Here is a 112,245-nt window from a genome sequence, read left to right on the forward strand (position 1 = left end):
AACCGGCTGTGCTGGCCGCTGCGTAACGGCAAGCAGAGCGGCGAGTTCCTGGTCCAGCCGATCCTGCTGGCCAACGATTCGGCAGCGCTGATCGGCGGCCTGGTCTGCGGCGAAGGCCTGGTGCTGGCCAGCGATGCGACGATCAAGCCGCTGATCGAGGCCGGCAAGGCGCGGCGCGTGCTCGGCGGCTGGGTCGGGCCGGACCTGGACTTCAACGCGGTGTTCCCGGGCGGGCGCATGCTCTCGCCGAAGGTGCGCGCCTTCGTCGACTTCCTGGTCGACAAGCTCAACTTCGACGTCAGCTACATGATGGCGCAGTGCCCGGCCAAGCTGGCCACGCAGCAGGCGGAGGACGGCGCCGAGTTCACCCTGTGCAGCGGCGTGGCGATGAACACGCAGTCGCTGGCCACCCTGCCGCGCGTCGCCGCCGCACCTGCACCAGCGCCTGCGGCATCGGAAACCGAAGCCGAGGACGAAGAGGACGCCGCGCTGGTCTGAGCCGCGCGGCACACGGCGCTGCGCATCGGCAGCACGGAAACGCGAACGGGCCGCAGTGCGGCCCGTTCGTCGTTGCGGTCGGCGGATCGCTCAGCCGGCGGAGGAGCGCAGCGGCACCACGCGGATCTCCACCCGGCGGTTCTGCGCGCGGCCGGCTTCGGTGCTGTTGTCGGCGATCGGATACTTCTTGCCGGCGCCCAGGGTCTGGATGCGCTCGGGCTGCACGCCCTGTGCGGTCAGGTACGCGGCCACCGACGACGCGCGCTGTTCGGACAGGCGCTGGTTGACCGCATCGCTGCCGATGCTGTCGGTGTGGCCGACCACTTCGATCATGGTCTGGTTGTACTCGCCCAGGGTCTGGGCCACGCCGTTGAGCGCCGAATAGAACTGCGGCTTGAGCGTGGACTGGTTGAAGTCGAAGGTGATGCCGTCGGGCAGGTTGAGGGTGATGTTGTCGCCGTCGCGGCGTACGTCGATGCCGGTATTGGCGGTGCGCTCGCGCAGCGCGCGCTCCTGGCGATCCTGGTAGTTGCCGATCGCCGCGCCGCTGAGCGCGCCGATGCCGGCGCCGATCATCGCGTGCTGGCGGCGCTCGGTGGCGCTGCTGCCGCTGAGCAGACCGGCGGCCACGCCGACTGCGGTGCCGATCAGCGCGCCGCGGCCGGTGCGGTTCTGCTGCTCGGTGGGATTGCCGTACTGGTCGCGCTGCACGTAGGAGCCGCCGGTGGCGCAGGCGGACAGCACCAGCGCACTGGCCAGGGCAACGGATATGCCGCGGAGGGCGGTCGTTTTCATCGTGTTCTCTCCCGAACCTGGATGGACGTGGCGGCAGCATAAACAGCGCCACGCGAGGCGCGGATGAACGCGACCACGCGTCCAATGCACCTGGTTCAGGAAGACGGCAACAGGGTCTCGGCGTCCGCGGCGCGCAGCGGCTGCTCCCAATCGCTCATCAACGCCAGGTACAGCAGCTTCTCGAATTCGGCGCCGACCCGCCGCATCACCGCGTCCGGATCCGGGATCAGCCGCGCATCGCCGATCAGGCCGAAGTGCACGCGATGGTTGTAGCTCATGATCGACACGCCGACGCCGATCGACCCGGTCTGCGGCACCCAGAACATCATCTCGCGCACGCGGCTGCCGGCCAGGTACAGCGGCTGCTGCGGCCCCGGCACGTTGGTCGCCACGGTGGTGGCCTTGCGGCTGAACAGGTCCAGCGCCGCCGACTGCAGCGCCGCCGGCGCCATGCCCACCGCCGCGAGCAGGCCGAACACCACCATCGCCTGCCGCGACTGCTTGAGCTGCTGCATCGACTCGGCCACGCACTGCAGCCGGCGCACCGGATTGGCCTCGCCCACCGGCAGGTCCAGGAACACCAGGCCGAAGTGGTTGCCGAGCTTGCGCGCGTGCTCCAGCGGGCGCAGGTTGACCGGCACCGTGGCGCGCAGGGTCACCCCGTCCAGGCGTTCGCCGCGTTCGAGCATGTAGTCGCGCAAGGCGCCAGCCATGGTCGCCATCAGCACATCGTTGACCGTGCAGTCGCAGGCGCGGCCGACCGCCTTGACCTCGTCCAGGTCCAGCGGTTCGGCCCAGGCCACGCGCTTGCTGACGCCGAGGCGGCCGCGCAGCAGCGTCGGCGGATCGTCGGCCAGCAGCAAGGCATTGACCAGTTCGCGACCGATCAGCCCGCCTTCGCGTGCCAGCATCTGCGGCAGGTTCGGGTCCTGCGCCATCGCCCGGCCCTTGTCGAGCATGCGCCCGCCGAGCTTGAGGTAGCGGTCCACCGCACCGACCCGGCGCACGACCTCCTTGCCGTCGTCCTTGAGCCAGGCGCGCTCGAGCTGCGCCGACGGCTCAGGAGTACGCTGGGTATCGGTCAGCGACAGCAGCACCTGCACCAGGGCGATGCCGTCGGCATAGCTGTGGTGGATGCGCGCCACCAGCGCCGAGCCGCCTTCATAGCGTTCGATCAGGTGGAACTGCCACAGCGGCTTGGTCTTGTCCAAGGGCGTGGACGCCATCTGCCCGGCGAAGCGCTCCAGCGCCTTCTTCTGCCCGCGCCCGGGCAAGGCCGACAGGCGTACGTGCCAGTCCAGATCGAAATCGTCGTCGCGCTGCCAGTACGCGCCGGTGGCGGTCTCCACCGGCTTCTGCAGGAACCGCGGAAAGGCCAGGAAGCGCTTGCGCACCAGTTGCTTGAGCGCAGGCAGGGTCAGCGGCTCGTCGAACATCAGCACGCCGGTGATCATCATCGGATTGGTCGGCCGGTCCATCCGCAACCAGGCGGTGTCCACGCGCGACATCGGTTCGCGCTGCGGCTTGCGGCGAGCTGAGCTGGTGGCCATGCGGGCTCCTGTCCGAGCCCGGAGTGAATCATGGCCCCGCGAAGGGCGTCAATCGCGCCTGCGGCCGTGCTGCGCCGCGCAACACGGCGCGATGTTCAACCGGCGGCGGTCTCGCGGTACGCGGCCAGCGCCGCGTCGCGGCCGGCGGCCAGGTCCACGATCGGCTGACGCGGATACTGCGGCGCAGCCTGCGCCAGCCGCTGCGGCACCTGCCAGGGCGCGAAGCGATCGGCCAACGGCAGCGCCGCCAGTTCCGGCACCCAGCGCGCGATGTACTCGCCCTTCGGATCGAACTTCTGCGCCTGGGTCACCGGATTGAACACGCGGAAATACGGCGCGGCGTCGGCGCCGGTCCCGGCCACCCACTGCCAGCCCAGCGTGTTGTTGGCCAGGTCGGCATCGACCAGGGTGTCCCAGAACCAGCGCGCGCCTTCGGACCAGTGCACGCGCAGATGCTTGCACAGGTAGCTGGCGACGATCATGCGCACGCGGTTGTGCATCCAGCCGGTGTGCCACAGCTCGCGCAGGCCGGCATCGACGATCGGCACACCGGTGCGGCCGCGCTGCCAGGCATGCAACTGCGCGGGATCGGGCGTGGCCCAGCGGAAGCGCTCGAAACGCGGATTGAGGTTGCGCTCGGGCGTGTCCGGGAAATGGTGCAGCAGTTGATGGGCGAAGTCGCGCCAGCCGAGCTGGCGGATGTAGCCGTCGATGGCCGCGGCGGTGGCGGCACGGCGATGGCGCTCCAGAGTGGCGACGATGCGCCACGGGGCGATCTCGCCGAAATGCAGATGCGGCGACAGCCGCGAGGTGCCGATCTGATCCGGGCGGTCGCGGCCGTCGAGATAGTCGCGCAGCGCGCCGTCGACGAACACGTCCAGCGCCTCGTGCGCGCCCGCCTCGCCCGGCTGCCAGACCTCCCAGAAACCGCGGTCCCAGTCCAGCGTCGGCGCCAGACCGAGCCGCTCCAGCGGCAGGCTGTCCAGCGTCGCGGGCGGCGGCGGCAGCGTCTTCGGCGCGGCCTGCAACGCCGGCACCTGCCAGTGGCTCAGCGCGCTGCGCCAGAACGGCGTGAATACCTTGTACGGGCCGCCCTGCTGCGTCGCCAGTTGCCAGGGCTCGAACAGCAGCGCGCTGTTATGGCTGTGTACCTCCAGCCCCTGTTCGCGCAGTTCGCGCTTGAGCCGCGCATCGCGCGGCTGCGTGGCCGGCTCGTAGCGGCGGTTCCAGTACACCGCCTCCGCGCTGCAGTCGGCGATCACCTGGCGCAAGGCAGCCTCGGCCGGGCCCTGGCGCAGGATCAGGCGCGAACCGCGCGCGCGCAGTTGCGCATCCAGCGCCGCCAGCGAGCGCTGCAGCCAACTGCGCGAGGCCGCGCCCGCGGCCCATGCGCCCTCGTCCTCCGGGCTGTGCAGGTAAACCGGCACCGGCGTGTGCCCGGCATCCAGCGCGGCCTGCAGGGCGGGTTGATCGTGCAGGCGCAGGTCGCGCCGGAACCAGACGATGGCGTAGCTCATGCGAGGGGACGCAGCGAAGGACGCGCCATGATACGGATCGGGTGCAGCGGCCAGGTGAGCATGCGGCAACGCAACGGCATGCGTCTGCACGCTGCCGTGCCTGGCCCGATGCGGGCCGCGCTGACCGGATTTCGTAGACATCGCCACGCGCCGCGCGCGTGCGTCTCATCCGCCCTGCTATAACGCCGAGGCGGGCGCCGTCATGTCGAAGCGGCGCCGCGACCGCTGCTGTTGGACGACGTTCCGGGGAAGGACGTCCTCCATGCTTTCGCTGCACCGCGCACGACACGGCCACGGCCGTCTCGCGCGCACGGGGAACATCCGCCATCGCTTCTGCGACCTCACGGCCACCACGGCCGGCGAGCGCGGCTGCGTGCGGCCCGAACCGCCCGCGCCCGGACCTGCATCGCCAGGGCCGCGACGCGCTGCGGGCAGCCAACGGCGCAGCCCGGTCATGCCCATCGCCGACATCCGCAACACCCTCAGGAGAGCAAGACCCATGGACAAGCGCATCGCAAAAGCCGCCCTCACCCTCGCGCTGAGCCTCGCCGCCCCGCTGGCGATGGCGTGCGAGCCCGAACCCGGGCTGCAGCAGAACGAAGTCTCGCAAGGCGACACCGAACCATCGTGTGGCGGTGGCGGTGGCGGCGGCAGCACGCCGGTCTACACGCTGCAGGGCGTGATCCAGAACCAGGGCTACGAGTCCGACAACCGTCCGGCCGGTGGCAAGCGTCTGAAGATCCGCGCCTACTCGCGCTTCGCCAACGCCAACAACGACCGCGTCGACGCCAACTACATCAACGTGCGCTGCAACGCCTACGACCCGTACGGCAACGGCTACACCACCGATTACGACGAGGAAGGCAACGGCGCCCTGGTCGACGTGCACTTCACGTCGAACTTCGTCTACGGCGCATACCGCAAGATCACCGTGGTCTGCACCCATCATGCCGAGTACGGCGCCAACACCTACGACACCACTAGCAACGCCCAGATCGACATTCCCTACTGATCCTCGCTGCCTCCGCACGCACGCCGGCGTCCGCAGCCTTGCGTGCGGGCGCCGCGCGTCGCGACCGCTGCCCGCAGGTGCGGGCGGCGGCTTACTCGAACGCGCCCACCGAGTCGTGGGCGAGATTGTCGAAGCGGGTGTATTCGCCGAAGAACTTGAGCTTGCACGACCCGGTCGGGCCGCCGCGGTGCTTGCCGATGATGATTTCGGCCAGGCCCTTGTCCGGCGAATTTTCCTTGTTGTAGTAGTCGTCGCGGTAGATGAACACGATCATGTCCGCGTCCTGCTCGATCGCGCCGGATTCGCGCAGGTCCGCCATCACCGGGCGCTTGTCGGTGCGGGTTTCCAGCGAGCGGTTGAGCTGCGACAGCGCGATCACCGGCACGCCGAGTTCCTTGGCCAAGCCCTTGAGCGAGCGCGAGATCTCCGAGATCTCGGTGGCGCGGTTCTCGCTGTTGCCGGGTACCGACATCAGCTGCAGGTAGTCGATCACGATCAGGCCGAGGTCGTGCTCGCGCTTGAGCCGGCGCGCCTTGGAGCGCAGCACTTCCGGCGACACGCCCGGCGTGTCGTCGATGAAGATCTTGGTCTCCTTGAGCATCTTGATCGCGCCGGTGACGCGCGCCCAGTCCTCGTCCTCGAGCTGGCCGGTGCGCAGGCGTTGCGCGTTGATGCGGCCGTTGGAGGAGATCAGGCGCATCGCCAGCTGCGAGGCCGACATTTCCATCGAGAACACCGCCACCGCCTTCTTCGACTTGATCGCCGCGTACTCGGCGATGTTCAGCGCGAAGGTGGTCTTGCCCATCGCCGGACGCGCGGCGAGGATGATCAGGTCGGTCGGCTGCAGGCCGGCGGTCATTGCGTCGAAGTCGTTGTAGCCGGTCGGCAGGCCGGTGATGTTGCCGCCGTTCTCGAAGCGGTTGCGCAGTTCCTCGAATGCGTCCTTCAACGCGCCCGGCATCGCCACGAAGTCGCTGCGCCCGCGCGCGCCGGCCTCGGCGATCTGGAATACGGCCTTTTCCGCCGACGCCAGCAGCTCCGAGCTCTCGCGCCCTTCCGGCTGGAATCCGTCGTTGACGATAGTGGTGCCGACCTCGATCAGCTGCCGCAGCACCGCCTTGTCGCGGACGATTTCCGCGTAGGCGACGATGTTGGCAGCCGACGGCGTGGTGCTGGCCAGTTCGATCAGGTAAGCGCCGTCGCCGACCATCTCCAGCTTGCCCTGCGATTCGAACCACTCGCCCAGGGTCACCGCGTCGAACGGGCGCCCCTTCTCGGCCAGCTCGCGGATCGCGCGGTAGATCAACTGGTGATCGCGCCGGTAGAAATCGTTCTCGGTCAACTGATCGTTGACGCGATCGTAGGCATCCGGCGCCAGCATCAGGCCGCCGAGCACGGCCTGTTCGGCCTCGATCGAGTGCGGCGGCACGCGCAACTGGTCGAGACGCGGCTCGCTGCGTTCGCTGCGCTCGCTCTTGCGATCGCCGCGGTAGCCGGGACGGGCGGACATAGGCTGGGTCTTCTCTGTGGGGCGCGGGCGCCGGGCGCGGCCTCACCGCGGCCCGGGCACCGATTTTAGTCGCCGCGCCCGGCGGGGGCTAGGGCGAGGCTTAACACAGGGCGCCCGCCTCAGCGGCGGCACGTGCGTCCCGCCTCGCCAGAGGCTGGGGACAAGTCTGGGGGCAAGCGGTTGAGAACCTCACCGAGACCGCGTCGCACAAGGCCCGTCCCGCCCCATCCGCGCACCACGATACGCGCCGGGATGGCGCTTCAGGCCTGCAGTTCGTCGATCCAGGCAATGAACTTGTCCACGAAACCAGCGAGGAACTTGCGGGTGCGCTCGTCGTCGATCGCGCCGTCCTCGGCGATCAGCCCCTCCTTGAACTGCAGAAAGATCTCCGGCTGCCCCAACACCGGCATGTCCAGGTAGGCCAGCACGTTGCGCAAGTGCTGTTGCGCCAGGGCGGTGCCGATCGCCCCGGGCGAGGTGCCGCACACGGCGGCCGGCTTGCCGGCGAAGGCGCTCTCGCCGTACGGACGCGAGCCCAGGTCGATGGCGTTCTTGAGCACGCCGGGGATGGAGCGGTTGTACTCCGGGGTGACGAACAGCACCGCGTCGGCGCCGCTGACCTGCGTCTTCAGGCGCCGGCCCTGCGCCGGATAGTCGTGGTCGTGGTCCTGGTTGTACAGCGGCAGGTCGCCGATCTCGACGTACTCGAAGCGCGCACGGTCGTCGGCAAGTCGCTCCAGCGCGTGCGCCAGGCGCCGGTTGAACGATTCCTTGCGCAGGCTGCCGACGAAGACGGCGATGCGGTACTGGCTCATGGCGTTGCTCCAGACTGAATGGATCTTCAGGCTAGCCGCCGCCGCGCGGCAGTCAGGTGAACGCCGTTGACGTCCCGGTCTGCGCCAAACGTGCCTGCACGTCCTCCGGCAGCGGCGGCAGCGCCACGAAACCCGGCGTCGCGCGCACCCGCTGCAGCCAGTCGCACAGCGCCGGATACTGCGTCAGTGCGATGCCGGCATCGCCAGCGCAATGGGTGTAGGCGAACAATGCGATATCGGCGATGCCATAGGCCGGGCCGGTGAACCAGGCCTGCGCCTGCAGATGCTGCTCCATCACCGCCAGCGCCCGCATCGCGCCCTCGCGCAGGCGTGGGAGTTCGGCGCGCCGCGGCGAGTCGGGCGGCGTCCAGCCGCAGACGAAGCGTGCCACCGCCACGTAGGGCTCGTGACTGTACTGCTCGAAGAACAGCCAGCTCAGCGCCTGCGCCCGCTGCCAGGGATCGGCGGGCAGATAGCCGGTGCCCTCGGCCAGCCAGCACAGGATGGCGTTGGATTCGGCCAACACGCGGCCGTCCTCGCGCTCGAGCAGCGGCACCTTGCCGTTGGGATTCTTGGCCAGGAAGGCGGGAGTGCGGGTCTGGCCGTTGGCGCTGTCGATCTCGATCCAGCGGTAGCCGCAGCCGAGCTGATCCAGCAGCAGCCGCACCTTGTAGCAGTTGCCGGACAGCGCCATGCCGTACACGGTCAGGGGAAAACGTTCGGATGCCATGCGCTGCTCCTGTATGGACGTCTGCTGTCGTTGGGGCTCAGCGCCGCGCCTGCCATTGCGCACGCGACTGGCCCCAGACCTCGATCGGTTCCTGCGGCAGCGGCTCCGGCAATTGCCCGGGACGCAGATACCGCGAGCCGAGCTTGCTCGCCACCGCCTTGGAGTTGGCGTTGTCCGGGGCGATGACGTGGATCACCTCGCTCCAGCCCAACTGCGCGAACGCCCAGTCGATCGACGCCGCGGCCGCCTCCGGCGCATAACCCTGGCCCCAGTGCGGATGCGCGATGCCCCAGCCGACCTCCGTGCCCGGCCAGCCGTGCGGCTGCCAGGGGCCGACCCGGCCGATCCACTGCCCGCTGCGCTTCTCGATCACCGAGAACATCGCAAATCCCTGCAACTGCCAGCTGCCGACCAGCGAGGTCAGGCTGCGCCAGACCACCGACGGCACCTGCACGCCGCCGAGGTGGTGCATGGTCTGCGCATCGGCGGAAAAGGCGCAGAGCGCGGCGAAATCCTCGGCAGTGGGCGGGCGCAGCAACAGGCGCTCGGTCTCCACACGTACGTCGAACACGCTCATCGTCGGGTCTCCTGCAAAACGGGCCCGCAGCCGCACGCGGGCCAGGGATTCAAAACGCGTTGATGCCGGTCAGTTCGCGGCCGACCACCAGTTGGTGCACGGTCTCGGTGCCTTCGTAGGTGATCACCGATTCCAGGTTCAGGGCGTGCCGGATCGCGCCGTAGTCGGTGGTGATGCCGGCGCCGCCGAGCAGGTCGCGGCACTCGCGGGCGATGTCCAGGGCCATGCGCACGTTGTTCCACTTGGCCAGCGACACCTGCGCCGGCTGCAGCGTGCCGGCGTCCTTGAGCCGGCCCAGTTGCAGCGCGAGCAACTGCGCGGCGGCGATACGCCGCGCCATGTCGGCCAGCTTGATCTGCGCGCTCTGCGTCGCCGCCAGCGGCCGTCCGAACAGCATGCGTTCGCCAGCATAGGCCAGCGCCTCGCGCAGGCAGGCGATGGCCGCGCCGATCGCGCCCCAACTGATGCCGTAGCGGGCCTGGGTCAGACAGCCCAGCGGCCCCTTCAGCCCGCGCACGCCGGGCAGGCGCTGGCTGTCGGGCAGGCGCACGTCGTCGAAGAACAGCGCCGAGGTCACCGAGGCGCGCAGGCTCATCTTGTGCGCGATGTCCTGGGTGCCGAACCCCGGCGTGCCGGCCTCGACCAGGAAGCCCTGGATGCCGTCGTCGGTCTGCGCCCACACGATCGCCACGTCGGCGATGCCGCCGTTGGTGATCCACATCTTGCTGCCGCTCAGGCGCCAGCCGTCGCCGTCGCGCACGGCGCGGGTCTGCATTGCCGCCGGGTCGGAGCCGCCCTGGGACTCGGTCAGGCCGAAGCAGCCGATCGCAGTGCCGGCGGCCATCGCCGGCAGCCAACGCTGGCGTTGCGCGTCGCTGCCGTAGGCGTGGATCGGGTACATGCACAGCGAGGACTGCACGCTGACGAAGCTGCGCAGGCCGCTGTCGCCGCGCTCCAGTTCCTGGCAGATCAGGCCGTAGCAGACCGCGTTGAGGCCGCCGCCGCCCTGCCCCGCCGGCAGGCTGGCGCCGAGCAACCCCAGCGCTGCCAGATCCGGCACCAGCTCGCGCGGGAAGCGCGCTTGGTCGAAGGCCTCGCCGATCACCGGCAGCACCTTCGCATCGACGAAGCGCGCCACCGCCTGCTGGATCGCGCGCTCCTCCTCGCTGAGAAGCGCGGCTACGTTGAACAGATCATCGCAAGGCAAGGGCATGGCGGCGTCCATGGCGAAAGCCGCATTGTATCGGCCCCGCACCTGCCGCCGCCGCACAGGCGAAGGCCGGCGCAAGCGCCGGCCTTCGGGATGTGCAACGAAACCGCGACTCAGCGCTGGCTGACGGCGACGTCGCCGGCCGAGGCGGTCTGGGTGACCAGGCGGCCGTCCAGTACCGGCAGGCGGTCGCTGTTCGGGCGGTCGTCCATGCGCACGGTCTTTTCCTGGCCGTCGTAGCGGTAGGTCACGTCGTAGCCCTTGACCACGTCCTGCGTGCCCATGGCGATGCGATTGCCCGGCTTGCTGTCCATGCGCATGGTGCCGGTGGTGCCGTCGTCATTGCGGTAGGTCACGTTGTAGCCGGTGATGGTCGAGGACTGCGCGGTGCTGTTCTCGGTGTGGCACTGGCGCTCGGTGCGGTCGACCACGCGGCCGCCGACGTGGTTCTGGTCGATGCGGTTGCCGATGAAGCCGCCGGCCACCGCGCCGGCGGCGGTCGCGGCCTTGCGGCCGTTGCCGTGGCCGATCTGGTTGCCGAGCAGACCGCCGACCACCGCGCCGACCACGGTACCGCCGACGTTGCCGTCGCGCTCGGGCAGGCGCTCCTGCACCACCACGTCGTTGCACACCTGGCGCGGCGTGGTCGTGGTGGAGGTCTCGCGCAGCGGCTCGGTGCCGATCACCTCGGCGTAGCGCTGCTGCTTCTGGGTGATCGGATCGACCCGCACCACGTCGGCATACTCGAGCTTGCCGCCGACGCTGTTGTCCATCGCGCTGTCGCCGCGCGTGTTGTCCAGGGCCGGGCGCACGTCGCTGCTGGCGACGTCCACCGGTTTGTCGCGATTGTTCATGAAGGCCGCGGTGGCGACGCCGCCGACCAGCAAGGCGCCAGCCGCGACCAGAACGGTTGTCGTAGTGCTTTTCATGTGTGCTCTCCTGCGGGCTGACCGCGTTGTCTACGGTGCTGTGATTACCATGCCGAAGCTGAACCGATCCGCTCCCTATTCAGTAACGCGGCGTACACACGGCTGGTAACGCCCGCGGAACGTCGCCATATCGAGGCTGTTAGCGTTTCCACCGCTCTTCGGAGGACGTGCCGTGCCCAATCCGATCGTGTATCCGCTGCTGCGCTGGGCGGGCAAATTGCGCTACCCGACCCTGTTCAAGATCACCGCCAGCCTGTTCGTGCTGAGCGTGCTGCTGCCCGACCCGGTGCCCTTCATCGACGAGATCGTGTTCGGCCTGGGCACGCTGCTGCTGGCCAACTGGAAGACCCGCACGCCGGCGCAGACCACTGCGCCGTTGCGCTAGACCGCGCAGCGCGTGCGCCGCTGAGCGCCGATGCAGTTGATCGACAGCCATTGCCACCTGGACGCGGCGGAGTTCGACCCCGACCGCGACGCGGTGATCGCGCGCGCGCAGGCGGCGGGCGTGCAGGCGCAGGTGGTGCCGGCGGTGACCGCGGCGTCCTGGCCCAAGCTGCGCGCGGTCTGCGCGGCCGCGCCCGGGCTGTATCCGGCGTATGGCCTGCATCCGCTGTTCCTGGCCGAGCATCGCCCTGACGACCTGCAGGCATTGGAAGAGTGGATCGCACGCGAGCGGCCGTGCGCGATCGGCGAGTGCGGCCTGGACTTCTTCGTCGAAGGCCTGGACGCGGCCGAGCAGCACCGCTACTTCGTCGGGCAACTGCAACTGGCGCGGCGCTTCGACCTGCCGGTGATCGTGCATGCGCGACGCGCGGTGGACGCCGTGATCCTGGCGATCCGCAAGGTCGGCCGGGTGCGCGGCGTGGTGCACAGTTTCGCCGGCAGCGTCGAACAGGCCGCACAGTTGCGATCGCTGGATTTCCTGATCGGCCTGGGCGGGCCGGTCACCTACGAACGCGCGCAGCGCCTGCGCCGGCTCGCCGCCACGCTGCCCCTGGAGCAAGTGCTGCTGGAAACCGATGCGCCGGACCAGCCCGACGCGGCGATCCGCGGGCAGCGCAACGAACCGGCGCGGCTGCGCACGGTGCTGGACACCATCGCCGACCTGCGCGACGCACCTGTCGCCGCCATCGCCGCGCAGACCACGGCCAATGCGCGGCGCCTGTTCGGCCTGCCCGACACGCGCGCCGGCACGCCCGTCATCGCCTGACCCAGCGCGTTCCTGCACACCGCACATTCCGACGCTGCGCGTCGCTTTTTGACGTGCCGACACAGGAACAGACGCCACACGTCGGCCGCGCAACGCGTGACTGAAAGGCGGTCGGTGCGGCACATCGCCCGGCAAAACGGCTTTCGTCCGAAACTGTGACCTGGGCAGGCGGATGCACGCCTTTTGGCCGCGTTTCGGCGCACTTGCTTCTGCTACTGTGCACCGCGCTGAAACGGCGAGCGGCGCTTTGTCCGCCAGGTACCGGAGTGTGAACCCGTTCGCTCTCAGCGAAGGCTCGGCGGCCGGCTCGATGGCACGCGTTCTGGCAGATCGGATCATCCTGGCGTGAAACAGTCGGCAAGCCGCATTCCCTACCCGCTTCTCCCCAGCGCGCGGCGCTCGCGTGCGATCGCCTCCTCCGCGGCCGCTGCGGCGCGAACGGCGCCATCGCGCATGCGAGCGTTGCGGCAATGAAGAGCGGCGCAGCTTCGGAAAAACACGCATCCAACGGCGAAAGCTGGGTCTCGCTGAAATTCCGCGACAGCAATCGCAGCCGCAAGATGCGCAGCACCATGACCCTGGCCGGGGTCTCGTGCACCTCGCTCGGTGCGTTGTGGACCGTGTGCTACCTGTACTACGGCAGGCCCGAACTGGCGATCGCCTTCGTCGGGCTGACGGCGGTCGGCCTGCTCGCGCTGGGCCGCCGCCGCCACTGCGACGAGGGCTCGCTGTCGCTGGTGGCGCACGGCGTCTTCGTCGTGGTCCTGGTGATCTCGATCATCGACGCGCCGATCGCCACGGTGCCACGGTCCGTGCACACCTTCTTCCTGCCGCTGGCAGCAGGCGCACTGTTCGTGTTCGACCGCAGCCGCCGCTACCGCGCGCTGGTGTTTCCCATGGCGTGCCTGGCCGCCTTCGTCGCCTTCGGCTCGGGCGAACTGGACTGGCTGGCACCGCATGACTCGCCACCGCAGCGGATGCGCAGGCTCGGCGCCATCTGCAACATGGCCTGCGCCGCCGGCCTGCTGGCGGCGATCCTGCACATCTACCGCAACGACGTGAACGCACGCATCTCGCTGGAGCGGGAACTGGCACGCGCGGTCGGCAACGGCGAGATCGAAGTGCTGTACCAACCGCAGGTCAGCGCGAACGGCAGCATGCTCGGCGCCGAGGCACTGGTACGCTGGCGCCATCCCAGCGGCAAGCTGCTGACCCCCGACAAGTTCATCCCGCTGGCCGAAGAGAGCCCGTTGATCCGCGACGTGGGCCTGGAAGTGCTGCGCCAGGCCTGCGCTACGCTGCGACGCTGGTCGCACGACCCCGACCTGCGTGCGCTGGTGGTCGCAGTGAACGTCAGCCCCGTGCAGTTGCTCGACCCCAACTTCGTGTCCACGGTGAAGCAGGTGATCACCAGCGAAGGCGTGGCGCCGGCGTCGCTGGAATTCGAGCTGACCGAATCGGCGCTGTATGTGGATACCGCCGGGGTACGCGCCAAGATGCACGAACTCAAGGCGTTCGGCATCGGCTGGGCGCTGGACGATTTCGGCACCGGCTTCTCGTCGCTGGCGATGCTGCGGACGCTGCCGGTCACCAAGCTCAAGATCGACCGGCAATTCGTCAACGACGCCAGGGCCGACGAGTCCTCGCGGCGCCTGCTGGCCAAGATCGTGGAGATCTCCGAGGTGATGGGCATGGTCGCATTGGCCGAAGGCATCGAGGATGCGCAGCAGTGCGAGATGCTCTCGGCGATGGGCTGCCGGCACTTCCAGGGCTTCCTGTTCGGCCGGCCGCAGCCGGCGCAGGACCTGGAACGGCTGGCGCTCCTGCAGGCCAGCACCGAGCGCAACCTGATGAGCGGCGCGGCGACCCGCGTACCGGATGCGCCGCAGCCGCCCACCGACAGGCGCTAGGCGGCCGCGGCCTCGCGCGCCGCGGCGCGCTTCAACAGCATCTCCAGCGCCTTGCCGACCGCGGCGAAGGCGAACGCCCCGGTGATGTGGGTGGCTGCGCCCAGCCCGGCGCCACAGTCCAGGTTCAAGGCCGCATCCGGCCCCAGCGCCGGCCGCAGTCCGCAGACGCTGCCATCGGCTTGCGGGTAGCGCACGTTCTCCAGCGAGTACACCGCCGGCACGCCGAAATAGCGCTGCGCGTTCTTGGGGAAGTTGAATTCGCTGCGCAGCTTCTTGCGGATCAGCGCCAGCATCGCGTCGTGCTCGGTGCGCGACACGTCGCGGATCCGCACCAGGGTCGGATCGGTGCGCCCGCCGGCCGAGCCGACGGTCAGCAGCGGCAGCTTGCGCCGGCGGCACCAGGCGATGGTCTCGACCTTGACCCGGAAGCTGTCGCAGGCATCGATCACCAGGTCGAAGCCGGCGTCGAGCAGTTCGGCGATGTTGGTCGGGGTCAGGAAGGCTTCGACCGCCACCGCCTCGATCTGCGGATTGATCGCCAGGCAGCGCTCGGCCATCGCCACCGCCTTGTTGCGCCCGTACTGCCCCGCCAGCGCCGGCAGTTGCCGGTTGGTGTTGGACACGCAGATGTCGTCGGCGTCGATCAGGGTCAGATGCCCGACCGCCGAGCGCGCCAGCGCCTCCACCACCCACGAGCCGACCCCGCCCATGCCCACCACCGCCACCCGGCACTGCGCCAGCCGCGCGATCGTGCCTTGCCCGTAGAGCCGGTCGATGCCGGCGAAGCGCTCGCGCCATTGTTCGTTCATCCGCCTATTTTAGGCCGGGATTGGGGATTGGGGATTGGGGATTGGGGATTGGGGATTGGGGATTGCGCCGCTGGTCTGCGTGGGCGGCGCCGGTGGCGAAGGCAGGCGTACCATCGGCATTCCTTCCTGCCGCGCATGCCTGCCATGGCCAAGCCGCCCCCGCCCGCTTCCGCGTCCCGCTATCTGTTCGTGTTGCTGGCCGGGCTGCTGCTCGGCCTGGTGCTGACGGTGATGGCACTGCGTGCAGTACAGGCGCGACAGGATCCGTTCCCGCGCAGCCTGATGCAGGTCATGGGCAAACAACTGGCGCTGCTCGAACGCGATGCCGCGCACCGGCAATGCAGCGGCGCCGGTCCGCAGGCGCGACTGCGCACGTTGCGCCTGCTCGGCGACGAACTGGACATGGCATTCCCCGACCTGGCCGACGACGGCCGCTTTCGCGAGCATGCCGAGGCGCTGCGCACCGGCGTGGACGCGGCGCTGGCGCAGCCGCCGGCCGACTGCGCCGCGCTGGCGCAGGCACGCCAGCAGATCGACGAACGCTGCGACGCCTGCCACCGCGATTTCCGCTGAGCGTCTGGCACGATCGACGCCGACGTGGGTGTCGGCGCCGGGCTGAATTCCCGTTGTCGAAGCCTGACGACGCCGCTGGCTGACGATGTGGGATCGCGCTGGTTCGATGCTCCGCTGGCAGCGGTCTCATGCTGTTCCGCATTGCGCTTTCGGATGAACCTCCTTGCATGAATTGCCGCTGACGCCGGCCGCCGCGAGCTGAACGGCGCCTGCCAGGATTGGCGTTGCATTCACGCAGGGGTGGACAGGATGCGTGCGAACGCGGCGCTGCCGCCGCGCTCCATCACTGTCTGTCGAGGAGAGCACCCATGAAGATCCAACTGATGGCCACCGCCGCCGTGGCGACCCTGGCGCTGGCAGGCTGCGCCACGTCCCCCGGCTATGGCGGCGGTTACGGCGGCGGCTACAGCCAGCCGGCGCGCGGCGGTTACACCCAGACCCGCTGCGCCGACTGCGGCATCGTCACCCGCATCGACACCGTGCCGTCGGGCCGCACTGCGCCGTCGGCCACCGGCGCGATCCTCGGCGGCATCGTCGGCGCGGTCGCCGGCCACGAGATTTCCGATCACACCGGCGGCAGCAAGGGCAACCAGAACGTGTCGGCGGTGGCCGGTGCGGCGGCCGGCGCGCTGGCCGGCAACGAGATCCAGAAGAACGTCACCAGCGACACCTACGACGTGCATGTGCAGATGGACGACGGCCGGGTGATCGTGGTCAACCAGCGCGACCTGGCCGGCGTGCGCGAGAACACCTATGTCCGCGTGGTCAACGGGCGCGTCGTACCGCGCTGATCATCGGCCTCGCCGACCTGCCTAGCGCAAAAAGGCCCGCACTGCGGGCCTTTTTGCTGCGCTGCGCGCGACGCCGCGCGGCAACGACTCAGAGCGGCTGCACCGCGTCGGCCTGCAGGCCCTTCTGGCCCTGCACCACGGTGAAGCTGACCTTCTGACCTTCCTTCAGGCTCTTGAAGCCCTGGGTCTGGATCGCCCGGAAGTGCACGAACACGTCCTCGCCGTTTTCGCGGCTGATGAAACCGAAACCCTTGGCATCGTTGAACCACTTCACGGTGCCGTTTTCGCGATTGCCAGTGCCGTTCATGATGGACTTACTCCTTGGAACACGTCTCAGGGGTGGGTACGCCGTGGGGGCGGCGGCTGGTTGCAAGGAGGAAGCGAGGTATAACGATGTAGCGGATCGGTGGATCTACCGCATCAGGCCACGATTCACGGTGACCTTTGCAAACGCAGCGGCTGCAACTTACCCCGGTCAAAATGAAAATGCAATCAGCAAAAAGACCCCATCTGTCAACCCCCAAATCTCCCCTACGGTGAGCCACGTGGACCCTGCGTTCATCTATTACGTCTGTGCCGGTCTCCTGGTTCTGGTCGGGCTGGCGGGGGTGCTGCTGCCGGCCCTGCCCGGCACGCCGCTGATGTTCGCCGGGATGCTGCTGGGGGCCTGGGCCGATGGCTTCCAGCGGCTGGGTTGGCCGACGCTGACCGTGCTCGGCGTCCTCACCGCGTTGTCGCTGCTGGTCGACCTGCTGGCCACCGCGTTCGGCGCGCAACGCGTCGGCGCCAGCCGCAAGGCGCTGTGGGGATCGGTGCTGGGCGGGATCGCCGGCATGTTCTTCATGCCGATCGGGCTGTTCGTCGGCCCCTTCGTCGGCGCCCTGGCCGGGGAGTACTGGCATGGGCGCGAGCTGCGCCAGGCGACGCGGGTCGGCGTCGGCACTTGGCTGGGCATCGTCCTGGGCACCGCCGCCAAGCTCGGCCTGGCGCTGGCGATGCTGGCGGTGTTCGCGGTGGCCTGGCTGCTCTGAAGCAGGACGCCTGAAGACGACGTCGCGGCGACAGCATGAACGTGTGATGACCCTGTTGTCGTCACTTCCTGTATTTTCCCTGCCGGCCATTCACCCCGGCAGCGCACCACCCGCCCGCGCCGCCCGTTGCAGCGAGAACCGCATGTCCCATCGTCAGGTCCGTCCCCTGTTGCTGCTGTCGATCGCGGCCGCGCCGCTTGCGCACGCGCAGGAAGTCCTGCCCACCCCCGCCTCGCCGGAAGCCTGCGTGGCCATCTCCAGCGACGCCGCCCGCCTGGCCTGCTACGACCAGGCGCTATCGCGCCGCACCGCCGACCCGCAGGCCGCCGACGCCGCGGCGCAGGCCGCCAGCGAACGCCAGAAGCAACAGTTGGACGCCAGCGTGCCGGAGGATGCCGGCGTCGCCGAGCGCACCCGCCAGCGCGCCGCCGCGATCTTCAAGCAGGACCGCTACGACAGCACCATCGCCAATGCCGGCAAGGGCTCGCTGCTGGACAGCCGCTGGGAACTGGCCAAGGACTCCAAGCTGGGCACCTTCCAGTTGCGCGCCTACAAGCCGGTGTACCTGCTGCCGGCGTTCTGGACCAGCAAGAAGAACGAGCTGCCGTCCTCGCCGAACCCGGTCAATACGGTGACCACCGCCGAGCCGCTGGACAGCGTGGAGGCGAAGTTCCAGCTGAGCTTCAAGACCAAGATCGTGGAGAACATCTTCGGCGACAACGGCGACCTGTGGGGCGCCTACACCCAGAGCTCGCGCTGGCAGGTCTACAACTCGGAGCAGTCGCGCCCGTTCCGCGAGACCAACTACGAGCCGGAACTGATGCTGGTGTTCCGCAACAACTACAGCCTGTTCGGCTGGAAGGGACGGATGACCGGCATCCAGCTGACCCACCAGTCCAACGGCCGCAGCGATCCGCTGTCGCGCAGTTGGAACCGGGCGATGCTCAACATCGGTCTGGACCGCGACAACTGGGCGCTGGTGCTGCGCCCCTGGTACCGCATCCCGGAGAGCCGAAAGCAGGACAACAACCCGGACATCGAGGACTACATGGGCCGCGGCGACGCGACCCTGATCTACAACCGCAACGGCCACGAGGTGGCGCTGATGGCGCGGCACTCGCTGCGCGGCGGCGACCGCTCGCACGGCGCGGTGCAACTGGACTGGGGTTTCCCGATCAGCAACCTGCTGCGCGGCCATGTGCAGGTGTTCGATGGCTACGGCGAGAGCATGATCGACTACAACCACCGCGCCACCTACGTCGGTGTCGGCATCTCGCTGCTGGAGTGGTTCTGATCGGCCACGGCTGAACGACGCCCGCCATGGGCGTCGCGCACTGGTCGCGGTCGCCACGCGACCGCGCGCCGATCGCTCAGAACCGGTAGTTGCCCTTCAGCCACAGGTTGCGGCCCGGCTCGGCGATACGCACCGGGTCGGCCGGGAAACCGAAATCGGCGCTGCCGGCCAGGTTGAGATGTTCGCTGTAGCGCCGGTCGAAGACGTTGTCGATGCCCGCGCTCAACCGCAGCCCCTCGCTGACCCGGTAGCCGCCGCTCAGCCCCAGCGTGGCGAAACCGGCGCTGCGGCCGAGGTCGCGACCGACCACGTTGCCCTGATTCAACGCCACCCGCCCCTGCCGCGCGACTGCGCGCAGCAGCGCGCCGGCCGACCAGCGCTGCCCTTCCCACTCCATGCGCCACCGCGACTCCAGCGGCGGCATCTGCGGCAACGGCGTACCGTCGCTGCGGTTCTCGCCCCAGGCGTAGGCCAGCGTGCCGCCGAGGGTGAGGCCGTGCAGCGGCTGCCAATCCACGCCCGCCTCGGCGCCGGCGATGCGCGCATCGACGTTGTCGACACGGGTGGTGGTGCCCATCATGCCGCCGTCGGCATAGGTGAACAGGATGAAGTCCTGCACCCGCCCGGCGTAGGCGGACACCCAGCCCTGCACGGTCGCGCCGCGGTACTGTAGGCCGAGATCGAGCTGGGTGGTGCGTTCCGGGCGCAGCCCGGCGAAGGCGTTGGCCGCGCCCATCGGACCCATGTCGGCAGAGAACAGCTCCCAGTAGTCCGGCATGCGCGCGCTGCGGCCCAGGCCGGCATACCAGACCGTGTCGGCCGAGAGATTGCGCTCCACGCGCAGGAAGCCGCTGCCCAGGTCCTCGCGGCGTGTCTGTCCCGCAGTGGGATTGGGCATGCCCATCATGCCGACGCTGCGGCGCGTGTCCTCGACCTGCGCGCGGTCCAGGCGCAGGCCGGCGATCCAGCGCTGCGCCGTGCCGGCGCCGAAGGTGAGTTCGGTGAAGGCGCCCAGGTTGTCGAAGTGCGCGTCGGTGCGCCACGGCACGCTCCGGTACGCGCCCTCGCCGCTGGCGCTGCGGTCGCGATGGCGACTTTGCTGGGTGTCGACGCCGGCCTGGACCACCACCTGGTCCCAGCGCCACTCCGATTCCACGCGCCCGCCGCGGGTGCGCCGGTCCACGTTGGAGGCCATCGGCATCGGCATCGCCGACTGCGGGTTGGGTCGGCGCAGCGTGTAGTTGTCCATGACGTGATCGGCGTCGTTGACGTAGGCATTGGCACGCAGCGCCTCCCAGGCGCCGGGCAGGTCGGTGCGCTCGAAACGCGCGGCGTAGCTGGTGCGACGGAACTGGGTGCCGTCCATGCTGCGCCCGGCGTAGCGGGCCAGGCCGTCGCCGCTGCCGGCGGACAGTTCCAGCACGGTGTCCGGGTCCGGGGTCCAGCCGACCGCGGCGTCGGCATTCCACTTGCGCCAGCGCGAGGGCACCACCACGCCATCGCCGTCGCGGTAGTCGCCGGACTCGGAGCGGTTGGCGTCCACGCGCGCGTAGCCGCTGCGGTTGCCGCCGCGCAGGTCGAGGTTCTGGTCGTTGCGGTTCCAGGAGCCGCCCAGCGCACTGGCCTCGCCCTCCAGGGTCGGCGCGGCGTAGTGCGGCGTGTCGCGCTCGAAGCGCACGGTGCCGGCGGAGGCACCCGGCCCCCAGCGCACGGTCTGCGGACCCTTGACGATGGTGAGCCGGTCGAAGGTTTCCGGGGCGATGTAGGACAAGGCGTTGTCCATGCGCGCCGGGCACGCACCGACCAGGGTGCCGTCGTTGCTGAGCACGTTGAGCCGCGAGCCGAACATGCCGCGCAGCACCGGATCGCCGTTGGTGCCGCCGTTGCGGATCGCGGCGAAACCGGGGACGGTCTTCAGGTAATCGGCGCCGTCGCTGGCCGGCACCGGCTGCCGCGGCAGCTTCGGATCGACCGTCCAGGTCAGCGGCGCGACCGGCGCGGTGGCGGTCACCTGCATCCGGTCGAGGGTGGTGGCATCGGGCGCCTCGGCATGGCCGGACGCGGGAAATAGACTGGCGAAAATGCAGCACGACAACGCCGCCCGCGCGGGCGACGGCAGGAACTGGGACATGGATTGGACTCCAGAAAGGAACGGCGCCGGCGCGCCTAGCGCACCGGAAACAGGAGGGCGTTCTGGAGATTGAGTGGCGGTCCGCGTGCCGCGTGCGCGCGCCAGCGCACGGCGGCATGGACGCGCTGGCGCAATGGCGTCGCGGTTGCAGGCGCGGGCAGCGCAGCGGCCAGCAGCAGGACGATCGCCAGCCACGGCAGCAACCGTGCGGCGAGCAGGCAGTAATCGCAGGCGGCACGCGCCGGACCATGCTCGCGCTGCGTGCCCGACACGTCTTCGTGGCTGGCGTGGACGGCGCCGCGCGGCGGCGGCAGGTCGGCGTCGGCCTGCAATCCGGCCGCGGTGCACAAAGGCACCGGCAGCGTCGCCGCTTCGAGCAGGCGGCTGGCCACCGGCGCGAACACCAGCAACAGCGCGGCCAGCAAGGCAGGCCAGCGCATCAGGCGGCGCAGTCGGGCGGGGGCAGGGAGGGCGGACACCGGGCCATTCTAGGCGGCGCTGGCGGCAGCGAACGGACCGGGGAAGCGGGTGCGACAACGTGACGCAGGCGGCAAGGCCGTGCGTTGCTCAGCGCTACTCGCCGCTTCCATGCGTGCGGTGCAAACTATGCAAACGGTCGGTGCGCCCGCCTTCGATCCATGCGGCGTCGGTGCGACTCCCAGGTCGAAGGCCAGGAAAAAGCGTGCACCAGTGCGGATGGTGAGAGCGCCGGCGCAATGCCCCGAGAGCGCCGCAAAAAAGCTTGGCAATCGCGACGTCAGACAACGCGGGCCGACGTCCGGCACGACGCCCCGCGCCGCCACTTACATCCAGTCGGTAATGCCTTCCCGCCGGTAGGCCTCGTGGAACGCCGGGCGCGCCTTCATCCTGTCGGCCAGCGCCTTCAGCGCCGGCCAGGTGTCGGTGGGCCGCGGCATGTTGCGCGACCAGCGCATCAACATGACCAGCACGAAGTCGGCGGCGCTGCAGTGCTCGCCGAGCAGGTACGGGCCGCCCTGCTCCAGGTGTGTTGCCACCTCGTCCCAGGCCTTTTCCAGGAACGCGCGGGCACTGGCGCGCACGCGCTCGGCATTCTCGGCGCCGGCCGGTTCGTCGGGATAGAACCAGTCGCGGTAGGCCGGCATCAGGGTGTAGGCGCCGAACAGCATCCAGCGGTAGTAGACCGCGCGCTCGGGCGTGCCGGGCGGCGGCGCCAGGCCGGCGTGCGGATACAGGTCGGCCAGGTGCATGGCGATGGCGACCGATTCGGTCAGCACCTGCCCGTCCAGCACCAGGGTCGGCACCCGCCCCTGCGGGTTGAGCGCCAGGTACTCGGGGCTCTTCTGCTCCTGGCGGTCGAAATCGAGCATGCGCAGTTCGAAATCGACCTGCAGTTCGATCAGCAACCAGTGCACGACGAACGAGGCGGTACTGGGCGAACCGTAAAGGACGATGGACACGACGCTTTCCCCGGAGACGGAACCAGCGCCGATTATTGCCGCGCCGCCCGCACGCCGCCAGCGCGATACGGAACGCCGGCACTCGCGCCGGCGTTCGCGCCGCGGCCGATCAGGCCTCGACCACCACCGGGATCTTGCCGATGCGCGCCTGCCACTCGCGCGGGCCGGTCTTGTGCACCGACTCGCCGCTGGCATCGACCGCCACGGTCACCGGCATGTCCTTGACCTCGAACTCGTAGATCGCCTCCATGCCCAGGTCTTCGAACGCCAGCACCTTGCTGGCCTTGATCGCCTTGGACACCAGGTAGGCCGAGCCGCCGACCGCCATCAGGTACACCGCCTTGTTGTCGCGGATCGCGGCGATCGCCGCATCGCCGCGCTCGGACTTGCCGACCATGCCCAGCAGGCCGGTCTGCTCCAGCATCTGCCGGGTGAACTTGTCCATGCGCGTGGCGGTGGTGGGGCCGGCCGGGCCGACTACTTCGTCGCGCACCGGATCGACCGGGCCGACGTAGTAGATGAAGCGGTTGGTGAAGTCCACCGGCAGCGTCTCGCCGCGGTTGAGCATGTCGATCATGCGCTTGTGCGCGGCGTCGCGGCCGGTCAGCAGCTTGCCGTTGAGCAGGATGGTCTCGCCCGGCTTGAAGCTGGCCACTTCCTCGCGGGTGATGGTGTCCAGGTTCACCCGGCGCGCATTGGTCGGGTTGTAGGTGAGCTTGGGCCAGTCCTCCAGCGAGGGCGGATCCAGCATCACCGCGCCGCTGCCGTCCAGGGTGAAGTGCGCATGGCGGGTGGCCGCGCAGTTGGGGATCATCGCCACCGGCAGGTTGGCGGCGTGGGTCGGGTAATCCTTGACCTTGATGTCCAGCACCGTGGTCAGGCCGCCCAGGCCCTGCGCGCCGATGCCCAGCGCGTTGACCTTCTCGTACAGTTCCAGGCGAAGCTCCTCGGCACGGTTGGACGCGCCACGGGCCTGCAGGTCGACGATGTCGATCGGCTCCATCAGCGCTTCCTTGGCCAGCAGCATCGCCTTCTCGGCGGTGCCGCCGATGCCGATGCCGAGCATGCCCGGCGGGCACCAGCCGGCGCCCATGGTCGGCACGGTCTTGAGCACCCAGTCGACGATGGAGTCGGAGGGATTGAGCATGGCGAACTTGCTCTTGGCCTCCGAGCCGCCGCCCTTGGCCGCGACGATGACGTCGACGGTGTCGCCGGGGACGACCTTCACGTTGACCACCGCCGGGGTGTTGTCCTTGGTGTTCTGGCGCTTGCCGGCCGGATCGGCCAGTACCGAAGCACGCAGCTTGTTGTCCGGATGGTTGTAGGCGCGGCGTACGCCCTCGTTGACCATGTCCTCCACGCCCATCGTGGCGTCGTCCCAGCGCACGTTCATGCCGATCTCGAGGAACACGGTGACGATGCCGGTGTCCTGGCAGATCGGCCGGTGGCCCTCTGCGCACATGCGCGAATTGATCAGGATCTGCGCGATGGCGTCCTTGGCCGCCGGCGACTGCTCGCGCTCGTAGGCCGCGGACAGATTCTTGATGTAGTCGACCGGATGGTAGTAGCTGATGTACTGCAGCGCGTCGGCGACGGACTGGATGAGGTCTTCCTGCTTGATCGAGGTCACGGCTGGCTCTGCGGCTGGCGGGGGGAAACCCGCCCATTTTAGGGCAAAGTGGCGGCCCCGCCCGCTGTCACGCCGGCACGCCCTGTTCCGTCCTGGTCGTCATGACCCACGATCCGACCTTCGAATCCCACCGCGCCCGGCTGTTCGGCCTGGCCTACCGCCTGCTCGGCAGCCGCGCCGACGCCGAGGACACCGTGCAGGACGCCTGGCTGCGCTGGCAGGCCAGCGACCGCCGCGCGATCCGCGACCCCGCAGCCTGGCTGGTGACCGCCACCACCCGGCTCGGCCTGGACCGCCTGCGCGCGGCGCGCAGCGCCCGCGTCCACTACGTCGGGCCGTGGCTGCCCGAGCCGCTGGAGATCGCCGACGACGCCGACCCGGCCGAGCGCCATGACCGCGCCGAGCAGGTGTCGCTGGCCTTCCTGGCGTTGCTGGAGCGGCTGAACCCGCACGAGCGCGCGGCGTTCCTGTTGAAGGAAGCGTTCGACTACGACTACGCGCAGATCGGCCGCACCCTGGAGCGCAGCGAGGCCGGCTGCCGGCAACTGGTGCACCGGGCGCGCGAACGGCTCGGCCATGGCCAGGCGCGCTTCGCGGTCACGCCCGAGCGCCACCGCCAGTTGCTCGAGCGCTTCCTGCACGCCTCGCAGCGCGGCGACCGCGCCGCCATCGTCGCCCTGCTGCATGCCGACGCGCAGTTGCGCTCCGACGGCGGCGGCAAGGTCACCGCCAGCCTGCGCCCGCTGCACGGCGCCGAGCGCATCGGTCGGCTGTACTGGGCCGTGGCGCGGCGCGACCTGGGCCTGCGGGCGCGGATCGGCACGGTCAACGGCGAACCGGCGATCCTGCGTTTCCTGGGGCCACGGCTGCACTCGGCGACGGTGCTGGTGATCGACGGCGAGCGCATCGCCGAGGTGCTGACCCTGATGAACCCGGACAAGCTGCCGACGCCGACGGCGCGACCTGCAGCCAGCCGCGACTGACCTGCGCCGGCGCTGTCACGCCGGGACGCGCCGCCGCGTCCTGGAGGGGAAGGCGGCCATGGTGGCCGCCATGCTTGGACCCACCATGCCTTTCCATCGCATCGACTACACCCGCCACGAACCCGAGGCGTACCGCGCCCTGCTCGGCGCCAGCCAGCAGGTCCACGACGGCACGCTCGGCAGCGCCCTCACCGAACTGGTGTTCCTGCGCGTCTCCCAGCTCAACGGCTGCGCCTACTGCATCGACATGCATGCCACCGCCCTGCGCAAGGCCGGTACCGAACCACGCAAGCTCGACACCCTCGCCGCCTGGCGCGACAGCCGCTTCTTCGATGACCGCGAGCGCGCCGCGCTGGACTGGGCCGAGGCGCTGACCACGCTACCCGCCGGCGCGCCGCCGCAGGCCGTGTACGACGCACTGACAACGCAATTCGACCCGGCCGGGATCAGCGCGCTGACCATGGCGGTGGCGGTGATCAACGCCTGGAACCGGTTGGGCGTGGGCCTGCAGCCGACGCTGCCGTAAGGGCGCTGCGCGCCGGGATTGGGGATTCGGGATTGGGGATTCGGAGGCAGGATCGCGTAGTCGGCAAGGATACGTAGCATTTCAAAACTCCCGAATGCTCACCGCTGGACGCACGACCACGCATGCCAACACCTGGCAAACCCAGCGCGCGCGGCTCTGCTTGCACGAATCCCCAATCCCGAATCCCTTCACCAATCCACCGACATGTCCCCGCAACACGCCGCCGCTAGCGTGGCGCGCATCCCCGACGCGGAGCGCGCGCATGATCGAGAATGTCCTTGCTGTCGGCCTGGCCGATGAGACCGACCTGGCCCTCGCTTCCCCCGAACCGCACTCCCGCGCCGGCACCCGCTACCGCCACCGCCTGCTGATGTGCGCGCCGCAGCACTTCGCGGTGGACTACGTGATCAACCCCTGGATGGAAGGCAACGTGCACGCCGCCAGCCGTGAGCGCGCGCAGGCGCAGTGGAACGCGCTGGTCGCCGCCGCCGAGGCGGCAGGCGCCCGCGTCGACTGCATCGCTGCGGCGCCGGGCCTGCCGGACATGGTGTTCAGCGCCAACGCCGGCCTGGTGCTCGGCGACCGCTTCGTGCCCAGCCGCTTCCGCCACGCCGAACGCCGTGGCGAGGAAGCCTTGTTCACCGCCTGGTGCCGCCAGGCCGGCCTGCGCATCCAGGAACTGCCGGAGCAGGTGTATTTCGAAGGCGCCGGCGACGCGCTGCTGGACCGCGGCGCGCGCCGGCTGTGGATGGGCCACGGCCACCGCAGCGACCTGGCCGCCGCGCACGAGCTCACCGACCTGCTGGACATCGAGGTGGTGCCGCTGCGCCTTGTCGACGCGCGCTTCTATCACCTGGACACCTGCTTCTGCCCGCTGCGCGACGGCTACCTGCTGTACTACCCGGCCGCGTTCGACGCAGACGCGCAGCAGGCGATCGCCCAGCACATCCCGGCCTCGCGGCGCATCGTCGTCGGCGAGGCCGATGCCCTCGCCTTCGCCTGCAACGCGGTGGATCTGGACGACACCCTGCTGCTCAACCGCGCCTCGCCGGCACTGTGCGCCGCCCTGGCCGCGATCGGCTACCGCGTGGTGCAGACCCCGCTGGACGAATTCCTCAAGGCCGGCGGCGCCGCCAAGTGCCTGACCTTGCGGCTGGACGAGTAGGTCGAGCGAGGCGTCATTGGATTGGCCGTTGCAGTGCGCAGTGGACTTACGCCCATGGGTTCCTGTGAGTACAGGCGGTCGCGGCTGAAGCCGCTCCTGTAGAAACCCTGTAGGAGTGGCTGCAGCCGCGACAGGCTTTGCCGACACGCCCGACGGGCACAGATTTTCTGCAGCAACACCATGTCGAACGTCGGCATGGGCTGGCGCAACAGCACGGTGCGCGGAAGGGGCGAATGGGAGTACAGGCGACGCCTGGTGCACCCAACTTCGCGAGACGCTTCGCGCCGTACCCTCACCCCAACCCCTCTCCCGGGGGGAGAGGGGCTAGTCGTTCCCTTCTCCCCTCGGGAGAAGGTGCCCCGAAGGGGCGGATGAGGGTTCGGGCGCAGCCTCACACATCCAACTCCGCGAGACGCTTCGCGCCAGACCCTCACCCCTCCCCCTCTCCCGGTGGGAGAGGGGCTTAATCCCCACACTCCCCGCGCGCACCATCCCCACACTCCCCGCCCACACCCGCCCCCGGCACAATGCGCCGATGGCCTCCACCTCCCCCTCCCATGGCGGCGCCCGCGCCGCGTCCCGCACCGGCCCGAGCCTGCGCGAACGCTTCGACGCGATGCGCAACCTGCCGCCGTTCCTGCGCCAGATCTGGCAGACCAGCCGCTGGCTGACCCTCAGCAGCATCGGCCTGCGCGTGCTGCGCGCGCTGCTGCCGGTGGCCTCGCTGTACGTCGGCAAGCTGATCATCGACGAGGCCATCCACCTGGTGGCGCAATCGCCCGGCTTCGATTCGCTGGGCCAGGCCCTGGCCAGCGGCCGCCTGAACCGACTGCTGGAACTGCTGGGCCTGGAGCTGGCGCTGGCGATCGCCTCGGACCTGCTCGGGCGGCTGGTCAGCTACGCCGACACGCTGCTGTCGGAACTGTTCAACAACACCACCAGCGTGCAGTTGATGGAGCATGCCGCGCAACTGGACCTGGAGGATTTCGAGGACCCGGAGCAGCAGGACCGGCTCGACCGCGCACGGCGCCAGACCATGGGCCGGATGAACCTGATGAGCCAGCTGTTCGGCCAGGTGCAGGACGCGATCACCGTGGTCAGCTTCGCGGTCGGCCTGCTGGTCTACGCGCCGTGGCTCATCGCCCTGCTGGCGGTGGCGCTGGTGCCGGCCTTCATCGGCGAGGCGCACTTCAACGCGCTGGGCTACTCGCTCAACTTCCAGTGGACGGCCGAGCGCCGCCAGCTCGACTACCTGCGCCAGCTCGGCGCCAGCGTCGAGACCGCCAAGGAAGTGAAGATCTTCAACCTGCACAACTTCCTGATCGCACGCTACCGCGCCCTGGCCGACCGCTACTTCCAGGCCAATCGCGCGCTGGCGCGCAAGCGCATGCTGTGGGGCACGCTGCTGGCGGCGCTGGGCACGCTGGGCTACTACGGCGCCTACGGCTACATCGCCTGGCGCACCGTGCGCGGCGACTTCAGCATCGGCGACCTGACCTTCCTGGCCGGCAGCTTCCTGCGCCTGCGGCAGTTGCTGGAAGGCCTGCTGATCGGCTTCTCGCAGGTGGCCGGGCAGGCGCTGTACCTGGACGACCTGTATTCGTTCTTCCGCATCGTCCCGGAGATCCGCACCCGCCCCGGCGCGGTGCCGGTGCCGCGGCCGATCGTGCAGGGCTTCGTGTTCGAGAACGTCGGCTTCCGCTACCCGGACGCCGAACAGTGGGCGGTGCGGCACCTGGACTTCGCCCTGCGCGCGGGCGAAGTGCTGGCCCTGGTCGGCGAGAACGGCGCCGGCAAGACCACCCTGGTCAAGCTGCTGGCGCGGCTGTACGACCCGGACGAGGGCCGCATCCTGCTCGACGGGCGCGACCTGCGCGACTACGACCTGGACGACCTGCGCGCCAACCTCGGGGTGATCTTCCAGGACTTCGTGCGCTATCACTTCAGCGCCGGCGAGAACATCGGCGTCGGCCAGGTCGACGCGCTGGACGACGCGCCGCGGATCCGCGCCGCCGCGCAACGGGCGATGGCTGCCGAGCTGATCGACGGCCTGCCGCAGGGCTACGCGCAGGTGATCGGGCGCCGCTTCAAGACCGGCGTGGACCTGTCCGGCGGGCAGTGGCAGAAGATCGCCATCGCCCGCGCCTACATGCGCGACGCGCAGGTGATGATCCTCGACGAGCCGACCGCCGCACTGGACGCGCGCAGCGAGTTCGAGGTGTTCCAGCGCTTCAAGGAGCTGTCCGACAACCGCACCGCGGTACTGATCTCGCACCGTTTCTCCAGCGTGCGCATGGCCGATCGCATCCTGGTCCTGGCCGACGGGCGGATCGAGGCCAGCGGCACCCACGACGAACTGATGGCGCAGGGCGGCCGCTACGCGGAACTGTTCGAACTGCAGGCCGCTGGGTATCGTTAGCCCGTCCGCCCCTTCCGACGCCGCCATGCTCCGTACCCTGCCCTGCCTGTTCGCCGCCGCCCTCGCCGCCCCGGCGCTCGCCGCTCCCGCCGCGGACACGCCGGCGCCATCCGACTACGCCGCGGCCAAGGCCCTGGCCGACCGCGACGAAGCCGGCCTGCCGGCGGCGATGGAGGAACGCCTGCAGACCCTGCAGCGTGCGGCGCTGGACGAGGGCGTGGCCAGTTGCGCCACGCCGCGCCCGGACACCTCGCCCTTCACCGTGGTCGTGCAGGTGCAGGCCGACGGCAGCGTCGGCGCCAGCTGGCGCAACGGCACCACGCCGCTGGCCCTGTGCCTGGAGCGTTTCCTGCGCCAGCGCCCGCTGCTGGCGCCGCCGCAGGCGCCGCTGTATCTGTCCTACGAGGTCTCGTTCGAGAAGTGAGCGAACGCCGTGATCGGTTCCGCCCTCAAATGAGATTTGATCTCATTTGAACCGGCATGGGGTAGAATGGCCGCCGTTCCTTCCCCATCACGATCAACGGCATGTCTTCCGCTTTTGGCCCCGAAACGGTGCTCGATGTCCGCCACTGGACCGAGGACTACTTCAGCTTCACCACCACCCGCAACGACGGCTTCCGTTTCGACAACGGCCAGTTCGTGATGATCGGCCTGGAGACGGAGACGCGGCCGCTGCTGCGCGCCTATTCCATCGCCAGCGCCAACTGGGAAGAGCAACTGGAGTTCTTCAGCATCAAGGTGCCGGACGGCCCGCTGACCTCGCGCCTGCAACACATCAAGCCCGGCGATTCGGTGCTGGTCGGCAAGAAGCCCACCGGCACGTTGCTGATCAGCGACCTGCACCCGGGCCGCCACCTGTACCTGCTGGGCACCGGCACCGGCCTGGCGCCGTGGCTGTCGGTGATCAAGGATCCGGAAACCTACGAGCGCTTCGACAAGGTGATCCTCACCCACGGCGTGCGCTTCGAGAAGGACCTGGCCTACCGCGACTATTTCGAGAAGGAACTGCCGCAGCACGAGTTCCTCGGCGAGACCATCCGCGAGAAGCTGCTGTACTACCCGGCGGTGACCCGCGAGGACTTCCGCAATCGCGGCCGCCTCACCGAGTTGCTCGAGAGCGGCGAGATGCAGCGCACCCTGGGCCTGCCGCCGCTGAATCCGGAACACGACCGCGCGATGATCTGCGGCAGCCCGCAGATGCTGGCCGACCTGCGCCAGACCCTGGACGCCCGCGGCTTCGTCGCCTCGCCGCGCATCGGCTCGCCGGGGCATTACGTGTTCGAGCGCGCCTTCGTCGAGAAGTGAAGCCGCCGCGCTTCTCCCGTCGTAGGAGCGGCTTCAGCCGCGACCTTTACCGGTAACGCCCGTCGCGGCTGAAGCCGCTCCTGCCGGCATAAGCGATACGGCGACAGGTCAAAGCGAAATAGTGGGGAGTATTTTGTGGGAGGGACTTCAGTCCCGACACGTTCGAGTTAAAGGCGTCGGGACTGAAGTCCCTCCCACAACAGCCGCATCACAGCCCTCCGGGATCACGCTCGGAGTTCCCCGCCGAAGAGTTATCCCAGCGCCCGCTCGATAGCGTCGGCCAGCGCTTCCGGCTTGTCGGTCGGCGCATAACGCGCCAGCACCTGGCCGTCGCGACCGACCAGAAACTTGCTGAAATTCCACTTGATCGCGGCGATGCCGAGCAGCCCGGATTTCTGCTGCTTGAGCCAGCGCCACAGCGGATGCGCGCCGTCGCCGTTGACCTGCACCTTGGCGAACATCGGGAAATCCACGTCGTAGCTGAGCGAACAGAACTGACGGATCTCCGCGGCATCGCCCGGCTCCTGATGGCCGAACTGGTCGCAGGGAAAGCCCAGCACCACCAGCCCGCGCTCGCGGTAGCGCTGCCACAGCGCCTGCAGCCCCGCGTACTGCGGAGTGAAACCGCACTTGGAGGCGACGTTGACGATCAACAGCACCTTGCCGGCGTACTCGGCGAGCGGCTGTTCCTGCCCATCCAAGGTGGTCGCGGTGAAGGCGTAGGCGGTGGTCGGCGTGTCCATGGGTCCTCGTGGCGCGGCGCGCCGCAGCGGCGCTGGTTCGACGCGATGCTACGCGGTGGCCGCAGGCGTCGCCAGCGAACCGGGGCCGATGCGCGAGGCCGCGTCGCAGAGGTGGGCGCGAACGCACCAACGCACACCGCCAGCGCATCACCGATGCGTGGCCGCACCGGCGCCGCCACGCGCGAAAGCGCACTGCATCAAGGTTCACGCCAAATGCCGCAAAGCCCTGGGAAACAAGCGCCGATGCTGCAGCGCTCCCATGGCTTTCGTCACGGGTCACGCCTGCCGGCCTGGGGTAGCCTGCCCGATCACCATGATTGCGGATACCGCTTGATGACCTCTCGCCTCGCCCTTGCCCTCGCCGCCACGCTCGGACTCGCCATGCCCGCCTACGCCGCTCCGGCCACCACGCCCACCGCCGCCACGGCGGCCACGCAGGCCAACCCGTTCTTCGCCGAAAGCCCGCTGCCGCTGCACTACCCGCAGTTCGACAAGATCAAGGACAGCGATTTCGCGCCCGCGTTCGACGCCGGCATGGCGCAGCAGTTGAAGGAAATGCAGGCCATCGCCGATCAGACCGCCAAGCCAACCTTCGACAACACCATCGTGGCGATGGAGAAGAGTGGGCAGGTCCTGGACCGCGCCACCAACGTGTTCTTCAACCTGGTCGGCGCCGACACCAACGACACCCGCAAGAAACTGCAGGCCGAGTACGCCGGCAAGCTTGCCGCGCACCGCGACGCGATCGCGCTCAATCCCAAGCTGTTCGCGCGCATCCAGACCCTGTACGACACCCGCAACCAGCTCGGTCTGGACGCGGAGGGCGTGCGCCTGATCGAGAAGTACCACAGCGACTTCGTCCGCGACGGCGCCAAGCTCAACGACGCCGACAAGGCCAAGCTCAAGGCGATGAACGCCGAACTGGCCGAACTGGGCACCAAGTTCAGCCAGAACGTGCTGGCCGAAGTGAACGCCGCCGCGGTGGTGGTGGACGACGTCAAGCAACTCGACGGCCTGTCCGACGCGCAGATCGCCGCGGCCGCCGAAGCGGCCAAGGCGCGCAAGCTCGACGGCAAGTACGTGATCGCCCTGCTCAACACCACCGGCCAGCCGCCGCTGGCCCAGCTCAAGGATCGCGCGCTGCGGCAGAAGATCTACGAAGCCTCGGTGTCGCGCGGCAGCCACGGCGGCCCCTACGACAACACCGCGCTGGTGTCGCGGATCATGACCCTGCGCGCCGACCGCGCCAAGCTGCTCGGCTATCCGAACCACGCCGCCTATTCGCTGGAAACCCAAACGGCGAAGACGCCCGAAGCGGTCAACGCCATGCTCGGCAAGCTGGCCCCGGCCGCGGTGGCCAACGCCAAGCGCGAGGCGGCCGACCTGCAGGCGATGATCGACCAGGAGCAGAAAGCCGCAGGCAAGCCCAGCTTCAAGCTCGAAGCCTGGGACTGGGCCTACTACACCGAGAAGGTGCGCCAAGCCAAGTACGACTTCGACGAGGCCCAGCTCAAGCCCTACTTCGAACTGAAGAACGTGCTGGAGAATGGCGTGTTCTACGCCGCCAACCAGGAGTACGGGCTGACCTTCAAGCAGCGCACCGACCTGCCCACCTACCGCGACGACGTGCTGGTCTACGACGTGTTCGACGCCGACGGCAGCCAGCTGGCGATCTTCATCGCCGACATGTACGCGCGCGAGTCCAAGCGCGGCGGCGCCTGGATGAGCTCCTACGTGTCGCAGTCGGCGCTGACCGGCGACAAGCCGGTGGTCGCCAACCACCTCAACATTCCCAAGCCGCCGGCCGGGCAACCGACCCTGCTGACCTGGGACGAGGTCACCACCGCGTTCCACGAGTTCGGCCATGCGCTGCACGGCATGTTCTCGAACGTGAAGTACCCGTACTTCTCCGGCACCAGCGTGCCGCGCGACTTCGTCGAGTTCCCCTCGCAGGTCAACGAGATGTGGGCCGACGATCCGGCCATCCTCAAGCACTACGCCAAGCACTACCAGAGCGGCGCGCCGATGCCGCAGGCACTGCTGGACAAGGTGGTGGCCACCGCCAAGTTCAACCAGGGCTTCGCCACCACCGAGTACCTGGGCGCGGCGATGCTCGACCAGCGCTGGCACCAGCTGAGCGCCGGCCAGGTGCCGCCGGCATCGGGCGTGATGGACTTCGAGGCCAAGGCGCTGGCCGCCGACGGCATCGCCTATGCGCCGGTGCCGCCGCGCTACCGCACGCCGTACTTCAGCCACATCATGGGCGGCTACGCGGCCGGCTACTACGCCTACATCTGGGCCGAGGTGCTGGACGCCAACACCCAGCAATGGTTCAAGCAGCACGGCGGGCTGAGCCGCGCCAACGGCGACCGCTTCCGCAAGACCCTGCTCTCGCGCGGTGGCAGCGTCGATGCGATGCAGTTGTTCCAGGACTTCGCCGGGCACGCGCCGCAGATCGAGCCCTTGCTGGAGAAGCGCGGCCTCAACGCCACGCCGGCGGCGACGCCGAGCGCCCGCTGAGGCGCAGCGTGACGACGTCACGGTGGAACACACCCGCGACCGACCGAAGAACGCAACACGCACGACGCCCGGCTCAGCCGGGCGTCGTGTTTTTTCAGCAAGTGGCTTCGATGGCCACGCACGGTACGCCGCGCGTTGCCGTCAGCGGCTTACTGGCCGTCGCTGGAGGCGTTGATGCTGGCACCCAGCGAAGCATTGCCGCCGGCCTGCCCCTGCGCCTGACCGCTACCGGCCTGCGCACCGCCCTGGCCGCCCGCACCGGCCTGGCCCGACACCGACCCGCCATGCGTGCCCGCGCTGTGCGAGGCGCTGCCGCTGGCCGCACCATTGGCACTGCCGCTGCCGGACAGCGCCGGCACCGTCGGCAGGCTGCCGCCGCTGGCGGCGCCGTTGCCGCTGCCGCTGCCGGCCGCGCTCGACGCAGCACCGTTACCGGTCACGCCATTGACTGCACCGGCGGCATTGCCGGCGGTCGACAGCGCCGCAGTGGGATTGGCCGCGCTGGTCGCCGCGCCGAGCGCGCCATCGGCCTGGCCCATCACGCTACCGGCCGCGCTGCGTGCCGCGGCACTGCCACTGGCCGCGGCATTGCCGGCCAGCGTGCGGCCCTGGTTCACCGCAGCGCCTGTGGTCTGCGCCGCACCCTCGGCGGTGGCTGCGCCACGCGCCGCCGCCCGCTGCGCCGCCATCCGCGCACGCTGCGACGACTGCTCGATGCCGCTACGCGCGGCATCCAGCGGCACTCCGGCGTCCAGGCGGCCGGCGCCCATGCCGTTGCCGCCGAGGCTGCCGCCACCCAGGCCGCCCAGGGTGCCATTGACCGCACCGCCCACGCTGCCCGCACCACCCAGCAACTGCGCGCCGGCCACGCCCGGGGTCAGCGCCACCGACGCCACCAGCACCGCGCTCGCCAACAGAGTCTTGCCGTTCATCGCATTCTCCTCGTGTCGCCGCAGGCCATCTGCGGCTCTCATGTCTCCCTACGAATCGAGCGACGCAGAACATCCCGTGCAGGCGGGACGCAGACAGAATGCGTTCAGCCGCCCGGCGCGCGCTGCAGCGGCAGGTCCGCACCGAGCAGGCCGGCGCCGTACACCGGATCGGCGCCGGGCGCACCGAGATCGCGCGCCTGCGCCTGCAACTGCGTGCGCACCTGCGCGGCGGCCTGCGGATTCGGCTGCGACAGTGCCTGCGCCGCCAGCCGCGCCACCAGCGGCGCCGCGAAGGAGGTGCCGCGCTGCGTCTGCCAGCGGCCCTGCGGCGCGGCGGCGATCAATTCACCGACCGCGGCGAAGCCCACCTGCGGCCCACGCCCCGCCTCCGGCAAGACCCGCCCACGCGCATCCACCGCGGTGACACCGATCACGCCGGGATAGGCCGCCGGATACAGCGGCGGTGCCGCCGGGCCGTCGTTGCCGACCGCCGCGACCAGCACGTGGCCGCGCGCGAGCATGCGCTGCACGGCGAGCTGCAGCGCACGGTTGGGGCCGCCGATCAGGCTGATGTTGATCACCGGCACCTGCTGCTGCGCCATCCATGCCAGTGCCCCGACCAACTCGACCACGGTGCCGCCATCGGCCTGACCGCAATAGATGTCGGCCGCATACAGAGTTCGTGCGAACGGCCCGTGCGCCACCGCGCGTCCGGCCAGCAGCGAGGCGACGGCGGTGCCATGCGGCTGCGCGCGTACCTTCCCGTCGCAGCCCCAGGTCTGCACCTGCACGCCGGCCAGCGCCGGATGCGCGGCGTCCACGCCGCTGTCGATCAGCCCGACCACGAAGCTGCCCGTCGCGGCACCAGCGGTTGCCGGAGCGGCGGACGCGTTGGCTGGCGTCGGCGGCGCCGCCGCCGATCCGCTGTAGACGTGGTTGTAGTCGTACTCGCCCTGCGGATCGCGCTCGCGCAGTTGCTGCAGGGCGCGGCGCGTGGACAGGCCCGACGGCACCTGCAGCACCACCAGGCGCAGGCCGAATTCGCCGAAGCTGCGCTGCTCCAGCACGGCGAAGCCGGCCGCCTGCGCCGCCTGTAGCGCGGCCGGCTCCGGCTCCAGCGCCACCACCTGCCCGCGCATCACCACCGCGCCGCCTTCGTCGCGCTCCAGCCCGCGCGGATCGCTGCGCAGCAGCGCCTGCAGGCGTTTCAGCCGCAGCCGTTCGAGATCGCCGCGCGCATCCTGCAGCGATTCTCCCAACCGATTCATGCCGCCCTGCATGCCCTGGGTGACGTCCTGCGCCAGCCCGCCCGCCGACGGCAACGCCAGTTGCGCCAACGCCGGTGTCGCCACCGCCAGCCATGCCACGGCCATCCAGCGCACTCGCCTGCCCGTCGCCATGTCCCGCTCCGTTGTCCGCCCCTGTTGGCGTGCCACACTAATCCTGCCATCCCGACCCGCCGTGAACGCCGCGCCGCGCCCATGGAAGAAAACGCCTCCGCCGAACGTATCCCCCACATGCACGCCGATCCCACGGCCGCCGTCGGCGACGGCATCTGTACCCTGCTGCCGCAGTTGCGGCGCTTCGCGCGTGCCGTCGCCGGGCATCGCGAGGACGCCGACGACCTGCTGCAGATCGCGATCGAACGCGCCCTGCGCCGCGCCGCGCAGTGGCGGCCGGAGACGCCGCTGCAGTACTGGCTGTACGGCATCATCCGCCACGCCTGGATCGACGAGGTGCGGGCGCAGCGGCGACGGCGGCAGGTGTTCGTCGATGCCGCCGAGGGCGAACACGTCGGCGACACGCCGCTGGAGCGGCAGCAGGACTGGATGGCGGTGCAGGCCGCGATGGCCGGCCTGCCCGAGGAACAACGCCTGGCGATCGCGCTGGTGCTGATCGAAGGCCTGTCCTACAAGGATGCCGCGGCGGTGCTGGAGATTCCGCTGGGCACACTCACCAGCCGGCTCGCGCGCGGACGCGAAGCCCTGCAGGCGTCACTGGAGGCGACCGCATGACCACCACGATCGATTCACTCACCCTGCAGGCTTACGCCGACGGCGAACTGGACGCGGCGCAGGCCGCGCAAGTGGAAGCGGCGCTGCGGACCGACCCGCAGTTGGCGCAGGCCCTGGAGCGGCTGCGCAACCTGCAGGCGCGGCTGCGTGCCGGCTTCGCGCCGGTGCTGGACGAACCGGTACCGGCGCGCCTGCTCGCCGCGGCGCGCGCACGGCCGGCCGACGCGCCCGACCAGGACGCCGCTGTCGCCGCGCGGCCGCCCTCGCCCATCCAGGCGACGGCGCAGGCGAGCCGGCCGACGCCGCTGCGGCCGCGTGCGCGCCGCCGCTGGGCGCTGCCCGCGGGCTTGGCGGCGGCGCTGCTGCTGGGGCTGTGGATCGCGCAGCGGCAATTGCCGCAGGGCGCCGCGCCGGGCCCCACGGTCGCGGCCACCCAGGGTGGCGTCGCCGAGGGCGCGTTGGCGCAGGCGCTGACGCAGCAGTTGTCCGGCCAGCCCCAGCGCAGCGTGCGCATCGGCCTGAGCTTCCGCGATCGCGACGGCCATTACTGCCGCACCTTCGCCATGCCACGCGCCAGCGCCGGCCTGGCCTGCCAGCGCGACGGCGCGTGGCGGGTGGAATTGCGGGTGCCCGCCGGCGAAAACCACGACGGCGGCGGCATGCGCATGGCGGCCAGCCCAATGCCGGCCGCGGTGCTGCAGGCGGTGGATGCGCGCATCGCCGGCGAAGCGCTGGATGCCGACGGCGAACAGCAAGCACGCGCGCACGGCTGGCGCTAGCAATAGCCCGATGCCGTGCCGGCTTTGGGAGCGACAACGCGCCTTGGCGCAGCGCCGAATCGCCCCGGACGCGTCCTGTAGGAGCGGCTTCAGCCGCGACGCGCGTTTCCGATGAGCCCGTCGCGGCTGAAGCCGCTCCTACGGCGCACATCGCATCCCGCTCGATTGCCGCGGACGCAATGTCTTCGAGGTGCCCTCACTTCGCGCCGGCGGCGGCGTCGAGACCGTCGATGCCGGCCAGCATCTTCTTCAGCAGCGCCTCCAACTGCTGCTGCTCGCCCGCATCCAGTGCCGCGGTTTCCGCATCCAGGAACGCGCACACGTCCGGCAGCAGCCGCTCGATCAGGGCGATGCCGGCCGGCTGCAGGGTCAGCGTGACCTTGCGCCGATCGTCCGGACTGGCCGTGCGCGACAGCAGCCCCTTGCTGCACAGGCTGTCGGTGAGGCGGGTGATGTTGGCCGGCTTCTCGCTGGCGGCCTCGGCCACCTCGGTGGGGGTGATGCACTGCTCGGGCGTGCCGTACAGCATCATCAGGATCTCGTATTCCGGCGGGCTGATGCCGTACGCCTTGAGCATGCCGCTGGCGTTGGCATGCACGCGCTTGTACAGATGCTTGACCAGGCGGACCAGCACGGCAGGCTCGCGCGGGAACGCGGGATAGCGTGCGCAGGTGTGCGCGACACGCCGCTCGGTCTGATCGAAACTGCCCATGAGGAAATCGCGTGCAAGTGGGGTAGCCGCCAATGCTACCCATTGCGCATCGCCCCGACGAGGGCATGCGTTGCGTTCCGGCACGCTGTCGACGCGATGCACCGCACGCCGTTGCCGACGCGCGTGCGCGCCGGCGACCGCTCAGGTGGCGAATAGAGGTGCGTACTCCGGCGCCACCAGTTCGCGCAGCACGCTGGCCGGCACGTCCACGGTCTGCGTGCCATCGGCATACGGCCCCACCTGGTACGGCGGGAACACGAAGCGCAGCGCGGTGATCTTGCCCGCCGCGTCGACCAGCGGCTGGAACTGGCTGAAATTGCCGGGCTGCGGCTCGGTGCCTTCGGCAATCATCTTGCTGGCGCTGCGCACCTGCTCGTCCTGATCCTCCGGCGGCACCTGCTCGGCATCGACCCGCGTCTGCACCGCCTCGCGCAGTTGCGCGGCGACATAGCCGGCCACCGGCTTCCAGTGCGACGCATCGGGGATCAGCGTCTCGGCGGTGAGCATGCGCTGCTGCTGCGGCAGCCACACCCAGCGCGCCACCAGCGGTTCGCCGTGCGCGCCACCGGTGTAGCGGCTGCCGTCGGCGCTCAGCGCGACCAGATCCGGGCGCTCCAGCAGCATCTCGAACTGCAGCGACAGTTCGTAGGGCGCGCGCGGACGATCGTTGCCGAGCCCGTCGACCGCTTCCATCAGCTCGCTGCGCGCGCTCTGTGCGTAGCGGTTGGCCGCGTCGGCCAGACCCGGGTAACGGTTGATCGACGGCGGGAAGGTGATCCCGACCACATAGCTGGGGCTGTGTTCGACGATGTCCTTCAGTTCCGGCGGTGCGGTCTGCGCCTGCTCCGGCGCCGCCGGCGCGGCGGCCTCGCTCTGTGCCGGCGCCGCGGCGGGCGCCGGTGCGGCGGCCGGTTCCTCGCGCTTGCAGCCGGCCAGTGCCAGTGCCGCCGCGACCGCCAGTGCCGTCCATGCCATCCGCCCGTTGCCCATCGTCTCTGCCCTGCTCACGTCGACTGCCCCTGTTCCTGCAATGCCCATGGAAGTGGCGCGCATTATCGCGCCGTTGCGATGCCGCCCGCTCAACCGAGCAGCGCGGCGTACTGCGGATGCCGCTGGATGAACACCGCCGCGTACGAACACGCCGGCACCACCTTCCAGCCTTGCGCCTGCGCGTGGTCCAGCGCGGCGATCACCAGTTGCGCAGCCAGGCCGCGCCCGCCGATCGGGCCAGGCACCCCGGTGTGGGTGATGACCATGCGCTGCTGTTCCAGCACGTAGTCGAGCTCGGCGCGGTGGCCGTCGACCTCCAGGGTGAAGCGCCGCTGTTGCGGATCGTGCGCGATCGGGACGTTGGCTGCGGACATGGGCAAAGAGGTGTGGCGCGGAAAGCGCAGTGTCCGCTGCCGCTCGCCGCGACCATGTGAAGCACCTGCCCCAACGCGTCATGCCTTCGACGCGGCGCGTCAGCCGTCCGCCGCTCGACTCTTACCGCTCAAGTCGCGCCGCGCGCCGCCGATAACCCGGGGACAGGCCGAAAACCTGGCATGGGAGTTGCAACTCCCGTCACGCAGCGATCCAACAGGAACCACGCGCATGAGCGAGAACGAGAGCAAATACGACCTGGGCGACCACAACGCCTCCCTGCTGGAAGGGCTGTTCCAACTGTCGGTGAGCGGCGACCAGCAGGGCGGCGAGTTCCAGCAACTCGACGACGAGGTCTACCAGCGCCTCAAGCGCACCTACGAGAACGCCGCCATCGGCAGCGCCAAGGTGCAGTTGCGCGGGCAGCAGACCCGCTGAACCCGAAGGGCGGCCCAACGGACCGCCGCCTGCCCAAGCGCGATGCGTGCCCACGACCGCATCGACGCCACGGCGCCCAGCCCGCGCAGCGAACCAGGCACGCACCGATCCGGCGCCGCACTCCCGTGCAGGCGCCGCGGCGCCACGGATCAGCCGCGGCCGAAGCGCGGGTTGGCCAGCTCGTCGAGGAAGTGCTGCAGCACCGACGGCTCCATGATCAGCAGGAACATCACGCCGAACGCTGCGCCGGCCAGGTGCGCGCTGTGGTTGACGTTGTCGCCGCCGCGGCGGTCCATCCAGATGCTGTAGCCGACATAGAACACGGCGTACAGGATGGCCGGGATCGGAATCGGGATGAAGAAGAAGAAGATCCCGGTCCACGGCGCCATCAGGATGAAGGCGAACAGCACCGCCGACACCGCGCCAGACGCGCCCAGGCTCATGTAGTTGGGGTTCTTCTGGTTCTTCAGGTAGCTGGGCAGGATCGAGACCACCAGCGCCGACAGGTAGAACAGCGGATACACCAGCATGTTGCCGGTGTGCCGCTCCATCAGCACCTCGATCGGGCCGCCGAAGAAATACAGCGTGACCATGTTGAACAACAGGTGCGGGAAATCGGCGTGGATGAAGCCGTAGGTCACCAGCCGGTCGTACTGCTTGTGGCGGTCGATCGCCGGTGGCCACAGGATCAGCCGGTCGAGCAGCCGGCGGTTGTTGAACGCCGCCCACGACACCAGCACGGTGAGGACGATCAGGATCAGGTTGACGGGGGTGACGGAGGGCATGCGGGGTCTCAGGCGGGGCGGTAGTGGTCGACCATGCGGTAGCGGCGCGCGTACAGCCCGAACAGCAGTGCGGCGATGCAGGCGAAGGCGGCGAAGAAGAACATCAGGAAGGCGGTCTCGCTGAGCCCGGTGCTGCCGATGTGCGCAGTGACGCGGTCATTGCGCACCGCGGCGTTGGACAGCAGCACCCACAGGTTGCCGACGGTGGTGGTGAGGTTCCAGAAACTCATCACCACGCCCTTCATCGACTGCGGCGCCTGGCTGTAGGCGAACTCCAGGCCGGTCGCCGAGACCAGCACTTCGCCGAAGGTCAGCAGCGCATACGGCAGGATCTGCCAGGCGATGGACAGCGCGTCGCCGCCGTCCATCATCACCTGCAGCGTCCCGACCACGATCCAGGCCAGGCCGCTGAAGGCGATGCCGGCGGTCATCCGCCGCAATGCGGTGGGCTCGTAGCCGCGGCGGCGCAGCAGCGGGTACAGCACCAGGTTGTTGAACGGGATCAGCAGCATCACCAGCGCCGGGTTCAGCGCCTGCATCTGCGAGGCGCTGAACCAGTCCGGCATCTGCATCTGCTGGCCCTGCAGCACCCAGGTCGAGGCCTTCTGGTCGAACAGCGAGAAGAACGGGGTGACCAGCGCGAACACCACCAGCACCCGCAGCACCGCGCGCACGCCGTCCACCGCCGCATCCGGATGCACCGCGCGGGCGCGGTCCAGTTGCCACCAGGTGCCGCCGCCGATGCCGGCCAGCAGCAGCACCAGTGCCAGGCACAGGCAGATCACCAGGCCCAGCGTCGGCACCAGCGCGAAGGTGGCCAGCGCCAGCAGCACCGCCACGCCGGCCAGGGCCAGCCCGGGGCGGCCCTGCCCCGGCGCCTGCCGCAGCAACGCGGTGCGCACCACCTGGCCGAAACCGTGCGGATCCTTGGGCGGCAGCGGCACGCGCACGTAGCGGTGGCGCCCGGCCCAGAACACCAGGGTGGCCACCAGCATCAGGATGCCGGGAATGCCGAACGCCCACGCCGGGCCCAGGTTCTTCAGCGCCAGCGGGATCAGCAGCGAGGCGAACAGCGAGCCGAAGTTGATGATCCAGTAGAAGGCGTCGAACACCACCTTGGCCAAGTGCTTGTTGCCCTGGTCGAACTGGTCGCCCATGAACGAGGCCACCAGCGGCTTGATCCCGCCCGCGCCCAGCGCGATCAGGCCCAGGCCGAGGAAGAAGCCGGTGCGATGGCCCTCGAACAGCGCCAGGCACAGGTGTCCTACGCAGTAGACCAGGCTGAACCAGAGAATGGTGTTGTACTTGCCGAAGAAGCGATCGGCCAGCCAGCCGCCGAGCAGCGGGAAGAAGTACACGCCGATCATGAAGCTGTGCATGATGTGCTTGGCCTCGGCCTCGCGGCCGGGCGCGGTCACTTCCTGCAGCAGCAGCGAGGTGATCAGGAACTGCACCAGGATGTTGCGCATCCCGTAGAAGCTGAAGCGCTCGCAGGCCTCGTTGCCGATGATGTACGGAATCTGCCGCGGCATGCGCGCGGCGCTTCGCTCCTGCGCCGCGCTCATGCGGCGTGTCTCGTGGTGGCTTGGCTGCTCACGGGCCCTCGTCCAGGCAAAATTTTCAGAAGGTTACCCGATCGTTCCGGCGAATCGAACCGCTAGGGCGTGTCCTAGGTGCTTTCGCAATCGGCGCGCTGCCCGCATCATGGTGGCCTGTCCCGAGACGGTGCCGAGATGATCCGACCCTGGCTGGCCACCCTGCTGTTGCCGATGCTGCTGTGCAGCATGCCGTCGCTGGCCAGCGAGACGGGCCTGTCCACCGAAGCCGAGCGCAGCGGGTTCGCGCGCACCGGCCGCTACGCCGAAACCATCGCCCTGTGCGATGCGTTCGCGCAGCGCTATCCGCAGGCGGTGCGCTGCTTCGACTTCGGCACCACGCCGGAAGGCCGGCCGATGAAGGCGCTGGCGGTATCCACCTCCGGCGCGCTGGATCCGGCGGCCGCGCAGGCGCGCAAGCTGCCGGTGGTGCTGATCCAGGGCGGCATCCACGCCGGCGAGATCGACGGCAAGGACGCCGGCTTCCTGGCGCTGCGCCAGTTGCTCGACGGCCAGGCCGCGCGCGGCGCGCTGGACAGGCTGGTGTGGCTGTTCGTGCCGGTGTTCAACGTCGATGGGCACGAGCGCTTCGGCGCCTGGAACCGGCCCAACCAGCGAGGCCCTGAGCAGATGGGCTGGCGCACCACCGCGCAGAACCTCAACCTCAACCGCGACTACGTCAAGGCCGATGCGCCGGAGATGCAGGCGATGCTGCGCCTGGTCGAGCAGTGGGATCCGCTGCTGTACGTGGACCTGCACGTCACCGACGGCGCGCAGTTCGAGCACGACGTGTCGATCCAGGTGGAACCGCTGCACGCCGGCGACACCGCGCTGCGCGGCGACGGCCTGCGCCTGCGCGACGCCGTGCTCGCCGACCTGAAGCGGCAGGGCTCGCTGCCATTGCCCTATTACCCCTCGTTCGTGGTCAACGACGACCCGGCCTCCGGCTTCGAGGACGGCGTGCCGACGCCGCGCTTCTCGCACGGCTATTTCCAGCTGCGCAACCGCTTCGGCATGCTGGTCGAGACGCATTCGTGGAAGCGCTACCCCGAGCGCGTGCGCATCACCCGCAACACCATTGTCTCAGTGCTGCAGCAAGTCGCGCGGCACGGTGCGCAGTGGCGCGCCGACGCGCTGGCCGCCGACGTCCGCGCGCAAGCGCTGGGCGGCAAGACCGTGGCGCTGGACTACCGCACCACCGACGCCTCGCACCTGGTGGACTTCCGCGGCTATGCCTACACGCGCACGCCCTCGCCGGTGTCCGGCGCGCTGATGACCCGCTACGACGAGCGCACCCCACAACTCTGGCGGGTGCCGCTGCGCGACCAGGTCGTGCCCAGCGTGGAAGTCGCCGCGCCGCGCGCCGGCTACCTGGTGCCGGCGGCGCAGGCCGCCCTGGTCGGCGCCAAGCTGCGCCAGCACGGCATCGTCTTCCGCACCCTGGACCACGACGCCACCCTGCCGGTGCAGACCTTCCGCGCCGACACCGCCAGCTTCGCCGCCCGCTCGTCCGAAGGCCACCAGCGGCTCAGCGTCACCGGCAACTGGAAAGCGGAAACCCGCGCGGTCGGCGCCGGTGCGCTGTTCGTGCCGATCGCCCAGCCCAAGGCACGCCTGCTGATGACACTGCTGGAACCGCAGGCGCCGGACTCGCTGCTGCAATGGGGCGAGTTCAACAGCGCGTTCGAGCGCGCCGAGTACATGGAAGACTACGTCGCCGAGGACGTGGCGCGGCAGATGCTGGCCAGCGACCCGGTGCTCAAGGCGGAGTTCGAGGACAAGCTCGAACACGACGCGGACTTCGCCAAGGATCCGCAGGCGCGCCTGGAGTTCTTCTACCGCCGCCACAGTTCCTGGGACGAGCGCTACCGCCTGTACCCGGTCATGCGCAGCGACGAAGCCCCGTCCTGACGCGCGGTTCCGCCCTACCCCCGACTCCCCCGATGCGCCTTCCCTTTATCTGCTGAAGAGGCTGTACGCCCCGATATGAAAACGTTTACAGGATCCCTTTGCCTGACCCTGGCGCTGGCCGCGCCCGCCACCGCCGCACCGCCGACGACGGCCAGCAGCGCAGCCTCCGCGCCGAACGCCAGCGCCGCTGCGCAGCGTCCATGGAACGACCGCAGCCTGTCGCCGGACCGGCGCGCCGCGCTGCTGGTACAGGCGATGACCCCGGACGAGAAGTTCCAGATGCTGCACAGCTACTTCGGCCTGGGCAAGGACGGTGGCCCGCGGCCGCCGGGCGCGCTCGGCTCGGCGGGCTACGTGCCGGCGATCGAACGCCTGGGCATCCCGTCGCAGCAACTGGCCGATGCCGGTCTCGGCGTGACCAATCCCGGCAACATCCGCCCCGGCGACCACGCCACCGCGATGCCGTCCGGCCCCGCCACCGCCGCCACCTGGAACCGCGAACTGGCCTTCGCCGGCGGCGCGACCATGGGCCGCGAGTCCTGGCAGCAGGGCTTCAACGTGCTGCTGGCCGGCAGCGTCAACCTGCAGCGCGACCCGCGCAACGGCCGCAACTTCGAGTACGCCGGCGAAGATCCGCTGCTGGCCGGCACGATGGTCGGCGAATCGATCCGCGGCGTGCAGAGCCAGCACGTGGTCTCGACCATGAAGCACTTCGCGATGAACGACCTGGAGACCGGGCGCAACACCCACAGCGCCGACATCGGCGAGCAGGCCATGCACGAGTCGGACCTGCTGGCCTTCGAGCTGGCGCTGAAGATCGGCCAGCCCGGCTCGGTGATGTGCTCCTACAACCGCATCAACGGCGTGTACGGCTGCGAGAACGACTACCTGCTCAACAAGGTGCTGAAGCAGGAATGGAAATTCCCCGGCTACGTGATGTCCGACTGGGGCGGCGTGCACAGCGGCTCCAAGGCCGCGCTGGCCGGCCTGGACCAGCAGTCGGCCGGCGAAGTGTTCGACAAGGCGGTGTACTTCGACCAGCCGCTGCGCATGGCGGTGGCCGCCGGCACCGTGCCGCAGGCGCGCCTGGACGACATGGTCAAGCGCATCCTGCGCGCGTTCTTCGCCACCGGCAGCTTCGACAACCCGCCGCAGCACCAGCCGATCGACGACGCGGCCGGCGGCCTGGCCGCGCAGCGCGTGGTCGAGGAAGGCACGGTGCTGTTGCGCAACGAGGGCAAGCTGCTGCCGCTGTCGCGCAGCGTGCGCCGCATCGCGGTGATCGGCGGGCATGCCGACAAGGGCGTGATCGGCGGCGGCGGCTCGTCGATGGTCGGCGTCACCGTCAACGGCGGCAACGCGGTGCCGGGGATCGCCCCGACCACCTGGCCGGGCCCGGTGATGTTCCATCCGTCCTCGCCGCTGCAGGCGCTGCGCAAGGCCCTGCCCGACGCGCAGATCGACTACGCCAGCGGCGACGACCCGGCGGCGGCGGCCAAGCTGGCGCGCGAGGCCGACGTGGCCATCGTGTTCGCCACGCAGTGGTCGGCCGAGTCGGTGGACCTGCCGGACATCGCCCTGCCCGACAGGCAGGACGCGCTGATCGCCGGCGTGGCCAAGGCCAACCCGAAGACCGTGGTGGTGCTGGAGACCAACGGCCCGGTCGCCATGCCGTGGCTGCAGCAGGTGCCGGCGGTGCTGGAAGCCTGGTACCCGGGCATCCGCGGTGGCGAAGGACTGGCGCGGCTGCTGCTGGGCGAGGTCAACCCGTCCGGCCGCCTGCCGGTGACCTGGCTGCGCGACGTGTCGCAACTGCCGCGGCCGTCGATTCCCGGCCTGGGCTTCAAGCCGGCGCAACCGGCCGGCAGCAACGTCGACTACACCATCGAAGGCGCCAACGTCGGCTATCGCTGGTTCGCCGCGCGCGGCCTGGAGCCGGTGTATCCGTTCGGCTACGGCCTGTCCTACACCACGTTCGCCTACAGCAACTTCAAGGTGCAGGCCGACGGCCACCATGTCGTCGCCAGTTTCGACGTGCGCAACACCGGCGACCGCGAAGGCGCCGACGTGCCGCAGCTGTACCTGCGCCTGCCACAGGGCCACCACACCCCGATCCGCCTGGTCGGCTGGGACAAGGTGCTGCTGAAGCCGGGCGAGAGCCGCCACGTCAGCATCGTCGCCGAGCCCAAGACCCTGGCCGACTACGATCCGAAGAAGCGCCACTGGCACATCGTCGCGGGCGACTACGAGCTGCTGCTGGGCCGTTCGGCGACGCAGGTGGAGGCGCGCGCGCCGCTGCACCTGAAGGACGGCGTGCTGCAGCCCTGAGCGAGGACCGCGGCGTGCGCGCCGCGGCCCGGCCCCGCCTCCGCGCCTGCGCGCATCGGAGGCGGGGCGATGGTCGTCGTTGTCACCTGCGCAACATCGATTATGTGGCGGACGCCGCAGCGCCGCCGACTGTATACGTCCCTCTGAGGCCCCGCGCCGTAGCATCTTCCGCATGAACCTGCGCGTCTTCCGATGGCATCGCACCGGCTGGCTGTTGCTGGCCGTGGCGGCACTGGCACACGCGCAGGCGTTACCGGACGCGATGCCGACGATCGCGGCGCCCGCGGACAGCTCACTCACCGTGGTCACCCTCACGCTGGCCGGCGATCCGCACGCGCCGCAGGACGGCGACGACTGGAGCGCGCGCCGCGAGCGTATCGTCGTGGCCCTGCAACGCCTGCATCCCGACGCCATCGCGCTGCAGGAGGTGCTGCAGACGCCGGAGATCCCGAACCAGGCGCAATGGCTGGCCGCGCGCCTGGGCTACCACTGCCATTTCATCAGCCCCGACCCGCCGAGCCGGCCGCAACGCCGCGGCAACGCGCTGCTGACCCGCCTGCCGGTGCTGGAGGAAGCCGAGACCCTGCTGCATCCGCTGGAGGACTACAGCGTGGCCGGCCTGGTGCGGGTGGATCTGCACGGACAGCCGGTGAACCTGTACTTCACCCGCCTGCATGCCGCGCGCGACGGTGGCGCCAGCCGCCGCGAACAGGCCGAGGACCTGATGGCATGGATCGATGCAACCGCCGAGGGCGCGCCGTCGCTGCTGGCGGGTGGCTTCTTCGCCGCGGCGCGTGCGCCCGAGTTGGCGCCGTTGGCGACGCGCTTCGAGGACGGCAGCGTACGTGGCGAGTCGGCGCGCAACCGGATCGACGTGCGTGCGCCCGGCACCGCGGCCCCGGCCGATCACGTGTTCTTCGAACGCGGCCACTTCCGCCCGCTGCACGGCGCACGCCTGTTCGCACCGGCACGGGAACGGCCCGCGGCGGGCGCACGCGGCCTGCTGATGGCGCTGCAGCCGCTCGACCCGGCGCCGGATCCGCTTCCGCCGGTGCAGTAGGACACGACGGCGTGCGCACGTGCGTGCGCCGTGCGATCGATGCCGCCAGGGATGGGGCGACATCGGCCCGGGACGACCGGGCAGCGCTTCTTCCCTGATTCGTCACGCATCACCCATCTCGTAGGAGCGGCTTCAGCCGCGACCGCCTTCCACGGAACGCGCCTCGTCGCGGCTGAAGCCGCTCCTACGGATGCACCGCACCGCCGGGCGACGACGCAGCGACGCAAACGCGGCCCATCCAGCGCAGACCGCCATCGTCGTGAAGCATGCGGATCGCGCGCACGAAAATACGCCCCTTCCGCTCCTCCCCCCGGCACCTCCACCGACAGCGCTTTCGCATGGCACGCCCACAAAAAAAGGCCGGGCGAACCCGGCCTTCTTGATGCTGCGGCGCTGGCGCGCGATCAGCCGATCGCGGCGTGGTAGCGGCGCTCCACTTCCTTCCAGTCGACCACGTTGAAGAACGCGCCGATGTAGTCCGGACGGCGGTTCTGGTACTTCAGGTAGTAGGCGTGCTCCCACACGTCCAGACCCAGGATCGGGGTGTTGCCCTCGAACAGCGGGCTGTCCTGGTTGGCGGTGCTTTCGACCACCAGCTTCTTGTCCGGGGTGACGCTCAGCCAGGCCCAGCCGCTGCCGAAGCGGGTCAGCGCGGCCTTGGTGAAGGCGTCCTTGAACTTGTCGAAGCCGCCCAGCTCGGCGTCGATCGCCTTGCCGACGTCGCCGCTCGGGGTGCCGCCGGCATTCGGCGCCATCACCGTCCAGAACAGCGAATGATTGGCATGGCCGCCGCCGTTGTTGCGCACCGGACCCTGCAGGTTCTCCGGCAGCGACTTCAGCTTGGACACCAGCGCCTCGATCGGCAGGTCGGCGTACTCGGTGCCTTCCAGCGCGGCATTGACGTTGTTGATGTAGGTCTGGTGATGCTTGGTGTGATGGATCTCCATCGTCTGCGCATCGATGTGCGGTTCCAGCGCGTCGTAGGCGTAGGGCAACTTGGGGAGGGTGTAGGCCATGCGGTTCTCCTGGACTTTCGCCGTCGAAAGGACGAGCGTTGCGTGAGCAATGGTAGGGACGGTCGGCGACCTTACCAAGGGCGCGGCTGGGGAAACATCGTCCCATCCCGCGGCGGCGGTGCCGGCCGGCCTGCGAATCGGCGCTTACCATGCCCCACGCCCCGGTTAGTCGGATGTGAATCGCCCGCGTCACGGTCGTGACCGGCGGCGTTTAGAGCCGGAACAGGCAGGCCGGCCCATACTGTGCACGAGGGCGCCTTGCTGCGCGCCGCCGCCGTTCCTGCAGGAGAGTCCATGCGCAAGCCCGTGCTGTTGATCGCCGCCATCGTGTTGCTGGTGGGCGGGCTGTGGGGCATCCGCGGGCTGCAGCATCCGCCGCACCAGCAATTCGCCCCCTCGCTCGACGCGGCCGCACAGGCGCCTTACACCGCGCCCGGCAAGGCAACGCCCGCCGCCGACGCGTCAACGCCGGACCTTCCCGCGTTCCTGCCGCCCGAAGCGCGCGCCACGGTGGCGCTGATCCTGCGCGGCGGGCCGTTCCCGCACCGCCAGGACGGCAGCGTATTCGGCAACCGCGAGAACCGGCTACCGGCACAGCCGCGCGGCTACTACCGCGAATACACCGTCGATACCCCAGGCCTGTCGCATCGCGGTGCGCGCCGCATCGTCACCGGCGGCACGCCGCCGCAGGTCTGGTACTACAGCGACGACCACTACGCCAGCTTCCGCAGCTTCGAGGTCGGCGCGGTGAGGCCGACGCCATGAGCGGCTTCCCATTCGCGCTGAATCTCGCCGAGCCGGCCGCCTCCGGCGTCTACCGCGTCGCCAACCGCGACCTGGACAGCGTCGCCGCCCTGGCCCGCGACGCCGGCCTGCGGCTGTGCCGGATCGACCTGCACGGCTGCACCGGCAAGGCGATGCTGCTGATGCGTCTGGCCGCGCAACTGGACTTCCCGCCCGGCTTCGGCCGCAACTGGGACGCGCTCACCGACGGCCTGCGCGACCTGTCCTGGCTGCCCTCGCCGCGCGGCTACGCGCTGCTGCTGGAGGACGCCGGGCAGTTGCAGGCGGTGGCGCAGCCGGCCTTCGACGTGCTGCTGGAAATTCTCGACGACGTCGCCCGCGAGTGGGCGCAGGACGGCGTCAGCTTCGTCGCGTTCGTGGGTGGCAGCGAGGAACCGGAAGCGCCTGCGGAGTCCGACTGAGCGCAATGCGTAGGAGCGGCTTCAGCCGCGACCGGCCGTCGGAGCGATCGCCATCGCGACCGGCGTGCGAACTGATGCCATCGCTCACTATTGGTGGCACAGGCACATCCGTGGACGCGAGCCCGCGCGCACCGAGTAAGAACGGCGTCAGCCGCGACCGTATTCACCGGGAACGCCCGTCGCGGCTGAAGCCGCTCCTACGACGAGCGCACACGCGGCGCTCCAGTGGAGCCGCCTAGCTGTGGCGGCTGCCGTTCCGGGTCCCGGGTCCCGACCTTTCAGCCGTCCAGCTCGCTCCACCGCGCATACGCCGCATCCAGGTCGGCCTGCGCCTGGCTCAACGCCTGGGTGTGCGCGTTCACCGCGGCCGCGTCGCGCTGGTAGAACGCCGGGTCGGTCATCGCCTCGGTCAGCGCCGCGACCTGCTGTTCCAGCGCTTCGATCCGCGCCGGCAACTGTTCCAGTTCGCGCGCATCCTTGTAGCTGAGCTTGCGCTTGGCAGGCGCGGGCAGAGGGGCCGCTGCAGTCGCCGCCACCGGCGTGGTCGCCGCGGCGGTGGCCGAGGCCTTGGCCACTGCCATCGCGCTGGCCGGCGCTGCCGGGCGCTGGCGCACCCAGTCGCTGTAGCCGCCGACGTATTCGCCGATGCGGCCGTCGCCTTCCATGACCATGGTCGAGGTGACCACGTTGTCGATGAAGTCGCGGTCGTGGCTGACCAGCAACAGCGTGCCGCTGTAGTCGCCGAGCAGTTCTTCCAGCAGCTCCAGGGTTTCCACGTCCAGGTCGTTGGTCGGTTCGTCCATCACCAGCAGGTTGGACGGCTGCGCGAACAGCCGCGCCAGCAGCAGGCGGTTGCGCTCGCCGCCGGACAGGCGGGTGATCGGCGCGCGTGCGCGCTCGGGGGTGAACAGGAAGTCCTGCAGGTAGGCATGCACGTGCTTGCGCTTGCCGTTGATCTCGATGAAGTCGCGGCCCTCGGCCACGTTCTCGATCGCGCTCCAGTCCTCGCGCAGGGTGGCGCGGTACTGGTCGAAATACGCCACCTGCAGATTGGTGCCCGCACGCACTTCGCCGCTGTCCGGGGGCAGCTCGCCCAGCAGCAGCTTCAGCAGCGTGGTCTTGCCGCTGCCGTTGGGGCCGATCAGGCCGATGCGGTCGCCGCGCAGGATGGTGGTGGAGAAATCGCGCACCATGCTGCGCGTGCCGAAGGCGAAGCTCAGGTCCTTGGCCTCGATCACCTTCTTGCCGGAGGACTCGCCCTGCGCGGCCTCCATGCGCACGTTGCCGCCGAGTTCGCGGCGCTGGGTGCGCTCGCGACGCATCGCTTCCAGCCGCCGCACCCGGCCCTCGTCGCGGGTGCGCCGGGCCTTGATGCCCTGGCGGATCCACACTTCTTCCTGCGCCAGCAGCTTGTCGAAGCGCGCGTTCTCCTGCGCCTGCGCATTGAGCCGCTCCTCGCGGCGGCGCTCATAGTTGGCCCAGTCGCCCGGCCAGCTGCTGACCTGGCCGCGGTCGATCTCGACGATGCGCGTGGCCAGGGCACGCAGGAAACGCCGGTCGTGGGTCACGAACACCACGCTGCCGTTCCAGCCCTTGAGGAAGCCTTCCAGCCAGTCGATGGCCTCGATGTCGAGATGGTTGGTGGGCTCGTCCAGCAACAGCAGGTCCGGCGCCGAGACCAGCGCGCGCGCCAGCAGCACCCGGCGCTTCATGCCGCCGGACAGCCGCGCGAATTCGGCGTCGCCGTCCAGCTCCAGGCGGGTCAGGGTCTCGTTGACCCGCTGGTCCAGCGCCCAGCCATTGGCGCCATCGATCTTGGACTGCACCGCGCCCAGCGCATCGCCGTCGAATTCGGCGGCATGGCTGAGCCGATGGAACTCGGCCAGCCAATGGCCGAGTTCGCCCAGGCCGTCGGCCACCACGTCGAACACGCTGCCGGCGGCGCCGTGCGGCACCTCCTGTTCCAGCCGGGCGATGCGCACGCCCTGCTGCACGCGGACCTCGCCGTCGTCGGGCTTGAGCTCGCCGGCGATGAGTTTCATCAGGGTGGATTTGCCGGCGCCGTTGCGGCCGATCAGCGCGATCCGTTCGCCCGGCTCGATCGACAGGTCGGTCTTTTCCAGCAACAAGGGACCGCCGACGCTGTAGTCGAGGTTCTGCAGAGTGATAAGAGGCATCGCGCTATTGTACGTGGATGCGCCCTGCGCCGACGCCGACTGCCGCGCCTACCCCGCACCTGGACCTTGCCCGTTTGTTCGCCATGCCCTCATGCCCTCGCCGCCGCGCTGCGGCCGCCTGCCCGCGCCCGACGCTGCAATGACGGCACTCGTCATCCTGCCCGGCCTGGACGGCACCAGCGAACTGCTCGGCGACTTCGTCGCCGAAGCCCGGCGGCGCTTCGCGCAGGTGACGGTGGTGACCTATCCGCGCGACCGACTGGCCTCGTACGCGGAACTGGAGCAACTGGCAAGGCAATCGCTGCCGCAGCAGCGCTTCGTCCTGCTCGGCGAATCGTTCTCCGGCCCCGTCGCCGTGTCGCTTGCGGCGCAGCGCCCCGCCGGGCTGGCTGGCCTGGTCCTGTCCACCACCTTCGCCCGTAACCCGGTCCCGGCACTGGCGCCGTTCGCGGCGCTGACGCGCTTCGCACCGGCACATCGCCTGCCCACCGCCGCATTGCGCTGGTCGCTACTCGGCCGCTGGTCCACGCCGGCGCTGGAGACGCAACTGGCACGCACGCTGCGCGGCATCGCCCCTGCGGTACTGCGCGATCGCGCGGCCTCCGCCCTGCGCGTGGACGTCAGCGCCCGCCTGGCCGACATCGCCGTGCCGACGCTGTACCTGCGCGCCAGCCACGACCGGCTGATGCATCGCACGGCCGGTGCCACGATCCTCGCCGGCATTGCCGGCGCCCGCTGCGTCGAATTGCCCGGTCCGCACCTGCTGCTGCAGACCGCCCCTGCTGCGAGCGCATGCGCCATTGCCGATTGGCTGACCACCGTGGGCTGAGCGGACACCCGTCTGTCGAAGCGCTACACGTGCGGTTTCCTTCACTTGCAACCAGACCTCGCTCGCGCTCCGGGGGCACGCCCGTCGCGGCTGAAGCCGCTCCTACGACGCGCAACGGGCATGACGCGATGCCCAGCGCTCGCCGGGCCACCCAATCCCGAATCCCCACTCCCGAATCCCGGCCTCTCACCGGCTAAAATGCCGCATGACCGATTTTGCCACCCTCTCCCTCTCCCCGGCGCTCGCGCCCGGCATCGACGCCCTCGGCTATACCCGCATGACCCCGGTGCAGGCGCAGAGCCTGCCGCCGATCCTGGCCGGACGCGATGCGATCGTGCAGGCGCCCACCGGCAGCGGCAAGACCGCGGCGTTCGGCCTGGGCCTTTTGCACAAGCTGGATCCGGCGCTGAGCCGCGCGCAGGCGCTGGTGCTGTGCCCGACCCGCGAACTGGCCGACCAGGTCGGCAAACAGTTGCGCAAGCTCGCCACCGGCATTCCCAACATGAAACTGGTGGTACTTACTGGCGGCATGCCGCTGGCGCCGCAGCTGGCCTCGCTGGAGGCACACGACCCGCAGGTAGTGGTCGGCACGCCCGGCCGCATCCAGGAACTGGCGCGCAAGCGCGCACTGCACCTGGGCGGGGTGCGCACGCTGGTGCTGGACGAGGCCGACCGCATGCTCGACATGGGCTTCGAGGAGCCGATCCGCGAAATCGCCAGCCGTTGCGACAAGCACCGGCAGAGCCTGCTGTTCTCGGCCACCTTCCCCGAGGAAATTCGCGCATTGGCGCGCGACCTGCTCAAGGAACCGGCGGAAATCACCGTCGAGGGCGCCGACAGCGCGCCGGAGATCGACCAGCAGTTCTTCGAGGTCGACCCGACCTACCGGCAGAAGGCGGTGGCCGGCCTGCTGCTGCGCTTCACCCCAGAGTCCAGCGTGGTGTTCTGCAACACCCGCAAAGAGGTCGACGAGGTCGCCGGATCGCTGCAGCAGTTCGGCTTCTCCGCGCTGGCGCTGCATGGCGACATGGAACAGCGCGACCGCGACGAGGTGCTGGTGCGCTTCGTCAACCGCAGCTGCAACGTGCTGGTCGCCAGCGACGTGGCCGCGCGCGGGCTGGACGTGGAAGACCTGGCGGCGGTGATCAACTACGAACTGCCGACCGACACCGAGACCTACCGCCACCGCATCGGCCGCACCGCGCGCGCCGGCAAGCATGGCCTGGCCCTTAGCCTGGTGGCGCCGCGCGAGACCGCGCGCGCGCAGGCGCTGGAAACCGAGCAGGGCCAGCCGCTGCGCTGGTCGCGCGCGCCGCTGGCCACCGCACGGCCGGCGCAGTTGCCGCAGGCGGCGATGGTCACCCTGCGCATCGACGGCGGCAAGACCGACAAGCTGCGTCCCGGCGACATCCTCGGCGCGCTGACCGGCGATGCCGGGCTGTCCGGCGCGGCGATCGGCAAGATCGCCATCTACCCCACCCGCTCCTACGTCGCCATCGTCCGCGCCCACGCCGGCAAGGCGCTGGCGCAGTTGCAGGCGGGCAAGATCAAGGGCCGCCGGTTCCGGGTCGCCAAGCTGTGAGCGGGGCGTCGCAGGTCCTGGCGTCGCTGCAGCCGGACGAGGACGGTAATCTGTGGAGCGAGGCGGTGCCGGTCCCGTGGATGCACGGCAGTTGCCGCTTCGTGCTGGTGGGCTGCGAGGCCGGCGACGTTCCGGTCGACGCGGCACCCGCCATCGAGACCTTCCTGCAACTCGATGCCGCCGTCTTCGCCGCGGCTGCGCCGCACGTGTTCGCCTACTACCGGCACACGCAGGCGCTGTGCGCCAAATACGGATGGCCTTCGCCGGACATCGCCGGCCCCGCCGAGGTGTGGGCGCACGTGCAGTTCGGCAGCGAGGCGTATCTACGCCGCTACCGCGACGGCCGCCTGCGCATCAGCCTGGAATCCAACTGCGACTGGGAAGCGGAACACGGACTGCAGCTGGTGTTCGCCGACGACGGGCGGATCTGCAAGGTCGGTCCGTTCGATGGCCAGCTGAGCCACGCCGCCGCGCATGCCGACCCGGCGCTGGAGGACGTGATCTACCCGCATTGAGCCGCCCGTCGCGGGCGCCGCCGTTCCCGACTTCGCCCATGCGTGGCGTCAGTAACGCAGCGGCGCGGTGAGCGGAATGTCCGCCGGCCAGCGCGCCCGCGCGCCCAGCCCGGCCAGTTCCACCAGCACCGTCGCCGCAACCACCTCGGCGCCCATCCGCTGCGCCAGCGCCAGCGCCGCCAGCAGGGTGCCGCCGGTGGCCAGTACGTCGTCGACCAGCAGCACGCGCATGCCTGGCTGCAGCGCATCGGCATGGATCTCGATGCGGTCGCGGCCGTACTCCAGGCCGTAGTCCTGGGCCAGGGTCTGCGCCGGCAGCTTGCCGGGCTTGCGCACCGGCACGAACCCGGTGCGCAGTTCGTGCGCCAGCGGCGCGCCGAGGATGAAGCCGCGCGCCTCGATGCCCAGCACCGCATCCAGCGGAGTGCCGCGCCAGGGCTGGGCCAGCGCATCCAAGGCGGAGGCGAAATCCGGGCCGTCGGCCAGCAATGGGGTGATGTCCTTGAACACGATGCCCGGCTTCGGGAAATCGGCGATGTCGCGGATGCGGTCGGACCAGTGGGCCGGTGCGTCGCTGGGCGCGCCGCAACAGGAGGAATCGTTCATCGCGCGGTCGTATGGCGTGGGGAACCGCAAAGTCTAGTCGCAAGGCGGCACCGCGTCGCGGGGCCGCCTCGTCGGTCTACGGCTTACGCCGCCGCAGCGTCCGCGTCCTGCCGCGCCGGACCGTGAAACAGACGGCGCACCAATACGAAGAACAGCGGCACCAGCAGCACCGCCAGCGCGGTGCCGGTGACCATGCCGCCGATCACGCACACGCCGATCTCGCGGCGGCTGGACGCGCCGGCGCCGGTCGACAGCGCCAGCGGCAGCACGCCGGCCACGAACGCCAGCGAGGTCATCACGATCGGCCGCAGGCGCAGCCGCGCGCCTTCCAGCGTCGCCTCCAGCAAGGGCATGCCCGCGCGCTGCCGCGCCTCGGCGAACTCGACGATCAGGATCGCGTTCTTCGCCGACAGGCCGATCGTGGTGAGCAGGCCGACCTGGAAATAGATGTCGTTGACGAACCCGGCCAGCGTGGTCGCCAGCACCGTGCCGACCACGCCCAGCGGGATCACCAGCAGCACCGCCACCGGGATCGACCAGCTCTCGTACAGCGCCGCCAGGCACAGGAAAATGAACAGGATCGAGGCCGTGTACAGCCACAGCGTCTGGTTGCTGGACAACTGCTCCTGGTAGGACAGCCCGCTCCACTGCAGGTCGAACCCCTCCTGCTTGGCCACGATCGCCTGCATCCGCTGCATCGCCTCGCCGGAACTGCTGCCGGCCGCCGCGCCGCCCTGGATCTGCGATGCCGGCAGGCCGTTGAAGCGCTGCTGCAGCTGCGGGCCGCGGGTCCAGTGGGTGCTGGCGAAACTGGCGAACGGCGCCATCTGCCCGGCGCTGCCGCGCACGTACCATTGCGCGATGTCCTCCGGCAGCGCGCGGTACGGCGCATCGCCCTGCACGTAGACGCGCTTGACCCGGCCGCGGTCGATGAAGTCGTTGACGTAGCTGCCGCCCCAGGCGGTGGCCAGGGTCGCGTTGATGTCGCTCTGCGCCAGGCCCAGCGCGCTGGCCTGGGCGTGGTCGATGTCCACCTGCAACTGCGCCTTGTCGCCCAGGCCGTTGAGCCGCACCGCCGTCAGCTGCGGATCGTCGCCGGCCTCCTTGAGCACCTGCTGCTGCGCCTTCAGCAGCGCCGCGCGGCCGGCGCCGTCGCTGTCGCGGATCCACAGCTCGAAGCCGCTGGACTGGCCAAGACCACGCACCGCCGGCGGCGACAGCACGCTGATCTTGGCGTCGCCGACCCCGCGGAAATGCGCGTTGGCGCGGTCGATGATGGCCTGCGCGGTGTTGTCGCGGTTGCGCTCGCCCCACGGCGTGAGCGCCACGAAGGCCTGGCCAGCGTTCTGCCCGGTGCCGGCGTTGTTGCGGCCGACCACCATGAAGATCGCGGTGAGATTGGCCTTCTCGTGGGTCATGAAGTAATCGCTGATGCGCTTGCCCAGCGCCTGGGTCTTGGCCAGCGGCGTGCCTTCCGGGGTGGTGAACTGGATCTGCACCTGGCCCTGGTCCTCCACCGGCAGGAAGCCGGTGGGCATGCGCATGTACAGCACCACCATCGCCAGCGCCACCAGCGCATACAGCGCCAGCCAGCGCCGCGGCCGCTGCAGCACGCCGCCGAGGCGATGCTGGTAGGCCTGCTGGCCGCGCTCGACGCTGCGGTTGAACCATTGGAAGAAGCGGCCGAGCTTGCGCTCCTGCTCCACCGGCTTGAGCAGGGTCGCGCACAGCGCCGGGGTCAGGGTCAGCGCGACCAGCGCCGACAGCGCCATCGCCGAGGCGATGGTGATCGAGAACTGCCGGTAGATGATGCCGGTGGAGCCGCCGAAGAACGCCATCGGCAGGAACACCGCGCCCAGCACCACGGTGATGCCGATCAGCGCACCGGTGATCTCGCCCATCGAGCGCTCGGTGGCCTCGCGCGGCGGCAGATGCTCCTCGTGCATGATCCGCTCGACGTTCTCCACCACCACGATGGCGTCGTCGACCAGCAGGCCGATCGCCAGCACCATCGCGAACAGGGTCAGCGTGTTGATGGTGAAGCCTGCCGCGGCGAGGATGCCGAAGGTGCCCAGCAGCACCACCGGCACGGTGATCGCGGGGATCAGCGTGGCGCGCGCGTTCTGCAGGAACAGGAACATCACCACCACCACCAGCACGATGGCCTCGGCCAGGGTGTGCACCACGTTCTCGATCGAGATGCGCACGAACGGCGTGCTGTCGCGCGGATAGGCCACGTCCAGGCCCGGCGGGAAGGTCGGCTTGAGCCGTTCGATGGTGGCGTGGATCGCATCGGAGGTGGCGATCGCATTGGCGCCGGCCGACAGCGTCACCGAGAACCCCGACGCCGGGTGGCCGTTGAGGGTGGCGTTGTTCTGGTAGTTCTCCGCGCCAATCTCCACCCGCGCCACATCGCCCAGGCGCACGCTGGAACCGTCCGCGCGCGTGGCCAGGATGATCTGCCGGAACTGCTCGGGCGTCTGCAGCCGCGACTGCGCGGTGACCGTGGCATTGAGTTCCTGCTCGGCGCCGGTGGGCAGCGCACCGAGTTCGCCGGCGGTGACCTGGGTGTTCTGCGCCAGGATCGCGCTGCGCACGTCGCCCGGCATCAGTTGGTAGGCATTGAGCTTGTGCGGGTCCAGCCACACCCGCATCGCATACTGCGCGCCGAACACGTTGATCTCGCCGACGCCGTTGATGCGGCTGATCGGGTCCTGCAGGGTGCTGACTAGGTAGTCGGAGATGTCGACGTTGTCCATGCGGTCGGTGCGGTCGTAGATCGCCACCGCCATCAGGCTGTCGCCCTGCGACTTGGCCACGGTCACGCCCTGCTGCTGCACTTCCTGCGGCAGGCGGTTGAGCGCCTGGTTGACCGCGTTCTGCACCTGCACCTGGGCGATGTCCGGGTTGGCCGCCTGGTCGAAGGTGATGCTGATCCGCGCCTGCCCCGACGAGGAACTGGTCGAGGAAAAGTACAGCAGGTGGTCGATGCCCTTGATCTGCTGTTCGATCACCTGGGTGACGCTGTCCTCCACGGTCTGCGCCGAGGCGCCGTTGTAGGTGGCGGTGACGTTGACCGAGGGCGGCGCGATGTCCGGGTACTGCTCGATCGGCAGGGTGAACACGGCGATGGCGCCGGCAGCCATGATGCAGATCGCCAGGACCCAGGCGAAGATCGGGCGGTGGATGAAGAAACGCGGCAGCATGCCGGCTCAGCCCTGGCTGGCGGCAGGCGCGGCCGTGGCGGCGGCGGTCTTCACCGTCACCTTGGCGCCGTCGCTGAGGCCTTGCCGGCCCGCCACCACCACCCGCTCGCCGGGCCTGAGGCCATCGCCGACCAGCCAGCGGTCGCCGACCGCGCGCAGCGTGGTGAACTCGCGCTGGCGCACCACGTTGTCGGCGCCCACCACCCAGGCCACCGCCTCGCCGCGCGGGGTGCGGTCCACCGCCGATTGCGGCACCAGCAGGGCCTGCTGGCGCACGCCCTGCCCGACCAGCGCGCGCACGTACATGCCAGGCAGCAGTTGCGCATCGGGATTGGGGAAGCGCGCGCGCAGGGTCACCGCACCGGTGGTCTCCTCCACATCGATGTCGGCGAACTCCAGCGTGCCGGGCAGCGGATATTCGGTGCCGTCGGACAGGGTCAGCCGCACCTGCGTGCTGGCCGGCTGCACACCACCGGCGGCGATCGCCCGGCGCAACGCCAGGAATTGATTGCCCGACTGGGTGATGTCCACGTTCATCGGATCCAGTTGCTGGATCTTGGCGATGGCGTCGGTCTGGTTGGCGGTGACCAGCGCGCCCGGGGTCACCCGCGCGCGGCCGATGCGCCCGCCGATCGGCGCCAGCACCGTGGCGAAGCGCAGTTGCGTGCGCGCGGTGTCCAGCGCCGCGCGCTGCGCGTCGCGGCTGGCCAGCGCCTGCTTGTAGGCGGCCTGCGCATCGTCCACGTCCTGCTGCGCGGCCAGCTGGGTCTTGCCCAGCGTGCGGTAGCGCTCGGCGCGCAGCGTGGCGGCGGCGAGCGTGGCCTCGGCGGTCGCCAGGTTGGCCTGCGCCTGGTTGGCCGCGGCCTGGTACAGGGTCGGCTCGATCTGGAACAACGGCTGCCCGGCCCGCACCACGGCGCCTTCCTCGAACAGCCGCTGGCGCAGGATGCCGCTGACCTGCGGCCGCACCTCCGATTCCTCCGACGCGACGGTGCGCCCGGCCAGTTCCACGCTCAACGGCACGCTCTGCGGCTGCAGGGTCACCACCTCCACCGTCTTCGCTGCCGGCGCCGGCGCCTTGCCTCCGCCCTTGCAGCCGGCGAACGCGAGCACGACGACGGACAGCAGCAACGGCAGCGCGCGGCGGCGCTGGACGAGAGGCGCGGGCATGCGCTTGATCCTGGGGACGACGAGGAGGATCATTTAATTTACTCAAAGACAAAAAAACATTCATGAAGGGAAGCACAACCCTTCGCCAGCCGGGTGCGCAAGCAACGACCGCGACGTCCGAGGTGGTGGCCGCACCCGCTCGGCCGCGCGGCCGGCCGGCGCTGGCGCGCCCACGCCTGCTGGCGGCAGCGCGCACGCTGCTGCTGCAGCATGGGCTGGACGTGTCGTTGGAACAGATCGCCAGCCAGGCCGGGCTGACCCGGCAGAGCCTGTACAACCACTTTTCCAGCAAGGCCGAGTTGCTGATGCAGGTGTTCGAGGCCTTGAACGAGGAACTGCAGGCGCGCTTCGAAAACATCGGCAGCGCCACCGCGCAGGACCTGCCGGCGACCCTGCGGCAGATCGCGGTGACCGTGCCGGCGCACCTGTACGCGCCCGACGCCCTGCGCCTGCATCGCCTGCTGGTGCAGGCCAGCGCGCAGATGCCGGATCTGCTGCAATCGCTGCACCTGCGCCGCGCCGGCCGCCTGCGCGAGCGCCTGAGCGCCCTGCTGCAGACCCTGCACGCGCGTGGCGACGTGCAGGTCGATGCGCCCTTCCTCGCCGCCACCGCCTTCATCGGCGCCACCTTCGGCTACGCCTATCCAAGCGCCATGCTCAACGGGCAGGCGCCGGACGCGGCCGCCCAGCAGGCGCTGGCGGAGGAAGTGGTGGCGACCTTCCTGGCCGCCTGGCGCTACCGCGGCGCGACCGCGTCCTGAGCGCACGCGCCGATCCCGCTCAGGAACTGCACGACAGCATCGAACAGCCGGCCCGGGTCCGCGCCCAGTCCGGACGCTTCGCCGCAAAGGCCTCGCGTCCCGGCTGCTCGTCGTAGGGATGCCGCATCACCTCCAGCAGCTCGGCGATGCCGCCGGTGTCGCCCTGCTCGGCGCGGTCGATCGCCTGCTGCGCCAGATAGTTGCGCAGCACGTAGCGCGGGTTGGCCGCGCGCATCTGCTCCGCACGCAACGCGGCGGGCAGCGGATCCTGCTGCAGGCGCTGCGCATAGCGGGCCAGCCAGGCCTCGAACGCCGGCGCTTGCGCCGCCAGCTTGGCGGGGTCGTAGAACGCGTCGGCCAGTGCCGCCAGGGCCTGCGCCGGCGTCCACGGCTGCAGCGGCAATGCGCTCAAGCCGCGGAACCACAGGGTCATGTCGACCTCGCCCTGCTGCAGCAGGTCCAGCACGTCGCGCATCAGCGCCACATCGTCATCGCCGCACTGTTGCAGGCCGAGCTTGGCCGCGATGTTGTCGCGCTCGGCCTGCGCATACTCGGCGCGGAACCGTTCGAGGCCGTCGTGCAGCGGTGCCACGTCGTCGAACAGCGGGGCCAGCGCCTGCGCCAGCCGACCCAGGTTCCAGTACGCCACCTGCGGCTGCGTGCCGAAACGGTAGCGGCGCCCCTGCGCATCGGTGGTGTTGGGCGTCCACTCCGGGTCGTAGTCGTCGACCCAGCCATACGGGCCGTAGTCGATGGTCAGCCCCAGGATCGACATGTTGTCGGTGTTCATCACCCCGTGCACGAAGCCGACCCGCATCCAGTGCGCCACCATGCGTGCGGTGCGCGCACAGATCTCGGCAAACCAGGCCGCGTCGCGCGCGCCGCCGGTCCCCGGCAATTCCGGGAAATCGCGCGCGATCACCAGATCGGCCAGGCGCCGCAGCAACGCGATGTCGCCGCGCGCGGCCGGCAGCTCGAAACTGCCGAAGCGCACGAACGAGGGCGCCACCCGGCACACCACCGCGCCCGGTTCGGCGCGCGGGTGACCGTCGTAGAACATGTCGCGCACCACCGTCTCGCCGGTACCGACCAGGCTCAGCGCGCGCGTGGTCGGCACGCCCAGGTGGTGCATGGCCTCGCTGCACAGGAACTCGCGGATCGAGGAACGCAGCACTGCACGCCCATCGGCGCCGCGCGAATACGGCGTGGACCCGGCGCCCTTGAGCTGCAGCTCCCAGCGCCGCCCGTCCACACCCAGCGCCTCGCCCAGGGAGATCGCACGGCCGTCGCCGAGTTGCCCGGCCCAATGCCCGAACTGGTGACCGCCGTAGTTCGCCGCGTAGGGCTGCATGCCCGGATAACGCGCATTGCCGGCGAACACCGCGGCGAACTGCTGCTCCCGCACTTCCTGCTCGGACAGCCCCAGCAAGGCCGCCACCTCCGGCGAGTACGCCAGCAGCCGCGGCGCCGCCACCGGCGTCGGCTCGACGTGCGACCACATCGCCCCCAGCACCTCGCGGCGCCGCGGCCCGGTTTCCGGGTCGCCAGGCAACTCGGCGACGAAACGATTGTCGAAACGCAAGGAGGACATGGGAGACAGCGTAGAAGTCGCAGGCTTCATTGGAAAGTCCGCAAGGTGAGCATCCAGTGCACGCCTCGTGCAGCGCAGGCATGCCAAGCCCCTCTCCCCTCGGGAGAGGGTTGGGGTGAGGGTCGGGGCGCGAAGCGCATGCAGTGCTTCAACTGCACCAGGCGGCGCTCCTACCCTCATCCTCCCCTTCGGGGCACCTTCTCCCGGAGGGAGAAGGAAGTGCAAGCCCCTCTCCTCCCGGGAGAGGGGTTGGGGTGAGGGTGCGGCGCCGCAAAAGCACCACAGTGCCGATGCTGTCATCGCAAGCCCACGCTTCTACCAATCCCCACTCCCCGCCCCACCTCCACTCGCCGCCGACATCCCCATCGGGCATGCTCCGCGCTCCTCTCCGGGATCGCCCATGTCCGACCGTCCGTCTCCGCCCCGCTGGCCCCGCAACGCCCTGATCGCCCTGTCCTCGCTGCTGGTGTCGGCCTGCAGCAGCCTGTTCTTCGGTGGCCTCAACGCCGGCTCCTCCCGTCATGGCCTCAGCGAGCAGCGCGGCATCGTCTACGACGCCGCGCACGGCCTGGCGCTTGACGTATACCGCCCCGCCGGGGTGCAGCACGCACCGGTGGTGGTGTTCTTTCACGGCGGCACCTGGAAGACCGGCAACCGCCAGAGCTACCGCTGGGCCGGCGAAGCGCTGGCGCGGCACGGCGTGGTCGCGATCGTGCCGGACTACCGCAAATATCCGCAGGTGACCCTGGACGGCTTCATGCGCGACGCCGCCACTGCGGTGGCCTGGAGCCAGCGGCATGCCGTCGACTATGGCGGCGACCCGCAACGGCTGGTGCTGATGGGCCACTCCGCCGGCGCGCACATCGCCGCGCTGCTGGCCACCGATGGCCACTGGCTGCAGGCGCAAGGCCTGTCGCCGCGGCAGTTGTGTGGCCTGGTCGGGCTGGCCGGCCCCTACGACTTCCTGCCGCTGACCGACCCGGACCTGATCGGCATGTTCGGCCAGGACCCGGCGCAGCAGCGGCGCTCGCAGCCGGTGAATTTCGTCGACGGCGACGAGCCGCCGGCGCTGCTGCTGCACGGCGACGCGGACACGGTGGTGGAGCCGCACAACAGCCAATCGCTGCAGGCCGCACTGCAACGCGTCGGGGTGCCGGCGCAGCTGAAGACCTATCCCGGCGTCGGCCATATGCGCCTGGTGCTGGCGCTGCGCAAGGACGACCCGGCGCTGCCGGTCATGGCCGACAGCATCGCCTTCGTGCGCGCCTGCCCGGCGCGTCCCGCCACGCCCTGACCCGGCCAGCGCCGCGACCGACGCACACCAGGCTCAGTTCAGTCCGCGCTGCCGAGCAACTCGAACGGGCCGCCCTGCTGCAGCGCCCGCTGGTAGGCGGGGCGCTGCTCGATCCGCTGCACGAATCCGGCCAGGTTCGGATGCGCCTGCAGGCCGATGCGCGCCGCCGCGGCCTGCACCGGGAAGCTCATCTGCACGTCCGCGGCAGTGAAGCGGTCGCCGGCGAACCAGCCGGTGGCCGCCAGCTCGCGCTCCATCCAGTCAAGGTGCAGGCGCACCTGCGGCCCGACGAAGCTGCGCATCGCCTTGTCGACGATGCCCTTGGCGATCGGCCGGGCGAAGAACGGCATCTTCGCCGAGCGGATCCGCCCGAACACCAGGCTCATCAGCAGCGGCGGCATCGCCGAGCCCTCCGCGTAGTGCATCCAGTAGCGGTAGCGCAGGCGCTCGGGCGAATCCAGCGGCTGCGGCGCCGGCGACAGCGTGCAGCCGGTGTCGTAGCGGTCCACCAGATAGTCGAGGATCGCCCCGGACTCGGCCAGCACGTGGCCGTCGTCCACCAGCACCGGCGACTTGCCCAGCGGATGGATCGCGCGCAGCTCCGGCGGCGCCAGCATGGTCTTGGGGTCGCGCTGGTACTTGATCACCTGGTACGGCAGCGCCAGTTCCTCCAGCAACCACAGCACGCGCTGCGACCGGGACTGGTTGAGGTGATGCACGGTGATCATGGCGGCGGCTCCGGCGACTGGGGGCCGCCATCGTAGCCGGATGCGGGTATGAACCGGCGTGTGCATGGACATCGCGCAGCGCTCGGCGCCACGCCGCGAATGGCCACAGCGGGCGCGAACGCGCGCCCGACGTCACCATCGCCCAAAACAAAAACGCCGGAAGCTTGCGCTTCCGGCGTTCGGCACCTTGCGGTGGCGGGCGTCCTTAGACGGCCTGCACCTGGTCAGCCTGCATACCCTTCTGGCCCTGCACGGCGACGAAGGTCACCTTCTGGCCTTCCTGCAGCGACTTGAAGCCGGTGCCCTGGATCGCGCGGAAGTGCACGAACAGGTCCGGGCCGCTTTCCGGGGTGATGAAGCCGAAGCCCTTGGCATCGTTGAACCACTTCACGATACCGCTCTGACGATCAGACATTTGCTAACTCCTGAAACATTGAATTGAAGAAATCGCAGCCATCGGAGATCGAGGCCGAGACTGAGTTGCAGGCGTTAGTAAAGCGAGCGGAACGATGAAGTGGATCGCGAGATCTACTGCACCAAGCCACGATTCACGGTGACTCTAGCAAACACAGTGGGGCCACCATACGCGGGTCGCGATCAAAAAGCGACATCTTTGTGTAGACAAACCGGGATCCACCACAAGGAAGCTGAACCTCACCCTAAAGTTAGTGCCGGCGCGGCCGATCCTGCTGCCGATCCGCGAAAACTGCGCAAATCTGCCGCCTGCCGGGCAACGGCGACTGAGGCGCTGAGCGCCGCAGACACCGCCGCATCCACGCAGCGCTCGCCTCGCCTCTGCCATCCCACCCGGCAGCGATCCTCGGGCCCCACCCGCGGCACGGGTCGGCGGCGGCTCCGCACACCGTATCCTATTGCGCCCTCGATCCCGGTAGCCGCATGGCCCTCACCGCCACCCTCCGCAAGGCGGAGCTGCAGATTTCCGACATGGACCGCGGCTACTACGCCGCCCACTCCCTGACCCTGGCGCAACATCCGTCCGAGACCGACCAGCGGCTGATGGCGCGCCTGCTGACCTTCGCCCTGTACGCCGAGGAGCGCCTGCTGTTCGGCAAGGGCCTGAGCAGCGACGACGAACCCGGCCTGTGGCGGATGGACTACACCGGCGCGATCGAACAATGGATCGAGGTCGGCCAGCCCGACGAATCGCGGGTGCGCAAGGCCTGCGGGCGGGCGCGTTCGGTGGTGGTGGCCAACTACGGCGGCCGCGCCGCGGACATCTGGTGGGACAAGAACGCCTCGGCGCTGGGCAAGCTCAAGCAGGTGCAGGTGATCGACCTGCCGGCCGAGGCCGTGGCCGCGGCGGCCGAGCTGATCCAGCGCAGCATGCGCTTCGACGTGGTGATCCAGGACGGGGAAGTGCAGTGGCTGGGCGACAGCGGCAGCTTCGCCTTCACCCCCACGGTGCGCAAAGCCGCGGCATGAGCGCCGGGACCGCCCCCCTCCGCACCGACGTCGTGGTACTCGGCGCCGGCGCCGCCGGGCTGATGTGCGCGATCGCCGCCGGCCAGCGCGGGCGCCGGGTGCGGGTGATCGACCACGCCAACAAGGTCGGCAAGAAGATCCTGATGTCCGGCGGCGGCCGCTGCAATTTCACCAATACCGGGACCGGGCCGGGCAACTTCCTGTCGGCCAACCCGCACTTCTGCAAGTCGGCGCTGGCCCGCTACCGCCCCACCGACTTCATCGATCTGGTCGAACGCCACCACATCGCCTACCACGAGAAGGAACTGGGGCAGTTGTTCTGCGACGTGTCCTCCAAGCAGATCGTGCGCATGCTGGTGGACGAGTGCGCCGCGGCGGGGGTGACGGTGCGCACCGACTGCAGCGTGCGCGCGGTGGAGCGCGGCAGCGAAGGGTTCCGCCTGGACACCGACGATGGCCCGGTGCATGCGGCCTCGCTGGTGGTAGCCACCGGCGGCCTGTCGATCCCCAGCCTCGGCGCCAGCGGCTTCGGCTACGAGCTGGCGCGGCAGTTCGGCCACGCGGTACTGCCGACCCGCGCCGGGCTGGTGCCGCTGACCCTGAGCGGCAAGCACCAGGAACGCCTGCACGACCTGTCCGGCCTGGCGCTGCCGGTGGAGGCCAGTTGCAACGGCGCGCGTTTCCGCAACTTCATGCTGATCACCCACCGCGGCGTCAGCGGCCCGGCGATCCTGCAGATCTCCTCATACTGGCAGCCGGGCGACGACCTGCGCCTGGACCTGCTGCCGGGACAGGACGCGGCGACCTGGCTGCGCGAACAGAAACGCCTGCGCGGCGCCAGCGAACTGCGTACGGTGCTGGGCGAGGCGCTGCCGCGCCGCTTCGCGCAGCGGCTATGCGAGGTGTGGCTGCCGGACAAGCCGGTGCGCCAGCTGGACGAGCCGCAGTTGCGCGCCGCCGCCGAGTTGCTCGGCGCCTGGCCGCTGGTGGCCAGCGGCACCGAGGGCTACCGCACCGCCGAAGTCACCCTGGGCGGCGTGGACACCGACCAGGTGTCGTCCTCGACCATGGAATCGCGACGCGTGCCCGGCCTGTACTTCGTCGGCGAAGTCCTCGACGTCACAGGCTGGCTGGGCGGCTACAACTTCCAGTGGGCCTGGGCCTCGGGCCATGCGGCTGGTTTGGCGGCGTGACCGCCGCCGGGATTGGGGATTGGGGATTCGGGATTGGCAAAGGCGGGTTCGCGATGTCTGAAGGTGCGCGCGTTACCCAAGGCCGACCAAGATGAGGGGAGTAGGCCTCGGCGAATCCCCAATCACGAATCTCCAATCCCCGCTTCACCGCCAATCCCCAATCCCGAATCCCGAATCCCCGCCCCTCATCCATGGACGCGACAGCGGGCATCGTGTATTAAACCCCGTCCCCGGGAGGCTTCATGCACACAGGCAAAGACATCACCCTCCGCCTGATGATCGTCGACGACAGCGGCGAAGACGCCGAGGCGATCGTCAGCAGCCTGCGCAACAGCGGCATCGCGGTGCGCCCGTCGCGGCCGCAGCACGCCGAGGAGTTGTCGGCGATGCTGGCCGCGCAGCCGATCGACCTGGTGCTCAGCGCACAGGCCCAGTCGATCCCCCTGCCGCAGGTGCTGCAGCGGGTCGCGGCCAGCGGCAAGGACATCCCGGTCATCGTGCTGGCCGAGCGAATCGACGAGAACGAATGGCTGGAGGCGGTGGCCGGTGGCGCACGCGCGATCGCCCTGCGGCAGCGCCCCGAGCACCTCCTGGCGGTGGTCCGCACCACCTGGGCCGATCTGCAGGCGCGGCGCGGGCTGCGCCGGATCGAGGCGCAGATGCGCGAGACCGAGCGCCGCTGCGACGCACTGATCGCCTCCTCGCGCGACCCGATCGCCTACATCCACGAAGGCATGCACATCCGCGCCAACGACGCCTACCTGGAGATGTTCGGGTTCGCGTCGTTCGACGACGTCGAAGGCGTGTCGCTGCTGGACATGGTCGCCCCGCAGCACGTGGAAGGCTTCAAGCAGGTGCTGAAGTCGCTGAGCAAGGGCGAGCCGCCGCCGGCGCAGTACCAGGTGGACGCACGCACCCTGGAAGGCGACAGTTTCCCGGCGACGATGGAATTCGCCACCGCCAGCTACGAGGGCGAGGCCTGCGTGCAGGTGGTGTTCCGCCGCCGCGAGGAGTTCGACCCGGAACTGGCGCGCGAGGTCGAGGACCTGCGCCAGCGCGACCAGGTCACCGGCCTGCTCAACCGCCCCACCTTCATGCTGGCGCTGGAAACCGCCGTGGCCCAGGTCGGCCGCGGCGAGGGCCAGTACGGCTTCCTGCTGGTCGAGCCGGATCATTACGCGCGGCTGCTGGCCGACATCGGCCTGGATTCGGCCGACGCGCTGGTCGCAGCATTGGGCCAGCACCTGGCCGCGGCCATCGACGGCGACGTGCAGGCGGCGCGCTTCGGCGAGCACAACTTCGCGCTGCTGCTGGAAGGCGACTACGCGCGCACCGCGGCGCTGGCCGAGCGCCTGCTGCAGGCCTACGCCAGCCATGTGTTCAGCGTCGGCGAGCGCTCGGCCACGGTCACCGTCAGCATCGGCGGCGTGCAGATCGGCGAGAAGATCGCCAGCGTCGGCCAGGTCCTGGCCCGCGCCAGCGAGAACGTACAGGCGACCGTCGAGCTGGGCGGCAACGCATGCAAGATCTTCGACCCGGGCGCGGCCGATCGCCTCGAGGAGGAGCGCGTGCAGCGCTGGGTGCAGCACCTGCGCGAGGCCCTGGCCGGCGACGGCTTCCTGCTGCACTACCAGCCGGTGCTGAACCTGCAGGGCGACCAGCACGAGCTGTACGAGGCCTACTTGCGCCTGGAGCGCAACGACGAGCTGATCGGCCCGTCGACCTTCCTCGGCATCGCCGCCGAGCATGGCCTGACTGCCGAGATCGACCGCTGGGTGGTCTCTCGTGCGATCGCCGTGATCGGCGAACGCCAGCGCGCCGGCCATGCCACCAGTCTGCTGGTCAAGGTCAGCCCGGAGGCCTTCGCCGATACGCAGATGGTCGACCTGATCCGGCGCGAACTGGCGACGCACGGCGTGCCCGGCGACCGCCTGTGGCTGCAGACGCCGGAAGCCAAGGTGTTCACCCATCTGCGCAACGCCCAGCAATTCCTCGCCGACGCCACCGCCCTGGACTGCAAGGTCGGGCTGGAACAGTTCGGCTCCGGCCTGGATTCGTTCCAGTTGCTGGCGCACTTCCAGCCCTCGTTCCTGAAGCTGGACCGCGGCTTCACCCAGGACCTGACCCAGACCCGCGAACACCAGGACAAGATCCGCGAGATCACTGGGCGCGCGCAGTCTGCCGGCATCCGCACCATCGCCGAGTTCGTCTCCGACGCCACCTCGATGAGCCTGCTGTTCAGTGCCGGCGTCGATTACGTGCAGGGCGAGTTCGTTGGCCTGGCGGCGCCGGGAATGAACTTCGATTTTGCCTGAGAGGCCGGGATTGGGGATTCGGGATTGGGGATTGGGAAAAGCCGCCACAGGCGCAGGCATTTGCCTGCGCCTGTAGCGGTCGACCTCAGCTCACTGTCGCGTTGACGTGCGAGGCGCGCAGGGTGGCGATGCGCTCGGCCAGCGGCGGGTGGCTCATGAACAGCTTGCGCAGGCCCTGGCCCAGGCCGCCAGCGATGCCGAACGCCTGCACCTGCGAGGGCAGCGTGCTATGGCCATGGTTGAGCTCCAGGCGCTGCAGCGCCGCGATCATCTTGGCACGGCCGGCCAGGCTGGCGCCGCCGGCGTCGGCGCGGAACTCGCGGTAGCGCGAGAACCACATCGCGATCATCGTCGCGAACAGGCCGAACACCAGTTCCAGCACCATCACGATCGCGTAGTAGGCCAGGCCGCGACGGCCGTCGCGGTTACCCGACAGGTAGCTGTCGACCACGCCGCCGACCACGCGCGCCAGCACGATCACGAAGGTGTTGAGCACGCCCTGCAGCAGCGCCATGGTCACCATGTCGCCGTTGGCGATGTGGCTGATCTCATGGCCCAGCACGGCCTCGGCCTCGTCCTCGGTCATGTTCTGCAGCAGGCCGGTAGAGACCGCGACCAGCGCGTTGTTGCGGTTGGCGCCGGTGGCGAAGGCGTTGATTTCCGGACCGTCGTACACGGCGACCTCGGGCATGCCGATGCCGGCGGCCTGGGCCTGGCGCTGCACGGTCTGCAGCAGCCAGCGCTCGGTGTGGTTGCGCGGCTCGGTGATGACCTGCGCGCCGGTGGCGCGCTTGGCCATGAACTTGGACAGCAGCAGCGACACCAGCGAGCCGCCGAAGCCGAAGATCGCGGCCATCACCAGCAGGCCGCCCATCTGGTTGGGGTTGACCCCGAACACGGACATGACAATGCCGGCCAGCACCAGCACCGCCAGGTTGGTGATGAGGAACAGGACGATGCGATTGAACATGTGAGCGTGGGCTCCGCACTGATTAAATGGTAGGGATTGGCTCGAATCTGCGGTGTCGGCCGCTTGAATTCAAGCGCGTACCTGACCGAGGATTCAGCTTGTCCATGTCCCCGCCCCCCTACCGCGGCCGCTTCGCGCCCTCGCCCACCGGCCCGCTGCACTTGGGATCCCTGCTCGCCGCCTTCGGCAGTTGGCTGCTGGCGCGTCGCGCCGGTGGTCAATGGCTGCTGCGCATCGAGGACGTGGACCGTCCGCGCAGCGTGCCCGGCGCCGCCGAGCGGCAACTGGCCAGCCTGCGCGCCTGCGGCCTGGAGGCCGACGGCCCGGTGCTGCGGCAGAGCGAGCGCGACCCGGTCTACCGTGAGGCGGCGCAGCGACTGCTGCAGGCCGGCCTGGCCTTTCCCTGCAGTTGCAGCCGCAGCGACCTGGCGGCGCAAGGCGGCGTGCACCATGCCTGCGTGGCGACCCAGGTCCGCGCGCATCCGGCGCTGCGCCTGCGCGTGCCGCCCAGCGCGGCCAGCGTGGTCGCCTTCGACGACGGCGTCCGCGGCCGGCTGCGCCAGGACGTCTACAGCGAGGTCGGCGATGTGGTGCTGCTGCGCGCCGACGGCTGCTGGGCCTACCAACTGGCGGTGGTGGTCGACGATGCTGCACAAGGCATCACCGACGTGGTGCGCGGCGCCGACCTGCTCGATTCCACGCCGCGGCAGATCCTGCTGCAGCGCGCGCTCGGCCTGCCGACGCCGCGCTACCTGCACCTGCCGCTGCTGCTCGGCGCCGACGGCCGCAAGCTGTCCAAATCGCATGCCGCGCTGCCGCTGGATGACGCCGACCCGCTGCCGGCGCTGCGCCTGGCCTGGGCGACGTTGGGCCAGCCGCCGGCCGCGCTGGCAGGCGCCGGATCGGTGCGGGCGGTGCTGGACTGTGCGCTGCGCAGCTTCGACCCGGCACGGCTGCCGGCGCAGGACCGACACGTGGACGCCGCAGCACCGGCCGCGCCCGCTATCCCCAGCGACATCAAGGCTGACTAGAATCGCACCCTGGGCCGCGCCGCGGCCGCCCTTCTTCTTTCTCTATCCGGAGCGACATCCATGACATCACGCGTTGCGCTGGTCACCGGCGGCACCGGCGGCATCGGAACCGCGATCTGCGAGCGGCTGGCCGCACAGGGCCACCGCGTGGCCAGCAACTACCGCGACGAGGCCAAGGCCCTGGCCTGGCAGCAGCGCATGCGCGAGCGTGGTCACGAGGTCGCCATCGTGCCCGGCGACGTCGCCTCGCCCGAGCACGCGCAGACCCTGGTGCGTGAGGTCGAACGCCAGCTCGGCCCGGTCGAGATCCTGGTCAACAACGCCGGCATCACCCGCGACACCACCTTCCACAAGATGACCGCCGAGCAATGGCACGAGGTCATCAACACCAACCTCAACTCGGTGTTCAACGTCACCCGCCCGGTGATCGAGGGCATGCGCCAGAAGCGCTGGGGGCGGGTCATCCAGATCAGCTCGATCAACGGCCTCAAGGGCCAGTACGGCCAGGCCAACTACGCCGCGGCCAAGGCCGGCATGCATGGCTTCACCATTTCCCTGGCGCGCGAGAACGCCAGCTACGGCATCACCGTCAACACGGTCTCGCCCGGCTATGTCGCCACCGACATGGTGATGGCGGTGCCGGAGGAAGTCCGCGCCAAGATCGCCGCCGACATCCCCACCGGGCGTCTCGGCAAGCCGGAGGAGATCGCCTACGCCGTGGCGTTCCTGGTGGCAGAGGAAGCGGCGTGGATCACCGGTTCGAACCTGGACATCAACGGCGGCCACCACATGGGGTGGTGAGCGGCTGAATCGCTCAGGCGGCGGCTTTCGCGCGAGGTAACGCTATCCAGCATTGGCCGCCACGGCGGCCTGCGGACGTTTGCTGCGCTGCGAATGCTGCGCAGCATGATCTTTTTGCTGCACCCGCGTGTTCAGGTACTTTCGGCGGTTGCAAGCCCTGCTGCGCTGCGCCATGCTGCGCGCCTACCGTCACAGAGCGATCGCTTCATGGCTGAGATTCGCATCATCAAGAAGTATCCCAATCGCCGCCTCTACGACACAGAGATCTCCAGTTACATCACCATCGAAGACGTTCGTCAGTTGATCATCGACGGCGAGGAATTCGAAGTCCGCGACGCCAAGACCGGCGAAGACCTCAGCCGCGCAGTGCTGCTGCAGATCATCGCCGACCAGGAACAGGACGGCGAACCGATGCTGTCCACGCAGTTGCTCAGCCAGATCATCCGCTTCTATGGCGACTCGCTGCAGGGCTTCATGGGCAACTACCTGGAGCGCAGCATGCAGGTGTTCCTCGACCAGCAGCAGCAATTCCGCCAGCAGATGGGCAACCTGCTGGGGCAGACCCCGTGGACCATGATGAACCAGCTCACCGAGCGCAACCTGGAACTGTGGCAGGAGTTCCAGCGCAACCTCGGCGCCGGCTTCGGCCGCCCGGCCGCCGGCGCGGGCACCGGCAAGCCTGGCGAACCGCCGGCGGGCGCCGCACCGAAGTCGCGTCCGCGCTGAGGATTGCGGCCGGGTGAGGTTCGGCGGGGCGCTTCGCGCCCCTACCCTCACCCCAACCCCTCTCCCAGTGGGAGAGGGGCTTTTGCTCTCCCTTCTCCCCTCGGGAGAAGGTGCCCCGCAGGGGCGGATGGGGGTACGGCCGCACGCCAACCACACGTGCGACGCACCTTCCCGTCAGCGCGAACGCGCCGGCTTGCAGTTCCCGCAGATCCGCTCGACCTTGTAGCCGCGCGCGCGCAGGCCATCGACCACGCCGTCTGGCCCGAGCAGGTGCAGCGCACCCACCACCACCAGAGTGTCGCCGCCGCCGTCCTTCAGGCGCTGCTCCAAGCGCGGCAGCCAGGCCTGGTTGCGCTCCACGTCGATGCGCTGGTACAGCCGCGGGTAGTCGCGCTTCATCTGCGCGCCGATCTCCTGCCACAGCTGGCGCTCGTCGCCGCGGCGCCAGGCATCGTGCAGGCGCAGGGTCTGCGCCGCGCCCTGCTCGGCGTCGTCCAGCGCCTCGGTCAGCATCTGCTTCTGCTCCACCCGGTCCATGCCGTCGAGCAGGTCGATCTGCGCCTGCGCGGTCTCCAGGCCCTCGGCACTCTTGCCGTCCTGCAAGGCCAGTGTCATGAAATGACGATCCAATCCGGCATCGGCCTCCAGGCCCTGCGCCTTCATGTCGGCGATGCTGATGCTGAGGCCGACGAACCACGGCTCGAAGCCGCTCATCTGCGCCAGCGGCAGGCCGTGACCGGCGGCATAGCGGCGCAGCCGCTCCCAGGTCGTCGAGTCCAGATCGTCCTGCAGCCGCTTGCCGTCGTGGCGTTGTGCCGCCTGCAGCATCTGCGCACCCAGCTGCGGCGCATCCACGTCCTTCGGCGCCAGTTCGAACAGCAACCGCGGCGACGCCGCGTAGGCCGCATCGACTTCGCGCGCCAGCGGATAGTCGTCGGCCTTGAGCATGTGGAACGAGCCCAACAGGTACAGCGTGCCGCGCGGGCCGCTGACCTTCCACAACAGCGGCGTGGGCGGCACCACCGTGGGCGCTGCGGCGGCGGGCGCGACAGGCGTCGCGGCCACCGGCGGCGGCGTGCGGGCCAGTGCCGGCAGCACCAGGCACAGCGACAGGCCCAGCAGCAGGCGGCGCAACAGGCGCGGGAACGGGGTCATCGGCATCCTCGGGTCAATGGGCGGCGGCGTAGGCCTTCTCGCCGGCATCCACCGCCAGGTCGAGGCGGTTCTCCGGCGGCGGCAACGGACAGGTGGCAAACGGGGTGAACGCGCACGGCGGGTCGTAGGCGCGGTTGAAATCCAGCACCACGCTGCCGTCGGCCGCGGGCGGGTCCACGTCCAGGAAGCGCCCGGCGGGGTAGCTGCCGTGACCGCTGGTGCGGTCGGCGAACACCACGAACAGCGGCTGGCCAGGTTCGCCGATCGCCTGCAGGCGGTAGCGCTTGCCGCCGCGCTCGAACTCCAGCGCACCGGGATTCGACGATGGCGTGGTGACGCCGATGATGTCGACGATGGGCAGGGTCGTGCCCGGCGGATTGGGCACGAAACGCCCGCGCACGCGCCAGGATTCGGCCAGCGGCCAGTACGGCACGCCGGTGAAGCTGCGCCGGGTCGGCGCATCGGCGTGCTTGACCCGCAGCGCGTAGCGGCCGCCGCGTTCGATCAGGCTGAGCTTGCCCTTGCCGTCGTCGAAGTCGATCACCGTCGGCTGCGGGTCGTGATCGCTGTACAGGCGGATGCGCCCCTGCACCGGCGCACCGGCGACGCTGAGGGCGGCGCCACGCTCGGGCGTCAGGTACACCTCGCGCTGCACCTGCGACACCAGGGCCATCCGCGCCGGCCCGACCGCCAGGCGGATGCCGCTGTCCGGGCCGCTGCCGAGGTAATGCTCCTTCAGTTCCAGCCAGTGCAGGCCGACCAGGCTGGTCCAGCCATCCGGCGCCTGCAGTTCGCGCTGGCGCTGCGCGCGCCAGGCCTGTTCGTCGGCCACAAAGCGCGCGTCCATCGCCTTCGGCGCGGCCGGCGTCGTCGCCTGCTTGCCGCATCCGCCCAAGGCGACGAGCGCCGCCAGCAGCGCCGTCGTCCACACTCGCTTGTCCATCACCGCCCCCGCAGGAACCAACGATCGATCTCGCCCAGGGTGAACCGCGCCCAGGTCGGACGCCCATGATTGCATTGTCCGGAGCGCTCGGTGGCCTCCATGTCGCGCAGCAAGGCGTTCATTTCCGGCACGGTGAGGCGACGGTTGGCGCGCACCGCGCCGTGGCAGGCCATGGTCGACAGCAGCGCGTCGCGCGCGCCGGCGATGCGGCCGCTGTGGCCGTGTTCGCGCAGGTCGGTGAGCACGTCGCGCAGCAAGGCCTCAGGCTCGGCCTGTGCCAGCAGCGCCGGAATGCTGCGCACGTGCAGCGACTGCGGCCCGCTGCGGGTGATCTCGAACCCGAGCGCGGCCAGCGTCTCCGCCTCGCGTTCGGCGGTATCGGCATCGCGTTCGCCGACCGCCAGGGTGATCGGCACCAGCAGCGGCTGCGCATGCAGGCCGATGCCGTCGTGCGCGGTCTTCAGCCGCTCGTAGCCGATGCGTTCGTGCGCGGCGTGCATGTCGACCACGATCAGGCCATCGGCGTTCTCGGCCAGGATGTAGATGCCGTGCAACTGCGCGATGGCATAGCCGAGCGGCGGCACGCCGCTGTCGGCGGCGGTCGGCGGCAGGCCGCCGGCCGGGTCCTGGGTCTGCCGCGGCAGACCGGCGGCACCGCCCGCCTCCGCGGCAGGCGCGTACAGCGCCGCATACGCCGCCGGCGCCTCTTCCACGCGCAGGCCCAGCGGCGATTGCGCCGGGCGCCACTGCGCGCCGTAACCGTAGCCCTGCCCGCCACCACCACCGGCACCGCCGCCGTTCGGCGTGCCTGCGCCCGCCCAGGCCGCAGCACCTGCGGCGGGTGTCGGCAGCACCGCGTCGGCGCCGATCGCGCCGGGCAGGCTGCCGGCGCGGGTCTGCGCCAGCGCGTCCTGCAGCGTGCGATAGACGAAGTCGTGGATCAGCCGCGCGTCGCGGAAGCGCACCTCGTGCTTGGCCGGATGCACGTTGACGTCGACCCGCGCCGGTTCTAGTTCGAGAAACAGCACATAGGCCGGCTGCCGCCCATGGAACAGCACGTCGCCGTAGGCCATCTTCACCGCATGGGCGACGCTGCGGTCGCGCACCGAGCGGCCGTTGACGTAAAGGTATTGCTGATCGGCACTGGCGCGCGAGTAATGCGGCTGCGCGATCCAGCCATGCAGGCGCAGGCCGGCACCGCTGTGGTCCACGCGCAGCGCCTGCCGTGCGAAGTCCTCGCCCAGGGTCTCGCCCAGGCGCGCATCCGAGTACAGGTCGCCCGGCTTGTAGCGCCGCGATGGCTTGCCGTTGTGCGAGACGCGCAGCTCCACGTCCGGGCGCGCCAGCGCCAGCGACCGCAGCCACTCCTCGATGTGGCCCAGTTCGGTGCGCTCGGCGCGCAGGAACTTGCGCCGCGCCGGCACGTTGTAGAACAGCTCGCGAACCTCGACCAGGGTGCCAGGCGGCAGCGCGCGCGGCTGCACCTCGCCGACCTTGCCGCCTTCGACCTGCAGGGCAGCACCGTGTTCGTCGCCGGCACGGCGCGAGGCCAGGGTGAAGCGGCTGACCGAGGCGATCGACGGCAGCGCCTCGCCGCGGAACCCCAGCGTGCCCACCGATTCCAGGTCGTCCAGCGAGGCGATCTTGCTGGTCGCGTGGCGAGAGATGGCCAACGGCAGTTCCTCCGGCGCGATACCACCGCCGTCGTCGCGGATGCGGATCAGGCGCACACCGCCTTCTTCCAGATCGATGTCGACGCGGTGCGCGCCGGCGTCCAGTGCGTTCTCCACCAGTTCCTTGACCACCGAGGCCGGCCGCTCGACCACTTCGCCGGCGGCGATCTGGTTGATCAGGATCTCGGGCAGCTGGCGGATGCTCATGCCGTGTTCGCCCCATGCACGCGCAGGCGTGCACCAGTCATGGCGACGGGAGGGAAACGACAGCAGGCAAAGGACATCGGCACGGCTCGCGGCGCGGACGCCGTCATCGAGGATCAGCCGTTAATGATAGCGCCTCAGCGGCTGCCGCCGGCCACGGTGCTGGCCGCTTCGGCCTCGGCCTGCGCGCGCGCGGCGAACAGCGTGCCCGGCGGCGGCTGCCGGGTGAAGAAGGTGCTGACGCCATCGAGCACGGCGCCGGCAATGCGACGCTGATAGGCAGGATCGGTCAGCCGGCGCTCTTCGTCCGGGTTGGAGATGAAGGCGGTTTCGACCAGCATCGCCGGCATGTCCGAAGTGCGCAGCACCGCGAAGTTGGCGCGCTCGATCTCGGGCTTGTGGTTGTTGCCGATCCGCTTCAGCCCGCCCAGCACATGCCCGGCCGCGTCTTCGGAGGCCTTCATGTGTCCGCTCTGGGCCAGGTCCAGCAACACGTTGGCCAGGGTGCTATCGGTCTTCTGCAAGCGCACGCCGCCGATCAGGTCGGCGGCGTTTTCCTTGTCCGCGAGCCAGCGCGCGCGCTGCGACGACGCGCCCTTGGTCGACAGCACGTAGACCGAGGAGCCGGTGGCGCTGCGGTTCTCGGCCGCGTCGGCGTGGATCGAGATGAAGATGTCGGCCTTGGCCGCACGCGCCTTCTGCGCACGCATCGGCAGGGGAATGAACACGTCGGTGGTGCGGGTCATGTACGCCTTCATGCCCGGCGTGGCGTTGATCTGGCGCGCAAGCTCGCGACCGATCGCCAGGGTCACGTCCTTTTCGTGCTTGCCGGTCGGACCGCTGGCGCCCGGGTCCTGCCCGCCGTGGCCGGGATCGATGGCCACGATCAGCGGGCGCATGCCGGGCGCCATCTTCACTCGCGCCGCGGCGCTCGGCATCACCGGGCGCGCTTCGGCGGCCGCGGCCACCGCCGCATCGTCGTCCGCGTCGTCACGCTCGGAGGGCGCGTTCGCCGGCGGCGCGACTGGCGCGGGCGCGGGCGACGGCACGCTGCCAGGCGCAGGATGGCCGGACGCCGCCGCAGCAACGCTCGGCGCAGATGCAACGACGGTGGGCGCGGGCGTGGGCGCGGCGGGCGGCGGCACCGGGGTCGGCGCCGGCTGGCTGGCACGCTGCACCACCGACGAGGTCAGCGCCGCGGTCGCGCGCGCCGCTTCGGCGCGCGCATCCACTGCCGACTTGGGCGCCGACATCGGCGCGGCCTGAGGCAGCGGGGTGGCGGCTGTCGGCGCATCGACGGCGACCGCCTTGCCTGCTGGCGCTTCACCCGGCCATTCGATCACCAGCACCGAACTGCCGCCGATGGTCTGCATCTGCGGCTTGAACGCCACCACCTGGCTGCTCAGGTCGAAGACGATGCGCAAGGTGCCCGGCACCGGATGCCCGGTCCGCACCGCGCTCACCACACCGCCGCCGGCCGGCAGCTTCAGGCCCTTGGCAGCGGAGGAATCGGGGAGATCGACGACCAGTCGGTTGGGATTGGCCAGCGACAGCGTGCTGAAGCCACCGCTGCCCTGCAGACGGATCTCGGCCCGGGTGCCGGTGGCGCCGTTGTCGAGCGAGACCGACTGCACCTGTCCGGCAAACGCCGTCTGCGCCGCCAGGCACCAGCCTGCGGCAGCGGCGAAACTGGCGAAAAAACGGGTCCCCGGGCGCATAACGCGATTCAAACATCGCCGGGAGTCAAAGGCAAGCGGTTTTCCCTTAATAATCCATAACCTGCCTTCACTTCCTAGCGTCAGCCGGCAAAAAGTCCCTGCAAGTCGGCCTGTCCACCCACCCGAGCCAGCCAGGCGGTGCCCGCCTCGGTGCGCGCCTGCAGGGCGACGCTGCGCCCATCGCCACGCACTGCCAGGCGCACGTCGACATCGGCCGGGGCCAGCACGTCGCCGCCGCGTTCGGGCCACTCCACCAGCCACAGCGTGGCCCCGCCCTCGTCCAACCCCAGGAAATCCAGCTCGCCGGCCGCGCCGATGCGGTAAAGATCCAGATGCCAGGCTTCGCCATCGGCCAGCGGGTAGCGCTCCACCAAGGTATAGGTGGGGCTGCGGATCGCGCCCTGCACGCCGAGTGCGCGCAGCAGCGCCCGCGCCAGGGTCGATTTGCCGGCGCCCAGATCCCCGTGCAGATGCACCGAGGCCTGCGTCGGGCGGGTCGCGGCCAGCGCGCGACCGAGACGTTCGGTGGCGTCGCTGTCGGGCAGGAACAACGTGAGGCTCATGATTCGGATTCCGGATTGGACAGGCGCCGCAGCGCCGGCAACAGATCGGTCGGCAGCATCCCGCGCTGGCCCGCGGCAGCCGCGCGATCGCCGGCGCCGGCATGCAGCAGTGCGCCGACGCTGGCCGCCTCGAACGCCGACAGGCCCTGCGCGCGCAGCGCCGCGACCACCCCGGTCAACAGATCGCCCATGCCGCCGACCGCCATGCCCGGATTGCCGGCGGCGATTACCCGCGGCGTCTGCCCCGGCGCGGCGACCAGGCTGCCGGCACCCTTCAGCACCACCGCCGCCTGATAGCGCTCGGCCAAGGCCGCGGCGGCAGCGAAGCGATCGCGTTGCACCTCGGCCGTTGAAATGCCGAGCAGGCGCCCGGCCTCGCCCGGATGCGGGGTCAGTACCGCCTGCGGGACGGACCGCGGCGCCTGCGAAAGCAGGTTCAATGCATCGGCGTCCAGGATCAGCGCGCGGTTCGAATCGACCAGGACCGTTTGCCACAGCGCCTGCGCCCAATCGTCCTGGCCAAGCCCGGGGCCGAGCGCGACCACACTGGCCTTGTGCAGCAATGGCGCCAGTGTCCCTGCATCGTCGATCGCATGCGCCATCGCCTCCGGACAGCGCGCCAGCAGCGGCGCCACGTGCGCGCCACGGGTGGCGACGCTGACCAGGCCGGCGCCGCTGCGCAGGGCCGACTCGGCGCTGAGCATCACCGCCCCGCCGCTGCCGAGGTTGCCGCCGACGCACAGCACATGGCCGGAATCGCCCTTGTGACTGTCCTGCCGGCGCGGCGCCAGACGGCGGCGCAAGGCGCCGACAGTCCAGGCCTGCGCGCGCGGCGCGCAACCGGCGAACGCGGCCGGCGGCACCTCCAGCGTCGCCAGCGCGCGCTCGCCGACATGGTTCAAGGCCGCACCGGTATGCAGGCCGGCATGGGCGACGATGAACTGCAACGTCAGCGACGCCGGCAACACCGCGCCGGGCACGCTGCCGGTTTCGGCGTCCACGCCGCTGGGCACATCGAGCGCCAGCACCGGCGCGCCAAGCCCGCCCAGCGCACCGAGCAGCGCCGCCAGTTCGGCGTCCGGCGCGCGATTGAGGCCGATGCCGAGCAGCGCATCGACCACCACGTCGGCCGGCGCCAGCGCTGCATCGAACTCCTCGATACGGCCGCCGACGCCGATGTAGTCGGTGCAGGCGCGCTGCGCCAGCGGCGACTGCGGACCGCGCCCGGGCAACTGCAGCACGCGTACCTGGCGTCCGGCGCGATGCGCCAGCCGCGCCAGCACGTAGCCATCGCCACCGTTGTTGCCGCTGCCGCAGGCCACCAGGATGCGCTGCGCCTGCGGCCAGCGCTGCAGCAGCGTCTGCCACGCGGCCTGGCCGGCGCGCTGCATCAGCGTGTAGCCGTCGCCGCCCAGCAGCGCGGTGGCCTGCGCATCGATGCGGCGCGCGTCCGCGGTGGCATGGAGATCGAAGCAGTCGTACATGCACGGGATTCTATACTTGCGCGATGTCCGCCCGTCTCGACATCGCCGATCCCCACGCCGCGGCCGCGCGCATCCGCGCGCTGGCGCGCACGTTCGGCTTCCAGCGCTGCGGCATCGCCGGCATCGAACTGCAGCAGGACGAGGCGCATCTGCGCGACTGGCTGCAACAGGGCCTGTACGGCACGATGCACTGGATGGCCCAGCACGGCGACAAGCGTTCCCGCCCGGCGGAACTGATCCCCGGCACGCTGCGGGTGATCTCGGTGGGCCTGGACTACGGCCGCAACGACGACGATTCGGCCTGGGACACGCTGCACGACGGCGAGCGCGCCTACGTCGCGCGCTATGCGCTGGGACGCGATTACCACAAGCTGATGCGCAACCGCCTGCAAAAGCTGGCCGAGCGCATCCAGGACGAGATCGGCCCGTTCGGCCACCGCGTGTTCGTCGATTCGGCGCCGGTGCTCGAACGCGCTCTGGCGCGCGACGCCGGCCTGGGCTGGATCGGCAAGCACACCTGCCTGATCGACCGCAACGGCGGCTCCTGGTTCTTCCTCGGCGAGATCTACGTCGACCTGCCGCTGCCGATCGACCCGCCGGCCAGCGCCCACTGCGGTACCTGCACGCGCTGCATCGACGTCTGCCCGACCCAGGCGATCGTCGCGCCGTACCGGCTCGATGCGCGCCGCTGCATCGCCTACCTCACCATCGAGCACGACGGCGCGATTCCCGAGGAACTGCGCCCGGCGATCGGCAACCGTATCTTCGGCTGCGACGACTGCCAGCTGATCTGCCCCTGGAACAAGTTCGCCAAGCGCAGCGACGAGCCGGACTTCCGCGCGCGCAACGACCTGGACAAGGCGACGCTGGCGCAGTTGTTCGCCTGGGAGGAAGACGAGTTCCTGCGCCGTACCGAAGGCAGCGCGATCCGCCGCAGCGGCCACGAACGCTGGCTGCGCAATATCGCCGTAGCGCTGGGCAACGCGCCGACCACGCCGCAGGTACTGGCCGCGCTCGGCGCGCGCGCGCAGCATCCCTCGCCGCTGGTGCGCGAACACGTGCAGTGGGCGCTGGCCCGGCACGCAGCCACGTCGACGCAGCCGGACGCAGCTGCCGACGTGCGAGGATAGGCGCCCGTACGCCCTGCACTGCCCGCATGTCCGATCGCGCCGACCAGATCCTCAGCCCCAGCCAGCTCAACACGCTGGCCCGCGACCTGTTGGAGAGCGCCTTCCCGCTGGCCTGGGTGGAGGGCGAACTGGGCAATGTCACCCGGCCCTCGTCCGGCCATCTGTACTTCACCCTGAAGGACGCGCGCGCGCAGGTGCGCTGCGCGATGTTCAAGCCCAAGAGCCAATGGCTGCGGTTCGTGCCGCGCGAAGGCCTGCGGGTGCTGGCGCGCGGGCGCCTGACCCTGTACGAAGCGCGCGGCGACTACCAACTGGTGTTGGACCATCTGGAGGAAGCCGGCGAAGGCGCGCTGCGCCGCGCGTTCGAGGAGCTCAAGGCGCGGCTCGCCGCCGAGGGCCTGTTCGCCAGCGAGCGCAAGCGCGCTCTGCCCGGCTTCGTGCGGCGCCTGGCGGTCATCACCTCGCCCAGCGGCGCCGCCGTGCGCGATGTGCTGAGCGTGCTCGGGCGGCGCATGCCGCTGCTGCAGGTGGACATCCTGCCGAGCCTGGTCCAGGGCGACAGCGCCGCGGCGCAGCTCGCCACGTTGCTGCGCCAGGCCGACGCCAGCGGCCGCTACGACGCGATCCTGCTGACCCGCGGCGGCGGCTCGCTGGAGGACCTGTGGGCGTTCAACGACGAACAGCTGGCACGCACGATCGCTGCCGCGGTCACGCCGGTGGTGTCGGCGGTCGGCCACGAGACCGACGTGACCCTGGCCGATTTCGCCGCCGACCTGCGCGCACCCACCCCGTCGGTCGCCGCCGAATTGCTGGTGCCCGACCAGCGCGATCTCGGCGCGCGCCTGCGTGCCCAGCACGCCGCGCTGCTGCGCTGGCAGCAGCACCGGCTGCGGCAAGCGCAGCAACGCGCCGACCGCGCCTTGCTGCGCCTGCAGGCGCAGAGTCCACAAATGCGCCTGCAACTGCTGCAGCGCCGCCAGCACGAGATCGGACGGCGGCTGGCGGCTGTGTGGCGGCAGCAACAGGAGCGCCGCCATGCGCAGTTGCGCCATGCAGCCGCGGTGCTGCGCGCCGCACAGCCACAACGGCGGCTGGCGATGCTGCGAGTGCGGCTGCTGGCGCTGGGCCGGCGTCCACAGGCGGCGATGACGCGGCAACTGCAGGCCGATGCGCAGCGCCTGCGCGCGCTGGCGCGCGCCCTGGAGACGGTCAGCCCGCTGGCCACCGTCGCGCGCGGCTACAGCATCCTGACCCGCGTCGACGACGGCAGCGTGGTGCGCTCGGCCGCCCAGGTGGCGCCCGGCGATCGGCTGCGTGCGCGACTGGCAGACGGCGAACTGCAACTGCGTGCCGAGCGCGAAGAATGATGCCGCTACCCGCCTCCTCCCCGCGCATATGACCGACAGCCTCCACGAAGACCGGATCAAGGCGATCCTGCACGGCATGCGCCGCGCCGAACGGCGTCGGGCCGAGCAACGCGCCGGCAACAGCGACCTGTTGTCGCTGATCGACGGCGCCGCCTATGGCGCGCCGGAAGATGCGCAACGGGCACTCGCCTGGCTGGCGCATGACGGCACCCTGGAGCACCTGAACCACGCCGACCTGCACAATGTCGGCGACACCATCTGCGTGGCCTGGAACGGCTGCGGCAGCGATCTGGCGACGCTGTCGCAGTGGTTGCGGGAGATGCGCCTGGCCGACGGCCGCGGCGCCCTGCAGGCGCTGCGCGACGGCGACAGCGCGACGCTGCTTGCCACCGCATTGGCGGCGTTCCCCGGCTGAGGCCGATCGGCCCAGGCGCCCGTCGCCCCTGCCCCAGAACGTACTGGCCTCAGTTGCGCGATGCGCCGCCGATCGGCGCCGCTCACTCCAACGGCGCGACCACCAGCAGCGGGTCGAGGTCGTAGCCCATCGCCACCGCCTTGGCCTTGATCGCCTCGAACACGCTGCGCTGCATGCGCGGCGAGCGCGACAGCACCCACAGGTACTTGCGTCCCGGCTCGCCGATCAGCGCCCACTGATAATCCGGATCAAGCGCGATCACCCAGTAGTCGGCCCACACCATCGGCAACCAGGACAACCAATCCGGCGCGAAGCGCACCTGCAGCCGCCCAGGATGACCCTCCACCCGCCGTGCCACGCCCTCGGCTGCGAGGGTGGCGCCATCGGCGGTGCGACAGGCGTTGCGCACGCCGATCTGGCCGTCGTCGCGCAGCACATAGGCCGCGGTGACGTCGCCGACGCATTTCTTCTGGAAGGAGACCGGCAGGTGCGCGATCTCGTGCCACTGCCCGGCATAGCGGCCGAGATCGAACGCGGCGACCGAACTGACCGGCTGCGCGGCACGCAGCGGCGGTGCGAGGCACAACAGGCACGCCAGCAACAGCAGCGCGATCGGCGAAAAACGCATGCACAGGTTCCGATGGACGGGAAACAGCAGCTTATGCAGGAGCCGCGCAGCGAAGTAAAGCGCGGCGCGAGACGCCGGCGGCGATGGCGTGGACGGTCAGTGGCTCAGATCGGCCATGCCGCGCTGGTCCGGCTGGCCGGCACATTGCACCGGCTCGCGCAGCACCACGCGCTCGACCACGCCGTCGTGCCGCTGCAGATAGGTGTTGACCATGACGCACTCGGCGCCGACCTGCTCGATGTAAGGCGCATCGGCGCCGGGACCACCCTGCTCGCCCGCATGCTCCCCCTGCTCGGCTGGCGCCGCCATGGCCGCGCCAGCCAGGACCCACAGCAGCGCCACGCCGCTCCATCTCCGTCCGAATCCGCTGGTCATTGGCAGGTCCCCCCGATTGCCCGTGCCTATGATTACGACAGGCAGCGCCATTGATTGAGCGGAAGATCCCGAAAAAACGTGAACTGGGTACGTTTGTCTACAATCGTGGACACGCTTTCTTCACGCGACATCGTTCCAGGAGGCTGTCATGACAGGCGGCACGCATGCGGAAATCTGCATAGCGCGCAGATCGGCACCTCCCTTAGGCGCAGCGCGGCAGACACGATCCGCCGACCCGCCACGCGGAATGGTTCAACACCGGCGCAAGCCTGAAAAAAGAAAGGCCCTACATCGCTGTAGAGCCTTGATATGAATGGTGGCCGAGGACGGAATCGAACCGCCGACACGGGGATTTTCAATCCCCTGCTCTACCAACTGAGCTACTCGGCCACTGCGCAACGCGGCAGGACCGGTGCGAGGACGCGCATCATAGCGAGGCGATCAGGATTGGGCAAGCGCAATGTTGCAGAATTTTCCTACCCACCGCCGCGGCACGTGCCGACGGCGCCCGAATCCTGCACCGGCGATGCTGAGCGCGTCCTCGGCATCCGGCTGGCGCACGGCAGGGACGCACGGTGATGGCCGCCGGCCGGATCGCCGAGGACCGCTCAGGGCAGGTGGCGGGGCCAAGCCTGCCATCGCTGCGCCACCATCGCATCCCGGGGTGTGGTGTAGTCTTCGCCGGTCTTCCCCTCCATGGACTGCGCTCATGCGTCACCCGCTCCGCCTCGGCTTGCTTGTGTTGTGCACCGCGTTGCTCGGCGCCTGCAGCGACGGCATGGTGCGGCGGGTGTCCGATCCGGCCGCCAGCGTGCAGCAACTGACGGTCAACATGGACGGCAGTTGGAAGGTGGACCTGCGCCTGCAGAACTACAGCAGCATCCCGATGCGCTACGACAGCCTGCGGCTGGACCTGGGCGTGGGCGGCGAAGCCGCCGGCACCCTGCAGGCGGCTCCCGGCATCTCGATCGGCCCGGAGACGGCGGATGTGGTGAGCGTCGCGCTTCGCCCCAGTTCCAGCGCGCGCATGGCCGTCGCCGATGCCCTGGCCGGCCGCCGCAGCCTGGAGTACACCCTCAAGGGCAGCATCGCCGCCACGCCCGAGGACAAGAAGCAGCGCAGCTTCGACATCGACGCCCGCAACATGCTTTCGCCGGCGCCCGGCCTGGACGGCGTGCTGCGTTGACCACGCGGTGGCGCTGAAGCGCCACCCCGCCCTGCCTGTCTCGAACGCGCCGTCCCCGGCTTCGGGGGCGTAACACGCCTGCGCGTCGACCTGCGCTTCACCGCATCCAGGCGCGTCCTCGACCTTCTCTTTGGCACGCTGGCCGCACCGCCCCGTCGGCGCCCGCCGCGTGCGCGTTTCCCACACCCGCCTTGTACCGCCCTCGTTCAGCCGGGATTACCGCAAAATTAATACATAAATGTATTATCTACATATGTATAAGATCCCGAGCCGGCCATGAGTCGCTTTGCCGCCACCGAGCAGCGCCTGGACGTGACTGCACGCAAGCATCCGCCCTTCCCGCGTGAAGCCGCGCTGCTGCTGCGGCTGATCAAGCTGCTGCACAAGCTGAGCCTGGACCAGAGCAACGAGGTGTTGCGGCCCTACGGCCTGAGCTATGCGGAATACAACGTCCTGATGATGATCGACGCCAGCCCGGACGGGACCTTGAACCCGTCCCAGCTCGGCGACGCGGCCGGCGAGAAATCCGCCAACATCACCCGCCTCACCACACAACTGGTCGACAAGGGCCTGATCCAGCGCACGCCCAGCGCCGAGGACCGGCGCATGCTGTTGCTGCGCCTGACCGACGCCGGCGAGCGCCTGATCGATGCGTTGATCCCGGCCCTGTGCGCCCAGCTCGACGCCTATGTGCGACATCTGGATCCGGCGGCGATGGCGCAGTTGCAGACGCTGCTGAAGGCCTTGTTGCGCGGCGTCGAGGACGCGGCATGAGCACGCCGCAGCCCAACGCGACCGCCGCTGCCGACGCCGCACCCGGCCTGCGCACGCTGCTGGCCGACGCCCTGCGTGGCGAAGGCGAGGCCTGGCTGTTCGTGCTGCGCACCCTGCTGTCGATCTATCTGGCCGGCTGGATCGCGCTGCGCCTGGACCTGGCCTCGCCGATGACCGCGATGATCACGGTGGTGGTGGTGATGCACCGGCAGACCGGCATGGTCTTCGCGAAGGGCTTCTACCGGATACTGGGCACGCTGATCGGCAGCGTCGCCGCGCTGACGATGGTGGCGCTGTTCCCGCAGGAGCCGGTGCTGTTCGTGCTGGTACTGTCGCTGTGGATCGGCGCCTGCACCGGTGGCGCGCTGCTGTACCGCAATTTCAAGGCCTACGCCTTCGTCCTGTCCGGCTACACGGTGGCGCTGATCGCGCTGCCGGCCGTGAATCAGCCGCAGAACGTGTTCAACCTGGTGGTGGCGCGGGTGACCGAGGTGGTGCTGGGCCTGCTGGTGACCGGCATCGTCAGCGACGTGGTATTCCCCAGCCGGCTGCGCCAGACCCTGCGCGACACCGTGCGCCGTGCCTCCGACCGCTTTCTGGACTTCGTCCGCGACGCCACCGGCGGCCAGTTGCCGCGCGAGGCGATGGAGCAGGCGCACCTGCGTTTCGTTCGCGACGCGGTGACCATTGAGGACCTGCGCAGTTCGGTGGTGTTCGAGGATCCGGAAGCGCGGGCCCGCAGCGGCCGCCTGCGCCTGCTCAACCAGCGCTTCATGGCGGTGTCGACCAGCTTCCAGGCGTTGCACCACTACATCAACCGGCTGCTGCGCAGCGGCGATGGCCACGTGGCCGAGGCCCTGATCGGCCTGTACCGGCCGCTCAAGGCCGCGCTCAGCGATCGCGGCGGACGCGAGGGCGCCGCCGCGACCGCGCGCAAGCTGGCCGCCTGCCGCGATGCGCTGGCGACACGGGCAGCCGCGGCACGCGAGGCGCTCCCAACGGCGCAGCACGAGGGTTTCGACACCGGCGTGTCGTTGCTGCAGCGGTTCTTCGCCGACCTGCACGATTACGTGGCCACCGAGGCGACCCTGGTCGCGCCGCAGCAGTGGCGCACGCCGCAGGATCGCGACACCGCGGTGTTCGTGCGCGGCAACGACTACGCCGCGGCAGCGTTGACCGCGCTGCGCAGCGCGCTGCTGGTGGCGACGATGTGCTGGCTGTGGATCCAGGCCGGCTGGATCAGCGGCGCCACGGCGGTGTTCCAGGCGGTGGCGCTGAGCGCGATCCTGTCGTCCAGCGCCAATGCACCTGCCGCCGCGCGCTCGCTGTTCAATGGCTTCGTGTTCGGCATCGCGCTGGGCGTGGTCTGCCAGTTGCTGGTGCTGCCGCAGATGGACGGCTACGGCCTGTTCGTCGCCGGCACCTTGCCGTTCCTGCTGGTGACCCTGTACCTGGCCTCGAAACCGGCGCTGTACGGCTTCGCCACCGGCGCCAACCTGGCCTTCGTCTCGATCCTGGCGGTCCAGCCGACCCCCAGCTTCAACGCCGCGGCCACCTTCAACAGCGTGGTGCCGTTGCTGCTGGGCACGCTGGCGGTGAGCGCGACGTTCGTGTTCGTACCGCCGGTGATCGGCACCCGCTGGCAGCGCCGGCGCCTGCTGGAGCGGCTGCGGCGGCAGACCACGCTGGCCGCGCGTGCGCCGCTGCCGGGGCTGGCGCTGCGCCTGGAGAGCGTCAACCGCGACCTGTTCCAGCAGATCGTGGCGCACACCCCGCCGGGCAGCGACGAACTGCGCGACCTGCTCGGCTGGGCGCTGTCGGTGCACGAGACCGGGCGCACCCTGGTCGAGCTGCGCCGCGACGCCGCCGAAGGCACGCTGTCGCCGGCACTGGCCACCGCGGTGGATGCCGCCGTGCAGGCGCTGGCCGATCTGTATCTCGACCCCGGCCCGCAGCGGCACCGCCAGGCCCTGCAGCGGGTGGAGGCCGCGCTGGCCGCCAGCCAGGTGGAAGGCGCGGTGCCGCTGCGCTGGAAGCCCACCCGCGAGCATCTGTTGCTGCTGCGCGGCGCGCTGCTCGACGCCGATTCCGTTCTCGCCGCGCTGGCCGATACGCCTGCGCCGACCACCACCACGCCAGGAGCCGACGATGCTGCTGCCCGCTGAACTCTCGATCGCCGGGGTGTACGTGCCCGGCCTGCTGGTGCTGGGCCTGGCCCTGCTGCTGGTCGCCTGGGCGCTGGACGCCGTCGCCGGCCGCGCCGGCCTGTACCGCTACGCCTGGCACCCGTCCCTGTTCCGTCTGGCCATTTACGTCGGCGCGTTCGCCGCGCTCGGCCTGCTCCTTCTTCCGTGAGTCCCGCCATGAAGATCCCTGCCCTGATCCGTTTCGCCCTGACCGCCATCGTGGTGCTGGTCGCCGCCCTGCTGGCGCATGCGCTGTGGCGCCATTACATGCTCTCGCCCTGGACCCGCGACGGCCGTGTGCGCGCGGAAGTCGTGCGCATCGCGCCCGACGTGTCCGGCCTGGTCGATGCGGTGGCGGTGCGCGACAACCAGCACGTCAAGCGCGGCGACCTGCTGTTCAGCGTGGACCGCAAGCGCTACGAACTGGCGTTGGAAAAGGCCCGCGCCAACCTCGCGGTGGCGCAGGCGCAGGCGCGTGCGGCCGGCGCCAGCCTGTCGGCGGCGGCGGCCACCCAGGCGGCCAGCGAAGCCGAGTTCCAGATGCGCCGCGCGCAGGCCGAACGGCGCGCGCGCGCCGCTGCGGTGATCTCCGCCGAGGCACGCTCGGATGCCGAAGCTACCGCGCGTTCGGCGCAGGCCGACGTGCACCGCAGCGCGGCGCTGCGCGGGCAGGCCACCGCGGCGCAGGCGCAGGCAGTGGCGACGGTGGAACAGGCGCAGGCCGCGCTCGACCTGGCCGAGCTGGATCTGCAGCGCACCCAGGTCCGCGCCACCGCCGACGGCTACATCACCAACCTGGAAGTCCGCGTGGGCGACTACGCCCAGGCCGGCGGTGCGCGCCTGGCGCTGGTGCGCGACGATGCGATGTGGGTGTACGGCTATTTCGAGGAAACCAAGCTGCCGCGGGTGCACGTCGGCGATCGTGCCGATATCCGCCTGATGAGCGGCGGGCTGATGCTGCACGGCCAGGTGGAGGGCATCGCCCGCGGCATCGCCGACAGCGACAACCCGACCGGTACCTCGCTGCTGGCCGACGTCAGCCCCACCTTCAACTGGATCCGCCTGGCACAGCGCGTGCCGGTGCGCATCCGCATCGACCCGGCCAGCGTGCCGCAGGGCACCCTGCTCGCGGCCGGCATGACCGCCACGGTCAGCGTGCATCCGCGGCAGGAGTGAAGCCGCTCCTGCCGCTGCAACGATGGATCCCGCGAAGCGGTGGCGACGCGTTCAGGATGCAGACACCGAGGATCCGCAGCAACGGCATCAAGGCACGGCGCAGGCCTTGCACCTGCGCGCGTGCCGTCATTGCAGCGACCGGCCCTCAGTCCTTCGCCTGCCGATTGACGCCGAGGAAGCGTCCCGCGATCACCGCGTAGCCGCTGCGCGACACCGTGCTGCCCGGGTCGAAGTAGGCATGCAGGGTCGGCTGCAGGTCCTGCGGCCCCTGGGTCACCGCGAAGCGCGCGTTGAGGATGCCGGCATCCAGCGCCAGTTGCACGTAGCCGCGCAGGTTGCCCGGGATCGCCGCCACGTCCTCGATCGGCAGGCGCTGGTTGTTGTAGCTCACCGACAGCGTGCCGTCGAAGGCCAGCGCCTGCGTCTGCAGGCCCAGCGCCTGCACCAGTGAATACGCCAGTTGCAGTTTGCTGACGGCGTCGTTGGGGCGGAAGTCGCCCGCGACCAGTCCCAGCACCGCCGCCTGGTTCTGCTGCAGGTCGCGCAGCGCCCCGCCCTTGCCCACCGCCGCCTCGGCGAACGGATAGGCCGGGTCGTTGCGGCCGAGCCCGCTGAAGCTGGGCGTGGCCGGCAGCGCCTGGCGCACGCCGGCGCCCATCACCAGATAGCGCGCCAACTCCGCGCGCTTGAGCGGATTCTGCGGACGGAACAGCCCATCGGCGTAGCCGTCCATCAATCGGTTGGCGACCGCGTACTCCACCGCGCCGCGATCGCGGTCGCCGCTGGCGACATCGTTGAGGCCGGTGTAGCCGCCGCTCAGCAGGAAATCCAGGGTGCCGCGCACCGTGCCCGGGGCCGCCAGGCCATTGCTGCCCTTCGGAGCAACCGGGACACCACTGATCGAGCCGATGCCGCGCACGCTGATGGTCCAGGTGCCCGGCTTGCCCGGCGCGCCGACGCTGACCGTGCTGCCCAGCAACGGCAGCGCCACCGGCGAGCCGTGGCTGACGCCGTCCGGATCGGTCAGCACCAATGCCTGGGTGTTGGCGTCGATGGTGGCCTTGGCGCTGACCCAGGCGACGTCCTTGCCGACGGTGAACGCCTGGGTCTGCGGCGTGCCCACCGGCGAGAACGCCACTTCGAACGGCTGGCTGCCGCCGGGCAGCAGCAGCGCGTTGCTGTAGAACGGATGCAGAGAATTGACCGTCTTGCCGAAGCCGCTGCGCTGCTTGCTCGCTTCCAGCAGCGCGGCATAGGCGTTCACGTAACCGGCACCGGCCTCCCAGTAGGTGCGCCCGGGGATGTTGGTGGCGGTGCGTTCGAGCAGGTCCTTGACCTGGTCCGGGGTCAGGTCCGGGTTGGCCTCCAGCAGCAGCGCGACGATGCCGGCCACGTGCGGGGTGGCCATCGAGGTGCCGCTCATGGTGGTGTAGAACGGCAGTTGCGCCGGCGCGATCAGCTTGCTGTCCTTGTCCGCGGCCAGCGGCGGCAACGCGCCGGTGGAATCGCGGGTGGAGACGATATCCACGCCGGGCGCGGTGATCGTCGGCTCGTTGAGATAGGTCCAGGTCTTGCCGTCGGCCATGGTGAAGCTGCCGCTCTCGCCGCGCTTGCCGCGAGAGGAGAAGTCGGCCAGCGTGCCGTCCTTCTCGCCAGCAGCCACCGAGATCACCCACGGCGCCTGCGCGTACGGATTGTGCGTGTCCTCGTTGGGGCCGTCGTTGCCGGCAGCGAACACGCTGACGATGCCGCGCTTGTACAGTTCATAGGTGGCGACGTTGACCGGATTCTGCGGGTCGAACTTGCCCGACGAGCCCCAGGAATTGCTGGTGACGCGGATCGGATCCTTGAAGCTGAACTGGTGCGTGGCGGCATAGTCCAGGCCGCCGACCGCGTCCAGGATCAGCAGCACAGCGCCGGATCCGTAGCCGACCAGGCTGGCGCCGGTCGCCACGCCACGGTAATCGCCGTTGGACTGCGCACCGGTGCCGCCAACCGTGCCCGCGCAATGGGTGCCATGGCCGGAGCCGAGGTCGGTGTTGGGCACGCCCTCCGCATAGGTGATCGGCAGCATCGCATCCACATTGGCCAGGTTGGTGGTGCCCAGCACGTTCTGCACGACGCGGGTACCGTAGGCGAGATCGCGATGGGTGGCATCGATGCCGGAGTCGTTGATCATCACCCCGACGCCGCGGCCGCTGTACGGCAGCGCGCGGCCGAAATCGCCGGGATTGCCCTGCGCACGGTCCACGCCGGTCAGTTCGCGCGCTTCCTTGTTGAAATAGCGCAGCGGCGCGTTGTAGTAGATCGAGGCGACGTCGTCGCGCTGCGCCAGCGCGCGGATCTCGGCCGGCGTGGCCAGCGCGCCGGCGATCGGCAGCGTGCGCATGGTGATCCCGCGGGTGATGCCCAGCGCATGCAGCGCGGTGAGCTGCGAGGCCGACACCGGCCCGGTCTGATCGTAGGTGATCACGATCTGCAGCTCGTCTGCCGCAGGCGCCGCGGCGAGCTTGGCCTCCAGCAACTGGTCGAGATGCGCGGCGGCCGCGGCGTCGCCGCCGACGAAGGTGCCGCCGGCAAGGACCGCGCAGATACCGATGGCAAGAACGGGACGGCGAATGGACATTGCGGAGTCTCCGGATCGTCGAAGCCCGGAACGGGCGGTCGCCGCAGCGTGCGGGGCGCGCCGAGGCGCGGCCAATCCGGTATCGCACCCAGGCCGGCCGGGTGGAAACACTCAGCCGCGACGCATGCAACCACCACCGGATGGAGGGTGCGCTCTCCTGTCGCCGCGCGCGACAGTCGGCGCCGGGGCATGCCACCCGATCCAGCGAACACCGCGGCTGGAACGGCAACAGAGTGCATTGCAGGCAGAAGGCGCCGACATGCGGCAACGACAGGGTGCGGCAGCGGCAGCGGCGTGCCGGGTCCGGCGCATTCGGCGCGCGGTGCGGCCGAACGGGATGCGGGACGTGCGGGGCCCGTTCCGATTCCCGGACGCCATTCCGGGGAGCGGTGGAACCCCGCACGTCCAGCACGGGGGATCGCGGTGGCTGCCGACCACGGCGCCGAACGGCGACGGCGTGATCGCAGGCAACCGCGAAAACGTCAACGACATCAGTCGATCGGACGGCGTGTCATTTCGTCGAAGAACGGCGACGTCCGGACTGCATCGCAAGCACCGACACGGCGGTCGACTGCGCTTGCGGCGGATCGGGCGGACGCTGGCGTCCGCCCGATCCGGTCACTTCTTGCTGGCTTCGCGCAGCGCCGAGTAGGCGTTGAGGTAGCCGGCGCCGACTTCCCAGGAGGCGCGCCCCGCCATCGGCGTGGCCGTGCGCTCGATCAGGTCCTTGACCTGGTCCGGGGTCAGGTTCGGATTGGCCTCCAGCACCAGCGCCACCACACCCGCCACATGCGGCGTGGCCATCGAGGTGCCGCTCATGGTGGTGTAGAACGGCAGCTGCGCCGGCGCGATCAGCTTTTCGTCGGTCTGTGCCGCCAGCGGCGGCAGCAGACCGGTGGAGGCGCGGGTGGAGATGATGTCCACGCCCGGCGCGGTGATGCTGGGCTCGTTGATGTGGGTCCAGCTCTTGCCGTCGGCGGTGGTGAAGGTATCGCGCTCGCCGGCCTTGCCGCGCGAGGAGAAGTCGGCCAGCGTGCCGTCGACGTTGCCGGCGGCGACCGAGATCACCCACGGCGCCTGTGCGTACGGGTTGTGGGTGTCTTCCTTGGGACCGTCGTTGCCGGCGGCGAACACGCTGACGATGCCGCGCTTGTACAGCTCGTAGGTGGCCACGTTGACCGGGTCGGCGGGGTCGAACTTGCCGGACGTGCCCCAGGAGTTGCTGACGACGCGGATCGGATCCTTGAAGCTGTTCTGGTGCGAAGCCGCATAGTCCAGGCCGCCGACCGCGTCCAGGATCAGCAGCACGCCGCTGGAACCGTAGCCGACCAGGCTGGCACCGGTGGCCACGCCGCGGTACTTGCCGCCGGACTGCGCGCCGCTGCCGCCGACCGTGCCGGCGCAGTGGGTGCCATGGCCGGAGCCGGCGTCGGTGTTCGGCACGCCTTCCACGTAGGTGACCGGCAGCATCGAATTCAGATTGTGCAGGTTGGTGTTGGCCAGCACGTTCTGCACCACCCGGTCGCCGTAGGCCAGGTCGCGGTGGGTGGCGTCGATGCCCGAGTCGTTGATCAGCACGCCGACGCCGCGACCGGTGTACGGCACGGTGCGCCCGAAGTCGCCCGGATTGCTCTGCGCGCGGTCGACACCGGTCGCCTCGCGCGCGTCCTGGTTGAAGTAGCGCAGCGGCGCGTTGTAGTAGATCGAGGCGACGTCGTCGCGCTCGGCCAGCGCCAGGATCTCTTCGGGCGTGGCCAGCGCGCCGGCGATCGGCAGGGTCTGCATGCTGACGCCGCGGGTGATGCCCAGCGCCTGCAGCGCGGTCAGCTGCGCCGCCGACACCGGCTTGGATTGCTTGTAGGTGATGACGATCTGCAACTCGTCGGTCAGCGGCGCATTGGCCAGCTTGGACTCCAGCAGGCTGTCCAGATGCGCGGCGGCTTCGGCCTTGCCGCCGGCCAGGATACCGCTGGCGAGGACGGCGCAAATGCCGATGGCGAGAGCGGGACGACGGATGGGCATCTGGAATCTCCGGTGAGTGGGCCCGGGACGGGCCGGTGACTGCAGCCTGACGCGACGGCCCGGCGGCGCCTATCCGGGATCGCCCCTAGCGGTCGTGAGTGGAAACACCCAGGGCCGCGTGCATCGCCCGTACGGATCGGTATGATCCAGGCGTAAGCCGCTGCCTCGCCGCGTCGCCGGGCGGAACGCGGGTGCGGTGCGCGGTGTCGGCACATGCAACAGGGGGTTTCAGATGCACACGATGTTCGCAAGGGTTTGCCTGCTGTTCTGCGCCGTTGCGGCGTCCGGCGGGCTCGCCGCGCAACCGCTGCCGGTGCAGGTGGAGGTGAGCGGCAATGTGGCGACGGCGGCGATCGGCGCCGGTCCGCACCCACTGGCCGAGGTGACGCTGGAATTCGACAGCGCCAGCGATCTCAACCCGGGTAGCCTGGGCCTGAGCGCAGAGTTGCTGACCCCGGCCCAGGTCACTGCCTTGCTGCCGCGACTGCCCAGCACGCAAGCCGGCCAGGTGCCAGCGCAGTTGCCGCTGCTGATCACGGTGACGCCGCCGCCGAACGGTGGCCTGTCGTTCCGCCGGGTCGTGCATGTGGAACTGCATACGCATGCGCTGGCCTACACCGCCGACAGCACCCTACGGCTGGTCAAGGCGCCGCTGGGAGGCGATTTCCGCGACATCACCGACGAGATCGCGCCCGGCAGCGTGCGCGCCCGCGGCACCACCGGCGGCTTCTCGCAGTTCATCGTGATCCACGACCTGCGCCCGACCGCCACGGTGGTGGCCGCCAAGCTGAGCCGCCTGCAGGCGCTGGTGGCGCAGTTGCCCGCCAATGAGGCGACCCCGCTGGCGAGCATGCTGAACAGCGTGCAGAGCGCCCTGGCCAATGCCGACTACACCGCCGCCACGGTGGCGCTGGACGGGTTCCGCGAGCAGGTGTCGGCACGCGCCGGCCAGGGCATCGCGCAGACCTGGAACGCCGGCATGAGCGAGGGCAACCCCGCCGGTGAACTGCTGGCCGGCGCGGCGACCCTGCGCTTCTCCATCGACTACCAACGCCTCTACGCGCCTTGAGCGTTGCGGGACCGGTCACGCACGCCGCCACGAAGGACATCCCGCGATGCCCGCGCGCCTGACCGCCTACCTGCCCGACGCGCCGGCGCCGACGCTGCTGCTCGCCGCCGGGCAGACGCTGGCGATCGGCCGCGCGGCGGACAACGCGCTGGCGCTGGAACATCCCTCGGTATCGCGCTGGCATGCGCGGCTGCAGCCGCAGGCCGATGGCCACTGGCAGTTGCACGACTTGGGCAGCAAGAACGGCAGCTTCCGCGACGGGGTGCGCGTGGCCGCACCGATCGCGCTGGAGACGGCGACCTGGCTGCGCTTCGGCGACATCTACGCCGAGTTCGCCCCGCTCAGCGCGGCCGATGCGGAACAGGCCGAGCGCCGCCAGCGCGCCCGCTGCGATCGCGCCACCGCGCTCACCCAGGGGCTGGCCCAGGTCGGTGGACTCGACGACCTGCTCGGCGCCAGCCTGGACGCGGTGGTCGAACTGGCCCAGGCCGAGCGTGGCATGCTGGTCCTGGCCGAACCGCAGGGCCCGCGCATCGCCGCCAGCCACGGCACCGGGCCGATGCCGCTGCAGCGCGGCCTCGCCGGCAGCGAGGGGGCGCTGCAACGGGCCCTGCGCGACGGCCGGGCCACCGTGGCCCACGACGTCGGCGGCGTGCCCTGGCTGGCCGAGCGTGCCTCGGTCTGCGCCGCCGGCCTGCGCACCATGCTGTGCCTGCCACTGCGCGACGGCACGCGCGTGCTCGGCGCGATCTATGCCGACAGCCGCCGCGCCGGCAGCGCCATCGGCGCGCTGGACATGCAGTTGCTCGAGGCCTTCTGCGAGCGTGCCGCGCTGTGGATCGCCGCACGCCAGGCGCTGCGCGACAGCGGCGCCGAGGTCGGGCCGGCATGAGCGACGCGGCCACCGCCACCGGCCTGTATGCGCAGGAAAATTTGAGCCCGGGCGAGGTGCTGGCCGGCCGCTTCCGCATCGAACGCCTGCTCGGCATCGGCGGCATGGGCCTGGTGTACCTGGCCCACGACCAGGCGCTGGGCATCGACGTGGCGGTGAAGCTGCTGCGCCCGGAGCTGGCGCAGCGGCCGCAGGCCTTCGCCCGCTTCCGCCAGGAACTGCTGCTGGCACGGCAGGTGTCCAGCCCGCACGTAGTGCGCATCCACGACCTGGCCGAGCACGCCGGGCGCTGGCTGATCAGCATGGACTACGTGGACGGCAAATCGCTGGAAGCGCGGCTGCAGCGCGAGGAACGGCTGGATGTCGACACCGCCCTGCGCATCGCCGGCGGCATCGCCCGCGGCCTGCAGGCGGCGCATGCGCGCGGCGTCGTGCACCGCGACCTCAAGCCGGCCAACATCCTGCTGCAGCGCGACGGCGATGCGCTGATCAGCGACTTCGGCGTGGCCTGTTCGATGGCCAGCAGCGGCCTCGGCGCGACCCTGGGCAATGTCATCGGCACGCCCGCCTACCTGTCGCCGGAACAGGCGCGCGGCGATGCGCTCGACCCGCGCAGCGACCTCTACGCGCTGGGCCTGATCCTGTACGAGATGCTCGCCGGGCAGGTGCCGTTCGCCGGCGGCACCCTGTCCGAGACCCTGGCCCAGCGCATGCTGCGCGAGCCGCCGCCGGTGGACCGGCTGCGCGCGGACGTGCCGGCCTGGCTGGTGCGGCTGCTGCAGCGGTTGCTGCGCCCGCAGCCGCGCGATCGGCTGCAGAGTGCTGGCGAGGTAATCGTGGCGATCGAGCGCCGGCAACTGCCGCGCGACCGCCGACGCTGGCGCCGGGTCGGCCTGGGCTTGGCCGCGACCCTGGCCGGCGCCGCCCTGCTCGGCGCCGGCGCCTGGCAATGGCAGGCGCAACGCACGAGTGCGCCGCCGCTGGCGGCCGTGGAGCCGTTGCCGCGCCTGCTGGTGCTGCCGCTGGCCGGCGACCCGGCCAGCGCCGAACAACGCCTGGCGCTGGGTGCTTGGCTGCGCGGCAGCCTGGGCGAAACGCTGACCGTGGTCGACGACGAACGCACCCGCCAGGCGCTGCGCCAGTACGACCCCACCGGTCAGGCGCCGCTGGACGTCAAGGCGCTGCGTCGGCTCGCCTCGGCGCAGCGCGTGCTGCAGCCGAGCCTGCAACGCCGGGGCGCCGGCTGGCGCCTGCAGGCGCTGCTGCATCCGCCCAGCGGCGCGGCGCAGCACATCGACGGACCGACCGCCGCCGATCCGGCCGCGGCCTACGCCGCCTGGCTGCCGATCGCATCCAGGGCACTGCTCGCCGAGGGCGCTGCCCTGCCCGACGACCTGCCTGCGCCCGCCGCACTGCAGGCCTATGCGCGCGGCCTGGCGGCGCGGCAGCGCGATGACAGCGCGCAGGCGCTGCAGCAGTTCGCCGCGGCCAGCGCACAGGCGCCGCAATCGGCACCATTGCGCCTGGCCGAGGTGGTCGCGGCGCAGGCCATCGGCGAAGAACAGAAGGCGCGCGAGGCGCTGGATACGCGCGCGCCCGTGGCGCCGGCACGGCCGCGCACGCTGGCGCTGCTGGCGGCGCTGCGCCTGGAGGCCGAAGACGATCTCGCCGCCGCCGACCGCGCCTGGCAGGCGCTGGCCACGGCCCGGCCCGACGACAGCGTGGTGCAACTGCAGGTCGCACGCGTCCAGGCGCAGGCCGGCCACCTGGACGCGGCGCGCGACCGCCTGCGCCCGCTGGCGCAGCGCGATCCCGACGACCCGCGGTTGTGGCTGGCGTTGGGCAAGCTGGCGATCCTCAGCGGCAACGCCGCCACCGCGGTGGACGAGGACCTGCTGCGTGCGCAACTGCTGTTCCGCCGCGGGCGCGACCTCTATGGCGAAGCGGAAACGGTGAACGCGCTGGGCGTGGGCTACGGCCGTCTCGGCCTGGCGCAGCAGGCGCAGGCGCAGTATCTGCGCGCCGTGGAGCTGCGCCGGCAAGTCGGCAATCGCCGTGGCGTCGCCACCAGCCTGCGCAACCTGGCCGGCACGCTGAGCATCGGTGGCGCCTTCGCCGAGGCCGAACAGAAGCTGCAGCAAGCGCAGGCCCTGTACGCCGAGCTGGGCGACCGCGATGGCCAGGCCGCCGCCGCCAACGAACTCGGCCTGCTGGCCGAGGAGCGCGGCGATTATCCGCAGGCGCTGCAGGCATTCCGCGGTGCGCTGTCGGCGTGGCGCGCGCTCGGCGATGCGCACGGCGTCGCCGAGACGCTCAACAACATCGGCTTCGCGCACTTCCAGTTGGGCGACTTGGACAGCGCCCAGGCGTTCTGGGAACAGGCCGCACGCGCCTACGCCGACCTCAACGACGCCACCGGCCGCGTACGCACCGCGCAGAACCTCGGCCTGCTCGCCACCGCGCGCGGCCACTGGGCGCAGGCGCAGAGCTTGCTGACCCAGGCCCTGCGCGAGGCCGAACGCCACCAGATGCTCGAGGAAGTGGCGGTGAGCCGGCGCAACCTGGCCGAACTGGCGTTCTGGCAGGGGCAGCGCACGGTGGCACTCACCGAACTGGACCAGGCGCAGCGGCTGTTCCAGCAGAGCCGCGACCAGCGCGGCCAGACCGACATCGCCCTGTTGCGCGCGCAGGTGTGGCTGGCGCTGGACGACCCGGCGCAGGCACGGCTGGCGCTGCAGCAGGTGCAGCGGCAAGCGCCCGCCTCGGTGTCCAGCGAACAGCGCGCCGGTGCCGCGCTGCTGCAGGCGCAACTGGACGAGCGCGACGGCAATGCCGCTGCAGCCGCCGCGTCGCTGCGCCAGGCCGAGGCGCTGGCGCGCGCAAGCGGCATGCGCCTGCTGCAACTGCAGGTCCAGGTGCGTGCGGCGCACGACGAACCCGCGCTCGCCGCGCTGGAGGGCGACGTCGCCCGCCTGGGCAACGCCGGGCTGCGCCTGCGCTATCTGCAGCAGGCGCTGCGCTACGGTGCGGCCGACCAGGTGGCGGCGCGCTATGCGCAGGCGCAGGCTCTGCTGCTGCGCGGCAGCCCGCTGTTCGCCGCGACGCTGCACGCACAGGCCGCGCAACGGCTGGAAGCGCTCGGCGACCACGCCGCCGCGCAACGCGCCCGCCGCGCCGCGGCGCAGGCCGCCGACGGTTCGTCTGTCGCACGCGCGGGCACCACGCCATGACCGACGCAGCCGCCGCCGACCGCTATCGCCTGCTGCTGCAGCGCCTGGAAGCCAACGAGCGCGAGTTCCGCCGCCTCGGTCGCGCCGTGGTCAAGGTCCAGGAGGACGAACGCCGGCGCCTGGCGCGCGAGCTGCACGACGGCGTCGGCCAGAACCTCACCGTGCTCAAGCACCGGCTGGCGCAACTGGGCGCGGCGCTCGGCAGCGCCGACGCGGCGCTGCGCACACCGCTGGAGGAGGCCATCCAGTTGTGCACGCAGGCACTGGAAGACACCCGACAGATGTCGCGGCTGCTGCGCCCACCGATCCTCGACGACCTGGGGCTGGAGGCCGCGCTGGGCTGGCTGGGCCGCAGCCAGTCCGCCGCCGGCGCCATCCCGGTCGCGGTCGAGATCGGCCCGCTGCCGGCGCTGGACGAAGCGCTGCAGACCCTGCTGTTCCGCAGCGCGCAGGAGGCGCTGACCAATGCGCTGAAGCACGCGGCTGCGCAGTCGGTGCTGTTGCGGTTGGTCGCCCGCGACGGCTGGGCGCACCTGCAGGTGCTCGACGACGGCCGCGGCTTCGATCCGCAGCAGGCGCTGGCGGCCGGTGGCAGCGGCCTGAGCGGCCTGCGCGAACGCCTGCGCCTGAGCGGCGGCAGCCTGCGCCTGCAATCGTCGCCGGGCGAGGGCTGCTGCGTGCAGATCCGGGTCCCGCTGGAGGCCGATTGAACGTCATCGCCCTCCCCCATGCCGGCAAGCGCATGGCCCTGCAGGCAACGCGATCGGCAGCGCCGCAACAAGCTGCCGCCCGCCCCGGCAACCACCACCGACGCACACCGGCATGAACGCCCCGATCCGTGTCCTCATCGCCGACGACCACACCCTGGTGCGCGAAAGCCTGGTCGCCGTGCTCGACGCCGTGGCCGGCATCCAGGTGGTGGCGCAGGCCGCCGACGGCATCGAGGCGCTGGCCAAGGCCGAGGCGACCCGCCCGGACGTGGCGATCGTGGACATCTCCATGCCGCGGCTCAACGGCATCGACGTGGTGCGGCGGCTGGGCGAGATCGTGCCGCTGGCGCGGATCCTGGTGCTGACCATGCACGAGGAACACGAGTACGTGCTGCACGCGGTGCGCGCCGGTGCCTCCGGCTACCTGCTCAAGGACAGCGCCAGCGCCGACCTGATCGCCGCCGTGCGCAACCTGCACGCCGGCCGCGGCCACTTCTCGCCGCAGGCGGCGCAGGCGTTGGTGACGCAGATGCAGCAGCCGCAGGCGCTGCCACCCGACCCCTACCGCAGCCTGACCGCGCGCGAGCGCGAGGTGTTCCACCTGATCGTGGAAGGCCGCACCACCAAGGAAATCGCGCGGGTGCTGCAGATCAGCGTCAAGACCGCCGAGAACCACCGCTTCCGCGTGCTAAACAAGCTGGGCATGCGCAATACCGCCGAACTGGTGCGCTACGCCGTGCGCCACCGCCTGCTCGACTGAACGGCCCCACGCAACCACGCCGTCGCCGCGGCTGCGCACACTCCATACGCCATAGTATCCTGACGCCCTCGGCCGCGCCGCGGCCCTAGCCACGAGCGATCGCATGAGCACCTATCAAGCCCCGTTGACCGATCTCCGCTTCGCGCTGCACGACGTGCTGCAGGTGGAGGCGCTGTTCGCCCGCCTCGGCCATGCCGACGCCAATGCCGAACTGATCGACGCGGTGCTGGAGGAAGCGGCGCGCTTCACCGGCAACGTGCTGGCGCCGCTGAATCGGGTCGGCGACGAGCACGGCTGCACCCTGGACAAGGCCACCGGCGCGGTCACCACCGCCCCCGGCTTCCGCGAGGCCTACCAGCAGTTCGCCGAGGGCGGCTGGACCGGGCTGACCGCCGCCGCCGAGTTCGGCGGCCAGGGCCTGCCGCACACCCTGGGCGTGCCGCTCAACGAGATGGTCAACGCCGCCAACCTGGCCTGGGGCAACTTCCCGCTGCTGTCGCACGGCGCAGTCGAGGCGCTCAAGCAGCACGGCGAGGCCTGGCAGCAGGAGGTGTTCCTGAAGCCGCTGGTGGACGGCCGCTGGACCGGCACCATGTGCCTGACCGAGCCGCATTGCGGCACCGACCTGGGGCTGCTCAAGACCCGCGCCGAACCCAACGCCGATGGCAGCTGGTCGGTCAGCGGCACCAAGATCTTCATCACCGCCGGCGAGCACGACTTCACCGACAACATCGTGCACCTGGTGCTGGCGCGGCTGCCGGACGCGCCGGCCGGCGCCAAGGGCATCTCGCTGCTGGTGGTGCCGAAGTTCAAGGTCGCCCGCGACGGCAGCGTCGGCGAGCGCAACGCGCTGCGCTGCGGCTCGCTGGAACACAAGATGGGCATCCACGGCTCATCCACCTGCGTGATGAACTTCGACGGCGCCCAGGGTTACCTGGTCGGGCAGCCGCACAAGGGCCTGCAGGCCATGTTCACCATGATGAACACCGCACGCCTCGGCGTCGGCCTGCAGGGCATCGGCCTGTCCGAGCGCGCTTACCAGAACGCGCTGCGCTACGCCCGCGAGCGCCTGCAGTCGCGTTCGCTCAGCGGCGCCAAGCTGCCGGAGAAACCCGCCGACCCGATCCTGGTGCATCCGGACGTGCGCCGCATGCTGCTGACGGTGAAGGCGCTGACCGAAGGCAGCCGCCTGCTGGCGCTGCACGCCGCCACCCTGATCGACATCGCGCACAGCGCGCAGGATCCGACCGAGCGCGAGCAGGCCGACGTGCTGGTCAGCTTCCTCACCCCGATCTCCAAGGCCTGCCAGACCGAGTGGGCGGTGGAGAACACCTACCACGCGCTGCAGTGCTTCGGCGGCCACGGCTACATCCACGAGCACGGCATGGAGCAGTTGGCCCGCGACGCGCGCATCACCACCCTGTACGAAGGCACCACCGGCATCCAGGCGCTGGACCTGATCGGGCGCAAGACCGCGTCCAGCCAGGGCGCCGGGTTGAAGCTGTTCCTGGCGCAGATCGAGGCCTTCCTGACCGAACACGCCGACAACCCGGCAGTGGCCGAATTCGTCGCCCCGCTGCGCGAGAAGGCCGCCGAGTGGGCGGCGCTGACCAAGCGCATCCTGCAGCGCGCCGCCGGCAATCCCGAGGAACTGGGCGCGGCCAGCTACGACTACGTGTTCTATTCCGGCTACGTGGTGCTGGCCTACTGGTGGGCGCGCAGCGTCGCCGCGGCCGAGGCCTCGGCCCATGGCGAGGCGTTCAAGCAGTCAAAGCGCGAGACCGCGCGCTTCTACTATGCGCGCCTGCTGCCGCGCACGCTGACCCACGCCGCGGCCATCGACAGCGGCGCCGAGCCGCTGATGGCGCTGGCCGACGCGCAATTCTGAGTCGCACATCCAGGTCCCGACGCAGCCCCCGGCACGCACGCCGTGCCGGGGCTGCAATGCCCGCCACCGCCGATACACAAACCGTCACCAATCGGGTATAAGCTGTCTTCCCGATGGAGACAGACACAACAACGCTTGGTCTGATCGATACCGGGGCCTGCGGCGCCTCGGCCGCGGTCCCGTCGCCTGCGGCGTCCCCTTCCCACCTGCCTTCGGTCCGGCTGCTGTCGCTGGACGCGCATGGCCGCGTGCTGGACTGGATCAACTGGCAGGACGCTGCCTGTCTGTATGCGCGTGGCGCGGTCGCCTGGACCCTCGGCGAGCCGTGCATGCACATCCATGGCGGCATCAGCCGCGCCAGCGGCGAGCGCAGCGTGCTGGAGCTGCATCCGATCATCGCCGCGCGCGGCCACGCGCATGCGCGTGCGCTCGACCCCACCCCGACCCTGACCAATACCGCGCTGTTCGCCCGCGACGCCCAGCTGTGCCTGTACTGCGGCCAGCAGTTCAGCCGCCCGCAACTGACCCGCGACCACGTACTGCCGGTGTCCAAGGGCGGCCGCGACATCTGGGAGAACGTGGTCACCGCGTGCTTCCACTGCAATTCGCGCAAGGGCAATCGCACCCCGCAGCAGGCATCGATGCCGCTGCTGGCGGTGCCTTACCGGCCGAGCTGGATCGAGCATCTGATCCTGTCCAATCGCAACATCCTGGCCGACCAGATGTCGTTCCTGAAGGCGCAGTTGCCGAAGCGCTCCAAGCTCTCGTTGTAGCCGCGCGGCCTCACGTCGCCGTCACGCCCGCTGCGACGGATTGCCGCACCCCGGCCAAAACAGCCCATCCACGCGCCCGCGACCGCACGGGTTGATTGCGTGTGCCCGGAATGGAGAGGAAAATGACAGGTCCGCTGAACCTCCATTCCGATGATCGACCCCACCCGCTATCCGCGCCTCTCGCGCATCCAGGTCCCCGAAGAACTGCGTCGCTTCGATGAATCGGAGCTGCCGGCCATCGCCGAGGAACTGCGCGCCTTTCTGATCGAGTGCGTCGGCAAGAGCGGCGGCCACTTCGGCGCCGGCCTGGGCGTGATCGAACTCACCGTCGCCCTGCACTACCTGTACGACACGCCGGTCGACCAGCTGGTGTGGGACGTCGGCCACCAGACCTACCCGCACAAGATCCTGACCGGGCGCCGCGACCGCATCCACACGGTCAAGCAAGCCGATGGCGTGGCGCCGTTCCCCAAGCGCGAGGAAAGCGAGTACGACACCTTCGGCGTCGGCCATTCCTCCACCTCGATCTCTGCCGCGCTGGGCATGGCGGTGGCGCTGCAGCGCATGGGCGACGAGCGCAAGGTGGTGGCGGTGATCGGCGACGGCGCGATGACCGCGGGCATGGCCTACGAAGCGCTGAACCACGCCGGCGGCATGGACCCGGAACCGAACCTGCTGGTGATCCTCAACGACAACCGCATGTCGATCTCCGAGGCGGTCGGCGGGGTCACCAAGATGCTGGGGCGGATGAGCGGCAGCAAGACCCTCAACGCCATCCGCGAGGGCGGCAAGAAGATCCTCGGCGACAAGAAGAGCAACCCCACCGCGCGCTTCGTGCGGCGCTGGGAAGAGCACTGGAAGGGCATGTTCGTGCCGTCCACGCTGTTCGAGGAAATGGGCTTCCACTACACCGGCCCGATCGACGGCCACGACCTGCCGGCGCTGCTCGGCGCGTTGAAGACGCTCAAGACCCTGAAGGGTCCGCAACTGCTGCACGTCATCACCACCAAGGGCAAGGGCTACGAACTGGCCGAGGGCGACCAGATCGGCTACCACGCCGTGGGACCGTTCGATCCGAGCAAGGGCCTGGTGGCCAAGCCGGGCGCCAAGGCGCCGACCTACACCGACGTGTTCGGCGACTGGATCTGCGACATGGCCGCGGCCGAGCCGGCGCTGCTGGCGATCACCCCGGCGATGCGCGAAGGTTCGGGCCTGGTGCGCTTCAGCAAGGAGTACCCGCAGCGCTATTTCGACGTGGCCATCGCCGAGCAGCATGCGGTGACCCTGGCCGCGGGCATGGCCGTGCACGGCGCCAAGCCCGTCGTGGCGATCTATTCCACCTTCCTGCAGCGCGGCTACGACCAGTTGGTGCACGACGTGGCGGTGCAGCAGCTCGACGTGCTGTTCGCGATCGACCGCGGCGGTGTGGTCGGCCCGGATGGCGCCACCCATGCCGGCAACCTGGACCTGAGTTTCCTGCGCTGCGTGCCGCACCTGGTGGTGATGGCGCCGGCCGACGAAGCCGAGTGCCGGCAACTGCTCAGCACCGGCCTGCGCCATCCCGGTCCGGCCGCGGTGCGTTACCCGCGCGGCACCGGCCCCGGGATCGCGCCGGGGAGCGCGCTGGACACCCTGCCGATCGGCAAGGCCCAGCTGCGCGCGCAAGGCCACAGCGTGGCGCTGCTGGCGTTCGGTGCGACCCTGGCGGCGGCCGAACAGGTCGGCCGCGAGCTCGGCCTGAGCGTGGTCAACATGCGCTTCGTCAAGCCGCTGGACCGCACCCTGCTGCTGGAACTGGCGCAGAGCCACGAAGGCTTCGTGACCATCGAGGACAACGTGGTGGCCGGCGGTGCCGGCTCCGGCGTGGCCGAACTGTTCAACGCCGAAGGCGTGCTGCGCCCGGTGCTGCACCTGGGCCTGCCCGACGCGTTCCAGCACCACGCCAGCCGCGAGCAATTGCTCGCCGAAGCCGGCATCGACGCTGCCGGCATTCGCGCCGCGGTGCTGCAGCGCTGGCCGCAACTGGCCAGCAGCGCCAGCGCACCGCGCACCGCGGCAGGCTGACCGCTGCGATCGCGGGTCACGGCACGGCGGTTGGCGCGTGCCGTGCCTGCTCGCCTGCCCCGCTACACGTATCGCGTCGCCGGACGCGCCCGAAGGCCGCTTCGCCTGGGCCGCGACCTGCCTCGCATGCGCTAAGGCGCGATCACCTCGGCGCCGCTGGCGCGTAGCCGATCCAGCGGCCCGCCCGACTCCTGCAGGGTCTGCATCGGCAACGCCGCGAAACTGGAGCGATTCTGCGCCAGCGCCCGCTCGGCTTCCCGCAGCCAGGCCGCCATCGCCCGCTGGCGCACATCGCCCAGGCCCAGCTTGCGCGCGATCGCCGCTTCGCCGACCGCGTCCAGGCAGATCCGGTACTGGTCGTTGGCCGGCAGCGTGGCCAGCGTGTCCAGATCGCCTTCGGACCAGGCGTTGGCGCGCTGGCGCATCGTCTCCAGGTCGCGATCGATGACCTGCAGGGTGCGGGCGAAACAGGCACTGTCGTTAAGCGAGGTCGCCCGGAATTCCTGCAGCGCGCGCTTGGCGTCGGGGACCTTCACCTCCACCACCACCGGCACGATCGGCACCCTGGCACGCTTGGCCGCACGCTCGATCACCGGCTGCACCACGCTGCCCAGGCTCAGGCCGGCGGTGCGCATCGCCGCTTCGTACAGTTCCTGCGCCGCGAACACCGGCCGCCAGCGTTCTACGCTGCCGTCGCGGCCCAGGTAACGTGCCTTCAACGGCAGCCAGCGCGCATACAGGTCAGGCGGCAGCACCTGCTGCAGGGTGCGGTCATCGGGATTGCGCCGCGCCTTGAGCAGGGACGGCAGCAGCATCAAGCTGCGTAACATGCCCAGGCCCGAGTCCAGGGTAACGCTCGGCGCTGCGATCACTTCCTGCGACTGGGCGATCACCCGCTCCACTTCTCCCGATTCCCACTGCATGCGCTTGGGCAGCGGCGACACCGTGCCGAGGATCCACAACACGTGGTCGCCGCGGCGGACCTGCCACAGGCCCGGGCCGGGCTGGCGCCCGCTCACCAGCACCGCGTCCAGGTCGACCACCGGTGGGTTCGCTGGCGCGACCGGCAGCGCGGTCTGCGCCTGCACGATGGGCACAGCCGCCGCCAGCAAGGCCGCGACCAGGCACACCACCGGGCCGCGCCGGCGCGCGATGGTTCTCGGCGCAGTCGCCGCGCGCGCCGCGCCCGGTCCCGGCATCAGTCCGCCAGCTTCGGCAGGTGCACCGCCAGCGGATCGGCCGCGGCCAGCAGTTCGAAGCGCTCCCACAGGAAGCCCGGCGCCACCACGCAGCGCACCAGGCAATAGTCGGCCAGCGGCCGCGCCGCCTGCCAGGTACCCGCTGCGATCACCACCGAGGGCATGCCGCCGCGCTCGCTGGCGTCCAGACGGTAGCGCTGCAGGCCGTGGTTCGGGTCGAAGCCGAACAGTTCCAGCGCCCCGCCCTCTTCCCATTGCCAGGTCTCGTCGGCATCGATGCGGTGCCAGTTGCTGACCTCGCCGCGCTCCAGCAGGAAGCGGATCGCGGTGCAGGCCGGGCGCAGCGTCTGCGCGTGCTGCACCGTCAGGGCCGAGGTATGCACGCGCGCATAGCGTCCGCCCTCCGGGTGCGGCAGCAGCGACAGGTCGCGCACCAGGGCGGCGATTCGGAAGGCGGCGGCGCTGGACATGCGTCCAGTCTAATCCCGTGGATGGCCGCGCGAATGTCAGGCAGCGCCCTTTTGTCGGCGACAGCCGGTCGGCGTCACGAGGGCCGCAGCGAGTCCCGGACAGGCGGCGTGGCGCCCAGGTGTCGGCCGTGGCGCAGGCATACGGCGAAGAACACCAGCAGATCCCAGCTGTAGCGCTTGAGCAGGCGCCGCGGCTCGTGCAGCAGGCGATAGATCCATTCCATGCGCAGCCGGCGCACCCAGGCCGGCGCGCGCCGCGCGGTGCCGGACAGGAAGTCCAGCAACGCGCCCACGCCGAACGCCAGCGGCACCTGCAGTTGCGCCGCGTGCTGCAGCAGCCAGCGCTCCTGCAGCGGATTGCCGAACGCCACCAGCAGCACGTCGGCGCCGCTGGCGTTGATGCGCGCGGCCAGGCCGGCGCCGGCGGCGGCGAACTCGGCATAGCCGTCGCAGGTGCCGACCACCTCCTGCCCCAGCGTCTGCCGCAAGGTCTGCGCCGCGGTGTCGGCCACGCCGGGACGGCCGCCGAGCAGGAAGAAGCGCAGCGGCCGCGGGCTCTGCCGGCACAGCGCCGGAATCAGGTCGGTGCCGTTGAGGTTGCCGGCGAAGCGACGGCCGTGCACCAGCAGCGCGCCCAGGTCCATGCCGATGCCGTCGTTGACGATGCACACGTCCGGCACGGCGAGTTGCGCGCGCAGGGCCTGGCACTGCACCACGAAGTTGGTGTTGGCGAAGAACACCTGGCGGCGCTCGCCACGCGCCAGCGCCTGCAGCAAGGTGGCGACGAAATCGGCTTCGGTGCTGCACAGGATCGGATAGCCGCCCAGTGCCAGCACCTCGCCCGCCGCGCGCTCACCAGAGGTCATGCGGAAAGCTCTCCAGCAGGCCGCGCTGCACCGCGGCCAGGTCGAACACGGTATTGCCGCCCAGCGCGATGCATTCCTCCACCGTCTGCCCGGCATGCCAGCGGCTGCGGCCGGTGCCGGCGTAATAGTCGTCGTACTTGAAGCGGTCCTCGCCGTTGCCCCAGTCCAGGTACACCGAGGGCACGCCATAGGCTTCGGCCAGGATCAGCCCGTGCAAGGAACTGGACACGACCAGTTCGGCGCCGAGCAGTTGCCGCACGAACGCGGCCGGCTGGCGGTTCGGCAGCACCAGGTGTTCCTTGTACTGCGCATACTTGTCCAGGGATTCGTTGAAGTGCGGCACCACCATGACCGGCCGCCGTGCCGGCGGCGGCGCCAGCGCCTCGCGCGGGAAGAACAACGGCATCAGCAGGCCCGGATCGCCGTACACCTCCGGCACCTGCAGGCCGCGCTCACGCAGGAAGGCGCGGGTCTTGGGCCCGCGCACGGCGCGCACGTCGAGCTGGCGGAAGGTGTGGCGGTCGGCGGGGATCTTGCCGTTGACGCCGCTGCCCCACACGGTGTCGCCGTCGCGGGCGAAATGCAGCACCGAGCCGATCGCGATCAGCCGCGTGCGCTTGTCGCGCTTGTCCAGCAGGGTGCGGTCGCGCTGGCCGAGCACGTTGGAGACGATGATCTTGGAAAGATGATCGCCGACGTTGATCTCGCCGTTCTTCGGCTTCCACCAGAACAGCGCCCGGCGCTCTTGGTAATCGATCCATTTTTGCAATGCGGACATCGGTCCTCCTTGGTTGCGCGGGATGTAAGGCAGATACGCCGGCGGCGTGTGTTCAGGCGGTGCGGTCGGCGAACAGGCGTGTCTCCGGGTAGGCGGCCGGGTCCAGCACCCGGTCGGTGGTGTCGGACCAGCTCAGGCACTGGCGATGGCGCACGTGCGGCGCCTGCAGCGCCTGCCCGATAGCGGCGACGATCGATGCCTCGTCGCCCGGGGTGTAGCCGAAGCGCGACGGATAGCGGCCGACCACGGCATTGGGGCACACCGCCGGCAGGCCGAAGAAGTCGTACTGCAGCAGCTTCATCGAACTGTCGGCCAGATACGCCGGCACCTGCTCGGACACGTACGGGGCGATGCCGAAGCGCGCGTGCTTGATGTAGCGGATGGTCTCGGCGTGCTTCATCTCGCCGTACACCACCACGTTGTCGCCATAGCCCGGCGCACGCCCCATGCCCGAGCCGATCACGTGGAAGGTGACCTGCGGAAAGGCGCGGCTGGCGGCGACGAAGAACTCGGGATCGAACAGCATCGAGCCCACCGCCACCGCATGGATGCCCTCGCCGTACGGCGAGGGGTCGCCGAGCGTGTGCAGGTCGTGGTCCACGCCATGGCCGACGTGGTACACGTTGTGGCGGCTGGCGACCTCCTCAGCCATCGCCGGCGACACCAGCGCGATCACGTCCAGGCTCGGTGCCACGCGGTCGAACTCGCGCTCGATGTAGTCGGCGACGTTGATCGTGCTCAAGCCGTCGGAGGCGCGATACACCTTGCGTGCGGTCGGGTTGATCCGCGCCGCCAGGGCGATGAAGGCCACCGCGATGCCGCTCTCGAACACGATCACGTCGGCCTCGCGCATCCAGCGGATCAGCGTGGCCGGCGCGCGCGCCGCGTAGACCTTGAACATCAGGTCTTCCAGCGGCCGCAGCCAGCGCCGCCGAGTGTTGAACGGATGCAGCAGCGCGCGCCACAGGTAGCAGTCCACGCCTTTGTGGCGGACCACCTGGTTGGCGGTGGCGTCCAGCGGCAGGCGCAGGTCGCCCTTGAGCCGCGACAGCAGGCTGTAGCGCAGCGAAAAGAACCGCGTGGTGCCGCGCTTGGCCAGTTCATCGGCGATGAAATGGATGTTGGCGCGGCGCGGTGTGCGGTAGTCGTGCGCCGACAGCACCAGATAGCACGGCGCACGCCCGGTGGTGGCCGCGGCCGGTGCCGATGCGGGCAGCGCCGCTGCGGAAGAATCGCTCATGCGCTCGCTCCTGTGCGGAATGAAGGAAAGGAAAGACGCGGCCGGCCGACGCTCATCGCGCTCCCCGTGCCTGGCGCAACAGCGTGCGCATCTGCAGGATGGCCAACACATCGCGGCGGAACGCCGGCCACAGCGCGAACACCAGCAGGCCGGACAGCGCCATTGCCGCGGCGCCGACGATCAGCTGCATCCAAAGCGACGCGCCGCCCCACTGCTGCGCGGCCAGGTAGGCGGCGACGCCGCAGACGCCGTAGCCGAGCACCGCGCGCAAGGCGTTGTTGAACAGCTCCCAGGCCGGAATCTGCGGCGCGATACGCGCGATCCAGATCACCGACAGCGGCCACATCACCAGCAGACCCAGCGTGTAGCCCACGGTCACGCCCATCACGCCCCACAGCGAGCCGGCGAAGATGCAGGCGATCAGCATCACCCGCCCCACCACCGAGTACACCAGTTGCTGGCGCATCAGGCCCAGCGCCAGGAACACCCAGTAGGTGGCGTAGGACGCGGTCTGGAAGATGCCGCCGAGGGTCAGCACCTGGAACAGCGGCACCGCCGGCCGCCACTGTTCGCCCAGCACCAGCACGATCAGCGGCATCGCCAGCGCGCAGGCGCAGGAAAACAGCGCCACGATCAGGTGCACCATCACCGTCTGCCCGCGCAGCAGGAAGTTGCCGAAACGCGGCGGGTCGTCCTGCAACTGCGACAGCACCGGCAGCGCCACCGAGGTAGCCGGCGCGTTGATCTGGTTCAGCGGCATCATCAACAGCTGGAACGCGCGGTTGTACAGGCCCAGCGCTTCGGCGCCGATGCGGTGGCCGATGATCACCTGGCCGACGTTGCGGCTGGCATAGCCGAGCAACTGCGCGGCCATCAGGTTCCAGCCGAAGCTCAGGAAGGTGCGCATCGGCGCATCGCGCCGGTAGCCGCGTGGCAGCCAGCGCGCGCAGGCGCCAGCGATCAGCAGATTGACCAGTGCCTGCACCACCTGCTGCCAGACCAGCGCCCAGTAGCCGTAGCCGGCCAGTGCCACGCCGACGCCGGCCAGCAGGCCCAGCACCTGCGCGCCGACGTCGCTCAGCGAGACCTGGCCGAAGCGCAGCGCACGGCTCAGGTGCGCGCGATACTGCGTGGTCATGCCGTTGAGCAGGAAGGTCACCGCCAGCGCCTGGGAAATGCCGAGCAAGGCCGGCTCGCGGTAGAAGTGCGCGATCCACGACGAGGACAGGAACACCACGATCGCCAGCGCCAGGCCGATGCCGCTGTTGATCCAGAACAGGTTGTCGCGCTGCTCGCGGCTGACGTGCTTGGCCTGGATCGCGGCCGAGGACAGGCCGAAGTCGCGCAGGATCTCGGCCATGCCGACGATCGCCGTCACCATCGCCATCAGGCCGTAGTCGTAGGGCGTCAGCAGCCGCGCCAGCAGAATGATGCCGCCGAACTGCACCACCATCTTGGCTAGCTGCCCGGCCATGGTCACGGCTGCACCGCCGGCGGCGCGGGCGCCCAGTCCGGGTTGCGGCGCTGCCGGCCGCGGGGTCTCGGCGCTGCTCATGCGTTCTCTCCGCGGCGCGCGGTCAGCGCCTGCAGATAGCTGCGGTAATGCTGCAGGCCGATGCCGTTCCAGTCGCGCCGCGACAGGTCCGGCACGGCGTCGGCCGGCAACTGCTGCGCGTGCGCCAGGGCCTGCGCCAGTTGCGCCGCATCCAACTCGCCCTGGTACAGCTGCACCCACTGCGCGCCGACTTCGTCGACGATGGCGGCATTGGCCTCGCTCCACGGCGCCAGCACCGGGCGCGCCAGCGATAGCGCCAGCAGCAAGGTGCCGGAGTTGTGCATCTGCCGGTACGGCAGCACCACCAGTTCGGCCTCCCCGACCTCCTGCGCCAGCACCGCGTCCTCCACGTACTGCAGGCGTGCACTGATCCGCGGGTCCTCGGCGCAGGCGCGCTCGACCACGCCGCGGATCTGCGCATCGATCGG

Annotated in this window: 100 protein-coding genes and 1 tRNA gene (2 of these 101 cut by a window edge); 51 read left to right on the top strand and 50 right to left on the bottom strand. The window is 70.2% G+C overall.

The features are described from left to right. On the top strand, positions 1–498 hold the end of the coding sequence (locus AC1PLR_RS12145; protein WP_481101149.1) for a LysR family transcriptional regulator. The gene continues 600 nt to the left of window position 1, outside the view; only the last 498 of its 1,098 coding nucleotides appear in the window; its start codon lies off the left edge, out of view; it ends in the stop codon at positions 496–498. A gap of 90 nt (positions 499–588) precedes the next feature. On the opposite strand, the gene AC1PLR_RS12150 is transcribed toward AC1PLR_RS12145, so the two are convergent. From AC1PLR_RS12150 to AC1PLR_RS12160, 3 genes are all read right to left on the bottom strand, one after another. Further along, on the bottom strand, positions 589–1,293 hold the full coding sequence (locus AC1PLR_RS12150) for a YiaD family glycine zipper/OmpA-like lipoprotein (protein ID WP_010344429.1): 705 nt from the start codon (positions 1,291–1,293) through the stop codon (positions 589–591). A gap of 95 nt (positions 1,294–1,388) precedes the next feature. Further along, positions 1,389–2,843, bottom strand: coding sequence for a WS/DGAT/MGAT family O-acyltransferase (locus AC1PLR_RS12155; protein ID WP_481101150.1), 1,455 nt, complete (start codon positions 2,841–2,843; stop codon positions 1,389–1,391). 95 nt (positions 2,844–2,938) lie between these two features. Next, positions 2,939–4,360 carry a cryptochrome/photolyase family protein gene (locus AC1PLR_RS12160; RefSeq protein ID WP_481101151.1) on the bottom strand — a complete coding sequence of 474 codons (1,422 nt, stop codon included), beginning with the start codon at positions 4,358–4,360 and terminating at the stop codon, positions 2,939–2,941. A gap of 499 nt (positions 4,361–4,859) precedes the next feature. On the opposite strand from AC1PLR_RS12160, the gene AC1PLR_RS12165 reads away from it, so the two are divergent. Next, positions 4,860–5,372 carry a hypothetical protein gene (locus AC1PLR_RS12165; RefSeq protein WP_481101152.1) on the top strand — a complete coding sequence of 171 codons (513 nt, stop codon included), beginning with the start codon at positions 4,860–4,862 and terminating at the stop codon, positions 5,370–5,372. 91 nt (positions 5,373–5,463) lie between these two features. Here AC1PLR_RS12165 and AC1PLR_RS12170 read toward each other — a convergent pair whose 3' ends face one another. The 6 genes from AC1PLR_RS12170 to AC1PLR_RS12195 form a co-directional block, all read right to left on the bottom strand. Continuing rightward, on the bottom strand, positions 5,464–6,882 hold the full coding sequence (locus AC1PLR_RS12170) for a replicative DNA helicase (RefSeq protein ID WP_017909018.1): 1,419 nt from the start codon (positions 6,880–6,882) through the stop codon (positions 5,464–5,466). A 260-nt stretch (positions 6,883–7,142) separates the two neighbouring features. Continuing rightward, positions 7,143–7,697 (bottom strand): NADPH-dependent FMN reductase, encoded by a 555-nt coding sequence (locus AC1PLR_RS12175; RefSeq protein ID WP_481101153.1) that lies wholly within the window; start codon positions 7,695–7,697, stop codon positions 7,143–7,145. Between the two features lie 52 nt (positions 7,698–7,749). Next, a complete protein-coding gene (locus tag AC1PLR_RS12180; RefSeq protein ID WP_010344423.1) occupies positions 7,750–8,427 on the bottom strand; it encodes a glutathione S-transferase family protein in 678 nt (225 codons plus the stop codon). 37 nt (positions 8,428–8,464) lie between these two features. Beyond that, the gene (locus tag AC1PLR_RS12185; protein ID WP_481101154.1) at positions 8,465–9,004 is read right to left on the bottom strand and encodes a GNAT family N-acetyltransferase; all 540 of its coding nucleotides are present in this window, start codon (positions 9,002–9,004) and stop codon (positions 8,465–8,467) included. 49 nt (positions 9,005–9,053) lie between these two features. After that, positions 9,054–10,229 carry an acyl-CoA dehydrogenase family protein gene (locus AC1PLR_RS12190; protein WP_481101155.1) on the bottom strand — a complete coding sequence of 392 codons (1,176 nt, stop codon included), beginning with the start codon at positions 10,227–10,229 and terminating at the stop codon, positions 9,054–9,056. A gap of 98 nt (positions 10,230–10,327) precedes the next feature. Beyond that, positions 10,328–11,143 (bottom strand): glycine zipper 2TM domain-containing protein, encoded by an 816-nt coding sequence (locus tag AC1PLR_RS12195; protein WP_209031238.1) that lies wholly within the window; start codon positions 11,141–11,143, stop codon positions 10,328–10,330. 172 nt (positions 11,144–11,315) lie between these two features. Between AC1PLR_RS12195 and AC1PLR_RS12200 the strand changes: the two genes are divergently transcribed. The 3 genes from AC1PLR_RS12200 (at position 11,316) to AC1PLR_RS12210 (ending at position 14,263) form a co-directional block, all read left to right on the top strand. Next, positions 11,316–11,528 carry a DUF6116 family protein gene (locus AC1PLR_RS12200; protein ID WP_481101156.1) on the top strand — a complete coding sequence of 71 codons (213 nt, stop codon included), beginning with the start codon at positions 11,316–11,318 and terminating at the stop codon, positions 11,526–11,528. A gap of 30 nt (positions 11,529–11,558) precedes the next feature. Further along, positions 11,559–12,353: a TatD family hydrolase gene (locus tag AC1PLR_RS12205; protein ID WP_481101157.1), complete on the top strand. Its 795-nt coding sequence runs from the start codon at positions 11,559–11,561 to the stop codon at positions 12,351–12,353. 470 nt (positions 12,354–12,823) lie between these two features. Then, positions 12,824–14,263 carry a putative bifunctional diguanylate cyclase/phosphodiesterase gene (locus AC1PLR_RS12210; RefSeq protein ID WP_481101158.1) on the top strand — a complete coding sequence of 480 codons (1,440 nt, stop codon included), beginning with the start codon at positions 12,824–12,826 and terminating at the stop codon, positions 14,261–14,263. Here the strand turns inward: AC1PLR_RS12210 and AC1PLR_RS12215 are convergent. Next, a complete protein-coding gene (locus AC1PLR_RS12215; RefSeq protein ID WP_371181733.1) occupies positions 14,260–15,072 on the bottom strand; it encodes a tRNA threonylcarbamoyladenosine dehydratase in 813 nt (270 codons plus the stop codon). The two genes, AC1PLR_RS12210 and AC1PLR_RS12215, sit on opposite strands and share 4 nt — an antisense overlap. Positions 15,073–15,216: 144 nt before the next feature. Here AC1PLR_RS12215 and AC1PLR_RS12220 point away from each other — a divergent pair, with 144 nt between their 5' ends. After that, a complete protein-coding gene (locus AC1PLR_RS12220) occupies positions 15,217–15,645 on the top strand; it encodes a hypothetical protein (RefSeq protein ID WP_481101159.1) in 429 nt (142 codons plus the stop codon). Positions 15,646–15,953: 308 nt separating this feature from the next. Next, a complete protein-coding gene (locus tag AC1PLR_RS12225) occupies positions 15,954–16,436 on the top strand; it encodes a glycine zipper 2TM domain-containing protein (protein ID WP_010344410.1) in 483 nt (160 codons plus the stop codon). An 88-nt stretch (positions 16,437–16,524) separates the two neighbouring features. Here the strand turns inward: AC1PLR_RS12225 and AC1PLR_RS12230 are convergent, their stop codons facing one another. Continuing rightward, positions 16,525–16,743, bottom strand: coding sequence for a cold-shock protein (locus tag AC1PLR_RS12230; protein WP_017909030.1), 219 nt, complete (start codon positions 16,741–16,743; stop codon positions 16,525–16,527). 238 nt (positions 16,744–16,981) lie between these two features. On the opposite strand from AC1PLR_RS12230, the gene AC1PLR_RS12235 reads away from it, so the two are divergent. Further along, positions 16,982–17,467, top strand: coding sequence for a DUF456 domain-containing protein (locus tag AC1PLR_RS12235; protein WP_481101160.1), 486 nt, complete (start codon positions 16,982–16,984; stop codon positions 17,465–17,467). 142 nt (positions 17,468–17,609) lie between these two features. Further along, positions 17,610–18,761 (top strand): phospholipase A, encoded by a 1,152-nt coding sequence (locus AC1PLR_RS12240; RefSeq protein WP_481101161.1) that lies wholly within the window; start codon positions 17,610–17,612, stop codon positions 18,759–18,761. A 76-nt stretch (positions 18,762–18,837) separates the two neighbouring features. Here AC1PLR_RS12240 and AC1PLR_RS12245 read toward each other — a convergent pair whose 3' ends face one another. The 4 genes from AC1PLR_RS12245 to AC1PLR_RS12260 form a co-directional block, all read right to left on the bottom strand. Further along, positions 18,838–20,892: a TonB-dependent copper receptor gene (locus AC1PLR_RS12245; protein WP_481101162.1), complete on the bottom strand. Its 2,055-nt coding sequence runs from the start codon at positions 20,890–20,892 to the stop codon at positions 18,838–18,840. 35 nt (positions 20,893–20,927) lie between these two features. Beyond that, positions 20,928–21,371 carry a DUF2946 family protein gene (locus AC1PLR_RS12250; protein WP_481101163.1) on the bottom strand — a complete coding sequence of 148 codons (444 nt, stop codon included), beginning with the start codon at positions 21,369–21,371 and terminating at the stop codon, positions 20,928–20,930. 324 nt (positions 21,372–21,695) lie between these two features. Continuing rightward, positions 21,696–22,331, bottom strand: a complete 636-nt coding sequence (locus AC1PLR_RS12255; protein ID WP_481101164.1) for a glutathione S-transferase family protein — start codon at positions 22,329–22,331, stop codon at positions 21,696–21,698. 109 nt (positions 22,332–22,440) lie between these two features. Beyond that, complete coding sequence (locus AC1PLR_RS12260; RefSeq protein ID WP_481100514.1) at positions 22,441–23,961, bottom strand: fumarate hydratase; 1,521 nt, start codon at positions 23,959–23,961, stop codon at positions 22,441–22,443. Positions 23,962–24,062: 101 nt separating this feature from the next. Here AC1PLR_RS12260 and AC1PLR_RS12265 point away from each other — a divergent pair, with 101 nt between their 5' ends. From AC1PLR_RS12265 to AC1PLR_RS12290, 6 genes are all read left to right on the top strand, one after another. After that, positions 24,063–24,944, top strand: coding sequence for an RNA polymerase sigma-70 factor (locus tag AC1PLR_RS12265; RefSeq protein WP_481101165.1), 882 nt, complete (start codon positions 24,063–24,065; stop codon positions 24,942–24,944). Positions 24,945–25,029: 85 nt separating this feature from the next. After that, positions 25,030–25,470, top strand: coding sequence for a carboxymuconolactone decarboxylase family protein (locus tag AC1PLR_RS12270; RefSeq protein WP_481101166.1), 441 nt, complete (start codon positions 25,030–25,032; stop codon positions 25,468–25,470). 262 nt (positions 25,471–25,732) lie between these two features. Then, positions 25,733–26,635: a dimethylarginine dimethylaminohydrolase family protein gene (locus AC1PLR_RS12275; RefSeq protein WP_481101167.1), complete on the top strand. Its 903-nt coding sequence runs from the start codon at positions 25,733–25,735 to the stop codon at positions 26,633–26,635. A gap of 535 nt (positions 26,636–27,170) precedes the next feature. Further along, positions 27,171–29,054: an ABC transporter ATP-binding protein gene (locus AC1PLR_RS12280; protein ID WP_481101168.1), complete on the top strand. Its 1,884-nt coding sequence runs from the start codon at positions 27,171–27,173 to the stop codon at positions 29,052–29,054. 25 nt (positions 29,055–29,079) lie between these two features. Continuing rightward, a complete protein-coding gene (locus tag AC1PLR_RS12285) occupies positions 29,080–29,478 on the top strand; it encodes a hypothetical protein (protein ID WP_371181726.1) in 399 nt (132 codons plus the stop codon). A 101-nt stretch (positions 29,479–29,579) separates the two neighbouring features. Further along, positions 29,580–30,359, top strand: coding sequence for a ferredoxin--NADP reductase (locus tag AC1PLR_RS12290; RefSeq protein WP_481101169.1), 780 nt, complete (start codon positions 29,580–29,582; stop codon positions 30,357–30,359). A gap of 251 nt (positions 30,360–30,610) precedes the next feature. On the opposite strand, the gene AC1PLR_RS12295 is transcribed toward AC1PLR_RS12290, so the two are convergent. Then, positions 30,611–31,102 (bottom strand): glutathione peroxidase, encoded by a 492-nt coding sequence (locus AC1PLR_RS12295; protein WP_209244661.1) that lies wholly within the window; start codon positions 31,100–31,102, stop codon positions 30,611–30,613. Positions 31,103–31,435: 333 nt separating this feature from the next. Here AC1PLR_RS12295 and AC1PLR_RS12300 point away from each other — a divergent pair, with 333 nt between their 5' ends. Then, positions 31,436–33,622, top strand: coding sequence for a M3 family metallopeptidase (locus tag AC1PLR_RS12300; protein WP_481101170.1), 2,187 nt, complete (start codon positions 31,436–31,438; stop codon positions 33,620–33,622). 149 nt (positions 33,623–33,771) lie between these two features. On the opposite strand, the gene AC1PLR_RS12305 is transcribed toward AC1PLR_RS12300, so the two are convergent. Both AC1PLR_RS12305 and AC1PLR_RS12310 read right to left on the bottom strand, forming a co-directional pair. Continuing rightward, entirely contained in the window at positions 33,772–34,554 is a 783-nt protein-coding gene (locus AC1PLR_RS12305; protein WP_481101171.1) for a hypothetical protein, read from the bottom strand. A 104-nt stretch (positions 34,555–34,658) separates the two neighbouring features. After that, complete coding sequence (locus tag AC1PLR_RS12310; protein WP_481101172.1) at positions 34,659–35,927, bottom strand: S8 family serine peptidase; 1,269 nt, start codon at positions 35,925–35,927, stop codon at positions 34,659–34,661. 108 nt (positions 35,928–36,035) lie between these two features. On the opposite strand from AC1PLR_RS12310, the gene AC1PLR_RS12315 reads away from it, so the two are divergent. Beyond that, positions 36,036–36,569: an RNA polymerase sigma factor gene (locus AC1PLR_RS12315; RefSeq protein WP_040902346.1), complete on the top strand. Its 534-nt coding sequence runs from the start codon at positions 36,036–36,038 to the stop codon at positions 36,567–36,569. Then, complete coding sequence (locus AC1PLR_RS12320) at positions 36,566–37,348, top strand: anti-sigma factor (protein WP_481101173.1); 783 nt, start codon at positions 36,566–36,568, stop codon at positions 37,346–37,348. The genes AC1PLR_RS12315 and AC1PLR_RS12320 overlap by 4 nt, the downstream gene beginning before the upstream one ends. A 196-nt stretch (positions 37,349–37,544) precedes the next feature. Here AC1PLR_RS12320 and AC1PLR_RS12325 read toward each other — a convergent pair whose 3' ends face one another. From AC1PLR_RS12325 to AC1PLR_RS12335, 3 genes are all read right to left on the bottom strand, one after another. Continuing rightward, the gene (locus tag AC1PLR_RS12325) at positions 37,545–38,060 is read right to left on the bottom strand and encodes a MarR family winged helix-turn-helix transcriptional regulator (protein ID WP_481101174.1); all 516 of its coding nucleotides are present in this window, start codon (positions 38,058–38,060) and stop codon (positions 37,545–37,547) included. 141 nt (positions 38,061–38,201) lie between these two features. Continuing rightward, a complete protein-coding gene (locus AC1PLR_RS12330) occupies positions 38,202–39,035 on the bottom strand; it encodes a DUF3298 and DUF4163 domain-containing protein (RefSeq protein ID WP_481101175.1) in 834 nt (277 codons plus the stop codon). Between the two features lie 104 nt (positions 39,036–39,139). Further along, a complete protein-coding gene (locus tag AC1PLR_RS12335; protein ID WP_420009603.1) occupies positions 39,140–39,424 on the bottom strand; it encodes a GNAT family N-acetyltransferase in 285 nt (94 codons plus the stop codon). 229 nt (positions 39,425–39,653) lie between these two features. Between AC1PLR_RS12335 and AC1PLR_RS12340 the strand changes: the two genes are divergently transcribed. Beyond that, positions 39,654–39,860: a hypothetical protein gene (locus AC1PLR_RS12340; protein ID WP_420009602.1), complete on the top strand. Its 207-nt coding sequence runs from the start codon at positions 39,654–39,656 to the stop codon at positions 39,858–39,860. A gap of 149 nt (positions 39,861–40,009) precedes the next feature. Here AC1PLR_RS12340 and AC1PLR_RS12345 read toward each other — a convergent pair whose 3' ends face one another. Further along, the gene (locus AC1PLR_RS12345; protein WP_010343836.1) at positions 40,010–40,645 is read right to left on the bottom strand and encodes a rhomboid family intramembrane serine protease; all 636 of its coding nucleotides are present in this window, start codon (positions 40,643–40,645) and stop codon (positions 40,010–40,012) included. An 8-nt stretch (positions 40,646–40,653) separates the two neighbouring features. Beyond that, a complete protein-coding gene (locus tag AC1PLR_RS12350) occupies positions 40,654–42,210 on the bottom strand; it encodes a POT-type proton-dependent oligopeptide transporter (protein WP_481101176.1) in 1,557 nt (518 codons plus the stop codon). Positions 42,211–42,378: 168 nt separating this feature from the next. On the opposite strand from AC1PLR_RS12350, the gene AC1PLR_RS12355 reads away from it, so the two are divergent. From AC1PLR_RS12355 to AC1PLR_RS12365, 3 genes are all read left to right on the top strand, one after another. Then, positions 42,379–44,151, top strand: coding sequence for a M14 family metallopeptidase (locus AC1PLR_RS12355; protein WP_420009600.1), 1,773 nt, complete (start codon positions 42,379–42,381; stop codon positions 44,149–44,151). 75 nt (positions 44,152–44,226) lie between these two features. After that, positions 44,227–46,479: a beta-glucosidase family protein gene (locus AC1PLR_RS12360; protein ID WP_481101177.1), complete on the top strand. Its 2,253-nt coding sequence runs from the start codon at positions 44,227–44,229 to the stop codon at positions 46,477–46,479. Positions 46,480–46,651: 172 nt separating this feature from the next. Then, positions 46,652–47,539, top strand: a complete 888-nt coding sequence (locus tag AC1PLR_RS12365) for an endonuclease/exonuclease/phosphatase family protein (RefSeq protein ID WP_420009598.1) — start codon at positions 46,652–46,654, stop codon at positions 47,537–47,539. Between the two features lie 404 nt (positions 47,540–47,943). Here AC1PLR_RS12365 and AC1PLR_RS12370 read toward each other — a convergent pair whose 3' ends face one another. Beyond that, positions 47,944–48,555 carry a superoxide dismutase gene (locus tag AC1PLR_RS12370; protein ID WP_010340242.1) on the bottom strand — a complete coding sequence of 204 codons (612 nt, stop codon included), beginning with the start codon at positions 48,553–48,555 and terminating at the stop codon, positions 47,944–47,946. 294 nt (positions 48,556–48,849) lie between these two features. Between AC1PLR_RS12370 and AC1PLR_RS12375 the strand changes: the two genes are divergently transcribed. After that, positions 48,850–49,320 (top strand): guanyl-specific ribonuclease, encoded by a 471-nt coding sequence (locus AC1PLR_RS12375; protein WP_420009597.1) that lies wholly within the window; start codon positions 48,850–48,852, stop codon positions 49,318–49,320. Next, positions 49,317–49,760 (top strand): barstar family protein, encoded by a 444-nt coding sequence (locus AC1PLR_RS12380; RefSeq protein ID WP_420009596.1) that lies wholly within the window; start codon positions 49,317–49,319, stop codon positions 49,758–49,760. The genes AC1PLR_RS12375 and AC1PLR_RS12380 overlap by 4 nt, the downstream gene beginning before the upstream one ends. Before the next feature lie 278 nt (positions 49,761–50,038). Here the strand turns inward: AC1PLR_RS12380 and AC1PLR_RS12385 are convergent, their stop codons facing one another. Continuing rightward, on the bottom strand, positions 50,039–51,937 hold the full coding sequence (locus AC1PLR_RS12385; protein WP_481101178.1) for an ATP-binding cassette domain-containing protein: 1,899 nt from the start codon (positions 51,935–51,937) through the stop codon (positions 50,039–50,041). Between the two features lie 139 nt (positions 51,938–52,076). Here AC1PLR_RS12385 and AC1PLR_RS12390 point away from each other — a divergent pair, with 139 nt between their 5' ends. From AC1PLR_RS12390 to AC1PLR_RS12400, 3 genes are all read left to right on the top strand, one after another. Beyond that, positions 52,077–52,766 carry an alpha/beta fold hydrolase gene (locus AC1PLR_RS12390; RefSeq protein WP_420009594.1) on the top strand — a complete coding sequence of 230 codons (690 nt, stop codon included), beginning with the start codon at positions 52,077–52,079 and terminating at the stop codon, positions 52,764–52,766. 205 nt (positions 52,767–52,971) lie between these two features. After that, positions 52,972–54,348 (top strand): ATP-dependent RNA helicase DbpA, encoded by a 1,377-nt coding sequence (gene dbpA / locus AC1PLR_RS12395; protein ID WP_481101179.1) that lies wholly within the window; start codon positions 52,972–52,974, stop codon positions 54,346–54,348. Next, positions 54,345–54,863 carry a DUF6985 domain-containing protein gene (locus AC1PLR_RS12400; RefSeq protein ID WP_481101180.1) on the top strand — a complete coding sequence of 173 codons (519 nt, stop codon included), beginning with the start codon at positions 54,345–54,347 and terminating at the stop codon, positions 54,861–54,863. The genes dbpA and AC1PLR_RS12400 overlap by 4 nt, the downstream gene beginning before the upstream one ends. A 48-nt stretch (positions 54,864–54,911) precedes the next feature. Here the strand turns inward: AC1PLR_RS12400 and AC1PLR_RS12405 are convergent, their stop codons facing one another. The 3 genes from AC1PLR_RS12405 to AC1PLR_RS12415 all read right to left on the bottom strand — a co-directional run bounded on the left by AC1PLR_RS12405 (position 54,912) and on the right by AC1PLR_RS12415 (position 59,845). Continuing rightward, positions 54,912–55,469: an adenine phosphoribosyltransferase gene (locus AC1PLR_RS12405; protein WP_481101181.1), complete on the bottom strand. Its 558-nt coding sequence runs from the start codon at positions 55,467–55,469 to the stop codon at positions 54,912–54,914. An 83-nt stretch (positions 55,470–55,552) separates the two neighbouring features. Beyond that, a complete protein-coding gene (locus AC1PLR_RS12410) occupies positions 55,553–58,675 on the bottom strand; it encodes an efflux RND transporter permease subunit (protein WP_481101182.1) in 3,123 nt (1,040 codons plus the stop codon). A gap of 6 nt (positions 58,676–58,681) precedes the next feature. Beyond that, positions 58,682–59,845, bottom strand: a complete 1,164-nt coding sequence (locus AC1PLR_RS12415) for an efflux RND transporter periplasmic adaptor subunit (RefSeq protein WP_481101183.1) — start codon at positions 59,843–59,845, stop codon at positions 58,682–58,684. A gap of 125 nt (positions 59,846–59,970) precedes the next feature. Between AC1PLR_RS12415 and AC1PLR_RS12420 the strand changes: the two genes are divergently transcribed. After that, complete coding sequence (locus tag AC1PLR_RS12420) at positions 59,971–60,606, top strand: TetR/AcrR family transcriptional regulator (protein ID WP_481101184.1); 636 nt, start codon at positions 59,971–59,973, stop codon at positions 60,604–60,606. A gap of 19 nt (positions 60,607–60,625) precedes the next feature. On the opposite strand, the gene AC1PLR_RS12425 is transcribed toward AC1PLR_RS12420, so the two are convergent. After that, the gene (locus AC1PLR_RS12425; protein WP_481101185.1) at positions 60,626–62,197 is read right to left on the bottom strand and encodes a protein adenylyltransferase SelO; all 1,572 of its coding nucleotides are present in this window, start codon (positions 62,195–62,197) and stop codon (positions 60,626–60,628) included. 400 nt (positions 62,198–62,597) lie between these two features. On the opposite strand from AC1PLR_RS12425, the gene AC1PLR_RS12430 reads away from it, so the two are divergent. Beyond that, complete coding sequence (locus tag AC1PLR_RS12430) at positions 62,598–63,491, top strand: alpha/beta hydrolase (protein ID WP_481101186.1); 894 nt, start codon at positions 62,598–62,600, stop codon at positions 63,489–63,491. A gap of 38 nt (positions 63,492–63,529) precedes the next feature. Here AC1PLR_RS12430 and AC1PLR_RS12435 read toward each other — a convergent pair whose 3' ends face one another. Both AC1PLR_RS12435 and AC1PLR_RS12440 read right to left on the bottom strand, forming a co-directional pair. After that, complete coding sequence (locus AC1PLR_RS12435) at positions 63,530–64,219, bottom strand: glutathione S-transferase family protein (protein ID WP_481101187.1); 690 nt, start codon at positions 64,217–64,219, stop codon at positions 63,530–63,532. Between the two features lie 205 nt (positions 64,220–64,424). Beyond that, on the bottom strand, positions 64,425–64,634 hold the full coding sequence (locus AC1PLR_RS12440) for a cold-shock protein (protein ID WP_009597534.1): 210 nt from the start codon (positions 64,632–64,634) through the stop codon (positions 64,425–64,427). Between the two features lie 482 nt (positions 64,635–65,116). Between AC1PLR_RS12440 and AC1PLR_RS12445 the strand changes: the two genes are divergently transcribed. The 3 genes from AC1PLR_RS12445 (at position 65,117) to AC1PLR_RS12455 (ending at position 69,170) form a co-directional block, all read left to right on the top strand. Then, a complete protein-coding gene (locus AC1PLR_RS12445) occupies positions 65,117–65,662 on the top strand; it encodes a YaeQ family protein (protein WP_481101188.1) in 546 nt (181 codons plus the stop codon). Beyond that, positions 65,659–66,855 (top strand): BaiN/RdsA family NAD(P)/FAD-dependent oxidoreductase, encoded by a 1,197-nt coding sequence (locus AC1PLR_RS12450; RefSeq protein ID WP_481101189.1) that lies wholly within the window; start codon positions 65,659–65,661, stop codon positions 66,853–66,855. The genes AC1PLR_RS12445 and AC1PLR_RS12450 overlap by 4 nt, the downstream gene beginning before the upstream one ends. Before the next feature lie 242 nt (positions 66,856–67,097). Beyond that, complete coding sequence (locus AC1PLR_RS12455; RefSeq protein WP_481101190.1) at positions 67,098–69,170, top strand: GGDEF/EAL domain-containing response regulator; 2,073 nt, start codon at positions 67,098–67,100, stop codon at positions 69,168–69,170. 85 nt (positions 69,171–69,255) lie between these two features. Here the strand turns inward: AC1PLR_RS12455 and htpX are convergent, their stop codons facing one another. Continuing rightward, positions 69,256–70,140: a protease HtpX gene (htpX, locus tag AC1PLR_RS12460; RefSeq protein WP_481101191.1), complete on the bottom strand. Its 885-nt coding sequence runs from the start codon at positions 70,138–70,140 to the stop codon at positions 69,256–69,258. A gap of 104 nt (positions 70,141–70,244) precedes the next feature. Between htpX and gluQRS the strand changes: the two genes are divergently transcribed. From gluQRS to phaR, 3 genes are all read left to right on the top strand, one after another. Next, positions 70,245–71,171 carry a tRNA glutamyl-Q(34) synthetase GluQRS gene (gluQRS, locus tag AC1PLR_RS12465; RefSeq protein ID WP_481101192.1) on the top strand — a complete coding sequence of 309 codons (927 nt, stop codon included), beginning with the start codon at positions 70,245–70,247 and terminating at the stop codon, positions 71,169–71,171. 60 nt (positions 71,172–71,231) lie between these two features. Further along, the gene (gene phbB / locus AC1PLR_RS12470; protein ID WP_481100493.1) at positions 71,232–71,972 is read left to right on the top strand and encodes an acetoacetyl-CoA reductase; all 741 of its coding nucleotides are present in this window, start codon (positions 71,232–71,234) and stop codon (positions 71,970–71,972) included. A 207-nt stretch (positions 71,973–72,179) separates the two neighbouring features. Next, on the top strand, positions 72,180–72,698 hold the full coding sequence (phaR, locus tag AC1PLR_RS12475; protein ID WP_017909334.1) for a polyhydroxyalkanoate synthesis repressor PhaR: 519 nt from the start codon (positions 72,180–72,182) through the stop codon (positions 72,696–72,698). Between the two features lie 174 nt (positions 72,699–72,872). Here the strand turns inward: phaR and AC1PLR_RS12480 are convergent, their stop codons facing one another. The 6 genes from AC1PLR_RS12480 to AC1PLR_RS12505 all read right to left on the bottom strand — a co-directional run bounded on the left by AC1PLR_RS12480 (position 72,873) and on the right by AC1PLR_RS12505 (position 80,438). Continuing rightward, on the bottom strand, positions 72,873–73,853 hold the full coding sequence (locus AC1PLR_RS12480) for a TraB/GumN family protein (RefSeq protein ID WP_481101193.1): 981 nt from the start codon (positions 73,851–73,853) through the stop codon (positions 72,873–72,875). Between the two features lie 13 nt (positions 73,854–73,866). Next, complete coding sequence (locus AC1PLR_RS12485; RefSeq protein WP_481101194.1) at positions 73,867–74,796, bottom strand: DUF1684 domain-containing protein; 930 nt, start codon at positions 74,794–74,796, stop codon at positions 73,867–73,869. Next, positions 74,796–76,676 carry a DNA mismatch repair endonuclease MutL gene (mutL, locus tag AC1PLR_RS12490; protein WP_481101195.1) on the bottom strand — a complete coding sequence of 627 codons (1,881 nt, stop codon included), beginning with the start codon at positions 76,674–76,676 and terminating at the stop codon, positions 74,796–74,798. Before mutL ends, AC1PLR_RS12485 begins: the two co-directional genes overlap by 1 nt. Positions 76,677–76,810: 134 nt before the next feature. Beyond that, positions 76,811–78,391 carry an N-acetylmuramoyl-L-alanine amidase gene (locus AC1PLR_RS12495; protein WP_420009577.1) on the bottom strand — a complete coding sequence of 527 codons (1,581 nt, stop codon included), beginning with the start codon at positions 78,389–78,391 and terminating at the stop codon, positions 76,811–76,813. An 80-nt stretch (positions 78,392–78,471) separates the two neighbouring features. Further along, positions 78,472–78,957, bottom strand: coding sequence for a tRNA (adenosine(37)-N6)-threonylcarbamoyltransferase complex ATPase subunit type 1 TsaE (tsaE, locus tag AC1PLR_RS12500; RefSeq protein WP_420010204.1), 486 nt, complete (start codon positions 78,955–78,957; stop codon positions 78,472–78,474). Continuing rightward, entirely contained in the window at positions 78,951–80,438 is a 1,488-nt protein-coding gene (locus tag AC1PLR_RS12505) for an NAD(P)H-hydrate dehydratase (RefSeq protein WP_481101196.1), read from the bottom strand. The genes tsaE and AC1PLR_RS12505 overlap by 7 nt, the downstream gene beginning before the upstream one ends. 23 nt (positions 80,439–80,461) lie before the next feature. Between AC1PLR_RS12505 and queG the strand changes: the two genes are divergently transcribed. Genes queG through AC1PLR_RS12520 form a run of 3 tightly spaced genes read left to right on the top strand, consistent with a single transcriptional unit; the run spans position 80,462 to position 83,350 of the window. After that, on the top strand, positions 80,462–81,568 hold the full coding sequence (gene queG, locus AC1PLR_RS12510) for a tRNA epoxyqueuosine(34) reductase QueG (RefSeq protein WP_481101197.1): 1,107 nt from the start codon (positions 80,462–80,464) through the stop codon (positions 81,566–81,568). Positions 81,569–81,594: 26 nt separating this feature from the next. Next, entirely contained in the window at positions 81,595–82,935 is a 1,341-nt protein-coding gene (gene xseA, locus AC1PLR_RS12515; protein ID WP_481101198.1) for an exodeoxyribonuclease VII large subunit, read from the top strand. Between the two features lie 28 nt (positions 82,936–82,963). Continuing rightward, entirely contained in the window at positions 82,964–83,350 is a 387-nt protein-coding gene (locus AC1PLR_RS12520) for a hypothetical protein (RefSeq protein ID WP_481101199.1), read from the top strand. Between the two features lie 82 nt (positions 83,351–83,432). Here the strand turns inward: AC1PLR_RS12520 and AC1PLR_RS12525 are convergent, their stop codons facing one another. The 3 genes from AC1PLR_RS12525 to AC1PLR_RS12535 all read right to left on the bottom strand — a co-directional run bounded on the left by AC1PLR_RS12525 (position 83,433) and on the right by AC1PLR_RS12535 (position 84,743). Next, positions 83,433–83,978 carry a lipocalin family protein gene (locus tag AC1PLR_RS12525; RefSeq protein WP_481101200.1) on the bottom strand — a complete coding sequence of 182 codons (546 nt, stop codon included), beginning with the start codon at positions 83,976–83,978 and terminating at the stop codon, positions 83,433–83,435. Between the two features lie 96 nt (positions 83,979–84,074). Further along, positions 84,075–84,353: a hypothetical protein gene (locus AC1PLR_RS12530; RefSeq protein WP_481101201.1), complete on the bottom strand. Its 279-nt coding sequence runs from the start codon at positions 84,351–84,353 to the stop codon at positions 84,075–84,077. Positions 84,354–84,667: 314 nt separating this feature from the next. Then, positions 84,668–84,743 (bottom strand) — tRNA-Phe (locus AC1PLR_RS12535). Between the two features lie 319 nt (positions 84,744–85,062). On the opposite strand from AC1PLR_RS12535, the gene AC1PLR_RS12540 reads away from it, so the two are divergent. From AC1PLR_RS12540 to AC1PLR_RS12560, 5 genes are all read left to right on the top strand, one after another. Then, on the top strand, positions 85,063–85,539 hold the full coding sequence (locus AC1PLR_RS12540; protein WP_010342826.1) for an LEA/WHy family protein: 477 nt from the start codon (positions 85,063–85,065) through the stop codon (positions 85,537–85,539). Between the two features lie 276 nt (positions 85,540–85,815). After that, positions 85,816–86,313 (top strand): MarR family winged helix-turn-helix transcriptional regulator, encoded by a 498-nt coding sequence (locus tag AC1PLR_RS12545; RefSeq protein ID WP_019799679.1) that lies wholly within the window; start codon positions 85,816–85,818, stop codon positions 86,311–86,313. Continuing rightward, a complete protein-coding gene (locus AC1PLR_RS12550; protein WP_481101202.1) occupies positions 86,310–88,478 on the top strand; it encodes an FUSC family protein in 2,169 nt (722 codons plus the stop codon). The genes AC1PLR_RS12545 and AC1PLR_RS12550 overlap by 4 nt, the downstream gene beginning before the upstream one ends. Continuing rightward, complete coding sequence (locus AC1PLR_RS12555; protein WP_017916033.1) at positions 88,462–88,668, top strand: DUF1656 domain-containing protein; 207 nt, start codon at positions 88,462–88,464, stop codon at positions 88,666–88,668. Before AC1PLR_RS12550 ends, AC1PLR_RS12555 begins: the two co-directional genes overlap by 17 nt. Before the next feature lie 8 nt (positions 88,669–88,676). Then, complete coding sequence (locus AC1PLR_RS12560; protein ID WP_481101203.1) at positions 88,677–89,675, top strand: HlyD family secretion protein; 999 nt, start codon at positions 88,677–88,679, stop codon at positions 89,673–89,675. A gap of 145 nt (positions 89,676–89,820) precedes the next feature. On the opposite strand, the gene AC1PLR_RS12565 is transcribed toward AC1PLR_RS12560, so the two are convergent. Both AC1PLR_RS12565 and AC1PLR_RS12570 read right to left on the bottom strand, forming a co-directional pair. Further along, the gene (locus tag AC1PLR_RS12565; RefSeq protein ID WP_481101204.1) at positions 89,821–92,301 is read right to left on the bottom strand and encodes a S8 family serine peptidase; all 2,481 of its coding nucleotides are present in this window, start codon (positions 92,299–92,301) and stop codon (positions 89,821–89,823) included. A gap of 618 nt (positions 92,302–92,919) precedes the next feature. After that, on the bottom strand, positions 92,920–94,323 hold the full coding sequence (locus AC1PLR_RS12570; RefSeq protein ID WP_481101205.1) for a S8 family serine peptidase: 1,404 nt from the start codon (positions 94,321–94,323) through the stop codon (positions 92,920–92,922). A 232-nt stretch (positions 94,324–94,555) separates the two neighbouring features. Between AC1PLR_RS12570 and AC1PLR_RS12575 the strand changes: the two genes are divergently transcribed. From AC1PLR_RS12575 to dxs, 8 genes are all read left to right on the top strand, one after another. Continuing rightward, a complete protein-coding gene (locus tag AC1PLR_RS12575) occupies positions 94,556–95,392 on the top strand; it encodes a DUF6689 family protein (RefSeq protein WP_481101206.1) in 837 nt (278 codons plus the stop codon). A 46-nt stretch (positions 95,393–95,438) separates the two neighbouring features. Then, the gene (locus AC1PLR_RS12580; RefSeq protein ID WP_481101207.1) at positions 95,439–96,284 is read left to right on the top strand and encodes an FHA domain-containing protein; all 846 of its coding nucleotides are present in this window, start codon (positions 95,439–95,441) and stop codon (positions 96,282–96,284) included. Beyond that, positions 96,281–99,514 carry a protein kinase domain-containing protein gene (locus AC1PLR_RS12585; RefSeq protein ID WP_481101208.1) on the top strand — a complete coding sequence of 1,078 codons (3,234 nt, stop codon included), beginning with the start codon at positions 96,281–96,283 and terminating at the stop codon, positions 99,512–99,514. Before AC1PLR_RS12580 ends, AC1PLR_RS12585 begins: the two co-directional genes overlap by 4 nt. Beyond that, positions 99,511–100,224 carry a sensor histidine kinase gene (locus AC1PLR_RS12590; RefSeq protein WP_481101209.1) on the top strand — a complete coding sequence of 238 codons (714 nt, stop codon included), beginning with the start codon at positions 99,511–99,513 and terminating at the stop codon, positions 100,222–100,224. Before AC1PLR_RS12585 ends, AC1PLR_RS12590 begins: the two co-directional genes overlap by 4 nt. Positions 100,225–100,336: 112 nt before the next feature. After that, positions 100,337–100,984, top strand: a complete 648-nt coding sequence (locus AC1PLR_RS12595; protein ID WP_010342837.1) for a response regulator — start codon at positions 100,337–100,339, stop codon at positions 100,982–100,984. Positions 100,985–101,087: 103 nt separating this feature from the next. Further along, on the top strand, positions 101,088–102,872 hold the full coding sequence (locus AC1PLR_RS12600) for an acyl-CoA dehydrogenase C-terminal domain-containing protein (protein WP_481101210.1): 1,785 nt from the start codon (positions 101,088–101,090) through the stop codon (positions 102,870–102,872). A gap of 113 nt (positions 102,873–102,985) precedes the next feature. Then, positions 102,986–103,645 carry an HNH endonuclease gene (locus tag AC1PLR_RS12605; protein ID WP_029562070.1) on the top strand — a complete coding sequence of 220 codons (660 nt, stop codon included), beginning with the start codon at positions 102,986–102,988 and terminating at the stop codon, positions 103,643–103,645. A 150-nt stretch (positions 103,646–103,795) separates the two neighbouring features. Then, positions 103,796–105,709: a 1-deoxy-D-xylulose-5-phosphate synthase gene (gene dxs, locus AC1PLR_RS12610; protein WP_481101211.1), complete on the top strand. Its 1,914-nt coding sequence runs from the start codon at positions 103,796–103,798 to the stop codon at positions 105,707–105,709. A 131-nt stretch (positions 105,710–105,840) separates the two neighbouring features. Here dxs and AC1PLR_RS12615 read toward each other — a convergent pair whose 3' ends face one another. From AC1PLR_RS12615 to AC1PLR_RS12645, 7 genes are all read right to left on the bottom strand, one after another. Further along, the gene (locus tag AC1PLR_RS12615; protein WP_481101212.1) at positions 105,841–106,908 is read right to left on the bottom strand and encodes a TraB/GumN family protein; all 1,068 of its coding nucleotides are present in this window, start codon (positions 106,906–106,908) and stop codon (positions 105,841–105,843) included. Further along, complete coding sequence (locus AC1PLR_RS12620) at positions 106,908–107,378, bottom strand: cupin domain-containing protein (protein WP_481101213.1); 471 nt, start codon at positions 107,376–107,378, stop codon at positions 106,908–106,910. The genes AC1PLR_RS12615 and AC1PLR_RS12620 overlap by 1 nt, the downstream gene beginning before the upstream one ends. 74 nt (positions 107,379–107,452) lie before the next feature. Further along, entirely contained in the window at positions 107,453–108,244 is a 792-nt protein-coding gene (locus AC1PLR_RS12625) for a WecB/TagA/CpsF family glycosyltransferase (protein ID WP_481101214.1), read from the bottom strand. Beyond that, on the bottom strand, positions 108,231–109,022 hold the full coding sequence (locus AC1PLR_RS12630) for a polysaccharide pyruvyl transferase family protein (RefSeq protein WP_010342846.1): 792 nt from the start codon (positions 109,020–109,022) through the stop codon (positions 108,231–108,233). The genes AC1PLR_RS12625 and AC1PLR_RS12630 overlap by 14 nt, the downstream gene beginning before the upstream one ends. 52 nt (positions 109,023–109,074) lie before the next feature. Next, positions 109,075–110,262 carry a GumK N-terminal domain-containing glycosyltransferase gene (locus tag AC1PLR_RS12635; protein ID WP_481101215.1) on the bottom strand — a complete coding sequence of 396 codons (1,188 nt, stop codon included), beginning with the start codon at positions 110,260–110,262 and terminating at the stop codon, positions 109,075–109,077. Positions 110,263–110,314: 52 nt separating this feature from the next. Continuing rightward, positions 110,315–111,817 (bottom strand): lipopolysaccharide biosynthesis protein, encoded by a 1,503-nt coding sequence (locus AC1PLR_RS12640; protein ID WP_481070790.1) that lies wholly within the window; start codon positions 111,815–111,817, stop codon positions 110,315–110,317. Beyond that, positions 111,814–112,245: the end of a glycosyltransferase gene (locus tag AC1PLR_RS12645; protein WP_481101216.1), read on the bottom strand. It continues 618 nt past the right edge of the window; only the last 432 of its 1,050 coding nucleotides appear in the window; its start codon lies beyond the right edge, outside the window — the gene reads right to left on this strand; it ends in the stop codon at positions 111,814–111,816. The genes AC1PLR_RS12640 and AC1PLR_RS12645 overlap by 4 nt, the downstream gene beginning before the upstream one ends.

The organism is Xanthomonas sp. NCPPB 3570 (assembly GCF_056725115.1).

Excerpts from the sequence above, each read along its gene's own strand:
- AC1PLR_RS12150 (WP_010344429.1), bottom strand. The coding sequence starts at position 1,293 with ATGAAAACGACCGCCCTCCGCGGCATATCCGTTGCCCTGGCCAGTGCG.
- AC1PLR_RS12155 (WP_481101150.1), bottom strand. The coding sequence starts at position 2,843 with ATGGCCACCAGCTCAGCTCGCCGCAAGCCGCAGCGCGAACCGATGTCG.
- AC1PLR_RS12160 (WP_481101151.1), bottom strand. The coding sequence starts at position 4,360 with ATGAGCTACGCCATCGTCTGGTTCCGGCGCGACCTGCGCCTGCACGAT.
- AC1PLR_RS12165 (WP_481101152.1), top strand. The coding sequence starts at position 4,860 with ATGGACAAGCGCATCGCAAAAGCCGCCCTCACCCTCGCGCTGAGCCTC.
- AC1PLR_RS12170 (WP_017909018.1), bottom strand. The coding sequence starts at position 6,882 with ATGTCCGCCCGTCCCGGCTACCGCGGCGATCGCAAGAGCGAGCGCAGC.
- AC1PLR_RS12175 (WP_481101153.1), bottom strand. The coding sequence starts at position 7,697 with ATGAGCCAGTACCGCATCGCCGTCTTCGTCGGCAGCCTGCGCAAGGAA.
- AC1PLR_RS12180 (WP_010344423.1), bottom strand. The coding sequence starts at position 8,427 with ATGGCATCCGAACGTTTTCCCCTGACCGTGTACGGCATGGCGCTGTCC.
- AC1PLR_RS12185 (WP_481101154.1), bottom strand. The coding sequence starts at position 9,004 with ATGAGCGTGTTCGACGTACGTGTGGAGACCGAGCGCCTGTTGCTGCGC.
- AC1PLR_RS12190 (WP_481101155.1), bottom strand. The coding sequence starts at position 10,229 with ATGGACGCCGCCATGCCCTTGCCTTGCGATGATCTGTTCAACGTAGCC.
- AC1PLR_RS12195 (WP_209031238.1), bottom strand. The coding sequence starts at position 11,143 with ATGAAAAGCACTACGACAACCGTTCTGGTCGCGGCTGGCGCCTTGCTG.
- AC1PLR_RS12205 (WP_481101157.1), top strand. The coding sequence starts at position 11,559 with ATGCAGTTGATCGACAGCCATTGCCACCTGGACGCGGCGGAGTTCGAC.
- AC1PLR_RS12210 (WP_481101158.1), top strand. The coding sequence starts at position 12,824 with ATGAAGAGCGGCGCAGCTTCGGAAAAACACGCATCCAACGGCGAAAGC.
- AC1PLR_RS12215 (WP_371181733.1), bottom strand. The coding sequence starts at position 15,072 with ATGAACGAACAATGGCGCGAGCGCTTCGCCGGCATCGACCGGCTCTAC.
- AC1PLR_RS12220 (WP_481101159.1), top strand. The coding sequence starts at position 15,217 with ATGGCCAAGCCGCCCCCGCCCGCTTCCGCGTCCCGCTATCTGTTCGTG.
- AC1PLR_RS12225 (WP_010344410.1), top strand. The coding sequence starts at position 15,954 with ATGAAGATCCAACTGATGGCCACCGCCGCCGTGGCGACCCTGGCGCTG.
- AC1PLR_RS12230 (WP_017909030.1), bottom strand. The coding sequence starts at position 16,743 with ATGAACGGCACTGGCAATCGCGAAAACGGCACCGTGAAGTGGTTCAAC.
- AC1PLR_RS12240 (WP_481101161.1), top strand. The coding sequence starts at position 17,610 with ATGTCCCATCGTCAGGTCCGTCCCCTGTTGCTGCTGTCGATCGCGGCC.
- AC1PLR_RS12245 (WP_481101162.1), bottom strand. The coding sequence starts at position 20,892 with ATGTCCCAGTTCCTGCCGTCGCCCGCGCGGGCGGCGTTGTCGTGCTGC.
- AC1PLR_RS12265 (WP_481101165.1), top strand. The coding sequence starts at position 24,063 with ATGACCCACGATCCGACCTTCGAATCCCACCGCGCCCGGCTGTTCGGC.
- AC1PLR_RS12270 (WP_481101166.1), top strand. The coding sequence starts at position 25,030 with ATGCCTTTCCATCGCATCGACTACACCCGCCACGAACCCGAGGCGTAC.
- AC1PLR_RS12275 (WP_481101167.1), top strand. The coding sequence starts at position 25,733 with ATGATCGAGAATGTCCTTGCTGTCGGCCTGGCCGATGAGACCGACCTG.
- AC1PLR_RS12280 (WP_481101168.1), top strand. The coding sequence starts at position 27,171 with ATGGCCTCCACCTCCCCCTCCCATGGCGGCGCCCGCGCCGCGTCCCGC.
- AC1PLR_RS12285 (WP_371181726.1), top strand. The coding sequence starts at position 29,080 with ATGCTCCGTACCCTGCCCTGCCTGTTCGCCGCCGCCCTCGCCGCCCCG.
- AC1PLR_RS12290 (WP_481101169.1), top strand. The coding sequence starts at position 29,580 with ATGTCTTCCGCTTTTGGCCCCGAAACGGTGCTCGATGTCCGCCACTGG.
- AC1PLR_RS12295 (WP_209244661.1), bottom strand. The coding sequence starts at position 31,102 with ATGGACACGCCGACCACCGCCTACGCCTTCACCGCGACCACCTTGGAT.
- AC1PLR_RS12300 (WP_481101170.1), top strand. The coding sequence starts at position 31,436 with ATGACCTCTCGCCTCGCCCTTGCCCTCGCCGCCACGCTCGGACTCGCC.
- AC1PLR_RS12305 (WP_481101171.1), bottom strand. The coding sequence starts at position 34,554 with ATGAACGGCAAGACTCTGTTGGCGAGCGCGGTGCTGGTGGCGTCGGTG.
- AC1PLR_RS12310 (WP_481101172.1), bottom strand. The coding sequence starts at position 35,927 with ATGGCCGTGGCATGGCTGGCGGTGGCGACACCGGCGTTGGCGCAACTG.
- AC1PLR_RS12315 (WP_040902346.1), top strand. The coding sequence starts at position 36,036 with ATGGAAGAAAACGCCTCCGCCGAACGTATCCCCCACATGCACGCCGAT.
- AC1PLR_RS12320 (WP_481101173.1), top strand. The coding sequence starts at position 36,566 with ATGACCACCACGATCGATTCACTCACCCTGCAGGCTTACGCCGACGGC.
- AC1PLR_RS12325 (WP_481101174.1), bottom strand. The coding sequence starts at position 38,060 with ATGGGCAGTTTCGATCAGACCGAGCGGCGTGTCGCGCACACCTGCGCA.
- AC1PLR_RS12330 (WP_481101175.1), bottom strand. The coding sequence starts at position 39,035 with ATGGCATGGACGGCACTGGCGGTCGCGGCGGCACTGGCACTGGCCGGC.
- AC1PLR_RS12335 (WP_420009603.1), bottom strand. The coding sequence starts at position 39,424 with ATGTCCGCAGCCAACGTCCCGATCGCGCACGATCCGCAACAGCGGCGC.
- AC1PLR_RS12340 (WP_420009602.1), top strand. The coding sequence starts at position 39,654 with ATGAGCGAGAACGAGAGCAAATACGACCTGGGCGACCACAACGCCTCC.
- AC1PLR_RS12345 (WP_010343836.1), bottom strand. The coding sequence starts at position 40,645 with ATGCCCTCCGTCACCCCCGTCAACCTGATCCTGATCGTCCTCACCGTG.
- AC1PLR_RS12350 (WP_481101176.1), bottom strand. The coding sequence starts at position 42,210 with ATGAGCGCGGCGCAGGAGCGAAGCGCCGCGCGCATGCCGCGGCAGATT.
- AC1PLR_RS12355 (WP_420009600.1), top strand. The coding sequence starts at position 42,379 with ATGATCCGACCCTGGCTGGCCACCCTGCTGTTGCCGATGCTGCTGTGC.
- AC1PLR_RS12360 (WP_481101177.1), top strand. The coding sequence starts at position 44,227 with ATGAAAACGTTTACAGGATCCCTTTGCCTGACCCTGGCGCTGGCCGCG.
- AC1PLR_RS12365 (WP_420009598.1), top strand. The coding sequence starts at position 46,652 with ATGAACCTGCGCGTCTTCCGATGGCATCGCACCGGCTGGCTGTTGCTG.
- AC1PLR_RS12370 (WP_010340242.1), bottom strand. The coding sequence starts at position 48,555 with ATGGCCTACACCCTCCCCAAGTTGCCCTACGCCTACGACGCGCTGGAA.
- AC1PLR_RS12375 (WP_420009597.1), top strand. The coding sequence starts at position 48,850 with ATGCGCAAGCCCGTGCTGTTGATCGCCGCCATCGTGTTGCTGGTGGGC.
- AC1PLR_RS12380 (WP_420009596.1), top strand. The coding sequence starts at position 49,317 with ATGAGCGGCTTCCCATTCGCGCTGAATCTCGCCGAGCCGGCCGCCTCC.
- AC1PLR_RS12385 (WP_481101178.1), bottom strand. The coding sequence starts at position 51,937 with ATGCCTCTTATCACTCTGCAGAACCTCGACTACAGCGTCGGCGGTCCC.
- AC1PLR_RS12390 (WP_420009594.1), top strand. The coding sequence starts at position 52,077 with ATGACGGCACTCGTCATCCTGCCCGGCCTGGACGGCACCAGCGAACTG.
- dbpA (WP_481101179.1), top strand. The coding sequence starts at position 52,972 with ATGACCGATTTTGCCACCCTCTCCCTCTCCCCGGCGCTCGCGCCCGGC.
- AC1PLR_RS12405 (WP_481101181.1), bottom strand. The coding sequence starts at position 55,469 with ATGAACGATTCCTCCTGTTGCGGCGCGCCCAGCGACGCACCGGCCCAC.
- AC1PLR_RS12410 (WP_481101182.1), bottom strand. The coding sequence starts at position 58,675 with ATGCTGCCGCGTTTCTTCATCCACCGCCCGATCTTCGCCTGGGTCCTG.
- AC1PLR_RS12415 (WP_481101183.1), bottom strand. The coding sequence starts at position 59,845 with ATGCCCGCGCCTCTCGTCCAGCGCCGCCGCGCGCTGCCGTTGCTGCTG.
- AC1PLR_RS12425 (WP_481101185.1), bottom strand. The coding sequence starts at position 62,197 with ATGTCCTCCTTGCGTTTCGACAATCGTTTCGTCGCCGAGTTGCCTGGC.
- AC1PLR_RS12430 (WP_481101186.1), top strand. The coding sequence starts at position 62,598 with ATGTCCGACCGTCCGTCTCCGCCCCGCTGGCCCCGCAACGCCCTGATC.
- AC1PLR_RS12435 (WP_481101187.1), bottom strand. The coding sequence starts at position 64,219 with ATGATCACCGTGCATCACCTCAACCAGTCCCGGTCGCAGCGCGTGCTG.
- AC1PLR_RS12440 (WP_009597534.1), bottom strand. The coding sequence starts at position 64,634 with ATGTCTGATCGTCAGAGCGGTATCGTGAAGTGGTTCAACGATGCCAAG.
- AC1PLR_RS12445 (WP_481101188.1), top strand. The coding sequence starts at position 65,117 with ATGGCCCTCACCGCCACCCTCCGCAAGGCGGAGCTGCAGATTTCCGAC.
- AC1PLR_RS12450 (WP_481101189.1), top strand. The coding sequence starts at position 65,659 with ATGAGCGCCGGGACCGCCCCCCTCCGCACCGACGTCGTGGTACTCGGC.
- AC1PLR_RS12455 (WP_481101190.1), top strand. The coding sequence starts at position 67,098 with ATGCACACAGGCAAAGACATCACCCTCCGCCTGATGATCGTCGACGAC.
- htpX (WP_481101191.1), bottom strand. The coding sequence starts at position 70,140 with ATGTTCAATCGCATCGTCCTGTTCCTCATCACCAACCTGGCGGTGCTG.
- gluQRS (WP_481101192.1), top strand. The coding sequence starts at position 70,245 with ATGTCCCCGCCCCCCTACCGCGGCCGCTTCGCGCCCTCGCCCACCGGC.
- phbB (WP_481100493.1), top strand. The coding sequence starts at position 71,232 with ATGACATCACGCGTTGCGCTGGTCACCGGCGGCACCGGCGGCATCGGA.
- phaR (WP_017909334.1), top strand. The coding sequence starts at position 72,180 with ATGGCTGAGATTCGCATCATCAAGAAGTATCCCAATCGCCGCCTCTAC.
- AC1PLR_RS12480 (WP_481101193.1), bottom strand. The coding sequence starts at position 73,853 with ATGACCCCGTTCCCGCGCCTGTTGCGCCGCCTGCTGCTGGGCCTGTCG.
- AC1PLR_RS12485 (WP_481101194.1), bottom strand. The coding sequence starts at position 74,796 with ATGGACAAGCGAGTGTGGACGACGGCGCTGCTGGCGGCGCTCGTCGCC.
- mutL (WP_481101195.1), bottom strand. The coding sequence starts at position 76,676 with ATGAGCATCCGCCAGCTGCCCGAGATCCTGATCAACCAGATCGCCGCC.
- AC1PLR_RS12495 (WP_420009577.1), bottom strand. The coding sequence starts at position 78,391 with ATGCGCCCGGGGACCCGTTTTTTCGCCAGTTTCGCCGCTGCCGCAGGC.
- AC1PLR_RS12505 (WP_481101196.1), bottom strand. The coding sequence starts at position 80,438 with ATGTACGACTGCTTCGATCTCCATGCCACCGCGGACGCGCGCCGCATC.
- queG (WP_481101197.1), top strand. The coding sequence starts at position 80,462 with ATGTCCGCCCGTCTCGACATCGCCGATCCCCACGCCGCGGCCGCGCGC.
- xseA (WP_481101198.1), top strand. The coding sequence starts at position 81,595 with ATGTCCGATCGCGCCGACCAGATCCTCAGCCCCAGCCAGCTCAACACG.
- AC1PLR_RS12520 (WP_481101199.1), top strand. The coding sequence starts at position 82,964 with ATGACCGACAGCCTCCACGAAGACCGGATCAAGGCGATCCTGCACGGC.
- AC1PLR_RS12525 (WP_481101200.1), bottom strand. The coding sequence starts at position 83,978 with ATGCGTTTTTCGCCGATCGCGCTGCTGTTGCTGGCGTGCCTGTTGTGC.
- AC1PLR_RS12530 (WP_481101201.1), bottom strand. The coding sequence starts at position 84,353 with ATGACCAGCGGATTCGGACGGAGATGGAGCGGCGTGGCGCTGCTGTGG.
- AC1PLR_RS12540 (WP_010342826.1), top strand. The coding sequence starts at position 85,063 with ATGCGTCACCCGCTCCGCCTCGGCTTGCTTGTGTTGTGCACCGCGTTG.
- AC1PLR_RS12545 (WP_019799679.1), top strand. The coding sequence starts at position 85,816 with ATGAGTCGCTTTGCCGCCACCGAGCAGCGCCTGGACGTGACTGCACGC.
- AC1PLR_RS12550 (WP_481101202.1), top strand. The coding sequence starts at position 86,310 with ATGAGCACGCCGCAGCCCAACGCGACCGCCGCTGCCGACGCCGCACCC.
- AC1PLR_RS12555 (WP_017916033.1), top strand. The coding sequence starts at position 88,462 with ATGCTGCTGCCCGCTGAACTCTCGATCGCCGGGGTGTACGTGCCCGGC.
- AC1PLR_RS12560 (WP_481101203.1), top strand. The coding sequence starts at position 88,677 with ATGAAGATCCCTGCCCTGATCCGTTTCGCCCTGACCGCCATCGTGGTG.
- AC1PLR_RS12565 (WP_481101204.1), bottom strand. The coding sequence starts at position 92,301 with ATGTCCATTCGCCGTCCCGTTCTTGCCATCGGTATCTGCGCGGTCCTT.
- AC1PLR_RS12570 (WP_481101205.1), bottom strand. The coding sequence starts at position 94,323 with ATGCCCATCCGTCGTCCCGCTCTCGCCATCGGCATTTGCGCCGTCCTC.
- AC1PLR_RS12575 (WP_481101206.1), top strand. The coding sequence starts at position 94,556 with ATGCACACGATGTTCGCAAGGGTTTGCCTGCTGTTCTGCGCCGTTGCG.
- AC1PLR_RS12580 (WP_481101207.1), top strand. The coding sequence starts at position 95,439 with ATGCCCGCGCGCCTGACCGCCTACCTGCCCGACGCGCCGGCGCCGACG.
- AC1PLR_RS12585 (WP_481101208.1), top strand. The coding sequence starts at position 96,281 with ATGAGCGACGCGGCCACCGCCACCGGCCTGTATGCGCAGGAAAATTTG.
- AC1PLR_RS12590 (WP_481101209.1), top strand. The coding sequence starts at position 99,511 with ATGACCGACGCAGCCGCCGCCGACCGCTATCGCCTGCTGCTGCAGCGC.
- AC1PLR_RS12595 (WP_010342837.1), top strand. The coding sequence starts at position 100,337 with ATGAACGCCCCGATCCGTGTCCTCATCGCCGACGACCACACCCTGGTG.
- AC1PLR_RS12600 (WP_481101210.1), top strand. The coding sequence starts at position 101,088 with ATGAGCACCTATCAAGCCCCGTTGACCGATCTCCGCTTCGCGCTGCAC.
- AC1PLR_RS12605 (WP_029562070.1), top strand. The coding sequence starts at position 102,986 with ATGGAGACAGACACAACAACGCTTGGTCTGATCGATACCGGGGCCTGC.
- dxs (WP_481101211.1), top strand. The coding sequence starts at position 103,796 with ATGATCGACCCCACCCGCTATCCGCGCCTCTCGCGCATCCAGGTCCCC.
- AC1PLR_RS12615 (WP_481101212.1), bottom strand. The coding sequence starts at position 106,908 with ATGCCGGGACCGGGCGCGGCGCGCGCGGCGACTGCGCCGAGAACCATC.
- AC1PLR_RS12620 (WP_481101213.1), bottom strand. The coding sequence starts at position 107,378 with ATGTCCAGCGCCGCCGCCTTCCGAATCGCCGCCCTGGTGCGCGACCTG.
- AC1PLR_RS12625 (WP_481101214.1), bottom strand. The coding sequence starts at position 108,244 with ATGACCTCTGGTGAGCGCGCGGCGGGCGAGGTGCTGGCACTGGGCGGC.
- AC1PLR_RS12630 (WP_010342846.1), bottom strand. The coding sequence starts at position 109,022 with ATGTCCGCATTGCAAAAATGGATCGATTACCAAGAGCGCCGGGCGCTG.
- AC1PLR_RS12635 (WP_481101215.1), bottom strand. The coding sequence starts at position 110,262 with ATGAGCGATTCTTCCGCAGCGGCGCTGCCCGCATCGGCACCGGCCGCG.
- AC1PLR_RS12640 (WP_481070790.1), bottom strand. The coding sequence starts at position 111,817 with ATGAGCAGCGCCGAGACCCCGCGGCCGGCAGCGCCGCAACCCGGACTG.